Here is a 113307-nt window from a genome sequence, read left to right as displayed (position 1 = left end):
CTTCGCGGTCATGTAGTCGGAGGAGCCAAAATAGGCCGAGGTGCCGGGCTCGAACCAGATCGAGCGGACGGCGAAGGCGCGCTTGTTGGCGTCGTCGACATAGATCACCGGACCATGCCGGGTGAATTTCAGCTCGATATCGCGATCGGCTTCGCCTTTCACCTGCTCCTTCTCGTGCACGATGCGCATGTCCTCCCAGCCGCTACCATAGCGGTACTGGTTGGGATTCTGCGGATTGAGTTCGTAGACGTAGAGGTCTTCCTGGTCGACGTTGAAGATGGTGAGACCGAAGGCGATGGTGCCATTGTGGCCGATCGAGATGCCGGGCAGCGCCGGCTCGCCCGCGCCGATCACGGAGAGGCCGGGCGCGTTGAGGCCGACGATGTAGCGCAGCGACGGCACGCTGTGCTCGCGATGCGGATCGTTGGCGAGGATCGGCCGTCCCGTCGCGGTCCGCGACGCCGCGATCACCCAATTGTTGGAGCCGATGGTGTCGCGTTGCTGGTCGGCCTCGGTGAGGTACTTGTCCGGATCGTGCGCGAGCGCGGCCTGGCGATCTTTCGGCGCGGCAAAGGCGACCGGGCGCGTCGCCAGGTCGTAAGGCGCCAGCACGGCCTTCGGCACGCTGCAGGGATCGAGACCATCCGGCACTTTCGTCGTCCACGCCGGCTCGAGCTTGACGCGAAACCGATCGGCATCGAGGCCGGCCGCGCAGGCGACCAACGAGCGCTTGACCTCGGAGGCGACATTGCGCGTCAAGCCGTGGCTGCGGATGCGGACGATGTCGTCCGCCGTCCACGGATCCGGCCTGGTGCCGGCGATCCTGAATTCGATCGGCAGCGGGCGCTTGCCCGCGCGCACATCGGTGACATAGGCGTTGACCCCGGCGACGAATGCCTCCGCATAGGTCTTACCCTTGGGGCCGTAGGCCGCCCATTCCGCATTCATATCGCCGCGATAGAGAAAGAGCCGCAGCGCCTTGTCCTGTTCGGCATAGGCCGGGCCGAAATCCTTGGCCAGCAGACCAAGCCCGCGCTTGCGCCAGAGATCGATCTGCCATAGCCGGTCGCGCGCGGCGTTGAAGCCTTGCAGGAAAAACAGGTCGTGCTCATTACCCGCATAGATGTGGGGGATGCCCCAGACATCGACCAGAATCTGCGCGGGAGCGTTGAGACCGGCGACGTCGGTCTTGACCAGCCGCGCGCTGCCGAGCGGGTCCGGCTTCTCACGCGCGATGGCGGTCGAGGTGAGCAGCGCGACGCAGATCGCTGCGCCAAAAAGCCTCTGCATGACCCGGTTGAAATCCGTGTTCATTGTTGGTGCTCCCCTTTGTTGCTGTTTCTTGTAGCCCGGATGGAGCGCAGCGCAATCCGGGAATCGTGCCCGTGGAGAGAACCCCGGATTTCACTGCGTTCCATCCGGGCTACGAGATCGGCCTACCCCTCGCCCTCATCGCTCGCGAGCACGCCCTTCACCGCTCTCGCCCATCCCGCGAGCTTCCGCTCGCGCGTCGCCTGGCTCATGTTGGGCTTGAAGCGGTGCTCGAGGCGCCAGTTGTCGGCGAACTTCGTCGGCTCGGGATAGACGCCGGCCTCAAGGCCCGCGAGATAGGCGGCGCCCAGCGCCGTGGTCTCCTGGATCACGGGGCGATCGACCGGCGCGTCGAGCAGGTCGGCGAGGCGCTGCATGGTCCAGTCGGACGCGGTCATGCCGCCGTCGACGCGGAGCACGACGCTCGCGGTTTCCGAGCTCGGCCAGTCGGCCCGCATCGCGGCCCAAAGGTCGAAAGTCTGGTAGCAGACACTTTCGAGCGCGGCGTGGGCGAGCTCGGCCGGGCCGGTGTTGCGGGTGAGGCCGAACAGCGCGCCGCGGACGCGCGGATTCCAGTAAGGCGCGCCCATGCCAACGAAGGCTGGCACCAGATAGACGCTCTGCATGGAGTCCGACTGATCGGCGAGAGGTCCGGTTTCGGCGGCGTGCTTGATGATGCCGAGACCGTCGCGCAGCCATTGCACCGCCGAGCCCGCGACGAAGATCGAGCCTTCGAGCGCGTAGGTGCGTTTGCCACCGAGCTGGTAGGCGATGGTGGTGAGCAGCTTGTTCTTCGAGGCCACGGGCGTGGTGCCGGTGTTGAGCAGGGCGAAGCAGCCGGTGCCGTAGGTCGACTTCATCATGCCCGGACGGAAGCAGGCCTGGCCGATGGTCGCGGCCTGCTGGTCGCCGGCGATGCCGGAGATCGCAATCGCGCCGCCGAACAGGTCCGGCGTGCTCTCGCCGAAACGGGCGGAGGAATCCTTCACCTCGGGCAGCATCGAGCGCGGCACGCCGATGATCTCCAAGAGCTCGTCGTCCCACTCGCCGGTGTGGATATTGAACAGCAGCGTGCGCGAGGCGTTGGTGGCGTCGGTGGCGTGCACCTTGCCGCCGGTGAGGCGCCACAGCAGATAGCAATCGACGGTGCCGAACATCAATTCGCCGCGCGCGGCGCGCGCCCGTGCGCCGGGGACGTGGTCGAGAATCCAGGCGACCTTGGTGCCGGAGAAATAGGGATCGATAATCAGGCCGGTCTTCTGCGAGATCACGGGCTCGCGGCCGTCGGCTTTCAGCTTGGCGCAGATGTCGGCGGTGCGGCGGTCCTGCCAGACGATGGCGCGGTGCACGGCCTGCCCCGTGGCGCGGTCCCACACCACGGTGGTCTCGCGCTGGTTGGTGATCCCGATCGCGGCGATGTCCTTTGCGCTGATGCCGGCCTGCGCGATCGCGTCGCGGCAGACCGTCACGGTCGAGGTCCAGATGTCCTCGGGCTCGTGCTCGACCCAGCCCGAGGCGGGGAAATGCTGCGGAAACTCGGCTTGCGCCTTCGCCGCAATGGAAATGTCGCCGCGAAACACGATCGCGCGCGATGAGGTGGTGCCCTGGTCGATGGCGAGGACGAAAGACATGGCGGCTACCTTGGCGTTACCCTGGGAAGGGTCATTGTGTCGCGCCAAAGGGAGCGGATTAGGGCGGGAAGGTCAAGACGGGCTCAGCTGTCGTCCCGGCGAAGGCCGGGACCCATACCGCGTGATCCATCGATTGCGCACGATGCCGATCCAGCATGACCAGTCTTCGCCAAACCACTCCCTGCGGTTATGGGTCCCGGCCCCGTGCGCAATTGCGCACTAGGCCGGGACGACGAGCTGAGAGACCTACGCCGCCGCCGTGGTCACGCCGCCATCGACGACGATGGTCTGTCCGGTCATGAAGCTCGACGCGTCGGAGGCGAGGTAGGCGACTGCGCCTGCGATTTCGTCGGGTTCGCCGATGCGGCGGAGCGGCGTGGTGGCGGTGCGGCGTTTTAGATTTGCTTCGTCTTCCCACAGCGCGCGGGCGAAGTCGGTCTTGATCAGGCCGGGCGCGATGCAGTTGACGCGAACGCCTTTCGGGCCCCATTCGCCGGCGAGCGAACGACACAGCGCGAAGTCGGCGGCCTTGGAGATGCCGTAGGCGCCGATCACGGTCGAGCCGCGCAAGCCCCCGATCGAGGAGATGATGACGACGGAGCCGTTGCCGCGCTCCGCCATCTGCGGGATCGCCAGCGCGGAGAGCCAGATGTTGCTCTTGACGTTGCTGCCCATGATCTTGTCGAAGGCCTCGTCGGTGATGTCGAGCAGCGGGCCGTAATACGGGTTGACCGCGGCATTGCAGACGAGGATGTCGATCTTGCCGTAATGCTTGGTCGCACCCGCGATCAGCGCCTCGACCTCTTGCTTGCGCGCGATGTTGCAGGGGATGACGGTGGCGTCGCCGCCAGCCGTCTTGATGCCGTCGGCGACTGCCTTGCAGGCATCGGCCTTGCGCGAGGAAACAACCACTTTGGCGCCGAGCTTTGCGAGCAGCTCGGCGGAAGAGCGGCCGATGCCGCGGCTGGAGCCGGTGACCACGGCGACCTTGCCGGTGAGATCGAACGGGGTGTTTTTCATTGTTGTTGCTCCGTTGATTCCGTTGACTGCGTCATTGCGAGCGAAGCGAAGCAATCCAGGATCTTTCGGCGGAGAAAATCTGGATTGCTTCGTCGCTGCGCTCCTCGCAATGACGGTGGCGGCGCTTAGATCAACCCGCCACCATCCGCCACGCGGCGCTGGTGGTAGTCGGTGTCACCAAAGCTGTTCTCGATCATGGTCAGGCGCTTGAAGTAGTGGCCGATCTTCGCCTCCATGGTCATGCCGATGCCGCCGTGGAGCTGGATCGCCTGCTGTCCGACGAACTTCAGCGACTTGCCGATCTGCACCTTGGCCGCGGCAACGGCGTTGCTGCGCTCCTTGGCGTCCTCGAAATCAGCAGCCATGGTCGCGAACATCGACATCGATCGCGCCTGCTCGGTGGCGACGAACATGTCGGAGGCGCGGTGCTGGAGGCTCTGGAACGAGCCGATCGCGACACCGAACTGCTTGCGCGTCTTGATGTACTCGACGGTGGTCTTCAGAGACTCGTCCATCAGGCCGACCGCTTCGGCGCAGAGCGCGATGCGGGCTTCGTCGACCACACGCTCGATCAGCGCGAGCGAATCGTCGGGATTGCCGAGCACCGCATCGGCGCCGATTTCGACGCCGGTGAAGGTGATGTCGGCGGCGTGCAGGCCGTCCTGGGTCGGGTACGACTTCTTGGCGACGCCCTTGGCGTTGGCCGGCACCAGGAATACGCCGATGCCGCTCTTGTCGCGGCGCTCGCCCCTGGTGCGCGCGGTCACGATCAGGGTATCGGCGTTCTCGCCGTTGAGCACGACGAACTTCTCGCCGTCGATGACCCAACCCTCGCCCTTCTTCTTCGCCGTCGTGGTGACGTCGAAGAGATCGTAGCGCGAATTCTTCTCGAGCTGGGCAAAGGCGAGCGTCTTGCTGCCGTCAACGATGCCGGGCACATGCGCGGCCTTCTGCGCATCGCTGCCCGCATGACGCAGGAAGCCGCCGCCGATCACGACAGTCGCGAGATAAGGCTCGAGCACTAGCGCCTTGCCGAGCGCTTCCATCACGATCATGGTCTCGACGCCGCCGCCGCCGAAGCCGCCATCGGCCTCCGCGAACGGCAGACCGAGCAGGCCCTGCTCGGCGAGCTTGCCCCAGACGGTCCGGCTCCAGCCGCCCTTCTCCTTCATGTACTTCTTGCGGCTCTCGAAATCGTAAGAATCGGTCAAGAGGCCGTCGATGCTTTCCTTGAGAAGCCGTTGCTCCTCGTTCAGATCAAAATCCATTTCTGTTTCCTCAAGTCACTGGTGTCAGCATTGCGTGGGGCTCTTCTTCACCTCGCCCCGCTTGCGGGGAGAGGTCGACACGCGAAGCGTGTCGGGTGAGGGGGTACCGCTCTCTCGACAGTCCCTGCTCGGAGAGAGGCCCCTCACCCCTCCCTCTCCCCGTAAGAACGGGGAGAGGGGGAAAGAAGAGAGCATCACAGCCCCAGCACCGCCTTGGCGATGATGTTGCGCTGGATCTCGTTGGAGCCGCCGTAGATCGAGACCTTGCGGTTGTTGAAATAGCTCGGCGCGATCTGGGCGGTCCAGTCCATGGCTTCGTTCGAGCCGTCGTCGCCGTGCACGTCGTAGGGCGCGGCGAACGGGCCGATCACTTCCATCAACAGTTCGGTGGTGGTCTGCTGGATCTCGGAGCCCTTGATCTTCAGCACTGACGACGCCGGATTGGGCTTGCCCTTGCCATGCTTGCCTTCGTCGGCGACGACGCGGAGCTGCGTCAGCTCGAGCGCCTTGAGCTCGATCTCGCAGGCGGCGAGCTTGTCGCGGAAGGCGGCGTCCTGAATGATCGGCTTGCCGCCGGATTCGACCTTACCGGCGAGATCGCGGATGCGGCGCAGCCGCTCCTTGGAGACGCCGACGCGCGCGATGCCGGTGCGCTCATTGCCGAGCAGGAATTTCGCGTAATCCCAGCCCTTATTCTCCTCGCCGATCAGGTTCTCGATGGGCACTTCGACGTCGTCGAAGAAGACCTCGTTGACCTCGACGCCGCCGTCGATGGTCTGGATCGGGCGCACCGTGACGCCCTTCGACTTCATCGAGAACACGATGAAGGAGATGCCCATCTGCTTCTTGGCGGTCGCATCGGTGCGGCAGAGGCAGAAGATCATGTCGGCGTGCTGGGCGAGCGTCGTCCAGGTCTTCTGGCCGTTGATGATCCACTTGTCACCCTTGCGCTCGGCCTTCGTCTTCAGCGAAGCGAGATCGGAGCCGGAGCCGGGCTCGGAGAAACCCTGGCACCACCAATCGTCGACATTGGCGATGCGGGGCAGATACTGCTTCTTCTGCTCCTCATTGCCGAAAGTGTAGATCACAGGACCGACCATGCTGACGCCGAAGGCGAGCGGCTGCGGCGCCGGATAGGACTGCAGCTCCTCGTTGAAGATGTAATGCTGCACGGAGGTCCAGCCGGTGCCGCCATATTGCTTCGGCCAGTGACTGACGCCCCAGCCCTTCTTGTTGAGGATGCGCCACCACGTCACCATCTCGTCCTTGGAGAGGTGGCGGCCCTCGACCAGCTTGCGCCGCGTATCCGGCGGCACGTTGTCGCGGAAGAATGACCGCACTTCCTCGCGAAACGCCTGCTCTTCTTTCGTGAATGCGAGATCCATCAGATCCTCCTACCCTTGTCGTCCCGGCGAAGGCCGGGACCCATAACCACAACTCTTTGTTGTCTTGCACAGGCCATTATTGTCTGTGCGCCAAACTCCTGCTGCGGAGTATGGGTCCCGGCTTTCGCCGGGACGACGGCTACTGCAACACCTCAAAAAGCCCCGCCGCGCCCATGCCGCCGCCGACGCACATGGTGACGACCGCATACTTCGCCTTGCGGCGGCGGCCTTCGATCAGAGCGTGGCCGGTGAGACGCGCGCCCGACATGCCGTAGGGATGGCCCACCGCAATCGCGCCGCCGTCGACGTTGATCTTGTCGGGGTCGATGCCGAGCTTGTCGCGGCAATACAGCACCTGCACCGCGAAGGCTTCGTTCAGCTCCCAGAGGCCGATGTCGTCGACGGTGAGGCCATGACGCTTGAGCAGGCGCGGCACCGCGAACACCGGGCCGATGCCCATCTCGTCCGGCTCGCAGCCGGCGGAGACGAAGCCGCGGAAGATGCCGAGCGGGTTCAGCCCGCGCTTCGCCGCTTCCTTGTCGCTCATGATCACGCTCGCGCTGGCGCCGTCAGAGAGCTGGCTGGCATTGCCGGCGGTGACCGAAAAGCCTTCACCGCGGACGGCCTTGAGGCCGGCGAGGCCTTCTGCGGTGGTCTCGGGGCGCGGGCCCTCGTCCTGCGAGAGCGTGACGTCCTTGAACGAGACTGCACCGGTCGCCTTGTCGGTCACCGCCATTTTGGTGGTGATCGGCGCGAGCTCGTCCTTGAATTTGCCGCCCTGCTGGGCCGCGGCGGTGCGGCGCTGGCTCTCCAGCGAATATTCGTCCTGCTTCTCGCGCGAGATGCCGTAGCGCTTGGCCACGATTTCGGCGGTGTCGATCATGGGCATGTAGACCTCGCCCTTGATCTCGAGCAGCGCCGGGTCCTGCGCATGGAAGCCGTTCATCTTGTCGTTCTGCACCAGCGAGATGGACTCGCCGCCGCCGCCGACCGCGATCTCCACACCGTCAAAAATCACCGAACGTGCGGCGAGCGCGATCGCCTGCAGTCCCGAGGCGCATTGCCGGTCGATGGTGGTGCCGGCGACCGTGACGGGGAGACCGGCACGGAGCAGCGCCTTGCGCGCGATGTTGCCGCCGGTCGCGCCCTGCTGGAGCGCCGCCCCCATCACGACGTCCTCGACCTCCTTGGGGTCGATCTTGGCGCGCGCGACGGCCGCGCCGATGGCGTGGCCGAGCAGGGTTGCGCCCTCGGTGGCGTTGAGCGCGCCGCGATAGGCCTTGCCGATCGGGGTGCGGGCGGTGGAAACGATGACGGCGTCGGTCAAGAGCGATCTCCTGATGCAAGTCGGGTGGCAAGTTGGGCGGATTGTGATGGTTTCTGCTGCTGGCGCAACTCATGGCGCGACAGCTTTCCGACCGGCGTGCGCGGCAGATCGTCGACGAATTCGACCTCCGCCGGCATTTCGTGCTTGCCGAGCTTGCCGGCGAGCTGCGCGCGCAGCTCGTCGAGCGAGAACGGCTTTGCGCCGGGCCTGAGCTTGATGAAGGCTTTTGCGGCCTCGCCGCGATACGAGTCGGGGATGCCGAGCACGATCACCTCGTGCACGCCTGGTAGGGTGTAGATCGCCTGCTCGATCATTTGCGGATAAACGTTGAAGCCGCCGGAGATGATCATGTCCTTCTTGCGGTCGACCAGGAAGAAATAACCGTCGCTATCGACATAGCCGATGTCGCCGGTGACGAAGCGGCCGTCGACGAAGGCCTCCGCGGATCCTTCGGGCTTGTTCCAATAGCCCCTGATGACGTTCGGGCCCTTGATGCGGATCTCGCCGACTTCGCCCGGCGGCAATACGCGCGTCGGATCGTCCAGCGCGACGACGTCGAGCTCGATGCCGGGCAGCATCAGGCCGATCGAGGCCGGCTTGTCGGGACCGGTGGGCGGATGGCCGGTGCCGGGCGAGCAGGTCTCGGTCATGCCCCAGCCGCTCCGGAGCTTCTTGCCGACCTTGCGCTCGAAGAAATTTGCGACCTCCACCGGCAGCGGCGCACCGCCGGAGCCGATGGTGGCGAGCGAGGAGAAGTCGCGCTTGTCGAGATCGGGAAGGGCGGCGATCGCGATCCACATCGTCGGCACGCCCGGGAAATAGGTCGCGCGCTTGATTTCGATGTCGCGCATCACCGCTTCGACGTCAAAACGCTGATGCAGCGAGATCAGATAACCGCGACTGAGCGAGGACAGCAGCACGACAGTGAGCGCATAAATGTGGAACAGTGGCAGCACGCAGATCACGCGCTCGACGACGTCGCCGCGCGTCGCGCGCGACGGCTTGCCCCAGACGTCGTAGATCGATACGGCCGAGGTGAGATTGCCGTGGGTCAGCATCGCGCCCTTGGGCAAGCCCGTGGTGCCACCGGTATATTGCAGCAGCGCGACATCGTCGGCGCTCACTTGGGGCCACTCTGCCGGCGCAGTGGCGCCGTCGACAAAGGCCCTGAAAGTGACGATGCGGGGATCATCCGGGATCGGTGCCTGCGGCGTGCCGACCTTGCCCCAATTGTCGTCCTCGCAGACGACCAGGCGATCGATCAGGCCCTTTTCCAGGAATTTCAGCGCGGTCGGCAGCAGCGCCGCGAGGTTGGTGGTCACGAGCAGGCGCGAACCGGAATCGGAGACCTTGTGGGTCAGCGCGATCTCGCCGTCGAGCGGTGAGAGATGCGCGACGCGGGCGCCGGCCTTCAGCGCGCCGAAGAAATTGACGGGGTGGTCCGGCGTATTGCCGAGGAACAGCGCGATGGATGTGTTCTTGCCGCAGCCGGCGCGCAGGAACGCGGCAGCCGCACGCTCCGCCATCGCGGCGAGTTCGGTGTAGGTGATCGGACGATCCCGGAATTCCAGCGCGGTGCGCGGGCCGTACTCCGCGGCGGCTTTTGCCAGCAGGTCGGGCAGCGTGCCCTGGACGATGGTGTCGTCCCAGCGCACGCCCTCGGGATAAAACTGTTCGCCGGGATGGGTCATTGAAGGCCGTTACTTTGCAAACGAGAGGCGGGCACGGACAGACGGGCTCCCTTCCCCCTTGTGGGGAAGGGTTGGGGAAGGGGGTGCCACGAACTCGGACCCCGCCCGGGGCTACCCCCCTCCCTGACCCTCCCCCACAAGGGGGGAGGGAACGGAGAGAGCCTTGCCCTGGCAAAGGTGTTCGCAGTCACCGAGCCCAATCCAATCACGCCGCTTTCGAGCCCGCCGCGAGCGACGCGAAGGTCTTGCCCTCCGACGCGAGCTTCTTCAGCAGCGGCGCGGGCTCGAGGCTGGGGTCGTTGGTCTCCTTGGCGTAGAAAGAGAGACGATCGGCAATGTGCTTGAGGCCGACGGTGTCGGCCCAGAACATCGGGCCGCCGCGGTAGATCGGCCAGCCATAGCCATAGAGCCAGACCACGTCGATATCGGACGGGCGCGCGGCGATGCCTTCTTCCAGGATCTTCGCGCCCTCGTTGATCATCGGATACATCATGCGCTCGAGGATCTCGTCGTCGCTGACGACGCGCTTCTTGCGGCCCAAACGAAGCAGCGTCTCGTCGATCAGCTTCTCGACTTCCGGATCGGGTAGCGCCGAACGGGAGCCGGCTTCGTACTTATAATAGCCCTTGCCGGTCTTCTGGCCGAAGCGCCCGGCTTCGCAGAGCGCGTCCGCGATCTCCGACTTGATGCCGCGGTCCTTGCGCGAGCGCCAGCCGATGTCGAGGCCGGCGAGGTCACCCATCGCGAACGGCCCCATCGGCATGCCGAACTTCGTCACGACGGCATCGACCTGCTGCGGAAGCGCGCCTTCGAACAGCAGTTTCTCCGACTGCTTGCCGCGCTGGGCCAGCATGCGGTTACCGACAAAGCCGTCGCAGACGCCGACCACGGCCGGCACCTTTGCGATTTTGCGCGCGATCGAGACCGCGGTCACCAGGGCATCCGGCGCGGTCTTGTCGGCACGCACGATCTCGCACAATTTCATGACGTTGGCGGGCGAGAAGAAGTGCATGCCGAGCACGTCCTGCGGACGCTTGGTCGACTTCGCGATCTCGTCGATGTTCAGGTACGAGGTATTGGAGGCGAGCACGGCGCCCGGCTTGACGTACTGGTCGAGCTTGCCGAACACTTCCTTCTTCACCGCCATGGTCTCGAACACGGCTTCGATGACGAGGTCGGCGTCGCCGACGTTCTCGATGCCGACGACGCCGTTGATCAGCGCCATGCGCTTGGCGGGCGCGTCCGCCGGGATGCCGCCGCGCGCGGCGGTCGCTTCCCAGTTCTTCTGCATGATGCCCATGCCGCGCTTGAGCTGCTCCTCGCCGGTCTCGATCAGGGTGACTGGAACGCCGGCATTGGCAAAGGACATCGCGATGCCGCCGCCCATCGTGCCGGCGCCGAGGATGGCGACGCGGTTCACGGGCCGCGGCTTGGTCCCCTCGGGAACGCCGGCGATCTTGCTGGCCTCGCGCTCGGCGAAGAAGGCATAACGCTGCGCCTTGGACTGATCGCTGGCGACGAGCTTCAGGAAGCCCTCGCGCTCCTTCTTGAGACCCTCATCGAACGGCAGGTCGATGGCGTAGCCGACGGCGTCAGCCGCCGCGAACGGCGCTTCCAGGCCGCGCGCCTTCTTGGTCATGGCGGCGACCGCGTTGGTGAAGATCGAGCGATCGGCCTTGGCCGCCGCGATCTTGGAGTTGTCGTCACGCAGGCGGCGCAGCGGACGCTTTTCAGCCAGCAACTTTCGTACGAAGGCTTCGCCTCCGGCGGCCGGGCCCTCGACGATCTCCTCGATCAGGCCGTTCTTCAGCGCTTCCGCCGCACCGATCGGATCACCGCCGACGATCATCTTGACCGCGAGCTCCGGTCCGACCGCGCGCGGCAGGCGCTGGGTGCCGCCGGCGCCCGGCAGCAGGCCGAGCTTCACCTCGGGCAGGCCGAGCTTGGCTTCCTTCACCGCGACGCGGAAATGACAGGCGAGCGCGACCTCGAGGCCGCCGCCGAGCGCGGTGCCGTGGATCGCGGCCACGACCGGCTTTGGTGAATTCTCGATCTCGGAAAGCACGTCGTTGAGGGCGGGCGCCTTCGGCGGCTTGCCGAATTCGGTAATGTCGGCGCCTGCGATGAAGGTGCGGCCGGCACAGGTCAGCACGATGCCCTTGATGGTGGGATCGGCGATTGCGGCCTTGATGCATTCCAGAATTCCGCCGCGAACCGCGGCGCTCAGCGCGTTGACCGGAGGGCTGTCGACCGTGACGATCCCGACTTCGTCATGACGCTCAAGCTTGACCACTTCGCTCACGGTGTCCCTCCTTGGTGGGGTAACTTTTGTTGAATTTCGCACTGCGGAATTTAATTCCGCATCTTGACGGCAGGGTTATTTTGAAGCACGTGGCTTGTCAACGACTCCGCGCAAGAAGCAGATCTGGGATGAAGCGTACAGGAAAGAAGACCGCGACCGATCGGAATTTCGTCGTCGCGCTTTCCCGCGGACTAGACGTATTGCGCGCATTCCAGCCCAGCGACGGACTTCTTGGCAATCAGGAAATCGCGGCCCGTACCAATCTGCCCAAGCCGACGGTTTCGCGGCTGACCTATACCTTGACCAAGCTCGGCTATCTGACGCCGGTTCCCCGCTTCGAGAAATATCAGCTTGCGCCGGCCGCGATGGCGCTCGGCTACGCCGCATTATCCAATCTCGGCGTTCGGCATTTGTCCGAACCGTTCCGCGAGGAAATGATGCGCGCGACCGGCGGAGCCGTTGCCGTCGGCGGCCGCGACCGTCACAGCATGATCTATTTCGGGCAAAGCCGCGGCAGCGAGACGGTCGGCGTTCAACTTGACGTCGGCTCCCGCGTGCCGATTGCAACCAGCGCGATGGGCCGCGCCTATTTCTGGGCGCTCGAGGAAAACGATCGGGCGGAACTGTCTCGTGTCTTGCGCGAACATTACGGCAGCCGCTGGCCCAAGATGCGCGACGGGCTGGAACGCTCCGGCGAGACGGTCGCGAAATACGGATTTGCGATTTCGGTCGGCGATTGGCACGACGACATCGGCGCCGCCGGCGTCGCGCTCAGGCTCAACGACGGAACCGGTCCCTACGCATTCAATTGCGGCGCGCCGGCATTCCGCTTCACGGAAGAGCGTTTGATCAACGACATTGGACCGCGTCTGCTTGCGATGGTAAGGAACATCGAAGCGGCACTTGGGGGTCTGATGCCGCATTCCAAAAAAGACGTCAGCAAAAAGCTGAAATCAGGAGGGAAAGTTGCGCGTGTGGCCGAGGGGATCAGATAGCCTTTGTCGTCATCGGGAGCGGTTCACATCGCCCCTTCGCTCACTGAACACAGTGGGCGAGACGAGATGACGCAGGCACAGCTCGCGCAGGGGACATCGCCCCTGCTCGCGGTTCGCGACGTCAGCGTCGTGTTCGGCGGCATCGTCGCGCTCAACGGCGTGTCCTTTGACATGCACAAGGGCCAGATCCTCGGCTTGATCGGCCCTAACGGCGCCGGCAAGACCACGCTCTTCAACTGCCTCTCGCGGCTGTACCAGCCGTCGTCCGGCGACATCCTGATGGAGGGCGCGAGCATCCTGACGCGCCCGCCGCACCGGATCGCGGAGATCGGCATCGGCCGCACCTTCCAGAACGTGGCGCTGTTTCCGAATTTGTCGGTGATGGACAATGTCCGCGTCGGCACCCATGCCCGCACCTCCAGCGACATCATCAGCGACTCGCTGCGGCTGGCCTGGGTTCGCCGCAGCGAGAGCGACGTCAACAAGAAGGTGCATGAGATCCTCGCCTATCTCGACCTCGAGGAGGTCGCCCACACCGTCGTGTCGGGCCTGCCGTTCGGCACGCAGAAGCGCGTCGAGCTGGCGCGCGCGCTCGCTGCCGATCCGAAGATCCTGCTGCTCGACGAGCCCGCCGGCGGCCTCAACCACGAGGAAGTCTACGTGCTCGGCGACCTCATCCGCCGCATCCGCGACGAACGCCACATGACCGTGCTGCTGGTCGAGCATCACATGGGCCTCGTGATGTCGATCGCCGACCACGTCGTCGCGCTGAATTTCGGCAAGAAGCTTGCGGAAGGCACGCCGGCCCAGGTGCAGGCGGATCCCGACGTCATCAAGGCCTATCTCGGGAGCAAGGACCAATGACGACGCTGCTCAACGTCAAGGACCTGCGCGCCTATTACGGCCAGGTCCAGGCGCTTCACGGCCTGTCCTTCTCGCTCAGCGAGGGATCGCTGACCACGCTGCTCGGGGCCAACGGCGCCGGCAAGACCACCACGCTGCGCGCGATCTGCAACATGGTGCGCTCGACCGGCGGCATCGAGTTCGACGGCAAGCCGCTGAACAACCGCTCCACCGAAAGCATCGTGCGGTTCGGCATCGCCCATGTGCCGCAGGGCCGCGGCACCTTCACCACCATGACGGTGGAGGAAAACCTCCAGCTCGGCGCAATCACCCGCAAGGACAGCGCCGGCATCGTCTCCGACATCGAGCGCATGTATGCGCATTTCCCGGTGCTCAAGCAGCGCCATACCCAGCAGGCCGGCACGCTCTCGGGCGGCGAGCAGCAGATGCTCGCGGTCGCCCGCGCCCTGATGCTGCGGCCGCGGCTGATGCTGTTGGACGAACCTTCGTTCGGCCTGGCACCGCTCGTGGTGCGCGACCTGTTCGGCATCCTCGGCAAGATCAATCGCGAGGACAAGGTGTCGATCCTGGTGGTCGAGCAGAACGCCCAGCTCGCGCTCGAGCTCGCCGACCAGGCCTATGTGATCGAGACCGGGCGCATCGTGATGTCGGGCAACGCCAAGGACATCGCGAACAACGAAGAAATCCGCAAATCCTATCTGGGTTACTGAGGAGCCGGCACGATGGAGCTGTTCACCAACCAAGTGCTGGCCGGCATCGCCACGGGCGCGATCTACGCCTGCATGGCGCTCGCCGTGGTCATGATCTACCAGGCGATCGACCATCTCAACTTCGCGCAGGGCGAGATGGCGATGTTCTCGACCTTCATCTCCTGGCAGCTGATGCAATGGGGCATCCCCTATTGGGCCGCCTTCGTGATCACGCTGGCGTTGTCCTTCGTCGGCGGCATCGCGATCGAGCGCATCCTGTTCAAGCCGCTCGCCAAGGCGCCGGTGCTGACCAACGTCGCCGGCTTCATCGCGCTGTTCGCGATCATCAACTCCTCCGCCGGCCTGATCTGGGACTTCACCATCAAGCAGTATCCGACCCCCTTCGGCTCCTCGCCGTTCCTCGGCAGCCAGCTGATTTCGACCCACCAGGCCGGCATGATCGGCGTGACGGTGCTGCTGCTGCTCGGCCTCTACTTCTTCTTCCAGTACACCAAGATCGGCCTCGCCATGCGCGCGGCCGCCTCGGTGCCTGAATCGGCCCGGCTGGTCGGCATCAACACGAGCTGGATGATTGCGCTCGGCTGGGGCATGGCGTCCGCGATCGGTGCGATCGCCGGCATGCTGATCGCACCGGTCGTGTTCCTCGAGCCCAACATGATGGGCGGCGTGCTGATCTACGGCTTCGCCGCGGCGGTGCTCGGCGGACTGACCAGCCCGTTCGGCGCCGTGGTCGGCGGCTTCCTGGTCGGTGTCTTCGAAAACCTCGCCGGCACCTACATTCCCGGCGTCGGCAACGAGTTGAAGCTTCCGATCGCGCTCGCGCTGATCATTTCCGTCCTGGTCGTCAAACCCGCTGGCCTGTTCGGCCGGCAAATCGTCAAGCGAGTTTGATCATGAGCGCTGCAGAAGACGTCGTCACGGAAGCCCCGGCCGTCGAGGCAGTTCCGAAGCGGGCGATGACGCTGGGCACGGGCACCTCCCTGTTGGTGCTGGCGGTGCTGTTGGTCGTGCCGGTGTTCGTCAAGAACTTCATCATCTTCCAGATGACGATGCTCCTGATCTACGGGCTCGCGGTGCTGGCCTTGAACATCCTGACGGGCGGCTCCGGCCAGTTTTCGCTCGGCCAGAGCGCCTTCTACGCCGTGGGCGCTTATACGTCGGCGGTGCTGATGGAGTACTTCAACGTCAACTATGCGCTGACCATTCCGATTTCCGCCACGGTCTGCTTCGGATTCGGCTACCTGTTCGGCAAGCCGGCGCTGCGGCTGTCGGGCGTCTATCTCGCGCTCGCGACCTTTGCGCTTGCCACCGCGATGCCGCAGCTCTTGAAACTGAACTTCCTCGAGCACTGGACCGGCGGCGTGCAGGGCCTCGTCGTCACCAAGCCCGACGCGCCGTTCGGGCTGCCGATGTCGCAGGACACCTGGCTCTACTACTTCTCGCTCGCCGTCGTGCTCGCGATCTACATCTTCTCGGTCAACCTGCTGCGCTCCCGCTCGGGCCGCGCCTTCATGGCGATCCGCGACAACGAGATCGCGGCCTCCTCGATGGGCGTCAACGTCGCACTGTACAAGACGCTGGCCTTCGGCGTGTCCGCCGGCATCACCGGCGTTGCCGGCTCGCTTGGCGCCATCGCCGTGCAGTTCGTCGCGCCCGACAGCTACACGATCACGCTGGCGATCTCGCTGTTCCTCGGCATGGTCGTCGGTGGCGTCGGCTGGCTGCCCGGCTCGTTCGTCGGCGCAGCCTTCATCATCTTCGTGCCGAACATGGCGGAGGGCATCTCCAAGGGCCTCTCCGGCGCCGTATTCGGCGTACTCCTGTTCGCCGTCATCTACCTCGTGCCGCACGGCGCGAGGCAGATCGCGATCATGGGCCAGCAACTCGTCGGCCGGCTCAGAAAGAACTGACAATCCGTTGATTAAGCCAAGGAGACCCGAATTGTTTTTTGAAAGAACACTGCGAACCGCTGCGCTGGTGACGGCAACGGCGGTCATCACTCTCACTTCCGGCGCCGCATTCGCCCAGAAAAAATACGACACCGGTGCGTCCGATACCGAGATCAAGATCGGCAACATCATGCCGTATAGCGGTCCGGCCTCGGCCTATGGCATCATCGGCAAGACCGAAGAAGCCTATTTCAAGATGATCAACGAGAAGGGCGGCATCAACGGCCGCAAGATCAACTTCGTCACCTACGACGACGGCTATTCGCCGCCGAAGGCCGTCGAGCAGGTCCGCAAGCTGGTCGAGAGCGACGAAGTGATCGTCGTGTTCAACCCGCTCGGCACGCCCTCGAACAGCGCGATCCAGAAATATTTGAACGCCAAGAAGATCCCGCAGCTGTTCGTCGCCACCGGCGCCACCAAGTGGAACGACCCGAAGAACTTCCCCTGGACCATGGGCTGGCAGCCCTCGTACCAGAGCGAAGCGCAGATCTACGCGAAATGGCTGTTGAAGGAGAAGCCGGACGCCAAGATCGCGATCCTCTATCAGAACGACGATTTCGGCAAAGACTACCTCAAGGGCACCAAGGACGGCCTGGGCGCCAAGGGCGCGTCCATGATCGTCATGGAAGAGAGCTACGAGGTGTCGGAGCCCTCGATCGACGGTCACATCGTCAAGATCAAGGCGGCCAATCCCGACGTCCTGCTGATCTACGCGACGCCGAAGTTCGCGGCCCAGACCATCAAGAAGACCGCCGAGCTGAGCTGGAAGCCGCTGCAGATCCTCACCAACGTATCGATCTCGGTCGGTAGCGTGATGAAGCCGGCCGGCTTCGAGGCTGCGCAGGGCGTGCTGTCGGCGGCCTATGCCAAGGACTCCACGGACCCGCAGTGGGCCAACGACCCCGGCATGAAGAAGTGGAACGAGTTCGTCGACAAGTACATGCCGGGTGCCGACAAGTCCGACACCAGCATGGTCTATGGCTACGGCGCGGCGTCGACGCTGGCCAAGGTCCTGGAGATGTGCGGCGACGATCTGACCCGGGCCAACATCATGAAGCAGGCGGCCTCGTTGAAGGATTTTGCACCCGACACCTTGCTGCCCGGCGTCAAGATCAACACCGGCGCCACCGACTTCGCTCCGATCGCCCAGCTCCAGATGCAGCGCTTCAAGGGCGAGAAGTGGGAACTCTTCGGCGAGATCATCAGCGGCGACATCGCCACCGAGTGACACCCTGACGCAATAGTCCGACACTTCGAGAAGCCCCCGCGAGCGATCGCGGGGGCTTTTTGTTGACGTCCGGCATCAATCTTGTTCAATGCGGCGGCGATCCGTTCCGGGTGGAGAAAGATGACTGCCGTTCGATTTCAGGTTGCGGGCGTTCTGGCCGCATTCGCGTTGTGCACTGCGATGAGCGGCCCGGCCCTGGCCCAGAAGAAATACGACAGCGGCGCTTCCGATACCGAGATCAAGATCGGCAACATCATGCCCTATAGCGGCCCGGCCTCCGCCTATGCGGCGATCGGCAAGGCCGAGGAAGCCTATTTCAACAAGATCAATGCCGAGGGCGGCATCGGCGGCCGCAAGATCAAGTTCATCTCCTACGACGACGGCTATTCGCCGCCGAAGACAGTGGAGCAGGCCCGCAAGCTGGTCGAGAGCGATGGGGTGCTGCTGATCTTCGGTTCGCTCGGCACCTCCACCAACGGCGCCATCCGCAAATACATGAACGAGAAGAAGGTGCCGCAATTGTTCGTGGCGAGCGGCGCTTCAAAGTGGAACGATCCGAAGCAATATCCCTGGACCATGGGCTGGCAGCCGAGCTACGCGAGCGAGGCGCGCATCTACGCCAAGTACATCATGAAGGAGAAGCCGGACGGCAAGATCGGCGTGCTCTATCAGAACGACGATTTCGGCAAGGACTATCTGAAAGGGCTGAAGGAAGGCCTCGGCCCCAAGGCCTCGATGATCGTGCTGGAAGACGGTTACGACACGTCGGAGCCGGCGATCGACGAGCACGTCGTGAAATTGAAGGCCTCCGGTGCCGACATCTTCGTCAGCATCACCACGCCGAAATTTGCAGCGCAAGCGATCAAGAAGGCGGCCGAGATCGGCTGGCATCCGGTCCACATCATCTCCAACGTCTCGGCCTCGGTCGGCGGCGTGCTCGAGCCGGCGGGGCTCGAGATCTCGCAAGGGATCCTGTCGGCGAGCTACACCAAGGACGGCTCCGACCCGCAATGGAATGCCGATGACGGCATGAAGAAATTCTACAACTTCCTCGCCAAATACGATCCCAAGGCCAACAAGCTCGATGCCGGCGTAGTGTTCGGCTACGCCGCAGCCCAAACCATGGTGAAGGTGCTGCAAATGTGCGGCGACGATCTCACCCGCGACAACGTCATGAAGCAGGCGGCAAGCCTGAAGGATTTCGAGCCCGACACCCTGTTGCCCGGCATCAAGATCAACACCGCAGCCGATAATTTCGCCCCGATCGAGCAGCTCCAGATGATGCGGTTCAAGGGCCGGAAATGGGAGCTGTTCGGGGACGTCATCTCGAGCGAGCTCGGCCACTGAAGCCGCGCAACTCAAACTCGCTCCCGACCGGTTCGTCAACTCAGACGGATGCACCTTCTCGCAGTCGCACACGCGCGCGCGCCCGTCCCTGACTACTAAAGAAGCACCCCCTGCGACCCCGCCGCGGGGGCTTTCTGTTGAAGGCATCAAGTAAATCGTATTGAATTGCGGCTGCGTCACCAAAAACAGGCAACACAAGAAAAGGGACGCGCACACACCAAGAAAATAGGGAGATAGGAATGCCTGCTGTCACCGGCAAACTTGCGGCCGCGTCACTCGCGCTCGCGCTCATTGCGGCCTCGGCCTCCACTGCATCGGCTCAGAAGAAATACGATACCGGCGCGACCGATACCGAGATCAAGATCGGCAACATCATGCCCTACAGCGGACCGGCCTCCGCCTACGGCATCATCGGACGGACGGAAGCGGCCTATTTCAAGAAGATCAACGACGAAGGCGGCATCAACGGCCGCAAGATCAACTTCATCTCGTACGATGACGCCTACTCGCCGCCGAAGACGGTGGAGCAGGCGCGCAAGCTGGTCGAGAGCGACGAAGTCCTCCTGATCTTCAACTCACTCGGCACACCGCCGAACTCGGCGATCCACAAATACATGAACTCGAAGAAGGTGCCGCAGCTCCTGGTCGCGACCGGCGCCACCAAGTGGAACGATCCGCAGAACTTCCCCTGGACCATGGGCTGGCAGCCCAACTACCAGAGCGAAACGCAGATCTACGCGAAATGGCTGCTCAAGAACAAGCCGGATGCCAAGATCGCCGTGCTGTTCCAGAACGACGATTACGGCAAGGATTATCTCAAGGGCCTGAAGGACGGCCTCGGCGCCAAGGCCGCGTCGATGATCGTCATGGAGGAGAGCTACGAGACATCCGAGCCGACCATCGACAACCACATCGTCAAGCTGAAGTCGACCGGCGCCGACGTCTTCATGAACATCACGACGCCGAAATTCGCGGCGCAGGCGATCAAGAAGGTGGCCGAGATCGGCTGGAAGCCGCTGCACTTCCTCAACAACGTCTCGGCGTCCGTCGGCAGCGTGCTCAAGCCCGCCGGGTTCGAGAACTCGCAGGACATCATCTCCGCCGACTACCTGAAGGACATCTCGGACTCGCAGTGGAACAGCGATCCCGGCATGAAGGACTTCGTCGCGTTCATGAACAAGTACTTTCCGGACGGCGACAAGCTCGACCACGGCACCATCGTCGGCTACGGCGTGGCGCAGACCCTGGTCCAGGTCCTCAAGCAGTGCGGCGACGATCTCACGCGCGCGAACGTCATGAAGCAGGCCGCCAGCCTGAAGAACTTCCGCACGGAAGTGCTGCTGCCGGGCGTGCAGATCAACACGTCCCCGACCGACTTCGCGCCGATCAGCCAACTCCAGCTCGAGAAGTTCAAGGGCGACAAGTGGGAGCTGTTCGGTGACGTGATCAGCGCCGACGTCGGCGGCTAACCGCCTGATACCAACGACGATGAAAACCCCCTGCGGACCATCGCAGGGGGTTTTTGCTTGCGCGTCGATTATCATCACGCGATTGCACAATCGAATGGTGGCAAAGCCGGCTTACGCTTTGGCGCATGATGCGGTAGGCAGGTGAGCGGCGCGTTTGCCGCCAGTCTTTCCTGTCCGCTCAAGGCCCTTCGTCATGACCGACCGACGCCCCCTGCTCCGCGCGCTCTACGACGCCGCCGTTGCCGCCGCTCATCCGAGCACGATACTGGCGCCGCACCTGCGGCCCGCGCCAAGGGGACGCGTGATCTGTCTCGCCGCCGGCAAGGGCGCGGCCGCCATGACCGCCGCCGCCGAGCGGCATTATCTCGACACGGTCGGGCTCGCACCGGAACGCCTGGTCGGCATCGCCACCACGCGTCACGGCTACGGCGTGCCGACGCGCCGCATCCGCGTGGTCGAGGCCGGTCATCCCGTGCCTGACGAAGCCGGCCTGAAGGGCGCGGCCGATACGCTCGCGCTCGCAGCCGAGGCCGGGCCGGACGATCTGCTTCTGGTGCTGCTCACCGGCGGCGGCTCGGCGAACTGGATCGCGCCCGTCAACGGCATCAGCTTCGCGCAGAAGCAGGCGGTCAACAAGGCGCTGCTCCGCTCCGGCGCGCCGATCGGCGAGATGAATGTCGTGCGCAAGCATCTGTCGCGGATCAAGGGCGGCCGGCTGGCGCGCGCGGGCAAAAATGCCGCCGAGATCGTGACGCTTGCGATCTCCGACGTGCCGCATGACGATCCCTCCGCGATCGCCTCCGGTCCGACCGTGCCCGATCCGACCACGCTCAATGATGCGCGCGCCATCGTCGCCAGGTACAAGCTCGACATCGACGATGCCGTCCGCCGTGCGCTGGACGACCCCGCCAACGAGAGCTGCAAGCCCGGTGACGCCGCATTCGCGCGCGCGCATTTCGAATTGATCGCGCGTCCGAAGCAATCGCTCGACGCTGCGGTGAAACTCGCGCAGGAGGCCGGTTACGAGACGATCGATCTCGGCGCCGATCTCGAAGGCGAGGCCCGCGACGTTGCCGCCGATCACGCCAGGCTGGCACTTCAGGCCCGCGCGCAGGGCAAGCGCGTCGCGATCCTCTCCGGCGGCGAGCTCACGGTCACCGTGCGCGGCAATGGCCGCGGCGGCCCGAACCAGGAATACGCGCTGGCGCTCGCCGGCCTCTTGAAGGACACGCCTGACATCTCCGCGCTCGCCGGCGACACCGACGGCGCCGATGGCGGTGCCGGCCACCCCACCGACCCCGCCGGCGCGCTGATCGACGCGGCGACGTTCGCGAAGATGGCGGCGCAGGGGCTGCAGCCGCAGGCCTATCTCGACAACAACGACGCGACGACGTTCTTCGAGGCGACGGGCGACCTGTTGCTGCCGGGTCCCACGCTGACCAATGTGAACGACATCAGGGTGATCCTGGTTGACTGACATGGCGGCATCGCTATCCCGCCGGCTCCGCGCGTTCGGCGCGACGGTATGGTTAACGATCTCTTAATTCTCGTCGGCGTCCTCTTTTCCAGGGCCGGGCATCGCCGCCCTTAACCTCGCATTCGCCGCAGTTTCAGGAACATGTCCCGAAATTGGGCGAATTGTTGGGCTCATTCACCACCGCCTGCTCTAATCGCGTCGTCCCGGGGGAAGGCGCATGACGCAGAGTGATGAGGAGGTCGCAAGCATTGATCCGCTCGTGCTCGGCGAGCTGCTCAAGTGCGCCGCCAATAATCTGTGGCTCGGGATCATCCTCTTTGGCAGCGACCGCAGGGTCATTTTCTGCAATCCGCGCTACCGCGAGATGTACGCGCTCTCGCCCGACCAGGTGCATCCGGGCACGCCGATCAAGGACCTGATCCAGCATCGGCTCGAACTGGGCCTGAACATCCGCGGAGAAGCCGGTGCCTATGTCCGCGCCCGGACGGAGGGCTCGGTCGTCAGCGAGCAGACGGTCCAGCAGTTCGCCGACGGACGAATCATCGCCTACACCATCCATCCCCTGCCCGACGGCGGCGGCATGGCGACGCACGAGGACATTACAGAGCGCGAAGAGCTCAGTGCGCGGCTACAGGAACGCAATTTTCAGTTCGACATCGCGATCAACAACATGTCGCAGGGACTTTGCTTCTTCAGCGCCGACCATCGGCTGCTGGTCTGCAACACGCACTATATCGAAATGTACGGCCTGCCGCCCGACCGCGTTCGTCCGGGCACGCCGCTCCAGGAGATCCTCGACCTGCGCTTCGAAGCCGGCAGCGTGCCGGCGATGACGCGGGAGGAATACGCCACATGGCGGACCGATGTCGCCGCGTCGGCCGAGGCCATGGACAGCATCGTCGAGATGCGGAACGGGCGAACCTTCAAGATCAGGCACCGACCGATGCCCGATCTCGGATGGGTCGCGACCCACGAAGACATCACCGAGCAGCGCAAGGCGGAATTGCAGATCGCGCATATGGCGCACCACGACGCGCTGACGGACCTCGCCAATCGCGCCGTGCTCGGTCAGCGCCTCAAGCAGGCGCTCGAACAGGGCGGGATGTTCGCGATCCACCACATCGATCTCGACAAGTTCAAGGCTGTCAACGACACCCTGGGCCACCAGGCCGGCGACATCCTGCTGCAGGATGTCAGCCGCCGCCTCAAGCAGCTCGCGCGCGACAGCGATACCGTCGCGCGCATGGGTGGCGATGAATTCGTCATCCTCCAGACGCCGATTTCCAATTCGAGCGAAGCGGACACGCTGGCGCGTGACGCTGTCAGCACGCTGAGTGCCCCGTTCGGGCTCGATGGACACCAGGCTATTGTGGGCGCGAGCATCGGGATCGCTATTGCGCCCGGCGACGGCTCAACGCCCGAGCAACTCCTGCACAATGCCGATCTGGCCCTGTATCGCGCGAAAAGCGACGGCCGCGGCATGCACTGCTTCTTCGAACCGGCCATGGGCGAAGAGGCGCAAAGCCGTCGCGCGCTGGAGCAGGACCTGCGCAACGGACTTGCCGCCGGCGAGTTCGAACTGCACTACCAGCCGATCGTGAAGACCGACGGCGGCGAGATCAGCGGCTTCGAAGCCTTGATCCGTTGGCGACATCCAGGGCGCGGACTGGTCGCGCCGAACAGCTTTATCCCGCTTGCGGAAGAGATCGGCCTGATCGTGCCGATCGGCGAATGGGTGATCCGGCAGGCCTGTGCCACTGCAAGCCGGTGGCCGGACCATCTGCACGTCGCCGTCAATATCTCGGCGGTGCAATTCCGCCAGCCGGGCCTGACGGAGGTGATCGTCGGCGCGCTGGCGGCCTCCGGCCTCGATCCGCGGCGGCTGGAAATCGAAATCACGGAAAGCGTTCTGCTGCAGGACAGGAACGGGACGCTGGCGACGCTGCACCAGCTCCGGGCGCTGGGCATCAAGGTCGCCATGGACGATTTCGGCACCGGCTATTCGTCACTGACCTATCTGCAATGCTTCCCCTTCGACAAGATCAAAATCGACCGGTCCTTCGTCAGCGGCGTGGAAAACAATGCGGCCTCCCTCAGCATCGTGCGGGCGGTGGCGGCACTGGCGCGCGGGATGGGCATGACGACGACGGCGGAGGGCGTGGAGACCGAGGAGCAACGGGACCGGATCGCAGCGGAGGGCTGCACGGAAATGCAGGGCTATCTGTTCAGCCCGCCGTTGCCCGCCGCTGAAATCGAGCGGCGTTTCCTGTCCGCGGAAGCACCTGCCATGCCCGACCGGTTCGCTGCGGCATAACCGCCAGCCCGCCCAGGATTCCGGGTTCGATGCTCCGTCTTCGGAGCAATGGACCCGTCAAAACTCGTTGGCGATCTTCGACAGCATCCCGAGCAGGGCTTCGCGGTTGGACGGCCCGAGCACCTCGTTCAGCCGCGCCTCGTGCTTGGTGGCGACGAGCTTCTTGGCGCGGGCCAGCACGGCCTTGCCCTTGTCGGTCAGCACCAGGATGTGCGAGCGGCGGTCGTTGGTGGAGCGGATCCGCGCGCAAAGGTCGCGGCTCTCGAGATTGTCGAGCATCGCCACGAAGTTCGGGCGCAGGATGCCGAGGGTGGAGGCGATCTCGGTCTGGTTACGGCCGGGGTTTTTCTCGACCAGCAGCAGCACGGAGAACTGCGCCGGCGTGAGCTGGAGCGAGGCCACGCAGCGCAGGAAGTTCTCGAACACCTTGAGCTGTGCCCGCTTCAGGACATAGCCGAGCTGCTCCGAGAGCTCGCCGAGCTGGAGGGCTTCGCCGGGCCCTTCGGCCGCGTCCTTGCGGCCCTTGGCTGTGTCGGCGGGTTTTTCAGAGGACTTTTCAGCGCTTTTGGAAACGGTCATCGCCTCATGCTCGCAATCCCGTTAAGTTCGGGAGGATCGTTCGCCACCCTTGATGTTATATTTGATAATTGTTATGGACCATATCAAATATCGTCAGCGCTGTTCAATGGCTGTGAGCGGACCGTCCACCACAATCAGGGGACCGGTCCTGAATCTTTGAGGGGGAGCGTCCGGTCTTGAATACCACCATCATGCTGTTCCTGCTGCAGGACGGCATCACCAATGGCGCGATTTATGCGCTGCTCGGCCTGGCGCTGGTGCTGGTGTTCGCCGTCACCCGCGTCATCCTCATTCCCCAAGGCGAATTCGTCACCTATGGCGCGCTGACCTACGCCTCGCTGGCCGCGGGCCAGATGCCGGGCACGGCGAAACTCGCGCTCGCCCTCGGCATTGGCGCCTTCGCGTTCGACCTGTTCGCCGCGCGCAAGGCGTTGCACGGGCGCCTGGTGCTGCGCAGCGCCCTCACCAACATCGTGCTGCCGGCCATCGTACTGGCGCTGACTGTCTACTACGCCGCCCAGAAACCGCCGGTTGCGGTGTGCATCGCGCTGTCGCTGGTGATCGTCGCGATGATCGGCCTGTTTCTCTACCGCATCGCATTCCAGCCGCTGGCGCACACCTCGGTGCTGGTGCTGCTGATCGCCTCGGTGGGCGTCCACCTCGCGCTTCAGGGCTTGGGCCTTTTGTTCTTCGGCGCCGAGGGCCAGCGCGGACCTGCCGTGCTGTCGGGATCTTTCACCGCCGGCGCGCTGCGCTTCACCGGCCAGAGCATCACGGTCTACGGCATTACCATCGCCTTCATCGTCGGGCTGTGGCTGTTCTTCGGGCTGACACTTTACGGCAAGGCGCTGCGCGCGACCGCCGTGAACCGGCTCGGTGCCCGGCTCGTCGGCATCCGCACCACGCTATCCGGGCAGATCGCCTTCCTGCTGGCGTCCGTCATCGGTGCACTGTCGGGCATCATGATCGTGCCGATCACGACGCTCTATTACGACTCGGGCTTCCTGATCGGCCTGAAGGGCTTTGTCGCCGCGATCATCGGCGGGCTTGTCAGCTATCCCCTCACCGCGGTCGCGGCGCTGGTCGTCGGCATCGTCGAGGCGTTCTCGTCCTTCTATGCCTCCAACTACAAGGAGGTGATCGTTTTCATGCTCTTGATTCCCGTGCTGCTGCTGCGCTCGCTCGCGGCGCCTGCGGTCGAGGAAGAGAAGGACTGACGCCAAGATGCAGAGCCGGCTCCCCATCCTCATCTTCGCAGCTGTCATGGCGGCGATCCCGTTTGTTCCGGGCATGCCCCCGTTCTGGATCGTGCTGCTCGATAATGTCGGCCTCACCGCCCTGGTCGCGATGGGCCTCGTGCTGCTCACCGGCGTCGGCGGCTTGACCTCGTTTGGACAAGCGGCCTTCGTCGGCTTCGGCGCCTACACCACCGCGGTGCTGTCGACGACCTACGGCATGTCGCCCTGGCTGACGCTGCCGCTGTCGCTGCTGGTCAGCGGATTGCTGGCGGTGCTGCTCGGCCTCGTCACGGTCCGTCTCTCCGGCCACTATCTGCCGCTCGGCACGCTCGCCTGGGGACTCGGCTTGTTCTATCTCTTCAGCAAGCTGGAGTTTTTGGGACGGAACGACGGCATTTCGGCGATCCCGCCGCTGTCGATCGGCTCGTTCAAAATGCTCTCGCCCGGCTCGATCTACTACGCGATCTGGGTTGCCGTTATCCTCTCGGCGCTGCTCACGATGAACCTCCTGGACTCCCGCACCGGCCGCGCCATCCGCGCGCTCCGGCGTGGCCATGTCGCGGCCGAGGCGTTCGGCGTGCACACGCCGCGGGCCAAGATGCTGGTGTTCATCCATGCCGCCGTGCTCGCCGGTCTCTCCGGCTGGCTCTACGCCCATCTTCAGCGCGCGGTAAACCCGACGCCGTTCGGCGCGCAGGCGGGCATCGAGTATCTCTTCATCGCCGTGGTCGGCGGCGCCGGCTATGTGTGGGGCGGCGTCCTCGGTGCGGCGCTCGTCGTGGTCCTGAAGGAAGTGCTGCAGAGTTACCTGCCGCTGATCCTGCCCGGCTCCGGCCAGGTCGAGACCATCGTGTTCGGCATCATGCTGGTGGCGCTGCTCCAGCTCGCACCCGGCGGCGTCTGGCCCTGGCTGATGTCGTTCCTGCCCCAGCGCACCGGTGGCAAGAAGCCGGACACTTCGCTCAAACTGGAGCAGCGCACCCGCTCCCCCGGCCAATCCAGCGTCCTGCTCCAGGTCGAGAAGGCGCGGAAGCAATTCGGCGGCGTGGTCGCGGTGAACAACGTCTCCTTCGACGTTCAGGCCCGCGAGATCGTCGCGCTGATCGGCCCCAACGGCGCCGGCAAGAGCACCACCTTCAACCTGATCACCGGCGTGCTGTCGGCCAGCTCGGGCTCGATCTCCGTGCTCGGCAACAAGGTGGACAGGGCACCGCCGCAGGAGATCGTCAAGCTCGGCATCTCCCGCACCTTCCAGCACGTCAAGCTGGTGCCTGATATGACCGTGCTGGAGAATGTCGCGATCGGCGCCCATCTGCGCGGCCATTCGGGACCGATCTCCTCGATGCTGCGGCTCGACCGCGCTGATGAGGCAAAGCTGCTCGCCGAAGCCGCCCGCCAGATCGAGCGCGTCGGACTTGGCGAGCAGATGCATCAGCTCGCAGGCTCGCTCTCGCTGGGACAGCAACGGATCGTCGAGATCGCTCGTGCGTTGTGCGTCGATCCGATGCTGCTGCTGCTCGACGAGCCGGCGGCCGGCCTGCGCCACATGGAGAAGCAGCAGCTCGCGAGCCTGCTGCGGGAGCTGCGCGACGGCGGCATGAGCGTCTTGCTCGTCGAGCACGACATGGGCTTCGTCATGAACCTCGCCGACCGCATCGTGGTGCTCGATTTCGGCACCAAGATCGCGGAAGGAACGCCGGCCACGATCAAGACCAATCCCGAAGTGATCAAGGCCTATCTCGGAGTGGCGGCATGACCGCGCTGTTGTCCGTCGCCGACGCCCATGTCGCCTATGGCAAGGTCGAGGCCGTGCGTTCGGTTTCGCTCGAAGTCGGCCAGAACCAGATCGTCACCATCGTCGGCGCCAACGGCGCCGGCAAGACCACGCTGCTCTCCGCCATCATGGGGATCTTGCCGCTGAAGGGGCGCGTTTCATTCGCAGGTCAGGATCTGTCGCGGCTCGACATCGAGGACCGCGTCGCCATGGGACTTGGCCTCGTTCCCGAGCACCGCGAATTGTTCGTGACCATGAATGTCGAGGACAATCTCGAGTTAGGGGCCTTCCGCATCGAGAGAAGCAAGGCGAAAGCCTCGATGGAGCGGGTCTACACGCTGTTTCCGCGGCTCAAGGAACGGCGCAAGCAGCTCGCCGGCACGCTCTCCGGCGGCGAGCAGCAGATGCTCGCAATGGGCCGCGCGCTGATGGGCGAGCCCAAGCTCCTGATGCTGGACGAGCCGAGCCTCGGCCTCGCCCCGATCATCGTCGCCGACATTTTCCGCATCGTCACCGAACTGCGTGCCGCCGGCGTCTCCGTGCTGCTGGTTGAGCAGAACGCGCAGGCCGCGCTCAAGATCGCGGATCAGGCCTATGTCATGGAACTCGGCGAGTTCGTGCTCAGCGGCAAGGCCAGCGACATCGCGGCAAATGAGCGCGTCGCCGCCAGCTATCTCGGCTTCCAGCACGAAGGCGCGAGCGGGTTGTAAGTGCGCCGTGAACTTCTCTTCCCTTCTCCCCTTGCGGGAGAACGTGGCGCGAAGCGCCGGATGAGGGGTATCCATCCAAACGGAAAGCGCTTCATTCGCGGAGAGAACCCCTCACCCGTCTCGTCGCTCCGCGACGAGCCACCCTCTCCCGCAAGGGGAGAGGGTACACCGCACAAGCCGCTCTAGCTTTCGTTGGCAGGTAAGCTCAACTCGCCCCCTTCTCCCCCTTCAGCGCCGCGACCTCCGCTTCCAGCTCCGCGATTTTCGCATCCCTTGCCGCCAGCGCCGCTGCCACATCCGTCGCGTCGAACTTCTGCGGGATATGCTGCGGGCAGTTCGTGTCCCACGCTTCGATCTTGAACAGGATCACCTGCTCCGGCCGGGCGCGATAGCCTTTCGGCATCAGCGATGTCTTCAGCGCCTCGTCGTCCTCGACCACCCGCGCCTCGCCCCAGATCTTCACCCGGCGGCGATGGGCGTAGTCCATCACAAAGATGTAGGCCTTGGGATTTTCGGACAGATTTCCCTGCGTGATGTATTGACGATTGCCGGCATAGTCAGTGAAAGCCAGCGTCTGCTTGTCCAGTACCTTCAAGAAGCCCTTCGGGCCGCCGCGATGCTGGATGTAGGGCTGACCGTCGGCCGAGGCGGTCGCGAGATAAAAGCTGTTGGCGTCGGCCAGAAACGCCGCGAGGTTCTCATCGACCTCGGTGCGCCAGCCGCGCTGCTCGGCATGCGCATAGCCTTCGCGTGATCCCTTTCGGGTCTGGATCGACTTCACCGCCGGCGTGAATGCCACGTCGCTGGCGTAGGTGTGAGTTGCCGTCATCGGACCATCTCCTGAAATCCCGGCGCATCCCTGCGTCTTCTCCGTCTAAAGTGGACTTTTCGCCGGCTAAAACAATCGGCCCGCTTGACACTTCATCATTGCGGTATATGCAATAATGCCGTGGACCGCTTTGAAGCCATGCATGTTTTCGTCACCGTCGCCGATTTGCGCGGCTTCGCGCCGGCGGCGCGCAAGCTGCGGCTGTCGCCCTCCGCGGTGACGCGGCTGATCGCGGCGCTGGAGGAGCATCTCGGCGCGCGGCTGTTGCAGCGGACCACCCGTCAAGTGACCCTGACCGACGTCGGCACGCGCTATCTGGAGCGTGCGCGTCGCATCCTCGCCGATGTCGAGGAGGCCGACGGCTCGGCACGGGAGGAGCGCAACCGGCCGAGCGGGCGGCTGGTGGTGTCGGCGCCGGTCGGCTTCGGCCGGCTCCATGTCGGGCCTGTCATGACCGCCTACCTCAAGCGCTATCCCGAGGTCGCCTGCGAATTGCGTCTGTCGGACAATCTCGTCAATCTCGTGGAAGACGCCGTCGACGTCGCGGTGCGGATCGGCCATCTCGCCGACTCCTCCCTCGTCGCGCGCCAGGTCGGCGAGATGCGACGGATCGTGGTGGCGACACCGGGCTATCTCAAGCGCCATGGCGAGCCGAAGACGCCGGAGGCACTGCTTACGCATGAGACCATCGCCTTCGGTCCATCCGCGAACTGGCGCTTCGTTCAGGACGGCCGCGACATCGAGGTGGCGCCGAATCCCCGCTTCGCCAGCAACAGCGCCGACGCCGCCCTGCAATATGCCGAGGCCGGCGGCGGCGTGACCCGGGTGCTGGCCTATCAGGCCGCCGAAGGCTTGCGGCGCGGGCGGCTCAGAATCGTGTTGGCGAACTACGAGCAGCCGGGGCTGCCGATCCACATCGTCTACCCGACCTCGCGCCTGCTCTCCGCCAAGGTGCGCGCCTTCGTCGATCTCGTGGTGGAGACCGCGGAGTGGAAATTCGGGTAACGCCCTCACCCCTTCTTCGGCACGACGCGAAAGGTGCCGCTGGCGCGCGCGATCACGGCGCCGTCGGCCTTGGCGAGGCACTGCGCGAAACAGATCGTGCTGCCGGTCTTGATCGCCTCGCCCTCGACCGCGAGCCATTGGCCGATCTCGCCGGCGCCGACATAGTCGACCGACAGCGAGATCGTCACCAACGAGGTGGTCCAGCCCGTCACCTGCGCGCAGCTGTAGCCCATGGCGGCATCGGCCAGCGCCGCGATCAGGCCGCCATGGATCAGCCCGCGTGCATTGGTGTGCGGTGTTGCCAGCCGCAATCCCACGGTGACGCCGTTGTCGGTCTTCCTGGAGTAAAGCGGCTCCCACGGATCGGTGAGGGGCGCTTTTCGAAAATGCGGCTCGAAGCCGGCCGGAATGTCGGTGCTGGTCATGTCCGTCTCGCGCTGGTGGCTGCCGCCATTAGAAGCGGCGGACGTGACGGATGCACCACCTACAAAGTTTTAAACGACATTTGCGCGGGTGTTTGAAAGGAGTGGCGCCGACGCGAGCACTCGTAGGGTGGGCAGAGGTGCGCAGCGCCGTGCCCACCATCTCGCGCGAAGACAACGCTGGTGGGCACGCTTCGCCGCGCGCCGGCGCCGATCTGGTCGAGCGGCGCGACGGTCCCCTCCTCCAGCAGCCCGGCACGGATGCGGCCGAGCACATAATCCGGGCTCTGCCGCTCCAGAATGACATTGTCGATGCCGTATCCGTGCAGCAGTTGCCCAAGCAACAATCCCGCCGGCCCTGCCCCGATGATTGCGACTTTTGTCCGCAATACTTGCTCCTCCCGATCCTGTAGGCTTTCGGTTGGGCAAAAAGGGAGTGCGCGGCGGCACGCCGCGCCAGTTCCGGCTTGAACGCGCCGGCCAATTAGATAACATGTTAATTAACGAGACCGGGCCATCGAAGCCCGCCGTCAAAAGAGGGAGAGACGCGTGATGAGGAAAGCCTGTCTGGCGTTGCTGCTGGCAGCAAGCGTGAGCCCTGCGCTCGCGCAGGACAAGACCTTCGATTTGAAGATCTCGCACTGGGTGCCGGCCTCGCATCCGCTGCAGAAATCGCTGGAGGACTGGGCTGCCGCGGTCGAGAAGGATTCCGGCGGCACCATCAAGGGCAAGGTGTTTCCGGCCCAGCAGATGGGCAAGGCCTTCGACCATTACGACATGGCGCGCGACGGCATCGCCGACGTCACCTATGTCAATCCCGGCTACCAGCCCGGGCGCTTCCCGATCATCGGCGCCGGCGAATTGCCGTTCCTGATCTCGGATGCCAAGGGCGGCTCGATGGGGCTGGATGCCTGGTACCGCAAATACGCCGAGAAGGAGATGAAGGACGTCAAATACTGCCTCGCCTTCGTCCACTCGCCCTCCTCCTTCCACTCCAAGACCAAGAAGATCGTGATGCCGGAGGACGTGAAGGGCCTGAAGATTCGCCCCGCCCACGCCACCATGGCGAACTTCGTCACCTCGCTCGGCGGCACCAACGTGCAGTCCTCCGCGCCCGAAGTGCGCGACATCATCGAGCGCGGCGTCGCCGACGGCGTCACCTTCCCCTGGGGCTCCCTCGTGCTGTTCGGCATCGACAAGGTGACAAAGTACGACATGGAGGCGCCGCTCTACACCACGACCTTCGTGTTCGTGATGAACAAGGACAAGTACAATGCGATGTCCGACAAGCAGAAGGCCGCAATCGACAAGAATTGCACGGTCGAGATGGCAGGCGTCGTCGGCGAGCACTGGGGCAAGTTCGAGGATGCCGGCATCGACAAGGTCAAGGCGGAGACCAGTCACGAGGTCTACAAGCTGACGCCCGAGCAGACCGCCGCCTGGAAGAAAGCCGCCGAACCGCTGGTGAAGACCTGGTCCGACGGCGCGAAGAAGACCGGCGCCGATCCGGACGCGGCGCTTAGCGAGCTGAAAGCCTCGCTGAAGAAGTACAACGCGCTGGCGGAGTAGCGCGATGGCGGGCTCTTCTTCCCCCTCTCCCCGTTCTTACGGGGAGAGGGTTGGGGTGAGGGGCCGGTTCCGCAAAAATAGTGACAAACGGACTCGCGGAGAGCCCCCCTCACCCGCCTCGCATCTTGCGATGCGACGCGGCCTCTCCCCGCGCGCGGGGAGAGGCGAAGGACCACCGCCGGAGTCGACAACGAGAATGACAATGCGCAGGACACTCCCATGAAGCGCAGCTGGATGGATCGCGTTATCGATTCGATTGAATGGATCGCCGCGGCCTTCGTCGGCATCGTCGCGCTCGACATCTTCCTGTCGGTGCTGCTGCGCAACACGCTGAACTATGCGATCCCCGATAGTTTCGACATCGGCCGCATGCTGCTCGGCATCCTGATCTTCTGGGGTATCGCCGCAACCTCCTATCGCGGCACCCACATCACGGTCGATTTGGTCTGGGGCAATGTCGGGCCGCGCTACCAGCGCTGGATCGACGTGTTCGCGACGCTGGTGCTGCTGTTCGTCGTGACGGTCCAGACCTGGACGCTGTTCGACAAGGTCCGCGGCACCTACAACGACAACGTCCAGACCTTCGACATGCATATGCCGACCTGGCCGTTCTTCGCGATCGCATGGATCGGCGACGTCTCGGCCGTGCTGCTGATCGCGATCCGCACCTACCGGTTGATCTTCCATCCCGAAGACATGCACGACCCCAAGCTGAAGGCGACGGAGTAATCATGAGCACCGATGCCGTCGCCGTAATCGGCTTTGTTTCCCTGTTCGCCCTGATGCTGCTGCGCGTGCCGGTCGGCATGGCCATGGGCCTTGTCGGCGTCTCCGGCTTCTCCTATCTCGTCGGCGCCACGCCGGCGCTGAAGCTGGTCGGCCAGACCTCGATGCGCACGGTGACCGACTACACGTTCGGCGTCATTCCGATGTTTCTGCTGATGGGCTCCTTCGTCAGCAATTCCGGTATGAGCCGCGAGCTGTTCCGCGCCGCCAACGGCTTTGTCGGCCATTTGCGCGGCGGACTCGGCATCGCCACCGTCGGCGCCTGCGGCGGCTTTGCCGCGATCTGCGGCTCCTCGGTCGCGACCGCAGCGACCTTCTCCGCAGTCGCGTACCCCGAGATGCGCCGCTTCGGCTATCCGCAATCGTTTGCCACCGGCGTGATCGCAGCCGGCGGCACGCTGGGCGCGATGCTGCCGCCCTCCACCGTGCTCGCCGTCTACGGCATCATCACCGAGCAGGACATCGGCAAGCTGTTCATCGCCGGCATCATCCCGGGTATCCTGGCGATGACCATGTACATGATCACGATCTTCCTGATCGGCTATTTCCGGACGGACTTTCTGCCCAAGGGCAAGGTGCTGCCGTGGCGCGAGCGCTTCGCCGGCCTGAAGGACATCTGGGCGCCGGTGCTGCTGTTCGTGTTCGTGATCGGCGGCCTCTACGGCCTGCCCTATTTGCCGCGCTTCACGCCGACGGAAGCCGGCGGCGTCGGCGCGGCCGGCGCCTTCATCATCGGCGTGGCGACCGGCCGGCTCGACCGCGAGAAGATTCTGGCCTCGCTGCTCCAGGCGACGCGCACGGCGGCCGCCGTGTTCACCGTGCTGATCGGCGCGCTGATCTTCGGCTATTTCCTCACGGTGACGCAGACCCCGCAGAAGGTGACGGAATTCCTCACCGGCCTTGGGCTGGGCCCCTACGGCGTGTTGGCGCTGATCATGGTGATGTATCTCGTGCTCGGCTGCCTGATGGACGCCATGGCGATGATCATCCTCACCGTGCCGATCATCTTCCCCGTGATCATGCATCTCGGTTTCGACCCGATCTGGTTCGGCGTCATCATCGTCATGACGGTCGAGCTCGGACTGATCCATCCGCCGGTGGGCATGAACGTCTTTGTCATCAAAAGCGTGGTGAAGGACGTCTCCTTCTCCACGATCTTCAGGGGCGTGATCCCGTTCGTGGCGACAGACCTCGTGCGCCTGGTGATCCTGATCGCCTTCCCGTTGCTGGCGACGTGGCTGCCGACGCGGATGATGGCGCATTGAGAGGGGTGAAGCGATGACCATGCCGGCGCTGGAAACCAGATACGTCTTTACCGTCACCGCACGCATCGGCGACGTCGTCACCGCCGGCGAGACCGGCATCGGCATTCGCCGCATCATCCCGATCATCGGCGGCGAGGTGACGGGCGCGATCACCGGCAAGGTGCTGCCGTTCGGCGCCGACTTCCAGACCATCCGCCCGAATGAGCTGATTGATCTCGAAGCGAAATACGCGTTCGAGACCGACGACGGCGCCATTGTCTATGTCGAGAACAAGGGCATGCGCTTCGGTCCGGTCGAGCTGTTGCAAAAGCTCAAGCGCGGCGAGCCGGTCGACCCGAAGCAGATCTATTTCCGCACCGTGCCGAAGTTCGAGACCGGGGATGAGAAATACCGCTGGCTGATGCAACACATCTTCGTCGGCTCGGCAGCGCGGCATGCCGACCGCGTCGTGATCGACGTGCATCAGGTGATGTGAACGCGTCGCGCCACACCAAGCCGGCTAGTCCATTGACATCACGGGGCCTGTAGCGTATACGCTACAGATGCTGACGATCAAGAGAACCGACGAATTCTCTGACTGGCTTAGAAACCTGCGAGACCGGAGAGCGAAGGCAAAAATCCTCGCCCGGATCGATCGGCTGGCGCTCGGCAATCCCGGAGACGTTGCTCCGGTCGGAGGCGGCATCAGCGAAATGAGAGTTCACGAGGGCGCCGGATACCGGATCTACTACGTTGCCCGAGGCGAGGAAATCATCGTTCTTCTTTGCGGTGGCGATAAAGGCTCTCAGCCAGGGGACATAGCGTTGGCAAAGAAGATCGCGAGCGAATTGGAGGTCTGAGCAATGGCAAAAGTGAAATCATTTGATGCTGCGGAGTACCTCGACAGCCCCGAGATGGTTGCGGCCTATCTCACCGAAGCCTTTGAATCCGACGATCCGTCCGCAATAACGATGGCAATCGGCGCCGTCGCCCGCTCTCAGGGCATGGGCGCCATTGCCGAAAAGGCCGGTCTATCCCGTGAGAACTTGTATCGCTCGCTTGGCGGCGAGGCCAAACCCGAATTCGGCACTGTGATAAAAGTTCTCCACGCCATGGGTATCAATCTTGTGGCGCAACCCCAAAGCGGAACCAAGGCGTAGCGGCCGGATAGCATCGGCGTCCGCGACATTTATCCCAAGCCTGTGTGTCGGGCATTCGGGCAGGGTCTCTGCACCCGCGTTTCGTCCTTTTCCGGACTACTGCATCGGCCTCCCCGCTGTCAGCCGTATTGACTCCCCCTGAATTCGTTATACAACATAACTATTCTGACAAGGACGCAAATGACACAGGGAAACGCCGAGACCGCTGACGCGGACGCCTCCGGGCTTTTGAGGATCGAGCGGGCGGACCGGGTTTTGACCGTCGGCCTGAACCGGCCGGCCAAGCGCAATGCGCTCAACGACGGCATCATCCTGGAAATCGGCGAGTGTTTTGCGTCCCTGCCCGAGGATATCGGCGCGGTCGTCATCCACGGCATCGGCGACCATTTTTCCAGCGGTCTCGATCTCTCCGAACTGACCGACCATGATGCCACCGGCGGCCTTCTCCATTCCCAGATGTGGCACCGGGTGTTCGACCGCATCCAGTACAGCCGCGTGCCCGTGATCGCCGCGCTGAGGGGCGCCGTGATCGGCGGCGGGCTGGAGCTCGCCTGTGCGGCTCATATCCGTGTCGCCGAACCCTCGACCTATTTCGCGCTGCCGGAAGGGCAGCGCGGCATCTTCGTCGGGGGCGGCGGTTCGGTGCGCCTGCCGCGGCTGATTGGCGTCGCCAGGATGATGGACATGATGCTGACCGGCCGCGTCTATTCCGCGACCGAAGGCACCTCCTACGGCTTTGCGCAATATGTCACGGAAGCCGGCAACGGGCTCGGCAAGGCGATGGAGCTTGCGACCAAGGTCGCCTCCAACGCGCCGCTGACCAATTTCGCCGTGCTCCAGGCACTCCCGATGATCGCGGAGGCCAATCCGCAGGCCGGCCTGTTGATGGAATCGCTGATGGCGACGGTGGCGCAGAGCGACAAGGAAGCCAAGCGCAGGATCCGCGAGTTCCTCGAACACAAGACCGCAAAGGTGAAGCCGAAATCATGAGCGCGCAGCCGTCGTCCTCTTCCAGCATGGAGCGCGGCGCGAGCACTTCCCCGCTGCGGCCCATTTCATTCGGCGATCCCGTCGTGAATATCGAGCGGCGCGACGACGGCACGATTTACCTGCGGCCCAAACAGCCGCTCGGCGATTATCCGGCCCGCATCACCGACCGCCTGCATCACTGGGCGAGCGCGACGCCCGATCGCGTGTTCATGGCCGAGCGCGAAGGTGGCCGCTCCTGGCGCAAGATCAGCTATGCCGAGCTGCTCGCCGCGAGCCGGCACATTGCCTCAGGACTCATTGCGCGCGGGTTGTCGGCCGAGCGCCCGGTCGTCATCCTCTCCGGCAATTCGATCGACCATGCATTGCTGGCGTTCGGCGCGTTTTATGCCGGCATTCCGTTCTGCCCGGTGTCGCCGGCCTATTCGCTGGTGTCGAAGGATTACGGCAAGCTCTCCTATTTGATGAAGCTGCTGACGCCCGGCCTCGTCTTCGCTGAGGACGCCGACAAGTTCGCCGACGCGCTCGCGGCCAACGTCTCGCTCGGCACCGAGATCGCCGCGTCCTACGGCCGCGTGCCGGGCCGCGACGTCACCTTGCTCGCCGACCTCATGGCAACCCCGATCCGCGCCGATCTGGACGAGGTCCACGGCAAGATCGGCCCCGACACCATCGCGAAATTCCTGCTGACCTCGGGCTCGACCGGCAACCCCAAGGCGGTCATCAACACCCAGCGCATGATCTGCGCCAACCAGGTGATGCTGCGCGAGACGCTCGCCTTCCTCAAGGACGAGCCGCCCGTCATCATCGACTGGCTGCCCTGGAATCACACTTTTGGCGGCAACCACAACATCGGGCTGACGCTCTACAATGGCGGCTCGATGTATCTCGATGCCGGCAAGCCGGTGCCTGGAGGCATCGAGGAAACCGTGCGCAATCTCCAGGAGATATCGCCGACCGTCTATTTCAACGTCCCCAAGGGCTACGAGTCGCTGCTGCCCTATCTGCGCGACGACCAGGGCCTGCGCGCGAAATTCTTCGACCGGCTGCACGCGATGTTCTTCTCGGGCGCGGCCCTGTCGCCGTTCGTCTGGAACAGCCTCGACGAGCTCGCGGTGAAGGAAAAAGGCTACCGCGTGCCGATGCTGACCGGGCTTGGTGCAACCGAGACCGCGCCGTTCTTCATGTCGGTCAACCCGCGCACCAGCCGCTCCGGCCATGTCGGGCTTCCCGTATCCGGCAACGACGCCAAGCTGGTGCCGAACAACGGCAAGATGGAAGTTCGTTGCAAGGGGCCGAACGTGATGCCCGGCTACTGGCGCCAGCCCGACATCACCGCAAATTCGTTCGACGAAGAAGGCTTCTACAAGCTGGGCGACGCCCTCAAGCCCGTGGATTCCGACGATCTCAATGCCGGCTTCGATTTCGACGGCCGCATCGGCGAGGATTTCAAGCTTGGCAGCGGCACCTGGGTCAGCGTCGGCCCGTTGCGCGCGCGCTTCGTTGCGGCCTGCGCACCACTGGTGCGCGACGTCGTCATCGCCGGCATCAACCGTGACGAGGTTTCCGCGCTCGTCGTACTCGATCTCGACGGCTGCCGGCTGATCAACCCGACGCTGCCGACCGACGATCTCGTCGTCGCGACCCGCGACCGGCTGGTGCGCGAGGCATTTCGCGAACGCCTGACCCGCTTTCTCGGCGCGGCCACGGGATCCTCGACGCGGATCACGCGCGCGATCCTCATGGACACGCCACTCTCGATCGACAAGGGCGAGGTCACCGACAAGGGCTCGATCAACCAGCGCGCGGTGCTCGAGCATCGCAGCCTGCTGATCGAGGAGCTCTACGCTGCCAATCCATCGGACCGTGTGATATCGGTCGGCTAAGAAAACGTCGCACCAGGGAGAACGCCATGTTGTTGAAGGATCAGGCTGTCATCGTCACCGGCGGCGCGTCGGGACTGGGCGCGGCGACCGCGCGTAAGCTGGCGGCGCAGGGCGCCCGGGTCGCGGTGTGCGATCTCAATGCCAAGCTCGCCGAAACTGTTGCCGCCGAGATCAAGGGCGTCGCGGTGACCTGCGACGTTTCCGATGCGGCTTCCGCTGAAGCTGCGATCGCGCAGGCGACCAAGGTCCATGGACCCGCGCGCGTGTTGGTCAATTGCGCCGGCATCGGCGTGGCCAAGCGCGTCGTCGGCCGCGACGGCCCGATGGCGCTCGCCGATTTCGACAAGGTGATCAAGGTCAATTTGATCGGCACCTTCAACATGCTCCGCCTTGCCGCGAACGAGATGTCCAAGCTCGAGCCGCAGGCGACCGGCGAGCGCGGAGTCATCATCAACACGGCGTCCGTTGCCGCTTATGACGGCCAGATCGGGCAATCGGCCTATTCGGCCTCCAAGGGCGGCATCGTCGGCATGACGCTGCCGATCGCGCGCGAGTTGGCGCAGTTCGGCGTCCGCGTGCTGACGATCGCGCCCGGCCTGTTCCTCACGCCGCTGCTCGCCAACCTGCCGCAGGAAGCCCAGGACTCGCTCGCCGCCGCAATCCCGTTCCCGCGCCGGCTCGGCCACGCCGACGAGTTCGCGGCGCTCGCCCTGCACATGGTCGAGAATTCCTACCTCAACGGCGAAGTGGTGCGCCTCGACGGCTCGCTGCGCATGGCGCCGAAATAGGGCGCGGCATATGTTCGTGAACCGGCGCGACGTCCAGATCCAGTGGGGTGACTGCGACCCCGCCAACATCGTCTATTACCCGCGCTATTTCGCGATGTTCGACGATTCGACGTCGACCCTGTTCGAAGTCGCCGGCTTCTCCAAGCAGGACCTGGTCAAGAAATACGGCTTGGTGGGCATTCCCATGGTCGACACGCGCGCCAAGTTCTACATCCCCTCGACTTATGGCGACTGGATCACCATCGAAACCAAGATCGAGAGCATCAAGCGCTCGAGCTTCGAGGTGAAGCACAGCGTCTTCAAGGGCGAGGCGCTGGCGATCGAGGGTTTCGAGACCCGTGTCCTGGTCGGGCGCGACCCCGTTAACCCCGACAAACTGAAATCGGCACCGTTTCCTGCGGAAATGGTAGCCAAATTCACGGGGAGCGAGGCCCGGAGCTAAATCGCCACATCACCAAAAGAGGGGGCTGAATTACCCCCCGATTTCTGCTTTCAAAGAAACACATAAAGGGAGGAATAGATGAAACGCTTTTACCTGACCGCCGCCGTCACCGCGGCCGCGCTTGCGCTGCCCGCCGTGCCCGCTTTGGCTCAGACCGCCGAGGTCACCATCGGCATCACCACCACCACGACCGGCCCGGGCGCAGCGCTGGGCATTCCCGAGCGCAATGCGCTTGAGTTCGTGCCGAAGGAGATCGGCGGCGTGCCGCTGAAGGTGATCGTGCTCGACGACGGTGGCGATCCCACCACCGCAACCACCAACGCCCGCCGCTTCGTGACCGAATCCAAGGCCGACATCATCATGGGCTCGGCGCTGACGCCGCCGACCATCGCAGTGTCGAACGTCGCCAACGAAGCCGGCATTCCGCATTTCGGCCTGGCGCCGTTCCCGATCACGCCGGAGCGCATGAAGTGGTCGGTGGCGATGCCGCAGCCGATCCCGATTGTGGGCAAGGTGCTGTACGACCACATGAAGGCCAAGGGCGTGAAGACCGTCGGCTATATCGGCTATTCCGACTCCTATGGCGACCTCTGGTTCAACGATTTGAAGGCGCAGGCCGTGCCGATGGGCATAACCATCGCCGACGAAGAGCGCTTCGCTCGCCCCGACACGTCGGTGACCGGACAGGTGCTGAAGCTCGTGGCGGCGAATCCCGACGCCATTCTGGTCGGCGCTTCCGGCACCGCAGCCGCGCTGCCGCAGACAGAGCTGCGCGAGCGTGGCTATCAGGGCCTGATCTACCAGACCCACGGCGCCGCCAGCATGGACTTCATTCGCATCGCCGGCAAAGCGGCGGAAGGCGTGCTGATGGCCTCTGGTCCCGTCATGGATCCCGAGGACCAGCCGGACGAAGCCGCCACCAAGAAGCCGGGCCTCGCGCTCAACTCGGCCTATGAAGCCAAGTACGGCCCGAACAGCCGCAGCCAGTTCGCCGGTCACTCTTACGATGCGTTCGAGATTCTCAAGCGCATCATCCCGGCTGCATTGAAGACGGCCAAGCCCGGCACGCCGGAATTCCGCGAAGCGATCCGCCAGGCGCTGCTGTCGGAGAAGGAGCTTGCGGCGAGCCAGGGTGTCTACAATTTCACCGAGAAGGACCGCTACGGCCTCGACGAGCGCTCGCGCATCCTGCTCACGGTGAAGAACGGCAAGTACATGCTTGTGAAATAGACGCGCGGCGGGATTGAGACGACGAAAGCCGGCCCGATGGGCCGGCTTTTTTGTTTTGGTTCCTAGAATGGCATTGCCATATGGATCGTCATGCCCGGGCTTGTCCCGGCCATCCACGCCTTGCCATACGGCGCGAAGAACGTGGATGCCCGGGACAAGCCCGGGCATGACGAAGAGAATATTCCGCTTTCCTACGCCGCCTGCCGCAGCGGGGTCCAGGCGAACTCCGGATAGTAATTATCCATCATCCGGTCGACATAAGCGGTGAGGTTCGGAAATCCTTCGGCGCGACGGCGCAGGGCGGATTCGAAGAACGGCGTCAGGATCCCTGCGAGTGCACCGAAGGCGGTGGCATCGACGCCGCAGGGCTTGTTGCCCATCAGATAGGACTTGTCGCCGAGCTGCACCGAGAGCGCAAACAGCGAGCGCACGGCGAGATCGACGTCGTCATCGGGCGCGTGACGGCCTAATCCGGAGAGCAAATAGTTCTCGGCGACACGGAATTGCGCGTCCTCGCGCAACTTCTCGCGATTGTGCTCCGGCGCGCCGTCGAAGAAATGCGCAGGCCCCTTGGCGAAGTTGACGGGGTCGACCCAGCGCGCCCCGACCAGCGCAAAATAAACGTGATGCTCGATCATGCGCTCGAACGCCCAAGCCTGCGCGCGCTCGACGAGCGACAGACCGGCGTCGAAATCGAAGCCGTAGCGGCGCTCGATATGGGCGCGGATGAAGGTGGAATCGGCCACCGCCTCGCCGCCATCGTCGATGAAAGGCAGCTGCCCCTTGGGAGAGGCGGGCGGCATCGCCCGCTCCTTCCGATAGGGCAATCCCGCCATCTTGAGCTGCACCTCCGTCTTGGTGACGAAGGGGCTGATTTCCGGCAGGCCGAAGCCGGTGCCAAAGCCGTAAAGCGTGATCATGAAGGCTCTCCTGAAACCACCGAAAGAGTTGAGGGAACTTAACCGCGGGCTGCTGCCACCATGGTGGCAGCAGCCGTGATATCTTCTGCGAAACGGGCCCCCCGCCAGGCGCGGGCCATGACATGACGGACCAGCGCGTCCGCGGCCTGGACCAGGAAGCGAGCTACCATTGTCGCGAGCGCAAGGCGGAGGTCGAGAACCATGAGATCAAGGGATACGAGGCGGCCGAACGCCCATGCGCACCAAGCTCGGACTTGCAAACGCAGGACTTGCAAAGGCGGGACCCGTAAAGGCTGGATCCGCCACAGCGCAGCGGCCGGGCCGAAATGAGTTGGAATGATCATGGACAAATCCTCTTCAGTCGACGTGTTGACCCGGTATAGAACTCCCCTGCTGCCAACATCCTGTCAGCAGCCGCGCGCCACCTTCTGAAAAACCACCGACAAGAGACCCGTCATGAGACGCGCCGACCGGCTGTTTCAAATCATCCAGGTGCTGAGGCGCACGCGTAAGCCGTTGACGGCGGACGCCATCGCGGCCGAGCTCGAGACCTCGAAGCGCACGATCTATCGCGACATCGCCACGCTGATCGGCCAGCGCGTGCCGATCCGCGGTGAAGCCGGCATGGGTTACATCCTGGAAAAGGGTTTTGACCTGCCGCCTTTGATGCTGACACCCGACGAGATCGAGGCGGCGGTGCTGGGCGCGCAATGGGTCGCCGGCCATGCCGATCCCGCGCTGGCGCGTGCGGCTGAAGATCTGATGGCCAAGATCGCCGACACTGTCCCTGAGCGCCTGCGTCCCTTCGTGCTGGAGCCGGCAAGCCGGGCCCGGCCGAGCTGGAACAGGGAGCCGGACCGCCTGGACATGGCGCGCACACGCACCCAGATCCACGAAGGCAAGAAGATCATGCTGCGCTATCGCGACGAGCAGGGCCGCGCCAGCGAGCGCATGATCTGGCCGATTTCGATCGGCTATCTCGAAGCCGTGCGCCTGCTCGCGGCCTGGTGCGAGCTGCGCGGCGACTTCCGCAGCTTCCGCACCGACCGCGTCGTGGGTGCGAGCTATCCCGACGAGAGATATCCGGAAAGGCGCGACGTGCTGCGCGCGAAATGGCGGCAGAGCCTGGTCTGGGGCCCGCCCAAGGATACGTGAAGGATACGTGACGATGGACGAGAACACCCCCATCGACCTGTCGAGCTGCTGCCAGAGTTGCGGCGCCTGCTGCGGCTATTCGGCGAACTGGCCGCGCTTCTCGATCGAGAGCGACGAGGAGCTCGCCGCGATTCCCGAAGCGCTCGTCAACGACCGTCAATCCGGCATGCGCTGCGAAGGCGATCGCTGTTCGGCGTTGCAGGGAGAGATCGGACAAGCGACCGCGTGCGGCATCTACGCAGTGCGGCCGGAGGTGTGCCGCACGTGCATGCCGGGCGACGCCGAATGCGCGATGGCGCGACGGAAATTCGGGCTGCCAATGATCGCGAGCGTTTAGGCCGGGACGGCTTCGCTGATCTCGTCGTCGATCTCGTCGTCCAGCGGCGCGAGCACCGAGAGCGGCTTGGTCGACAGCGTGATCGGTTTGCGCCCACCGGACAGCGACGGCGAGGATTTCGCCGCGCCTTCGCGCGCGAGCGCGTAGAGCGTTGAACCGACACGGCCGCCATTCTCGATCAGGTCGCGCTCGTTGCAGCTGCCTGCGATCGCGACCGCCAGCGAATGCAGATGGCTGCGGCGATAGCAGAACAGCGCCAGCCTGGCGCGCGCGTCAGGGGAAACACTTTCAACCAGCCTCGGCAGGCCACTCTCGCTGGCGCGGTACATCTCGCCAAGGAGTTCGTCGCGGACCGGGCACGAATCGCCTTCAAAGGTATCGCGGCTTGAAAACATTGCAGTTCTCCCTCGTCTCGGAAGATGCAGTGCAATTCTCTAATGAAAGGTTAACCACGCTGCCCGGTAGTCACCCGGGGTCCTTGCACCCTCGCCGCGAATCAATGGGCTGGAAAGGGTTTTCTCTGCGGCAATCCTTCGAGACGCCCGCCTTCGGCGGGCCCTCAGGATGAGGTCTGCTTCTGCTGAAAGATTCTCAGCTCGTGGTGAGGAGGCGCGAAGCGCCGTCTCGAACCATGCAGTCCGACAGCCACTCCAGACGGCCGCCAGCGCTCAGTTCGCCGCCATGAAGATGGAGAGGCCGAAGCCGGTCAGATGGTGCAGGGCCTGGTCGATGCCGATCAGGGTCCAGAACCAGGGATGCGCAAGATCGACACCGAAATTGGCCGAGACGAGGCCCTTGGCGCGGTCGATCGTGATGTGGATCACGAAGTCGATCAGCGCCACAAACCAGAATCTCGGCGCCACGATCAGGATCAGCGGCAGCGCAACCGCAAGGTGAACCAGGCAGTGCACCAGGAGCGGCAGGGCCCAGCCGTGCTTCTGGTCCTTGCCATGCGCCATCCAGGCGGTCTGGAGGACGAAATCGGCGATGACGTGCTTGAACGTCAGCAGCAACATCCAACCAATGAGGGCTTCGACCGGGACCGCCGATGACAGGGGTGGAAACGACAAGGCGCCCTCGTTGACGTGACAAGAAGAATTGGAGCTTTCAGCGCAATCTCTTCCTGGACCGGTCAAATCGCCGGGACTTGCGATTTATGACACCTCCCGCGGCGGAATGCAGCCGGGGGGAACCGGAAAATCGCCAACTGTGGCTAACTGGTGATAGGATGACCAATCGCCGCGGCCGGGTTGAGTAAGGTTACCTTCGGCTCGGAATTTGCATTCCGCAGCCTGCGCGCTATCATTGCCGGCAGAGAATATCGTTCTTTTTTCAGACGTTTACGAATTACAGGGCGACCGCAGCGATCGCATCCGCGAGCCGCCCGCCACCGGAAGCATAAGGCCAGAGTGCTGCCATGAGTACTGAGGGCCCGACCTCATCGCCGATCGAGCCACCGCCCCGGCGACCCAAGGTGATCAAGACCAATCAGCAGCAGGTCTTCCTCTACGTCGTGCTGACCCTGCTGTTGTCGCTTGCCACCGTCTGGGGCGGCCGCATGCTGGTGCACAATTCGGAGACGCTGACCTTTGCGGTCGGCGCCGCCAACAGCGACGAGGCGCAGTTCGCAGCCAAGCTCGCTAGCGTCCTGAAGAACAACGCCTCGCGCTTCCGGATCAAGATCGTCAACAACGCCGACAACGCCAAGGCGATCGCACAGTTCGACCGCAAGCAGGCCGACCTCGCGGTGCTGCGCACCGACGCCAAGGTGCCGCTGCGGGCGCGCACGCTCGCAATCCTCGAGCACGATCTCGTGCTGCTGCTCGGGCCCGGAAACAAGAAGATCAGGTCGCTCGCCGAGCTGAAGAAGAAGAAGGTCGCCGTCCTCGCCGACAACGAATCATCGCTCGCCTTCGTCCGCGGCATCCTCGACATTCCCGACGGCGCGGACGCGGCGAAGATCCAGATGGCGCCGCCGGGCGCAACGCTCGACAAGCTGTTCGCGCCGGCAAGCGGCTTTGGCGCGGTCGTCGCCATCGTCCACGCCTCGAAGGCGGTGCGGGACAAGGCGTATGAGCAGGTCGCCAGGCGCGGCGGCTTCACGCTGAACGCGATTGACGAGGCGAAAGCGCTGGCGCGCAAGATCCCCGGCATTTCCAGCGAGACGCTGACGGCGGGCACGCTGTCTGCATCGCCGGAAATTCCCGACGACGATCTCGACACGATCGGGCTCGAATGGTTGCTGGTCGCCCAATCCAGGATGTCGCCGACGGCGGCCGGGGAGCTCGCGCGCACCGTCTACGAGAACAAGTCCGCGCTCGGGCTCGACAGCGGCTTTGCCAGCAGAATCGAACCCGCCTCCGTCGAGAAGGACGCCTTCGTGATGGCGCATCAAGGGGCGGCCGACTACATCAACGACGACACCAAGTCGTTCATGGATAAGTACAGCGACCTGATGTATCTGGGCGCTGCCGCGCTCAGCGTCATCGGCTCGATCTTCGCCGCGATCTACGCCAAGATCACCCGGATCGCGCCGGAGAAGGCCAGCGAGCTTTCCACCGCCATCCTCGACATCGGCGAGCGAATCGAACACGCGCATTCGCTCGACCAGCTCGAATGTCTCCAGGACGAGCTGGAAGGCATCTTGCGCGGCGCGGTCATCGGCTTGCGAGACGGCACGATCAGTACCGACGGGCTCGACACCTTCAAGCTCGGCTACGAATTCGTCCGCGACGAGATCGGCATGCGCCGCGACTACCTCAAGCGCCATGCGGGCGAGGGCGAGAAGGCCGCTCAGGATGCGGCCCCTCCCCACCACGACGAGAGCAACGTCGTGGTGGTGAAGACAGCTCAGAGTGCCTGACCTATCGATTTGAGGATCTGCGGCGACGCCTTGCCGGCACGTCCGCGAACGACCGGGGACCCTAGTGCGGGAACCGTCCCCGTCCACAACCGTTTGTTCTCCGATCAACCGGAGACCGCGCCATGCGTGCACTCCTCATCATCTTCCTGCTGGGAATGTTGGCCGCGGTTGGCTATTTCGCTTACTCCGCGATGGCGGTCGAGGGCGAGCCGATCCCGACGGAGGGCTATGTGGCGCTGGCGCTGGGGGCCGGGTTTTCCGTTCTCGTCGGCATCGGCTTGATGGTGCTGCTGTTCTTCAGCAGCCGTCGCGGCTACGACGAACCGCCGCATTTCAAGTAACGGCACGTGGCCAGCGGCCGCGCCCGTCGTTGACGGCCTCGACCGGGGCAGGCACTTTGGCACCGAGGTTCCAGCCGGGGACCGCAAAGACAAAACCGAGCCGCCTTCCCGCATGTCAAAGCCGCTGATCTCCGCTCTGGCCCAGTTCGCGGCCGCCACAGCCGGCCGCAACATGACCAGGGCGGCCTATGTGGCCGTCGCCGTCGGCGTGCTCGCCATGGTGCTGCTGACGGTCAACCCGGCCTATGAGACGGCGCATCGCTGGGTCGATGCCCTGCTTTGGGCCTGCCTCGTCTACTTCGTGTTCGAATGGGTGGTCCGGCTGCGCCATATGGCGCGACAGGGGCGCCTTGCACTCTACATGTCCTCCTCCGCCGGGCTGGTCGACGCGGTCGGTGCGTTGGCCGTGCCGGCCGCGCTGATTCTCGGGATCGAGCCCAGGACGGCGTGGCTGCTCAGCGTGCTTTGGGTGCTGAAGGTGGTGCCGGGCATTCCCGGCCTGCGGCAGCTCCGCCGCGTGCTGGTGCTCGAATCGGGGCCGCTGCTCAGCGTGCTCGTGATCTTCCTGATGGTGGTCTTCCTGGCCTCGGTCGCCGAATATTTCCTGGAGCGCGACGTGCAGCCACAGACGTTCGGCAGCGTGCCGGCCGCGCTGTGGTGGGCCGTCGCAACCCTGACGACGACGGGTTATGGCGACGTCGTGCCGGTGACGCCGCTCGGCCGCATGGTGGCCGCGCTGGTGATGATCTCCGGCCTCGGTGTGTTCGGCCTCTGGACCGGTATTTTGGCAACCGGCTTTGCCGCGGAGACCCGGCGCGACAATTTCCTCAAGACCTGGGAATCCGTCAGCAAGGTGCCGTTCTTTGCAGCACTTGGACCGGCCGCCATCGCCGACGTCACCCACATGCTGCGCACCATGGAGCTGCCGGCGCGCACCATGATCATCCGCAAGGGTACGCAGGGCGACTGCATGTATTTCATCGCCGCCGGCGAGGTCGAGGTCGACCTGCCCGGCAAGAAGGTGCAGCTCGGCGATGGCGCCTTCTTCGGCGAGATGGCCTTGCTCGGCAACAATTTGCGCGGCGCCAATGTCTCGACCACCAAGGTGTCGCGGCTTCTTGTGCTCGACCTCGTCGACTTCCGCGTGCTGATGGCGCGGCATCCCGATCTCGCCGAGACCATCGATGCCGAGGCGAAGCGGCGCACGCTCGAAAACAGATAAATGACGACAAGCCAATAATGGAGACAAGAATGTCGGACACAGCCGACGCAGCCACTGGCCCGGTGCTCGAACTCATTGGCGCGCGCGCCACCATCCGCCTCAACCGGCCCAAACATCTCAACCGGCTGCAGGCCGAGGATCTCGGCGAGCTGGTCAAATTGTTCGACCGGGTCGAGGCCGATCCTGCTATCCGCGTGCTGGTGCTGACCGGCACGGGGCGCGCCTTCTCCGCGGGCTATGATCTCAATTCCGTTGCCGAGCGCGCGGTCAGTGCGAGCGAGCAGCAGAGCGCGGGCTCGGCGTTCGAGGTGGTCGTCAACCGGCTGGAAGATCTCGGCGTCCCCACGATCTGCCGGCTCAACGGCGGCGTCTATGGCGGCGCGACCGACCTCGCGCTCGCCTGCGATTTCCGCATCGGCGTCGACACCGCCGAGATGTTCATGCCCGCGGCGCGGCTGGGGCTGCACTATTACAGCAGCGGCATCAAACGCTACGTGACGCGGCTCGGCGTCGACAATGCAAAAAGGTTGTTCCTGACCGCGCAGAAGATCAGCGCGCCGGAGATGCTGCGGATCGGCTATCTCACCGATATGGTGCCGGAGGACACGCTCGACGAGGAGGTCGACAGGCTCGCCAACATACTCGCGGGCAACGCGCCGCAGGCGATGCGCGGCATGAAGCGCGCCATCAACGAATTCGCCCGCGGCGAACTCGACCAGCAAGCCGCCGACCAGCGTCACCGCGACAGCATGCGCGGCGACGAGATCAAGGAAGGCATCAAGGCGTTCGCGGAGAAGCGGCCGCCAAAATTCTGATCACGCCCGCTTCGACCGCATCGCCCTCACCTGCGTAAGCTCGGGATCGCGGGCAAGCGCCTGGTAGCGTTTGCTCTCGATGGGATAGATCGCGATCCGGCCCTTGCTATCGGCATGAACGCCCCAGCCGAAGCGCTTGCCCAGGCTTGACGCCCTCATGCACGCCTGCCCTCGGGAGAAGAACGCTTCACGGGCCGCCTGCTTCTCCGTTTCAGTCGCCTTTACGGCGAGTTCGCGTCCTGGCGCAGACGTCGCGAAGATCACGTCGTCGGACGTGTATTTGTAAGGCGCCTTGGCAATCATCCCATATTGCAGGCACGCTACCGTCGATTTTCCCGCGCGCAGCGGTGGCTCTTCGCCAGTGCGCGCAGGACAATCTTCAGCAACCCGGATGAAGGTGTTGAAGCAGTTGGTCGTGTGCATCGGCTTCGTCATCTTCAACCTTGGATCACTCAGCCCTGAAGCGCCGCAGCATGCTGCGCGGCCATCTCGGCATCGGCCGCAGTGATGCGCTGGAACGCCGGCCGCGCCGTCATCCGTTCGGCATAGCGGACGAACACATCCTTCTTCGGCACGATACCGAACATCATGGTCCAGCTGAACGCGACGCCCCACAGCACATCCGCGGCCGTCATGCGCTCGCCGAGCAGATACGGTCCCTTCGACAGCTGCGCCTCGAGCGCGCCGAGCATGGTGTCATAGTCCGCATAGGGCGATTGCGTGATCGGTGCCGGCTCGCGCTGCATGAACTTGTCGATCAGGGCCGGCTCGAACGAGACGCCGTAATAGGCGATCCAGCGCAGATACGGGCCGCGCAGCGGATCGTTCAGCGCGGGCGTGAGCCCGGCCTGCGGAAACAAATCGGCGAGGTAGATGGTGATCGCGACCTGCTCGGTCACAAGCTGCCCGCGATGGTGGATCGCCGGCACCTTGCCGAGCGGATTGGTGGCGAGGTAGGCCGGCTGGCGCTGCTCGCCGGCCTTCATGTTGAGGACATGAAGATCGTAGGGCGCGCCCAGTTCCTCCAGCAGCACCCGCGTGCCGGTGGCGCGGCTTTGCGGCGAATAATACAGCGTGATGCGGTTCGGATCGGTCATGGCGGGTCTCCATCTGGCCGGCTGGCGATGGCGTTGTAGCGGATCAAACCTGACATCCTGTGTCAGGTATGATTTAAAGGATCATGCGCGCGAGCCGGATGCTGTCGATCCTCACCACCCTCCAGGCCAGGGGGCAGGTCACCGCGCCTGAGCTCGCCGAGGCCTGCGAAGTCTCGGTGCGCACGATCTACCGCGACATCGATGCGCTCGCGGCGTCCGGCGTCCCCGTCTATGCCGACCGCGGCGCCGAGGGCGGCTATCGCCTGCTCGATGGCTATCGCGTGCGGCTGAACGGTCTGTCGCAAAGCGAGGCTGAAGCGCTGTTTCTTGGGGGATTGCCGGGCCCGGCGGCGGCGTTCGGGCTGGATGCGGCGATGATCGCCGCACAGAACAAGCTGATGGCCGCGCTGCCCGCAAATTTGCGCGAAGACGCCGGACGGATGCAGGAGCGCTTTCACCTCGACGCGCCGGGCTGGTTCGGCGAGGCCGAAGAACCCAAGCATCTGCGCACCATCGCCGCCGCGACTCTGCGCGGGACACTGATCAAGATCCGCTACCAGAGCTGGCGCGCCGAGAAGCAGCGCCGCGTCGCGCCGCTCGGTCTCGTGCTGAAAGGTGGCAGCTGGTATCTCGCAGGTCTGGTCGACGGCAGCGTGCGGACCTATCGCGTCGCGCGCGTGCTCGACTGCACGGCGCTCGACGATCGCTGTGAGCGGCCCGCCGGCTTCGATCTCGCCGCCTATTGGCGGGACGCAACGCTGCGTCTCGAGGCCGAGATGCATCCCAATGTCGCGATCGTTCGGCTGTCGCCCTTCGGCGTGAAACTGCTCGACGCGCTGAGCCAGCCTTACGTCAGGGCGCGTACGCAGCTCGAAGAGACCGCGGATGCAGACGGCTGGCGCATTGCCAGAGTGCCGACCGGCAAGACGTCATGGCATGCCTCCGCCGAATTGTTGCGGCTCGGGCCCGAGGCCGAAGTACTGGAGCCGGCCGATCTGCGCGAGAAGATGGCCGAGCTGACAGAGGCGATGGCCGTGCGCTATCGCGCGGCGCGGGAAACAGGACGGCGGCGCGACGCGCCGCGACCGACGAAACACTCCTGAAACACGATTCTCCCCTGCCTGCATGAACGCATCCGCGTTTCGGCTCGACCGAGATGCAGGGACACAACAACGGCCCTTTGCGCCACACTGGAGAATGAAGATGTTTCGTAAGCTTGCACTTGGTCTGATCGCCGCCGGCTCGCTCGGCGTTGCCGCTCTCGCCCCCACCGCCGCGTCGGCCCACGGCTTCCACCATCACTGGGGTCCCAGCTGGGGCTTTGGCGGCGTCTACGTCAACAGCGGCGTCAACAATTGCTATCAGGAGCGCGTCGTCCAGACCCGCCACGGCCTGCGCGTCCGCGTCGTGAACGTCTGCGCGTACGGGATCTACTGATATCTCGCATTCACGGCAAAGCCCCGATCGCACCGCGATCGGGGCCTTTGCACGTCAAAATTTTCTCACTAGCCGCCCTGACGCTGCCGCCGAAACCAGGCCCAGGTCTCCCGCGTCGTCCTGATGTAGCCGCGGCCACGATGGACGATCTCGCCGTCCACGATTCCGTTCAGCTTTGGCAGGGCGTGGAACGGGATCGAGGGATAGGCGTGATGCTCGACATGGTAGGGCATGTTCCACGCGATCCATTTGACGATCGCGCCGGTGTAGGTGGTGCGGGTGTTCTGGAATGCGCTGCGGGTACGCTCGCAGCCGGTGTGCTCGGCGTAGAGATAGGGCCGCAGGAAGAACTGCCCAATGATCAGCGGCACGATCCAGACCCAGAGCAGCAGCGCCGACGAGAACCACAGCGAAAGCCCAAATAGCGCGACATAGAATCCGGCATAGACGCGCGCCTCGGTCACGATGACCGCACGCTTGTTTTCCGGGATCCAGGGCACGATGACCTTGCCGGTGACGGCATGGCCGAGCATCAGCCGCAGGCGTCCGGCGACCTGAAGCACGCCGCTATAGGCGAGCGCGAGCTGCGTGTCGGATTTCGGTTTGACGCCGACGACCAGCTCGGGGTCCTTGTCCGGATCCTGGGTGTAGCGGTGATGGTCCCAGTGGAACAGGCAGTAATATTCGTAAGGCAATCCGATGATGAAGCCTGAGAGATAGCCGACCACGAGGTTGAGGCCGCGGCTTTTGAACGCAGTCTTGTGCGCGGTCTCGTGCACGGCCATGAACAGGAAGGCGACGAGATAGCCCTGCACCGCCACCAGCGGGAACGTCCAAAGGACACCCCAGGTGGAAGAGACCCTCCAGATCAGCGCGCCGACCAGTACGACCAGGCCGTAATGGCTGAGGCTTTGCGCGGCACCTCTGAGGTTCGACCGCACCGACAATTCGCGCAGCATCGCCGGTGCCAGCGGCTTCAGCCGATGGCCGGAGTCTGAAACGGTTGTGTCAGTCATGATCGGATGCCTGTCCTACTTGCCGAGAAGCTGCGCGATCTCGGCCTTGATGAAGGCCTGATCGCGCGGATTGTTGACGGGGTTGCCGGCACGATGGCCGTGCAGCGACGGGATCGGATGCAGCACCGCAGAGCGCGCATTGACCAGCCGGCCGAGTTCGTCCTCGTTGTCGCGGACGTCGAAATAGCGGTCGGTCGCACCGGGCATCAGCAGCATGTGGGCGTTGATCGCGGCGAGCGCGCGATCGAAATGGCTATCGAAGGTCGTGCAGCGACTGATATCGCCGTTCTGCCAGATCCCGATCTGCGCCAGCAGATCGTTGGCATCGCGCCGGGCAAACGCCGCGTCCCAGGTGCGAACGAGATAGTCGTCCAGCGAGGTGAAGCCTGCTTCGCGCCAGATCTCGTCGCGATAGAAACCGTGCGACATCGCCCAACCCGCGTAGACGCGCCCCATGGCGCGATAGCCTGCGACGGGCTTCTCGACGAAGTGGCCGTCGCGGAAGGCGGGATCTGCGGTCAGCGCGGCCTTCACGCTTTCCAGGAAGACATAATTATAGGGCGCGCAGCGGGCACTGCCGCAGACGACGGCCGCCCGCTCGACTATATCGGGATGCAGCGCCGCCCAGTGATAGGCCTGCATGCCGCCCATCGACCAGCCATAGACCAGGGCAAGCTTCGAGATGCCAAACCGCTCGGTGAGCAACCGATGCTGGACCGCGATGGCATCGTGATAGGTCAGGATCGGGAACGGCGCGGCGGTATTCGAGGGCGAGGACGACAGCCCGTTACCGAACAGATTCGGGATCACGATGAAGTAGCGTGTCGGGTCGAGCACGCCGTCGGGGCCGATCAGCCACTCGGTGTCGGTGTGCTGCGCGCTGAACGAGGTCGGATAGAGAATGACATTGTCCTTGTCCGGACTGAGCGTGCCGTAGGTCTTGTAGGCGAGCTTGAGCGAAGCGACGACGGCCCCGGACCGGAGCGTGACGCCGCCGGCCTCGAAGATCTCGTAGTCGCGCTCCGCCGTCATGGACCGAACTCCCGCTCACGCGGCAAGCGCGCCGCGGAAACAGCGATGCATCGATCATGCCGGTCCCGCAGACGCATCGTCGCGCCACGCTTAATAACTGTACTTATAGTCCATTTATTATGGATCAGCAAGATAAATCCGGTCGCGAGCCGGCTCAGGCGATGGCGGCCAGATAGCGCGCGACAGAGGCCGCGAATGCGGCCTTGGCGCCTGCGGCGATGTTGCGGCCCCACCAGGCGCCGTAGATGCGATCGAACGCCAGCGGCTCAACGGCCGCCGCAATCCGTCGCACCGCGGCGGCATTGAGCGGCATGTAGTTCGGATAGGAGTACATGAAGCTGACGAAGCGGCGATCCATCGTGACCTGCGCGATATCGCCGGTGAGCAGCGCACCCCTGCCGTCCGCACCACTCGCATGGTGCAGCATGGTGGCGCCGGCGAAATGACCGCCGGTGCGCAGCAGCAGCAAATCGTCGGAGATGCGATGGCTGTCGCCGGTCCAGTGCTCGATCGACGCATGCGGACGCGTCACCCATTGGCGATCATCGGCGTGCAAATAGACCGGCACCCCGCCAAACGCCTCGCTCCAATCGGCGAGCGCGCCATAGTAATGCGGATGCGAGATCGCGATCGCCTTCAGCCCGCCGAGTGATCGCACATGCGCGATCGCCTCGGGTGTCGCCAGCGGGACGCAGTCCCACATCAGCCAGCCGTCCGCGAGCGGCACCAGCAGCGCGCGCTGGCCGATGGCAAAGCTTGGCTCGAGCGCGAGGCCGGTCAGGCCGAGATCGTCGTGCCAGACCATGCGGTGACGCTCCGAGAGCGCCTCGCGCGTGAGGAAAGTCTGCCCCTTCCAGCCGACGTATTGCCGCTCGTCCTCGCAAATTTGACAGGCCGCGGGCGGATTTTCGCCATCCGGAAATTGCGCGCCGCAGGTTTCGCAGGTCCAGAGAGGCATGCCGTACTCCCGACAGAGACGATCCAACGTCAATAAGGAATTGCTGGCCGTGATCGCAAGGCCCGCCGCCCGGGCGAAGCCTGGAACCAACCCGATCAGCGCCCGTTAAACTCTCGTCCGCGCCAGAACGATTGGCTGAAAGGATCATGTCCCACCCGCAGTATCCCGGCTAAGACCAATTTTTGGTATCGATGACATCGCGGTCCCCCTCCTCGTCTCGTATCTGGCCCCTGTTCGCTCTCAACTTTTTCATGGCCGACATGCAGTCGGGCATCGGCCCTTTCGTCGGCGTCTTCCTCCAGGAGCGCGGCTGGGCCAGCGGATTGATCGGCACCGCGATGACGATCGGCAATGTCGCGGGCATGCTGATCACGACGCCGATCGGCGGCTTCATCGACGCGAGCCGCAACAAGCGCATGTGGGTCGTCATTCCCGGTATTTGCGTGGTGCTCGCGTCCGCGATCATCCTGATCTCACAGAATTTCTGGGCGGTGACGTTCTCGCAAGTCGCACAATCGCTGGCGAGCGCCGCGATCGTTCCGGCGGTCACCGGCATCACGCTCGGCATCGCCAAGCAGAAGGGCTTCAACGCGCTCAACGGCCGCAACCAGGCGTTCAACCATGCCGGCAACATGGTCGGCGCCGCGCTGTCGGGCTATCTCGGTTACAAGTTCGGCTATGTCTCGGTCTTCGTGCTGGCGGCTGTGTTCGGCGCCATCGCGATCGCCTGCGTGATGATGATCCCGGCCAAGGCGATCGACGATCGCGCCGCGCGCGGCAGCAAGGAGGACGATCCGGACAGCGCGCCGGACGCGTTCACGATGCTGCTCAAGCACCGCGCGCTGCTGGTGCTGGCAACGGCGCTCGCGCTATTCCATCTCGGCAATGCCGCCATCGTACCGCTCTACGGCCTGGCGGCGGTCGCCGAAGGCCAGGCCAACGGCCCGAGCTTCGTCGCGACCACCGTGGTGATCGCGCAAGGCGTCATGATCATCACATCGCTGATCGCAATGAAGGCGGCCAGCAAGCGCAACTACTGGCCCATCATCCTCGTCTCTTTCATGTTCCTGCCCATCCGCGGCGTGCTCGCCTTCTTCGTCACGGGATGGTGGGGCGTCGTGCCGATGCAGGTGCTCGATGGCATCGGCACCGGGCTCCAGACGGTTGCTGTTCCCGGCATGGTCGCACGCTCGCTCAATGGCACCGGCCGCATCAATCTCGGTCAGGGTGCCGTGATCACCGTGCAGGGCATCGGCGCGAGCCTCAGTCCCGCGCTGGGCGGCTGGATCGCGCAATGGATCGGCTACGGCCCGACGTTCCTGCTGCTCGGCGGTTTTGGCCTCGCGTCCATGGCGCTGTGGTTCGCGTTCGGCGCTCACGTGAAGAAGTATTGAGGCGCGAGCTTCAGGTCCCAAAATTCTTCTGGATCGCCTTGTCGAGGGTTTCGCCGCCGACGAAGCGCTGGCGCAGCTCGCGCTTGAGCAGCTTGCCGCTCGGATTCTTGGGCAGGGCATCGACGAAGATGACACGCTTGGGCACTTTGAAATGCGCCATCTGGCCGGCGCAATGCTTGATGACGGCCTCCTCGTCGAGCTTCTCGCCGCTCTTGACCACGACGATCGCAGTCACCGCCTCGATCCAGCGCGGATCGGGCAGGCCTACCACCGCAACCTCCGAGACGGCGGGGATGCGGTAGACCATCTCCTCGACCTCGCGGCTCGCGACGTTTTCGCCGCCCGTCTTGATCATGTCCTTGACGCGATCGACCACGGTGATGTGGCCCTCGTCATCGACGGTGGCGAGATCGCCGGAGTGAAACCAGCCGCCGGAGAACGCCGCCGCCGTCTTGACCGGATCGTTGTAATAGCCCGAGAGCAGATGCGGCGAGCGGTGCACGATCTCGCCGACTTCGCCGACCTTCACATCCTCCATCGAGCTGTTGACCACGCGGGTCTCGACATTGAGCACGGGCTTGCCCGCCGAGCCGGCCTTGCGCAACTGGTCCGCAGGACCCAGCACGGTCGCGAGCGGCGCGATCTCGGTCTGGCCGTAGAAATTCCAGAACTTCACGCTGGGCAGGCGGCGCTGGAGCTCGAGCAGCACCTCCACCGGCATGATCGAGGCGCCGTAATAACCCTTCTGCAAGGTCGACAAATCCGTCTTGTCGAAATTGGGCGAGCGCAGCATCGCGATCCAGATTGTCGGCGGCGCAAAGAACGACGTGATCCTGTGCGTCTGGATCAATGACAGAATGTTGTCGGCCGCAGGCTTGCCCGTGATCACACCGGAGGCGCCGAGATAGATTTGCGGCCCCAGGAACACGTCGAGCTGCGCGCAATGATAGAGCGGAAGCGCGTGCAGGAATTTGTCGTCCACGCTCATGCCGCCGTCGATGATGCAGCTGACATACTGCCACATCACCGCTTCGTGGGTCAGCATCGCGCCCTTGGGCAGCGACTCCGTGCCGCTGGTGTAGACGATCTGCGCGAGATCGCGACTGTCGACCGACGCCTCGAGGTACAAGCCATCGGGGCTGAGGAGATCGTCGAAGGTGGTGAGGCCCGCGGGCGCGGTGGCGGGATCCTCGCCCGGCAGCCAGATCATCTTCTCGACCGCACAATCCCTGGCGCTGGCCGCGCGCGCGGGCTCGACGAAATCGGGGCCGGCCGCGAGCAGCTTTGCGCCAGAGCTCTTCAGGATGAAATTGATCTCGTCCGGATTGAGCATGAAGTTGATCGGCACCAGTACCGCGCCGATCCGGGCCAACGCGAACCGGAGCGCCGCAAAGGCGTGCGAATTGCGCGAGAGCACGGCTACGCGGTCACCCTTTTTCACGCCGAGGCCGAGCAGGCCGCGGCCGAGCCGATTGCAGATCGCGTCCATCTCGGCAAAGGTCCAGCTCACATCGCCGCAGCTCACCGCGAGCTTGCCCGGATCGCGGCCCGCCGCGCGGCGTAGGAGGTCGCCGATGGAATGCTCGCGGGCCTTCGTGATCGTCGCTGCGATGTCGCCGGTCATTTCCGTTCCCCTGAATTTTTTCATTGCGTGAGGGCCGCTCTGAGCACAGGTCAGGCCATTGCATTCACGCGCTTCTTGTTCTTCAAAAGCGTAGTCGGGGCAATCGGCCGCGTCAAATCAGCCAGCGAGCGCGGCGCCGTTACGCAAGAATTGAGCTCAGAGCTTGTGCCCCTTCTGGCGCAGCGCTTCGATCAGGCGCTGCTTCAACTCGTCGGCCGTCTTCTGGCCGACGTCCTGGCCGATCTGCGCGCTTGCCTGGGCCAGCGCGTCCGACTTCTCCAGGAACTTCTTCCCGGCCGGCTGGCCATAGAAGGCCTCGATCTGGCGCAACTCGTCGATGCTGAAGCTCTGGGCATAGAGGGCGGCGACCTGGTCGACCATCGAGGTGAGGGCCGGGGTGTAGATCTCGGAGCCGGGTGCCGTCACCGCGTCATAGTCGCGCTCGATCTCCGGCCTGTCCTGCGCGACCACGGGCCTCAACTTGAGCAGGAGCTGCGGCAACAGCGCGCGATACTGATCCGCGATCTTCAAGGTGACCACCAGCTTGCGCGCCGCGCTCATCGCCTCCGGCGAGGGTGCTTGCGCCGATGCACCCGAGATCAGGAGCAGGAGGGTGCCGGCGATCGTCAACACAAGTCTGGACATAAACTTCTCCGTTGGATCTCTCCACGAAAATGCAGGCCGGCGAACCTCAATGACCCGCGGGCGCCACGGCAGACCTGTCCGCAGGCGCGCGTTCCAGGACGGTGTCGGCCTCCTCGATCTCCGTCACCTTCACGAACAGGTTCGGCACCCGCTCGGTCCGGTCGAGCAGCCAGGCGGCTGCGATCATGATAGCGATGCCTACGACGGAGACCGCGAGCTGCTCCCAGACGCCCTTGGTGTATTGCGTCAGGATCCAGTGCGCCGAGAACGACAGGAAGACGCCGAGGCAGAAGATCGGCAGCGAATGCTGGCCGCAGAGGATCACGGGACGCAGCCAGGCCCCGTGCAGGGTCCGCCATTTGCGCGAGATGAGGTGAGTGACCCAGATCGCCAGCGCCAGGAAATGCGTGAAGCGCAGCATGTCGAGGTCGGTCTTGTCGATCGGGTAGATCGCCTTGATCATCCATTTCGGGATCATGGCTTCGAGCACGGGGACGTGCCAGGTCATCACGATCAGCAGCGCGAAGGCGAGCCAGGCCGCGGCCAGCGCCATCGCCGCCTTGGACCACACCCAGCTTGCGATCTTGTCGATCTGGCCGATGCCGCACCAGGCCGCGAACACGAACATCAGCTGCCAGCAGAACGGGTTGAAGTACCAGTGCGTGCCGGGCGGATAGGAGGCGACGTTCCAGTCGAACCAGCGCGCCAGCACGTAGAGCACCACGGAGCCGGCGAGCGTCAGGTTCGGCCGGCGCACCAGACACCACACGATGAAAGGCGAGGCGAACACCAGCGTGATGTAAAGCGGCAGCACGTCGAGATTGACCGGCTTGTAGCGCAGTGAGAGCGCCTGCCCGATCAGAACGTCCGGATGCTCGAGGAAATTGTGAACGTTGAACTCGTGCTCGTACATGGGATTGTCGAAGCGGCGTGCGGTGCGGGCGATCTGCGCCGTGAACAGCAGGAACAGCATGATGTGGGCGACATACATCTCGACCGCGCGCCGCCACAGCCGCTTCAGTGCGGCGACAAACCAGCCGCCCGCGACGATCGGCCCGTAGATCCAGCCGACCAGATAACCGGAGATGAAGACGAAGAATTCGGCGGCGTCGCTGAAGCCGTAATTGCGCAAGGTCAGCCAGGCCACGACGTCGTGCGGGATGTGGTCGAGGAAGATCATCCACAGACCGATGCCGCGGAAGAGATCGAGCCGCAGGTCGCGCTCGACCGGCGCGAGCAGCGCTGACTGGTCCCGTGTGATCATGGCCCCGCCTCGTTCGGTGGGCGTCGCGCCCTCGCGGCGCCGAAAAATCGGATGCTAAAAAATTGAAATCAAAAGTCGCCTGACCGTGTGGCCAGGGCCGACGGTAGCCGACCTTGCTGCGCGTGCAAGGGCCTAGTCATCGGAGCGGACCGCACCAGCGGGCCCTCCTCCGCGCTGCACCATGGTGGCCCTTCAAAATAAAAGGGCGAAACAACCCCATGCACAGTAGCTAACCCGTTGCGGCGCCTGCTGAATTTATTTGACACGTCGGGCAGATTTCGGCCGTGACGGCGGCCCGGCTGCCGCTGCCGTCAGCTGAGCTCGTCACCCGCCGCCTGCATCTCGTTGAGCATCGCCTCGGCCTTGTGCCGCAGCGGCAGCGCACCGCTCTCGGCGGCGATCGCGATGGTCGCGCGCAGGGCGCCAAGGATGGCCGCCTTGGCCTCCGCATCCGACGGCGGCGTCACCACGGCCTCGCCGAACAGGGCCTCCGCCTCCAGCCCGGAGAACCCCTGTTGCCGCGCGGTGTTGCGCGCCTCGCGCAGCATGTTCTGCGCGGCCTGGACGTCGCCGAGACGGTGGGTGGCGAGCGCCAGATAGATCGAGCTGCGCAGCACCGCCGAGGTATAGCCGACCGCCTTGGCCTCCTCACGCGCTTCCGTCAGCATGCTGCGCGCCCGGTCGAACAGCCCCTGCTCCAGATAAGCCATGCCGAGATGGCAGGCGAGCACCGGCACGAACAGCCGGATGCCGTGCTTCTGCGCCAGGACAAAACCGTCCTCGAGAATGGCCGCAGCCGCCGCCGGCTCGCCGCGGCCGAGCATCAGCCAGCCGCCGCTATAGGCAGCCGCGACGCGGTCGTAGGGGCGACCCGTTTCCTCCGCGATTGCGGCGGCCTGCTGCTGGAGCTGTTCGGCGGCGTCGAACTCACCCATCACGGTGTGTGTGATGCTGTTCATCATGCAGCAGAGTAACAGGGCAGGCTTCGGTGTCGTGCCGAAAGGAGCACTCGGCTCCGGCCCCGCCAGTTGGGCACAGGCTCGCGCGAACAATCCGTCAGCTTCACGATAGCGTGCGGCAAGGAAGTACACTTGGCCCAGACCGTATTGCGCCGCATTGAGCCAACCCGGATTGCCCGCCCCCTCCGCGAGGCGCACGACTTCCTCACCAATCGTAACTGCTTCGAGCGGGGTGCCGTAGAAGTTCTGTGCGGCAGCCATTACGGTCATGGCTGCTACCTTCCGTCCAAGGTCGTTGATCGCGTCGGCGCGGCGCTCAGCCTCCTTGCCAAGATTCAACCAGTCGGCGATCTGACCGGAGGCGATAAACGCCGCACGCGCCTCGATGCGAACATCCACGGCGTTCGCTTCTCTCGAAGGAGAGATCGGGGTCTGATCCAGCGATTTCATCGCGATCTCGAAATAGTCAGCCGCATCGACAAACGCCGACCGCGCAAGACATTTTCGCGCCGAGGCTCTGCCGTAGCTGAACGACTTGGTCCAATCCTTCGCTCGCGTGGCATGATAGCAGAGCTTGTCGGGATCGTCGGCTCCAATCTCGCCGTCTTCCAAGGCCGAAAGAATGCGCGCATGAATGTCTTCGCGCGCCCTTTCGACCATGGAGTCGTAGGTCACCTGCCGGACCATTTCATGCCGGAATTCCAGCGCATCTTCCAATTCGCTGTCGATCCTGACCAGTAGCTCGGCGCGATCGAGTGCGACGAGGCATCCCTGCAAAACATCCTCGGGCAGGGCCGCGATCTTCCGCAGCATGACTTCGCTCGATCTCGGCCCCAGACTGGCGGCGATCTGCAAAACGGACCGTTCCTGCTTCGACACCCGATCGAGGCGTGCTGCAATCACGCCTTGGATACTTGTGGGAATGCCGAGTTCGTCGATCGGACGCACGAGTGCGAGGTCGCCCCATTGGCCACGTAGCGTGCCGCTGTCCTTCAATCCGCGGCAGACCTCCTCAATGAACAGAGGAACGTTGGCGGTATGAGAAATGATCCGGCTCTTCAAATCCGCGTTGGTTTCGGAGGAGCCGAGCATGTCTGCCAGCATGGCGAGCCCCGAATCGTCGTCGAGGGGCCGCATTGCGACGATCTCGGCCTGACAGCGCGCAATCCAGACCGGCATGCCATTTGGCCGGGAGGTGAAAAGCACGAGAAGGCCGGCCGCCTGCAACGACGCGATGGCAGCCACGACGCCGTCGCTCGCCCGGTCGATCCAGTGCAGATCCTCCAGCAGGAGCACCGTTCGCCCGCGATTTGCCAGGCTTCCGGCGATGGCACAGCTTGCATCGGAGATGGCTCGTCCCCGTGCATGAGGCTCCAGTTCATCCCAATGCGAATTCGATATAGGGAGATCGAGCACTGCATCGAGCGCACTTTGCTGAATCGATGGCAGCCCCTGTCGAATATCTCCCGGGCTGTCCGGCTCCCTTGCCGCGTCCATGGCCGACAGCAAAATCCGCTTGAGGGTGCTGAAGGGGGCACCCTGGAGATTCGGGCTGCACTCAGCATCGATCAACCGCCAGCCATCGGCCTTGAGCTGCTGGGCAAACTCGTGCGCCAGCCGCGACTTGCCGATACCAGCATCACCCAGCAGCAGCACTGTCTGCCGGCTTGTCGCGGCGCTTCCCGCGCTGCGCTCCAGCAGCGCGCGCTCGGTCGTGCGATCGACGAAACGGGAGACGCTGCGAGCCCTTCGCACCCGCCAGCTTGACAGGTCGCTCGCGCCCACGATCCGATAGACCGGCACGGGTTGGCTGAAGCCGCGCAGTGATTTTCCTCCCAGGGATTCAAAGCGGACATGCCCGTCGGCGAGCTTCTGGCAAGCCTCGGAGACGCAGATCTGGTTCGCCTCAGCCGTCGCCTCCAGCCGAGCGGCCAAATGCTGGGCCGCGCCGCCGATCTCGTAGACCTTGGAGAACTCGCTGGCGACCATGTAGGCAACGACATGGCCGGAGTGGAGACCAACCCGGACCTGAAGCCCGGGATCACCAAGGCTCGCGACGCGCCGAACCAATTCTATCGCAGCGTGGCAGGCCAAGGGCGCATGATTGTCGTCCGCAATGGGGGCACCGAACACGGCGGCAAGGCCGTCGCCCAATTCCTTGCTGACGATACCGCCGAACTGCCGAACCGCCCCCCTCATAGCGGCCAAAGCTGGCTCCAGGCGCGAGACCGCCTCCTCCGGATCGAGCTCTGCAACAAGCCCGGTGGAATCGACGACATCGGCCCGGAGAATTGTGACAAACCGTCGTTCACTGTCGGGATCGGAGCGGCGCACGCCTGCACCGCAATTGGGGCAGCGGCTGTCGCTTGCTTCGATCGTCGACTGACATGCCGTGCAAAGCATTCCGTGCTCTCAAGACCTTGCAGCGGGACGGTCGGTAGGCCACTGCGAACGATGGCGACAGGATCGCCTATGAAAACCCGCTTAGCAACGGGGCATGCGATGCATCCCAGACAAAGCGCCCCCAGAAACGGTTGCTGATCTGGACGATTCACAGTCCTGGGTGGTAGCTTGCCAAAAGCCGCGCGAAGAAGATGCTACGAGTAACGGGCACAGGCTCGTGTTCTAACCGTCAAGCTTCGCAGAGCTGCATATTTCCCAGGGAAGCCAAGCATTGATTGAGGGACAAAATACATGGGCATGAGAGTTTACACGGGTAAGCCATTTAAGGACTTGATGAATGGTAATTACTATCCATTGGAGAACATGAAGAAGAGCGTAAAGAAGCTCAAAGCCTCGGAAAATATCCATCTCCCGACATTGGAATACGGCCAGTATCACCTGATTTTGACGCCGAAGAGCAAGTGGCCGCAGGGCAGCGCGAAGCACTGGCACAAGGAGAAGGGCCGTGCGCGCGTCGACCTCACCTTCCAACCGAATACCACGCCGCTGTCGAAGGACGAGCCGGACGTGATTCCGCTGACGCGATGTGCCTTGCTCGATGCCTGTGTCCGGAAGTGCTTCAACTCGGAGCCTCCGATTCCGATGAAGACCAACATCATCACGCATGCGTCGACGGATCGTAACGCCGATCGGCACGAGATCCGGCTGGAGTGGGAGTACGAGGCCGACAGCAAGACGCCCAAACTGCTCAATTTGACGATGGTCTGTCCGCACAAGCCACCCAAGTCCTGACCTCTGGTCGGACCCGACAGTTCGACAACAAGGAAGGTCCGTTGTCGCCGCCCCCTCGCCCAGTCGCGAATACGCTGCTCGACGGACCGATCCTGCGGACGCTGCTCTCGCTCGCCTGGCCGAACGCGCTCGCGTTTTCGGCCGGCACCTTGGTTGCGATCGCGGAAACCTCCTATATTGGGAAACTCGGGATCGAAGCGCTGGCAGCAATGGCGCTGGTGTTTCCCTGCGTGATGCTGACCATGAGCATGTCGGGCGCGGCGATGGGCGGCGGTGTGGCGTCGGCCATTTCCCGCGCGCTCGGCGCGGGTGACCGCGACCGGGCGGAGAGCCTGGCCACGCACGCACTGCTGATCGCCGTCTTCTTCGGCCTGGTTTTCACGCTTGGCATGCTCATCGGTGGCCGGCAACTGCTGGAGTTGCTCGGCGGCAAGGGGGATGTGCTGGCGCTGGCAGTCGCCTACAGCCAAGTGTACTTCGGCGGAGCCGTGCTCACCTGGCTGGTCAATATTCTAGCCGGCGTCCTGCGCGGCACCGGCAACATGAAATTGCCGTCGCTGATGATCGTCAACTCTGCGATCTTGCAGATCATCCTTGGCGGAACGCTAGGTCTTGGTCTCGGACCCGTACCCCAATTCGGGATGCCGGGGGTCGCGACAGGGTCGTTGATCGCGTATTCGATCAATATTGCGATTATGAGCTGGTACCTGTTCTCCGGCCGGGGTCGCATCATTCCCCGGCTGAATGGGTTTCGTATGCGGTGGCCGTTGTTTGCCGACATCCTCAAGGTCGGCGTGGTCGGCTGCTTCTCCCCACTGCAAAATACGCTGACGAACCTCGTCTTGACTCACATGCTTGCCGTGTTCGGCACCGCGGTCCTCGCGGCTTATGGCATCGGCGCGCGCCTGGAATACGTGCTGGCGACCATCGCCTTCTCTGTTGGCATCGGCTCGGTGCCGATGATTGGCGTTGCAATCGGCGCGGGACGCATCGCGCGTGCCCGCCGGATCGCCTGGACGACCGGCCTCGTGGCACTGGTTGTTATCGGGACGCTAGCGTGCGCGGTTGCTCTCTTCCCCGGACCGTGGGTTAGTCTCTTCACGGACGACGCCGAGGCGGGCACCGCCAGCCGGCAATTTCTCCGCACCGTCGCTCCGTTCTATGCCTTCATCGGGCTTGCCTCGGCGATGTATTTCTCGTCGCAGGGTGCCGGGAATGTGCTCGGTCCAGTGCTCGCGCAGACCGCACGGCTGCTCTTCATCGTGCTTGGCGGCTGGTATCTGGTCTCGCAGACGGCAACGACCGAGAGCTTTTTCTCGCTCACGGCTGCTTCAATGATGTTGCTGGGCCTCCTTTCCTCCGCCGCAGTTGCGTTTACACGCTGGGGGCCTCGCAATGCCGATGCGAAAGGCCCGCTGACCTTGGCCGGTGCGGCCGACAAATAAGAGCGCAAGACATGCACAGTGAGACGCTCTCAGATTGCTTTCGTTGACGCCACATCTTCGCGAATGATAGCGTTCGCAGGTAAGCTTGGGGGCACAAGCGTGGCTCGTCGTTGAGCTCGCTGCCGTGGAATACTTGCCAGTATCTGTGCCAGTACGCGGCGAAAAATCGAGAGCGATCAATGGGCGCAATCTACGACGATCAAAAGTACAAAGACCTGATGAACGGCAACTACTATCCGCTCGAGAACATGAAGCGGAGCGTTGCCAGGCTTAAGGCCTCCAAGCAGATCGACATCGAGACGATGGAATACGGCCAGTATCAGCCGATCCTGTCGCCGCTGGAGACATGGCCGAACGGCAGCGGCAAGGTGTGGTTCAAGGCACTCGGCCATGCCCGCCTTCAGCTCACCGCCCAGCCCAACACAACGCCGCTGTCAAACGACGAGCGCGTCGTGGTCCCGCCGACGAAATGCGCATTGCTGGATGCGTCCATCCGCAAGTGCTTCAACTCGGAGCCGCCGATCCCGATGAAGGCCGACATCCGGCAACACCAGAAGGACGACGCCAATTCCGACCAACACGAGATTCGTCTGATCTGGGAGTACGGCAATGGCGAGGACCACGCGCCGACGTTGCTCAATCTGACCATGGTCTGCCCCCATGCAGCCAAGCCGCGACAGGCGGATGCCTCAGCCGAGGCCCGGCAGGAGCTCTCCGAAAAGTAAGACGCACTCTGGCGGCAACGCCATCCGATCTGGCGCGGGCTGGCACTTTGCGGCCCGTGCTTTTTTTGTGCGTGCTTTCGAAGGACGCTGAATCACGAGACCACGCCTCCCCACCAGCAAATGCTCGGCGCGACGTCGAGCAAGGCGCGGCATGATTTCCTCGGCAGTGCCGGCGAAACGACGCTCGCCTGCCGGCGACTACGGGGACAGTGCACTCAATAGCGGTTGTCGAAATCGCAATGGCTGCCACGTCCGAGTTCGGCGCTGTCGGCGCAACGCTCAACCACCTGAGGCAGCCGCAAGGGATTCGCCGGAGCCCGTGACACTCACGCACGGCTCCCCCAAAACAAAAATGGCCCGCTTCAAGCGGGCCATTTTCGGATCGGGACCGGTAAGGTCCGAACTTGGTTGCGGGGATAGGATTTGAACCTATGACCTTCAGGTTATGAGCCTGACGAGCTACCGGGCTGCTCCACCCCGCGTTAACCGTTGCTTTGCCTTCGTGAAAGTGCCGGGGACGATGAATGAAGGGCCGGCGCTGTTCGCGTGGCTTGCTTCGTCCGTCCCGAAGGCTTCCTTGGAAGGCAACCCCGGGCAAAGCCCGTTGGGTGCGGGCGGTATGTACCAACCCGGGGTGGCTTTGGAAAGGGCTGCGGGGACGTTTTTTTCGACTTTATGACAGCGCGGTGGACGAATTTGCGGCCTGTTTGGCCCGCCCTTGCCAGAAGTTCCACAAGGGGCCAGCTTGCGGCCACAAAACCAGGCGGAAACGCCACTTCGAAGGGGAGAACGCCATGGACCACGCCTTGGACGGCCCCTCCGATCGCCCCCCGACGAGCGCCCCGCTTCGGGCTCTCGAAGACGCCTGCCATGCCATGGTCGCGCGGTCGCGGGCCGAGCCGGCGCCTGGCCTTGCCGAGCGGCTCGACCGGCTGGCGCGGCTGCGCACTGTCGTCGCCGACAACGAGGAGCGCTTCCGGCAGGCGATCTCGGCGGATTTCGGCCACCGCTGCGCGGTCGAGACCAATATCGCCGAGACCATGATGGTGTTCTCCGAGATCCGTCATGCGACCAAGCACCTCAAGAGCTGGATGGCGCCGCAGCGCGTTTCGACGGCGCTGCAATTTTTGCCCGCGCGCAATCGGCTGATGTCGCAGCCGCTCGGCGTCGTCGGCATCATCGCGCCCTGGAATTATCCGCTGCAGCTGACGCTCGCGCCCGCGATCGGCGCGCTCGCCGCCGGCAACCGTGTCATCATCAAGCCGAGCGAACACGTCGCCCATTTCTCAGCGCTGCTGAAGGAGGCGGTCGCCGCGCGGTTCGATGCTGCGGAGTTGCTCGTCACCGGGGTCGAGGACGAGGTCGCGAAGGCCTTCGCACACCTGCCGTTCGATCATCTGGTGTTCACCGGCTCGACCCGGGTCGGGCGGCTGGTGGCGGAGGCCGCGGGGCGCAATCTGACGCCGGTCACGCTCGAGCTCGGCGGCAAGTCGCCTGTTATCATCGACGCCTCGGCCGACCTCGAAGAGGCCGCCGAACGCATCGCCTACGGCAAGCTGCTCAATGCCGGGCAGACCTGCATCGCGCCGGACTATGTGCTGGTGCCCGAGCGCGCGTTGCAGGCCTTCGCCGAAAAAGTGCGCGCGCAGATGCGGCGCATGTTCGGCACCGATCCCGCCAACGAGGACTACACCTCCGTGATCTCCGACCGGCATTATGCCCGGCTGGAAAATCTCGTCGCGGATGCGGCACGTCGCGGCGCCAAGATCCTGCAGCCGGCGAAGCCGGACGATCCGAACTGGAAGGCGCACCGCAAATTCCCGCCGACGCTGATCGTGGGCGCGACCGCAGACATGGCGGTCATGCAGGAGGAGATTTTTGGCCCCGTGCTCCCCGTGCTCGGCTATCGCGAAGCGGCCGACGCCATCGCCTTCGTCAACGCCCGCGATCGGCCGCTGGCGCTGTACTGGTTCGGCAAGGACCGCGTTGCGCGCGACGAGGTGCTGGCGCGCACCATCTCCGGCGGCGTCACCGTCAACGACTGCCTGTTCCACTTCGCGCAAATCAACCAGCCGATGGGCGGCGTCGGCGCATCCGGCACCGGCGCCTATCACGGCGAATGGGGCTTTCGCACCTTCAGCAAGCTGAAGCCGGTGTTCTATCGCTCGAAGTTCAACCGCCTCGCCGACCTGTATCCGCCCTACGGCGGCAAGATCGCGCGGCTGGAGAAGATGATGCGGTTCATGTCGTAGGTTTCAACACCCGTCATTGCGAGCGCAGCGAAGCAATCCAGAATCCCTCCGCGGCAAAAGTCTGGATTGCTTCGCTGCGCTCGCAATGACGAGAAGAAGAATGCAAGGGGGGAAACATCAGTGACGGACACATTCGATTTCGTCGTCGTGGGCGCGGGCTCCGGCGGCTGCGCGGTGGCGGGGCGGCTGTCGGAGGATGCGGGGACATCCGTGGCGCTGCTCGATGCCGGCGGACGGAACGACAATTGGCGGATCACCACGCCGTTCGGACTGGCTTTGCCCTACAAGGCGGCGAATTGGGGCTTCGATACCGTGCCGCAGAAGGGATTGAACGGCCGTATCGGCTATCAACCGCGCGGCAAGGGGCTCGGCGGATCCTCGGCGATCAATGCCATGGTCTACATCCGCGGCAACAAATGGGACTACGACCACTGGGCCTCGCTCGGCAATGCCGGCTGGTCGTATGCGGACGTGCTGCCCTATTTCAAGCGCTCGGAGAACAACGCCGATTTCGACGGCGCGTATCATGGCAAGGGCGGCCCGCTGCATGTCAACAGACTGCGCGCGGACAATCCGATCCACGACATCTTCCATCAGGCCGCCCGCGAGGCGCAGTTCCGCATCCGCGAGGACTTCAATGGAGACGACCACGAAGGGCTCGGCAGCTACCAGGTGACGCAGCACAATGGCGAGCGCTGGAGCGCGGCGCGCGCCTATCTGCATCCCCACATGGATAAGCGCGCCAATCTGCGTGTCGAGACGGGAGCGCATGCCACGCGCATCCTGTTCGAAGATGGGCGCGCGGTCGGCATCGAATATGTCCAGGGCAAGCAGACAAAGCAGCTGCGCGCCCGCCGCGAGGTGATCCTCGCCTCCGGCGCGTTCCAGTCACCGCAATTGCTGATGCTGTCGGGCATCGGCGACGGCGAGGCGCTTGCCGCGCACGGGATCGGCGTCGTGCATCACCTGCCGGGCGTGGGACGCAATCTGCAGGATCATCCGGATTTCGTGTTCGTCTACGCCTCCGACTACCCGCACTTCGTCCACTCGTCGCTCGGTCGGCTGCCATCCCTGCTCCGCGCCATCCAGCGATACCGCCGGGACCGGCGCGGACTGATGACCACCAATTTCGCCGAGTGTGGCGGCTTCCTGAAGACCCGAGCCGACCTCGACGTGCCCGACATCCAGCTGCACTTCATCATCGCGATGCTCGACGATCACGGCCGCAAGAAGCACAAGGAGGCGGGCTTCTCATGCCATGTCTGCCTGTTGAGGCCGAAGAGCCGTGGCAGCGTCTGGCTGAAAAGCGCCGATCCGCTGGCGGCGCCGATGATCGATCCGAATTTTCTGGGCGAAGCGGAGGATCTCGAGACGATGGTCGCGGGCTTCAAGACCACGCGACGGCTGATGGAGACGCCCGCGATGCGCGCGTTGCAGAAGAAGGACATGTTCACGTCCGATGTGAGAACGGACGACGACATCCGCGCCATCCTGCGCGCGCGTGTCGACACCGTCTATCACCCCGTCGGCACCTGCAAGATGGGCACCGACGCGATGGCCGTGGTCGATCCGGCGCTGAAGGTGCACGGCGTCGAGGGCCTGCGCGTCGTCGACGCCTCGATCATGCCGACACTGATTGGCGGCAATACCAATGCGCCGACCATCATGATCGGGGAGAAGGCGGCGGATATGATCAGGGCGGAGATGCGGTAGCTCTTCTCCCTCTCCCCGCTTGCGGGGAGAGGGTTGGGGTGAGGGGGAGCCTCCGCGAGGACGGAAGCAGTCGAATATGCAGAGACTCCCCCTCACCCGCATCGCATCTTCGATGCGATGCGACCTCTCCCCGCAAGCGGGGCGAGGTGAAGAAAGAGCTCAATTCAGCAAGAACCCGCCGTCCACCGTCACCACGCTCCCGGTCATGTACCGCGAGGCCTTCGAGGCCAGCAGCAAAATCGCGCCGTCGAGATCGGACTCGGCGCCGATGCGGCGCTGGGGAATGCGCTTGGTCAGGCGCTCGCCCGGCGGCGTCGACCAGAACGCGTGGTTCATTTCGGTGTCGATATAGCCGGGTGCCAGCGCGTTGACGCGGATGTTCTGCCCCGCAAGCTCCAGCGCCATCGCCTTGGTTGCCTGGATGATGCCGGCCTTGGAGATCGCGTAGGGCGACAACGCCTTCAGCACGCCGGTGCCGAGCACGGACGCGATGTTGACGATGTTGCCTGCCTGCTTGCGCGCGATCATGCGGCGCGCGATCTCGGTCGCGAGGAAATAGGCGCCCTTGAGATTGGCGCCGATCACCGCGTCCCAATCGGCCTCGGTCTGCTCGGTCGCGAGCTTTTCGATGGCGATGCCGGCATTGTTGATCAGCACCGTGACGGGGCCGAGCGCGGCTTCCGCTTCATCGACGGCCCGGGCGATCGATGCCGTGTCGGTGACGTCGAGTGCGACGGCGGCGGCACGGCCGCCTTTGCCGCGGATCTCGTCTTCCAGGCTCTTCAGCTTGTCGGTCTGCCGCGCCGCGAGCGCGACGGCCGCACCATGTGCCGCCAACACCCGGGCAAATTGCCGCCCCAGCCCCTGGCTCGCACCTGTGACGAGGATGGTTTCCTGACTGACGTCGAATAGGTCTGACATGACGCTTTCCTTGACGCTTTATTGGGCTTTGCAGCCATCAATACAGACGATTTTAACGATCTGAAACCGGAATGATCGGTTCTGCGTTCACTCGTTCCATGGCAGGCTCCCGCGCATGAACAGTTTCGATCTCGCCGTCTATGCGGCGTTCGCCATCGCGATCGGCTTCGGTTTCAGGACCGGCCTGCTCGGCAGCGCCATGACGATCCTCGCCTATCTCCTTGCCGCTCCCATCGCCGTCGCGCTGATGCCGCTGATCGTCCCGCAAATCGCGGGCAATCCGAACGCGCCGCTGCTGCAGAACTGGATCTGGTTCTTCGGCATCTTCGTGGTGGTCGGCATGCTGTTTGGATATCTCGGCCGGCTGGCGCTGAGCGACACGATACGGCAGGCCGGCATTGGCGACCGGCTCGGAGGCGCCGCGCTCGGCGCCATCAGGGTCGGCCTCGTCGCCACCACCTTGGTGCTAGTGTTCGACCAGATCGTGCCAGCCAACCGCCAGCCGCCGTTTCTCGCCGGCTCGCACCTGCGGCCGCTGTTCTCGATGGTGGGCCAGATGGGCTTCAAGTCGCTGCCGCCGGAGGCGGCCTCCGCGATCGACCGCCTCAAGCAGGAGCGGCGCATCTGATCCGGCGCATTTGCATCGCCGCGCAAGCGTGCATGCATTTTGATGCGAGCCAATCCCTTATCAGCGGCGCCAAGGTTGGCTAGAATAGCGGCTGTAAAAACCTGCATGACATTACGGGAGTGAAACAGTGGATCTTGGGATCAAAGGTCGCCGCGCCATCGTCTGCGCATCCAGCAAAGGCCTCGGACGCGCCTGCGCCATCTCGCTGGCCGAGGCCGGCGTTCACGTCACGCTGACCGCGCGCGGCGCCGAGGCCCTGAAGAAGACGGCCGACGACATTCGCAAGGCCTATCCTGATGTGACCGTCACCGAGATCGTCGGCGACATCACGACGCCGGCGGGCCGCGAGGCCGTGCTGAAGGCCTGCCCCGAGCCGGATATCCTGATCAACAATGCCGGCGGACCTCCGCCCGGCGATTTCCGCAACTGGACCCGCGACGACTGGATCAAGGCGATCGACGCCAACATGCTGACCCCGATCGAGCTGATCAAGTCGACCGTGGACGGCATGATGGCGCGCAAATTCGGCCGCATCGTCAACATCACCTCGGCCGCGGTGAAGGCGCCGATCGACATTCTCGGTCTCTCCAACGGCGCGCGCGCCGGCCTCACTGGCTTCATCGCCGGCCTGTCGCGCAAGACCGTGATCAACAACGTCACCATCAACGGCCTGCTGCCGGGCCCGTTCGAGACCGACCGCCTCCGCAGCACCGCGAAGGGGGAATCCGAGAAGCGCGGCATCACGCCGGACCAGGTTCTAGCCGAGCGCGCCAAGCTCAATCCCGCGGGCCGCTTCGGCGATCCCGACGAGTTCGGCTACGCCTGCGCCTTCCTGTGCGGCGCCAAGGCCGGCTTCATCACCGGGCAGAACCTTCTGCTCGATGGCGGAGCCTTCCCGGGAACCCTGTGAGGGCGGTCTGGTACGAGGAGACAGGACCGGCGACGGACGTCCTCACCTATGGTGAGATGGCGACGCCGGTCGCAGGTCCAGGCGAAGTTCGCATTCGCCTGGAAGCCTCCGGCGTCAATCCGGCCGATGTCGGCCGGCGCGGGGGCAGCTATCGCGCCAAGGAATTTTCGCGCGTCATTCCGAACAGCGATGGCGCGGGCTTTATCGACCAGACCGGCGATGGCGCGACACGGTTCAAGATCGGCGACAGGGTCTGGCTGTTCAACGGCCAGCGTAACGGCCGCGCCTTTGGCACCGCGGCCGAACATATCGCGCTTGCCGAGCATCTGGTGACGCCGCTGCCGGACAACCTCTCTTTTGCGGAAGGCGCGACGCTGGGCATTCCCGCCATGACCGCGTGGTGCTCGCTATTTGCGGACGGACCGATCGTTGGCAAGACCGTGCTGGTCACCGGCGGCGCGGGTGCAGTCGGGCATTACGCCGTGCAACTCGCAAAATGGGGCGGCGCGCAGGTGATCGCGACCGTCAGCTCGGCGATGAAAGGCGAGCAGGCGCGACAGGCTGGTGCCGATCTCGTGGTCAATTACAGGGACGAAGATGTCGTTGCCAAGGCGATGGCCTTCACCGACGGACGCGGGGTCGACCAATTGGTCGATGTCGATTTCGGCGGCAACATCGCGACGACCCTGAAATTGATGGCAATGAATTCGACAATCGCGGTCTACGCCACCAACGGCAACCGAACGCCGACCGTGCCGATGCGCGAGTTGATGGAGAAGTGCATCACGCTCCGCTCGCTCGTCCTGTTCGCGCTACCGCCAGCGCTGCTTGCGGCGGCGCAGGCCGACATCTCGAAATGGCTGGCAGCGGGGCCACGAATCCACAATGTCGCGACGCAGTTTGCGCTGTCGGAGACGGCGCAAGCCCATGTCGCCGTCGAGAAAGGCGACAAGCTCGGCACCGTGGTCGTTGACTGCGCGCGCTGATATCGGCCGGGATCACCGCTGTTGCTTGGTGGGCTCGTCTTCGTCCCGCTGGCTCGGACTGGATGAATCGGCGACTGGGTTTCCGTCGGTCCAGTCGACGCCGAATTCTTCGAGCCCGTCGGCGAGCAGATCGCCCAGCATCGGCTCACCCAGCAGATAATGCGCCGTTTCGCGCCGGGGACTGCGATACTCCGCACGCGCCTCCACCGCGCGTGCACGCAGATCGTCCCAATCGTCGAGCGTGCCGTCGCCGCGGCCGAGCCAGGTCAGCGCGACGAGATCGATCTGCTCGTCCTCATTCATGGCCACAATGAAGCTTCCGAGTTCGTTGACCACCGGATCGGAGCCGTCATCCTCGAGGACGTCGACCGCATCGTCATCCGTCGCATTCGAGCCGGAATCCGGATCGGAATCCGCCTGCTTGACGTCGAATTCACGCGCCTTTTCGATGATGAAGGCGACCTTCTCCGCGGAGATTGCGAGCTCTGGCATGGCTGGGCCTTTTGCTTTCCCTTGGGTTCCCGCGATAACGCCGCACCGCGTCAGATGATCCATTGCGCCTGACGGCGAAACTGCGCATGTTCCCCGCCAAAGCAAGAACATGAGGATGCGCCGGATGCAGTGGAAGGTCGGCAGGGTCAAAATCACTGAGGTCGTGGAATTGGAGACGGTCGGCTCGACCCGCTTCATTCTGCCCTTGGCGAGCAATGCAGAAATCCAGAAGCTGCCTTGGCTGATCCCCCATTTCGCCACGGAAGAGGGCCGGCTGAAAATGTCGATCCATTCGCTGGTGGTGGAGACGCCGACGCGCCGCATCGTGGTCGACACCGGCCTTGGCAACGACAAGCAGGGCCGCAACGTCCCGACCTGGAACAATCGCGCCACGCCGTTCCTGGAGACGATGATTGCGGCGGGCTTTCCGCCCGACAGCATCGATACCGTGCTGTGCACGCATCTTCATGTCGATCATGTCGGCTGGAACACGAAATGGGTCGACGGCAAATGGGTGCCGACCTTCCCCAACGCGCGCTATGTCTTCGGCAAGACCGAGTATGAGCATTGGCGCGACCATTCCACCGAGACGGACAAGTGGGCCGTGTTTGCCGATTCCGTGAAGCCGATCGTCGATGCCGAACGGGCCGAGTTGATCCAGAGCGACCACCGGCTCAGCGACGAGATCAGCATGATCCCGACCCCCGGCCACAGCCCCGGGCATATGAGCATTCTGATCCAGTCGGACGGCGAGCAGGGACTGCTGACGGGCGATGTCGCCCATCATCCCTGCCAGATGGCGCATCTCGGCTGGTCGTCAACTGCGGATTCCGACCAAAGCCAATCTGCCGCGACGCGGCGCGAATTGTTCGGCCGGTTTGCCGATACCCCGACGCTGGTGATCGGCGGGCATTTTTCGGCCGGGCACATCAAGCGGGACGGGGACGCGTTCAGGTTCGAGGCGCTGGCCTAGGCCTTGTGCCCCGGACGAACCTCCCGAATTGAGGAGGCTGCAATGCGCCCCTCTCTGAGCGGTTGAATTTCCCGCCGCCCTGTTCCATGAAGCTGTTCAACCGATCGGTCCAGTCCAGGGAGAAACGAGAATGAAGCTTGTTCGTTATGGCGAGAAGGGTGCGGAAAAGCCCGGCCTGATCGACAAATCCGGCCAGTTGCGGGACCTGTCAGCGCATCTGAAGGACCTGACCGGCGAGGCTTATTCGCCCGAGAGCCTGAAGAAGCTGGCGGCGCTCGATCCGGCCTCGCTGCCCGCCGTCTCCGGCAAGCCGCGGTTCGGCGCCCCCGTCACCGGCATGTCGAAATTCGTGGCGATCGGCCTCAACTACAGCGACCACGCCAAGGAGACCGGCGCGGAGATCCCGAGCGAGCCGATCATTTTCATGAAGGCCAACACCTCGCTGTCCGGCCCGAACGACGCCGTCGAGAAGCCGCGCGGCTCGACCAAGCTCGACTGGGAAGTCGAGATCGCCGCGATCATCGGCACGCGCGCAAAATACGTCTCGGAAGCCGACGCCCTCAACCACGTCGCCGGCTACTGCGTCTGCAACGACGTCTCCGAGCGCGCCTTCCAGATCGAGCGCCTGGGTCAATGGACCAAGGGCAAGTCGCACGACACGTTCGGCCCGCTCGGTCCCTGGCTCGCCACCAAGGACGAGATCAAGGACGTGCAGAACCTGCCGATGTGGCTCGACGTCAACGGCCAGCGCCGCCAGACCGGCTCGACCAAGACCATGATCTTCTCGATGGCCAAGTGCATCTCCTATGTCTCGCAGTTCATGACGCTGCTGCCGGGCGACATCATCACGACGGGCACCCCGCCCGGCGTCGGCCTCGGCATGAAGCCGCCGACCTTCCTCAATGTCGGCGACGTCATCACGCTCGGCATCGAGGGCCTCGGCGAGCAGCGCCAGGAGATCGTCGCGGCGTAAGCCGCCGCCCTCACTACTGCCACATCGTCATTGCGAGCGAAGCGAAGCAATCCAGAGATCGTCCGGCGGAGACAGCCTGGATTGCTTCGTCGCTTCGCTCCTCGCAATGACGAAGCAAAACTTTCATTTTTTGGATACTCGCCATGAAGCTCACCTTCTCCCCCGCCTCGCCCTTCGCCCGCAAGGTGCGCATCGCCGCGATCGAGCTCGGGCTGATCGACAAGATCGAGTTCACGCCGGCAGCCGTCGCGCCGGGCACGGCCAACGAGGACTATTCGAAGATCACGCCGCTGAAAAAGCTGCCGGTGCTGATCACCAATGATGGCGATGTTATTTTGGACTCCTACGTCATCGTCGAATATCTCAACGAGATGGCCGGCGGCAGCCTGATCCCGGACTACGGTCCGCGGCGCTGGAAGGCCAAGACCAATCATGCCCTGATCAACGGCATGCTCGATTCCATGCTGCTGTGCCGCTACGAGAAGATGGTGCGGCCGCAGGGCCTGCAATGGCAGGCGTGGTCGGACGACCATTGGAATCGGGCCTGGACCGGCATGGCGCGCTTCGAGAATATGCCCGAAGTGCTGAACGGCCCGTTCGACATCTCGCAGATCGGCCTCGTCTGCGTGCTCGGCTATGCCGACTTCCGCTTCGCCGATTGCGGCTGGCGCAAAGCCTATCCGAAGCTCGACGCCTTCCACCAGAGGATGCTGGAACGGCCCTCGGTGAAAATCTCGGTGCCGCCAGCGGCGTAGTATCGCGACGGCGGGGAGAAGGATGATGCGCGATCGCTTCCCCCGCCTCTGCATTCTCGGCGCGAGCCTCATGCTCGCGTTGACCGTCTCAACCACTTCCGTGCAAGCCGACGGCATGGTGCCTGGACAGCGAACCCTCGCCTGCGAACCGCCATCGTCAGCCGACGACGGCTGGACGACTGCGTCGCCCGACAGCGTCGGCATGGACGGCGCGCAACTCTGCGGCATCGCTGCACGACTCGGGCAACGCGCGACTTCGGTCCATTCGGTTGTCGTCGCGCGCCACGGCAAGCTCGTCTTCGAGCAATACTTCGCCGGCTACGACCAACCCTGGGGACAACCGGAAGGCCAGCGCGAATTCACCGCGACGACGAGGCACGACATGCGCTCGGCATCGAAGAGCGTCGTTTCGCTGCTCGTCGGCATCGCGATCGATCGCCAGCTGATCGAAGGCGTCGACGAGCCTGTGCTGAAATTCTTTCCCGACCATCGGGCGGTGAAGCAGACGGGCTGGGAGGTCATCACGCTGCGCCATCTGCTGACGATGTCCTCGGGAATGAAATGGGACGAGGCGCGGGGCTGGACCGATCCGAACAACGACGAGCCGCATCTCGGCTTTGAGGTCGATCCGATCGGCTATGTGCTCGCAAGGCCGGTCGCAGCGCCGCCGGATGTGCTCTGGACCTATAATGGCGGCGGGACTGAACTGCTCGGCAACATCCTCGAACGCGTCTCGGGCAAGCCGCTGGAGGCGTTTGCGCGCGAGGTGCTGTTCCAGCCGATCGGAATCACCGATTTCGAGTGGAAGGCCTACCCGAAGAACGGCAAGATCGCGGCGGCCGCCGGCCTGCGCTTGCGTCCGCGAGATGCCGCCAAGCTCGGCCAGCTCGTGCTCGATCGCGGCCGGTGGAACGGCCAGCAAATCGTCTCCGCCGATTGGATTGCACAATCGATCGCACCGCGCTTCCAGGCGATCGGCTTTTTCGGCGGCACGCTGTTCTATGGCTATCAATGGTGGATGGGCCGCTCGCTGGCCAGCGGGAGGGAAATCAAATGGATTGGCGCCTTTGGCTGGGGCGGCCAGCGCCTATTCATCGTGCCCGAGCTTGATCTTGTCATGATGACCACCGCTGCCCAATACGGCCAGCCGAAGGAAGGGCTGGCCGCGATCGACGTCCTCTCCAACATCGTCATTCCGTCCGTGCGTGACGCACGCTGAGTGCAAGGAAGCGAGCATGAGCCTGAAATACGCGGTCGGCGATCTCACCATCCATCGCATCGTCGAGCAGGAAACCTCGTTCGTGCCGGCGCTGGAGATGCTGCCGGGACTGACGCCGGAGCTGCTGGCCGAGAACCGGGCGTGGATGAGGGAGGCGAAAGCCCTGGATGACAGCGACACGTTGATGCTGTGCTTCCAGTCCTATGTGATCAAGACACCGCACCACACTATTCTGGTCGACAGCTGCATCGGCAACGACAAGCCGCGGCCGCAGCGGCCGAAATGGAACATGAAGACCGACGACACCTATCTGCGCGGGCTCGCGACCGCAGGCTTCTCGGTCGGCGACATCGACTTCGTGATGTGCACGCATCTGCACGTCGATCACGTCGGCTGGAACACGCGGCTGGAGAACGGCCGCTGGGTGCCGACCTTCCCGAAAGCGCGCTACGTCTTCGCCAAGCAGGAGTTCGATCACTGGAGCGAGCAGAACGCGAAGGCGGAGGTGCCGCCCTTCGCCGACAGCGTGCTGCCGGTGGTCGAGGCCAAACGCCACGAGCTCGTCGGCAACGATCACCAGATCGGCGACCACGTTCGTATTCTGCCGACGCCGGGCCACACGCCGGGCCATATCGCCATCACGATGGGCCACGGCAAGGACGACGCCGTGTTCTCCGGCGACCTCATGCACTCGCCGTTGCAGACGCTCTATCCGGAGCTGTCGGTCAAGTTCGACCTCGATCAAGCCAGGGCGGCAACGACGCGCCGCAGCTTCCTGGAACGCTATTGCGACACCGACACGCTGTGCTGCACCGCGCATTTCCCCTCGCCGTCGGTGGGAAAGATCCGGCGCAAGGGCAGCGGCTTCGTCTGTGCGGCGGTGTGATCTAGCCGAGATACCGTAGGGTGGGCAAAGCGAAGCGTGCCCACCATGCCAAACGCGTGATAGAATGATGGTGGGCACGGCGCGCGAAGCGCGCCTTTGCCCACCCTACGATTCCACCCGTGTGGAGAAAGCAATGACCGACCTCCCCGACATCCCGCTGCCCGCCGGCATCCGCTCACGCTATGTCGACGATATCAACGGCCTGCGCATGCACGTGCTGGAGGCCGGCTTCGAGACCAAGGGGCGACCCTGCATCCTGCTGCTGCACGGCTTTCCCGAGCTCGCCTTCTCCTGGCGCAAGGTGATGCCGGCGCTGAGCGCGGCCGGCTATCACGTGATCGCGCCGGACCAGCGCGGCTATGGCCGGACGACGGGATGGAGCGCGGAGTACGACGGCGACCTCGCGCCGTTTTCGCTCTTCAACCTGGTGCGGGATGCGCTCGGGCTGGTGTCGGCGTTCGGCTACAGGCAGGTCGATGTGGTCGGACATGATTTCGGCAGCCCTGTCGCGGCCTGGTGCGCGCTGATGCGACCCGACGTGTTTCGTTCGGTGGCGATGATGAGCGCGCCGTTCGGCGGGGCGCCGCCGCTGCCGTTCAACACGGTCGACGCGCCGGCAAAGCCACCGGCCGAAGACCCCGTGCATCGCGAGCTCGCCGCCTTGCCGCGTCCGCGCAAGCATTATCAATGGTACTATGCGACACGCCCGGCCAACGCCGACATCCACCGTGCGCCGCGGGGCGTGCATGATTTCCTGCGCGCCTACTATCATCACAAGAGCGCGGACTGGACCGACAACAAGCCGTATCCGCTGAAGTCCTGGTCGGCGAACGAGCTTGCGAAGCTGCCGACCTATTATGTGATGGACCTGAACGAGACCATGGCCGAGACGGTCGCAAAGGAGATGCCCTCGCCGGCCGCGATCGCCGCCAATCAATGGCTGCCCGACCGCGAGCTCGCCTACTACAGCGCCGAATATGGCCGAACCGGATTCCAGGGTGGCCTGCAATGGTATCGCTGCGGCACATCGGGTGCCTTCAACAGCCAGCTCCAATTGCTGGCCGGCCGCACCATCGACGTGCCCTCCTGCTTCATCTCAGGCAAGCAGGATTGGGGCACCTACCAGCGTCCCGGCGTGCTCGAGGCCATGCAGGCGCGGACCTGCACGCAGCTGCTCGGCTGCCACCTCGTCGATGGCGCCGGTCACTGGGTACAGCAGGAGCAGCCGGCCGAGGTGAGCCGTCTGCTGCTCGATTTCCTGGCGAAGAGCCGCGGCGTGGTTTGACCCGGGAACCCAAGCGCCCTATATAGTTTAGAATTGTTCTAAACTAACGAAACAGGGCCGCCGTGAAGAATTTTGCCGATCTCACCGAACGCGAGGTGCTTGCAGTCGCAATCTCCTCCGAGGAGGAGGACAGCCGCATCTACATGAGCTTCGCCGAAGACTTGAAGGAGCGCTATCCGGACTCCGCCAAGATCTTCGAGCAGATGGCCGAGGAAGAGCGCGGCCATCGTCACATGCTGCTGGAAATGTACGAGCAGCGTTTCGGTCCGCATTTGCCCCCGATCCGCCGCGAGGACGTCAAGGGTTTCCTGCGCCGCCGTCCAGTCTGGCTCACCAAAAACCTGCCGCTCGACACCGTCCGCAGGGAAGTCGAGACAATGGAATTGCAGGCCGAGCGCTTTTACGTGAAGGCCGCCGAACAGGCGCAGGATGTCGGCGTGCGCCGCCTGCTCGGCGATCTCGCCGAAGCCGAGAAAGGCCACGAAGAGGTGGCGGCCAAGCTGACGGACCAGATCCTGAGTTCAGACGTGCGCGCCGAGGAAGACCGCACCAACCGGCGCATGTTCGTGCTGCAATATGTGCAGCCAGGTCTCGCCGGCCTGATGGACGGCTCGGTTTCGACGCTGGCGCCGCTGTTTGCGGCTGCGTTCGCCACGCATCAGAACTGGCAAACCTTTCTGGTCGGCCTCGCCGCCTCGATCGGTGCCGGCATCAGCATGGGTTTTGCGGAAGCGCTGTCCGACGATGGTTCGCTGACCGGGCGCGGTTCGCCCTGGCTGCGCGGTCTCACCTGCGGCTTGATGACGACGCTTGGCGGGCTTGGACACACCCTGCCCTATCTCGTGCCCGACAGCTGGTCCAACGCATTCTGGATCGCGACCGGAATCGCCGGAATTGTCGTGTTCTTCGAATTGTGGGCGATCGCTTTCATCCGCGCGCGCTACATGGACACGCCGTTCCTGCAGGCCGTGTTCCAGATCGTGCTCGGCGGCGCCATCGTGCTGGCGGTGGGGATCTTGATCGGCGCGGCGTAGGACGTTGTCATGCCCCGGCTTGACCGGGGCATCCACTACGCCGCGACCTCTCGGTGTCCGATCGGCGCCGGTGGAATAGTGGATCGCCCGGTCAAGCCGGGCGATGACTGCGAGTGGTTGCTTGGCTCATCGCGTTCCGTCTTGCTCAGATGTCAATCGCGATCAAACGGCGGTTGCGGTGCTGGGCCAAACTGCGCATCATCGTTCGACAATAAGAACAGGAGATGCGCCATGGCCAAATCCGAATGGAGCTTCAAGAGCGCGGTCGCGCTGTCGGCCGCACTGACTTCGAAGAAGGTCTCGTCGGTCGAGCTCACGCAGGATGCGATCGACCGCATCGAACGGCACGACGGCAAGGTCAACGCGATCTGCGTGCGGGATTTCGACCGTGCGCTGGACGCCGCGCGCGAGGCGGACGCCGCATTGGCCCGCGGCGAGCGCAAGCCGCTGCTCGGCCTGCCGATGACGATCAAGGAATCCTTCAACATCGCCGGCCTGCCGACGACCTGGGGCTGGACGCCGCAGAAAGATTTCAAGCCGGCGGAGGACGCGCTGTCGATCGCCCGGGTGAAGGAGGCCGGCGGCGTCATCCTCGGCAAGACCAACGTGCCCGTGGGGTTGGCGGATTGGCAGAGCTACAACGAGATCTACGGCACGACCAACAATCCATTCGATCTCGGCCGCACGCCGGGTGGCTCGTCGGGCGGCTCGTCTGCGGCGCTCGCGACGGGCTATGGACCACTCTCGCTCGGGTCCGACATCGGCGGCTCGCTGCGCGTGCCCGCCTTCCATTGCGGGGTCTATGCGCACAAGCCGACCTACAATCTCTGTCCAACGCGCGGCCACACGCCGCCGCCATTTCCAGCCATCCCGATGGAGCGCGATATGGCGGTGATCGGTCCGATGGCACGGAGCGCAGTCGACCTGCCCCTGCTCCTGGATGTGATGGCAGGCCCCGATCCGCTGGACCTGGGCGTCGGATACAAACTCGCGCTGCCGGAGGCGCGACGCCGCACGCTGAAGGATTTTCGCGTGCTGGTGATCGACAGCCATCCGCTGCTGCCTGCGAACGCCGACATCCGCGGTGCGATCGAAAAACTGGCGGGGCAATTGACGGGCGCGGGCGCGCGCGTCGCGCGCGAAAGCCCGCTGTTTCCGGACTTCACGGACGCTTCTCGCCTCTATATGCGTATGCTGATGAGCTTCCTCGGCGCCTTCCTTCCGCCGGATATTCTCGCCGGCGCGCGTGCCGGTGCAGCGCAGCTCTCACCCGACGACAAGAGCCTTGCTGCCGAACGGCTGCGCGGCATGACCAGCACGCATCAGGCCTGGGTGTTCGACGAAGGCGCTCGCGCCGGCCTACGCGCGCAATGGCGGCAATTGTTCAGGACATTCGATGCGGTGATCTGCCCGATCATGCCGACCCCGGCCTATCCGCATGATCATTCGCCGGAGCAGGAAAAGCGCCGGATCAATATCGATGGCAAGGACCACGCCTATCCGGACCAGCTTGCCTGGCCCGGCATCGCCACTCTGACGGGCCTGCCGGCAACGGCTGTTCCGCTCGGTCTGTCGAAGGACGGCCTGCCGGTCGGCGTGCAAATCATCGGGCCCTCCCTCGAGGACCGCACGCCGCTGAAGCTCGCCGAGCTGATCGAACGCGAGTTCGGTGGGTTCGTGCCGCCGACGATGTTCGACGATTGATTGGTTGGCAATGACGGCGCCGCGAGGTCAGCGCTCCAAATTCTTCAACAGCAATTTCAGCGCTGTCGCCGCGAAGATCTGCATATTGGCGAAGCGGTCGTTGCTGCCCGTCTCCAGCGTCATCACCTCGACTGCGGGCCCGGCGACCGCCATGCAGCTGTGGCCCGCCGCATCGCCGTAGCGATTGCCGGTGGGACCGGCCGCGCCGGTCTCGGACAGGCCCCAATCGCAATTGAAGCGGCTGCGCATCTGCTCGGCCAGCAGTTGCGCGTAGGGCTCCGACGAGGAACGAAAGCCCTTCATTCCTTCGTCCGAAATATCCATCAGCACGCGCCTGGCATCGCGGGTGTAGACCACGGCCCCGCCGAGGAAATAGGCGGATGCGCCTGATACCGCGAGCAGGCTGGCCGAGATCAGGCCGCCGGTCGAGGATTCCGCCACGGCAATGGTCTGTTTGCGCGCGATCAGTTTCGCTGCGACCTGTTCCGCAATGCCGACGAGCTCTTTCATGTCCTGTACCTCTGATCCTCGCAACCGAGCTGTGCCTTCCTAGCATATGGCAGCGCCGTTGGCCGAGTTGCGGACGACGGGCAGGCCTGCTTGAATGGCAGTCAAGAGGCGGAGCGGCCAAGCGCCGCCCGCGAGAAGACGCGACGAGGAAACGTGAAGGACACGTCATGGCGTCCCTGATCGCCGGCGGAGTGGATTGCGATGTGCATCCGGCCGTGCCGCATCTGACCAGCCTGCTGCCGTACCTGAACGACTATTGGCGCGATCAGGTGAAGACGCGCGGCATGGTCGATCTCATCTCGCAATCCTACCCGCAAAACTCGCCGATCACGGCGCGGCCCGACTGGCGCCCCGAAAGCGGCAAGCCGGGCGAAAGCCTGGCGGACATGCAGCGCCATGTGCTCGATCCCTTTCAGCTCTCGCATGCCATCTGCAATCCGCTCTACGGCGTGCAGATGGTGTTTTCCGAGGATCTGCAGGCCGCCTTCTGCCGCGCACTGAACGAGTGGCTCGCGAAGGAATGGCTCGATCGCGACCCGCGTCTGCGCGGCTCGATCGTGATCCCCACCCAAAGCGTCGAGAAGGCCGTCGCGGAGATCGAGCGCTGTGCGACGGATCGCCGCTTCGTGCAGGTGCTGATGCTGGTGATGGGCGACACGCCGCTCGGCAAGCGCGCGCTATGGCCGATCTACGAGGCGGCGGAACGGCTGGACCTGCCGATCGGCATTCATGCCGGTTCCGCCTATCACAATCCGCCGACCGCCGTGGGCTGGGGTTCCTACCACATCGAGGACTATGCCGGTCAGGCTCAGGCGTTCCAGACCCAGCTCACCAGCCTGATCGTCGAGGGCGTGTTCGCCAAATATCCCCGACTGAAGATGGTGATGCTGGAATCCGGGGTGTCCTGGATCTCCCCCTTTCTGTGGCGCCTGCACAAGTTCTGGCGTGGGGTGCGGATGGAGACGCCGTGGGTCGATCGCGCGCCGCTGGAGATTGTGCGCAGCAACATCCGCTTCTCGTTACAGCCATTCGATGCGCCGCCGGATGAGGCGACATTAATTCGCCTGTTTGATCATATGCAGTCGGACGAATTGGTCGTATTCTCCACCGACTATCCGCACTGGCAGTTCGACGGCCAGGAGGCGCTGCCCGCAGGTCTCACCCCCGATCTCGTGCGCAAGATCATGATCGATAATCCGCATGCGACCTATCCCCGCCTGACTTAGCCGCTGCCAAAGGAGGCAAGGCGATGAATATTCAGTTCCGCGAAAGCTCCGAAGCCGCTTCCCCTCTGGCCGTCAAACCCGCGATCGCGGACTGCGACATCCATCCGGCACGCGCGAGCCGCGCCGAGCTCTATCCCTATCTGGCCAAGCGCTGGCAGCATCATCTCGAAGTCTACGGCGTCCATGCCTATCAGGGCATGATGGAAGGTCCGCCCTATCCGAAGGCCCAGCCCAACGCCTCGCGCCGCGACGCCTATCCGCCGGAAGGCGGGCCGCAGGGCTCCTCGCTGTCCTTCATGCAGAAGCAGCTGCTCGACCCCAACAACGTGCAGCTCGGCGTGCTCAATCCGCTCAACACTGGCCAGGGCATCCGCAATCACGAGCTCTCGGCCGCTTTGTGCTCGGCGATCAACGACTGGCAGATCGACAAATGGACCAGCAAGGACAAGCGGCTGAAGGCCTCCATCGTCGTCGGCAATGAGGACGGGCTGTCGGCCGCAGCCGAAATCCGCGAGCGCGCCGGCGACAAGAATTTCGTGCAGGTGCTGCTGCTCAGCCGCAACGTCGAGCCGCTCGGCCAGCGCCGCTACTGGCCGATCTACCAGGCCGCCGAAGAGGCCGGCCTTCCCGTCGGCGTCCACGCGTTCGGCTTCGGCGGCAACCCGATCACGCCGTCGGGCTGGCCTTCCTATTACATCGAGGAAATGGTCGGCCACTCGCAGTGCCAGCAATCGGCGCTCGCAAGCCTCGTGCTGGAGGGCGTGTTCGAGCGCTTCCCGAAATTGAAGATGGTGATGATCGAGGCCGGCTTCGGCTGGGCGCCGTCGCTGGCGTGGCGGCTCGATAAGGTCTGGCAACGGCTGCGCAGCGAGGTGCCGCATGTCAAACGGCCGCCGTCGGAATATATCCGCGAGCAGGTGTGGTGGACGACGCAGCCGATGGAAGATCCGGAGCGGCGCGAGGACCTGTTCGACGTCATCAAGTGGATCGGCTGGGACCGGCTGCTGTTCGCCACCGACTATCCGCACTGGGATTACGACGAGCCGTCGCGCGTGCTGCCCGCGGGCGTCAGCGACGACAACCGCGAGGCCTTCTATCTCGGCAATGCGAAGAAGCTGTATGGGATCGGTTGATGGCGCGGCATGTGATTGCCGCGGTCGATGAGCTTCCGCCCGGCACGCGAAAATTTCTGGAGATCGACGGACGGCCGATCGCGGTCTTCAACATCAAGGGTGAGTATTTCGGCCTGATGAACCGCTGCCCGCATCAGGGCGCGGCGCTGTGCGAGGGACCGCTGATCGGGCTCGCGCAATCGACGGATCCGGGCGAGATTGAATACACCAAGCTCGGCGAGATCATTCGCTGCCCCTGGCATGGCTGGGAGTTCGACATCCGCACCGGCCAGTCCTACTGCGACCCCCGCCGCTTCCGCGTGAAGGCCTACCCGGCTCATGTCGAGCCGGGTGCGAGCGTGGTGAAGGGGCCGTACGTCGCTGAGACGATACCGGTGAAAGTCGAGAGCGATTACGTCGTGGTGGACCTGTAGCGAAGCAGATGGCGCGGACGATCTCAAGCTTTATTCTGCGTTGCAGCGATCATCCAGTCGCGGAATGCGGCGAGCTTGGGCGCCTCGCGGCGGCCCTCCGGCGCGACCAGGTAGAAGCCGGCATCGGCCGGCAGCGCGATCTTGAAGGGGACCACTAGTCGCCCCTTGGCGATGTCGTCCTGGACGTAGGAGGTCCGCCCCATCGCGACGCCGATGCCGTCGATCGCGGCCTGGATGGTCATGAAGATCATGTCGAAGGTGATGCCGGGCTGCCTGGCGATGTCGGCCGGCTGACCCGCCGCCGTCAACCACAGCCGCCAGTCGTCGCTGTTGGCATTGGAGGTGTGCAGCAGCATGTGGCTCTTGAGGTCCTCGGGACAGCGCAACGGCTTGTCACCGCGCAAGAGAGACGGGCTGCACACCGGAAACAGCTCGTCCGCCATCAGCCAGTCGGCGCGCAAGCCCGCCCACTGGCCGCGCCCGTAACGGATCGCGGCATCGACATTGTCGCGCTGGAAGTCGACGAGGCTGGTCGATGTGGTGATGCGAACGTCGATGCCGGGATGGTGCTCCTGGAAATCGGTCAGCCGCGGCAGCAGCCATTTTGCAGCGAGCGAGGCCAGCGTCGAGACCGTCAGCACCTTGTCGTCGTCCTTGCGCAGCAGCCGATCGGTGGCCAACCGAAGGTCATTGAAGGCGGCGCGGACGCCCGGCAGATAGTCGCGCGCCTCCGGCGTCAGCGTCAGCGCGCGGTTCTGCCGGACGAACAGGCGGATGCCGAGCTCCTCCTCGAGCCTGCGGATCTGATGGCTGATCGCGGTCTGGGTCACGTTCAGCTCGGACGCCGCCAGCGTGAAGCTGAGATGGCGCGCGGCAGCCTCAAAGGCCCGCAATCCGTTCAGGGAGGGCAATCTGGCAGTCATTTGGCAGCAGGATACATGACGTTATTTCATGCGAAAGAGTACAAATTGTCGTTTGTCGCAGTGCACCCGCAAGCAGATATTAGCGGTCAACTTAGCTCCAGGAGCTGACAATGTCTACTTTGACCCAGAATTCGATGACAAATCATCATGCGCCGGGCCTGATCCATCAGATCGGCGAGACCCTCCATGTCTGGCACGAGCGCTACCGGACCCGGCGGGAGCTCACCAACTGGTCGGCGCGTGACCTCCAGGACGTCGGGCTGTCCTGGAGCGATGTGGCCTATGAGGCCGACAAACCCTTCTGGCGGGCCTGATTGGCCGCCAGGCCGGCGCCGCCTGACTGTGGGGGCGCCGGCGGTCCTTTTTCCCTTTGGTCCCCTTGGGGGCGCGTGTCATGAGCATCCTTCGCCCGGAAGATCTGAAGCAATATTCGGACACGCTGCGCACGCGACACGGCGAGGCGCTGCGCGTTCGCTTCGTCGAGCCGCGCGACACCGAGGAGCTCCAGCACTATTTTCGCTCGCTCTCGACGCGGTCCCGCTACAACCGCTTCTTCGGCGCGATCAGCGAACTGCCGCAGGGCCTGCTGCACGAATTCCTTCAAATCGGCGAGCGCGAACGTTTCACCGTGGCCGCGACCATGATGGTCGACGGCTTCGAGACCATCGTCGCCGAAGCCCGCTACGCGCTGCATGCCGAAACCGCGACGCTTGAATTCGGCCTGTCGGTCGCCGACCGCTGGCAGGGCCACGGCATCGCCACCGTGCTGATGAAGAATCTTGAATGCCGCGCGGCGGCGCTCGGCGCCGACCACATCTTCGGCGACACGCTGCGCTCCAACGCGGCCATGATCTCGCTCGCACGTAAATCGGACTTCGCCTTCGTCAAACATCCTGACGACTGGAAGCTGGTGCGCTTCGACAAGGAGCTCTCCGTCGCACCGAAAGACATTCCCTGTGCGAGCTGGCGTCTCGTCGCTCTTTCCCGTCAGGCCGATAGCCCCTCAGCCTCGGCCTGACACCACTCGTGCCCGGCCTGGCGACAACCAGAGCCGGGCATTTTTTTCGCCCCTACTTCCCTGCGAACACCGCCTTGCGCTTCTCGATGAAGGCCTGCACCGCCTCCTTGTGGTCAGCGGTCGTGGTCAGGCGGACCAGACGCTCGGCTTCATGGTCGCGCGCGGTCTCGAAGTCGAACAGTAGGGCCTCGTCGAGATTGTCCTTCATGTAGCGCAGCGCGAGGCGCGGACCTCCAGCGAGGGATTTTGCCAATGCAAAGGCCTCCGCCTGCAATTTGTCGTCGGGCACCACGCGGTTGACGAGGCCGATGGCCTCGCACCTGGCGGCATCGACCCGATCGCCGGTGAACAGCAGCTCGCGCGCCCGCGCAGTGCCGACGAGGCGCGTCAACAGCCACGCGATGCCATAATCGCCGCTGAGCGCAATGCGCGCATAGCCGGTGGCCACGAAGGCCGATTGCGCGGCAATGCGGATGTCGCAGGCCATAGCGATGGCGAGCCCCGCGCCGACCGCCGGCCCCGGCAGCGCCGCGATGGTCGGCTTGCGCACCGACACCAGCGCGCCGGTGAGCAGTCGCTGGCGCTCCTGGAGATCGGCGACCTTGTCGTCAAAGGACATTTCCAGCTTCTTCGGGTCGCGATGCGCGCCCATGCCCTTGACGTTGCCGCCGGCGCAGAACGCTTCGCCCGCGCCGGTGATCAGCAGCGCGCCGACATCGGGGTTCTCGCCGCAGGAGCGGATCATCGTGCGCAGCGCCGGGGTCAGCGCGTCCGACAGCGAGTTGCGCGCCTCCGGCCGGTTCAGCGTGATGACGGCGACGCGATCGCGGATCACACAGAGGAGTTCATTGGTGCCGGTATCGATGGTGGTTTCCGTGGTCATGCCGCTCCCTCTCTTTCGTCATTGCGAGGAGCGAAGCGACGAAGCAATCCAGCCTTTTTTCAGTGGAGGCATTTCTGGATTGCTTCGCTTCGCTCGCAATGACGGTCGCTGTGAATTTATCGCCTTCAAAACTTCTCCACCCAGGGCCGCAGCTCCAGCTCCCAGCTCCAGGCGCTACGCGGCTGCTGCAACAAATTCCAGTAGCTCTCCGCGATGGCATCGGGATCGAGCATCGAATCCGGCTTCTCCGGCGCTTCGGTGCGCGCTGCGCTCCTGATGCCGCCATCGATCACGAAATGCGCGACATGGATGCCTTGCGGCGACAATTCGCGCGCCATGCTCTGCGCGAGCCCGCGCAGTGCGAACTTGCCCATCGCGAACGGTGCGGACTGCGCATAGCCCTTGACGCTGGCCGAGGCGCCGGTGAACAGGATCGCACCGTGCTGGTTCGGCAGCATGCGCCTGGCCGCCTGCTGCGCCACCAGGAAGCCGCCATAGGCACTGACCGCAATGGCGTTCGCCACGTCGGCCGGAACGAGATCGACGAACGGCCCGCGCGCCCGGCCGCTGGCGTTGTAGACGACCAAATCGGGCGTGCCGATCTCGCGTTCGACGAGGCCGAACAGGCGTTCGACCTCATCAGGCTCGGTGGCGTTGCAGGCATAGGCCTTGGCGCCGGTTGCGCTGCAGAGCGCGCCGAGCTTCTCAATTTTTCGCGCGGCCAGTGCGACGCGGATGCCCTGGGCGGACAACAGCCGCGCCAGCGAGGCGCTCAGGCCTTCGCCGGCACCGACGATGAGCGCGATCTTGTATTTCGGGTGTTCCATGACGTGATCTCTCGAAGACGGGAAGCCGCTGATCTATGCACGGTCCGCGCGGACAACCAGCCAGAGCTTTGGGCAAGCCGATCACAATTCCGCAGGGCGAATTGCTCCCACACGGCGATCATGCCTCCCTGACAATTTGCGGCTTTATCCGCTTTCGCGACTGGAGCATGATCGACATCATCCCAAGCGGCAAGCGCCAAATCAGCGCAAAATGGCCGCAAGGCGGAAACGAAGAGGACGATCATGCACAAGCCGGCCCCCGCGCAGGCAAAACAGGTCGCGGCCGCACCATCCGGGCTGCTGGCTCCCGACACCACCGGCATGAATTTCTACCGCGCCGATCAGGCCCTCACCGATCTCCTGCGCATTCATCTGCCGGACACGCTATTCCGCCACATCGAGCCGCATCTCGATCGGCTGGGTGAACTCGCCGGCGGACATCTCGACGATTGCGCGCGGCTCGCCGACCGGCACGCGCCGGTGCTGCACCAGCGCGACAAGTTCGGTCGCGACGTGCAGTGGATCGAATACCACCCGGCCTATCGCGAGCTGGAGAAGGCAGCCTTCGGCGAGTTCGGCATCCATGCGCTTTCGATCCGCAAGGGCATCATGGGTTGGCCGGACAAATATCCCGTCGTCGCCAAGCACGCCTTCACCTTCCTGTTCAACCAGACCGAATTCGGCATGGGCTGCCCGATCAACGTCACCGATGGCTGCGCCAAGCTGCTCGCGAATTTCGGCAGCGAGGCGCTGAAGGCGAAATATCTCGACGGCCTGACCCAGACCGACATGAGCACGCTGACCCAGGGCGGCCAGTTCATGACCGAGAAGGAAGGCGGCTCCGACGTCGGGACGCTGACCACGACGGCGGTGCAGGAAGGCGACCATTGGCGCCTCACCGGCGAAAAATGGTTCTGCTCGAACGCCGACGCGAAGATCGTGATGCTGCTGGCGCGCCCCGAAGGCGCCGGCCCCGGCACGCGCGGCGTCGGCCTGTTCCTGATGCCGCGCTTCCTCGACGATGGCTCGCAGAACCACTACCGCATCGTGCGTCTGAAGGACAAGCTCGGCACGCGCTCGATGGCCTCGGGTGAGATCAAGCTCGAAGGCGCGATCGCCTACGCGGTCGGCAAGCTCGACCGCGGCTTCGTGCAGATGGCCGAGATGGTGAACTCGTCGCGGCTTTCAAATGGCGTCAAATCCACCGCGCTGATGCGGCGGGCCTACCATGACGCGATGACGGTGGCGAAAAACCGCGTGGTGTTCGGCAACCGCATCATCGACCTGCCGCTGGGCCGGCGCCAGATGCTGAAGATCATGCTGCCGGTCGAGCAGGCGTTGTCGATGAGCTTTCTCACTGCGGACGCGCTCGACCGTGCCGAGGCCGGCAGCCAGGATGCAGCCGCACTGCTGCGCATCCTGACGCCGACCTTGAAATTCCGCGCGACGCGCGATGCGCGAAAGGTCTGTGGCGACGCGCTCGAGATGCGCGGCGGCATCGGCTATATCGAGGAATTCGCGACCGCCCGCCTGCTGCGCGACGCGCATCTCGGTTCGGTCTGGGAAGGCACCGGCAACATCGTCGCGATCGATGCGCTCCGGCGCGCGGTCGGCCGCCACGGTGCCGAATCCGCGCTCGCCGCCGATCTGCACGCCCGCCTCGATGACAGCCGCTCGGTGCCGCAGGCCTGGTGCGACCGGCTCCGCACCCTCACCGATCGCGCGGTCGGTTTTGCGCGCGAGGTCGCGGCCAAATCCGAAAACGAAGCCGATGCGCGCCGCGCCACCAGCCTGCTCTATCATGTCGCCAGTGCCGTGGCGCTCGCCTGGGAGGCCCATCGCATTCACGACATGCGCGGCGATGCGCGAAGGCTGTTGTTGTCGCGGCTGGTGATCGATCACCGGGTGTTGCCGAGCGATCCGTTCCGGCTGACGGAAAATGCCGTGCAGCAGAAGATCGCCACGCTGCTGCTCGGCGAGCGCGCAGCTGATATGAGCGAGGTTGGCGAACTGGTCCTGGCGGCGTAGGCTGCACCCACGTCCAAAGCAAAAAAAACGATAGGGAGTGCTCGATGAAGGCCGCCGTCCTCCATGAAGTCAACAAGCCTCTGGTCATCGAGGATGTCAGCCTGCCGAAGCCCGGCCCGCGCGAGGTCCTGATCCGGACCTCGGTCGCAGGTCTCTGCCACTCCGATCTGCACTTCATGGAAGGCCTTTATCCGCATCCGCTGCCCGCGGTACTCGGGCACGAGTCCGCCGGTATCGTCGAACAGGTCGGCTCCGACGTCACCTATGTGAAACCGGGCGACCATGTCGTCACTTGCCTGTCCGTGTTCTGCGGCACTTGCGACAATTGCACCACAGGCCGCACGGTGCTCTGCACCGACACCACCGTAAAACTGCTGCCGGGCGCCTCTAATCGGATGCAATGGGCCCGCTCGGAGAAGCTGCATCAGTTTCTCAATCTCTCTTCTTTCGCCGAGCAGATGCTGGTGCACGAGAACGCGATCGTCAAAATCCGCAAGGAAATGCCGCTCGATCTTGCGGCACTGATCGGCTGCGGCGTCATTACCGGCTACGGCGCGGTCGTGAACACGGCGAAGGTGACGGCCGGCGAGACCGTGGCCGTGATCGGCTGCGGCGGTGTCGGCATGGCTGCGATCAACGGCGCGCAGATCGCGGGCGCCGGCCGCATCATCGCCATCGACACCAATCCGGCCAAGCTTCAGCTCGCGACCAAGCTGGGCGCCACCGACATCATCAACCCGGCAGACGGCGACGTCGTGAAGCAGGTGCGAGATCTCACCAATGGCGGCGTGCATCATTCCTTCGAGGTGCTCGGCCGCAAGGAGACCGCCGAGCAGGCCTTCGGCATGCTCGCCTCGGGCGGCACGGCCACCATCGTCGGCATGATTCCGTTCGGCCAGAAGATCGAGCTGCATGGCTTCGACTTTCTGCGCGAGCGCAGGATCCAGGGCTCATCGATGGGTTCGAACCATTTTCGCGTCGACATGCCGCGGCTGGTGGATTTCTACCTGCGCGGCCGACTGCACCTGGAAGACTGGATCTCGGCCAAGCTGAAGCTCTCCGAGATCAACGAGGGTTTTGCCAACATGAAAGCCGGCAAGACGCTGCGCAGCGTGATCATGTTTGACAGCTGATGGCCGGATGAGGCGGAACGCTCAGGATTGAGGCAACTGGTCCGGACCCGGCCAAGTCGCAACGCGACTGCTTCAGGAGCAGCCGCGCCGCAGCTGTGACGAGGCCCGTGGCGAACAGGTAGCCGGGTCCGCGCCAAAGATTGAGCACGAGGTCTGCCATTAAGCCGATGCTGCCGATAAGTCGCGCGGCGTGCCACGGGTGAATGACCGTCGTGTCCTCAATGGCATCTTCTGGGTCTTGCGATCCGGAGCTTCTCTTTCCGGCTTAACCGGCCGCCCGTCGGTTCCATATTTGGAAGGCCGCCGTCAACATTAGGAACAAATTCTTCACCAACACACAAACGATAGTACTCATTGTAAACACAACCGGACGACGCGCGTGCTAGAACCCCAAGAAGCAGCGCGAAGTTGCACGTCTGCCGTCGCAATTGGGAATCTGGAATGTTTAGCGGGTTGACTTACTCCGCATGGGGGTGCGCCCCCGCATTGGGACGTCGAAAGGCGTGCGGATCGCGGGTTCAAGTGCGCTGGGAGCACGCCACGCGTCGGCGGATCGAGACGTGCTGCTGGTTGATCGCCGCTTCGGCGTGCGGTTTTGTGGCGTTCCGCTAAGAGCACAAGCATGTTCAGTCTGGCTGATCAGCTGGCTCTTTCGCGCAATCGGCCTGCAGGTTTCGATTACATGCGAATTGCGCTGGCGGCCGCGATCATCTGCCTGCACAGCGCGAACGTCACACTTGGGCTTGATCGGGCAATGGAGGTAGCAGGCCATTTTCGCATGGTGAACGCAACGGTTCTTGCGCTGTTCTTCGCCTTGAGCGGCTTCTTGGTGACGGGCAGCTTGTTGAGGTGCAAGAGCCTGATTTCGTTTGTCGGCCTGCGCGTGCTTCGCATCGCGCCCGCCCTCGTGGTTGAGACGACGCTTTCAGCCATCATCATCGGCCCGATCTTCACCGCGATGCCTTTGACCGAGTACTTCGCGGACCCGAGATTCCATGTCTACTTTCTCAACATGCTCGGCGACGTCCACTTCGAACTCCCGGGTGTATTTCTTTACAATCCGGTGCCTGATCTGGTGAATGCTCAGCTCTGGACGGTGCCGTATGAGCTGTGGTGTTACGCTATCCTGGCGCTTCTTGCCGCGACCACGATTTGCTTCAACAGGGCACTATACCTTGGGTTCCTGGTGTTCGCCCAGATCGGCCTCGTCTGGTACGATATCTACCATTCGGACGAACTTTTCATTCACCTTCGCCCGCACATTCTGGTGTTCTGCTTCCTCTTAGGCGTTGGCTTCTACCTCTGGCGCGACAAGGTACCGTTCAACCGGGCGACGGGCCTGTTCGCGCTTGTACTTTGCATGATCGGCATGGCCGGCGGACGCAGCGATGCGATTTTTGCCGTGCCTGCCGCCTATATCGCGTGTTATCTGGGCCTCACGAACCCGCGGCGAATCTGGATCGTGTCGTCCGGCGACTATTCCTACGGGATGTACCTCTATGGATTCGTCATCCAGCAGTGCGTTGCAGCGCTGGGCCCGTCGCTTCAGTACTGGTATCTGAACGTCCTGATCAGCCTGCCGATTGCCTTTGGCGTCGCTGTCGCCTCCTGGCACCTCCTCGAGAAACACGCTCTTCGGCTGAAAGGCCAGCTCGAACGCTTTGAGATGGCAGCTCTTTCGGCGTTTCGATCGTGGATTGCCCATAGGAGGAGGCGCCGCGTGCAATCGCATAGCCGACCGATTGCTGAAAACTGAACAACTCCTCTCCGTGAGCAACCGAGTTTTAACCAGTCGTTGCTTTGCTCATTCTATCTCTATCAAAGGCGCGATCTGGCCCTCGCACGGTCTAAGTCTTTCGAGACTTGAGGGATACAATTGAAGTCATCAGCCGGTTTGCACTTCATCGGGCTTGACCACGTTCGGGCAGTCGCGGTGCTCATGGTTTTCGCTTGGCACTTCACGCATGCCGTTGGTGCTTATCCCGAGACCTTCGAGGGCGCCCCGGCTGTGTTTCCGCTGGCCCTGTTTGACGAAGGTCACACCGGCGTGGCGCTTTTCATGGTGCTCAGCGGATATCTGTTCGCGAAGTTGCTTGATGGCAAAACGATAAACTACCTTGCATTTTTCTGGAATCGTTTGATCCGGCTCGCCCCGCTCCTGGTCCTCGTCCTCATCCTGGTCGGGATCATCAGGCATGCGGAGGGCGAGGGGCTCGGTGGATACGTCGCAAATCTAGCGCAGGGATTCGTGGTCCCAGCTTGGCCGAATGGCGCGTGGTCCATCACCATCGAAATGCATTTCTATATCGCGCTGCCCTTTCTGATCTACGCGAGCCGGCGCCATAAGTGGACACCCCTCATCTTCGTGGGAGCAGCAATTGCCCTACGCTCCATCATCTTCGCAATGGTCGGCGAAGTAGAATATTACGCGTACTACACGATCATTGGCCGCATAGATCAGTTCGCTTTGGGCATCATCGCGTTCAGCTATCGACACATTTTCACCGGAAGACACCTTTCGGCAATCGGAATACTCACAGCGTTCACTGTGGGGTTCTGGATGTTCGACATTGCCGGCGGCTACTACGGAACAGAGCGCAATCCGCTATGGATAATCCTCCCGACCGCGGAAGCCGTCGCTTACTCGTCGCTTGTCGCCTACTATGACACCAGTTTCAGGCTGAGAAACGCGGGCATTTCATGGGCGTTCTCGAAGATTGGCGAGTATAGCTATTCAATTTACCTGCTGCATACGTTCTTCGTTGTCGAACTAGCGGAGTTCGTTCAACGCCACGTCATGGACATTTCGAACTTCTACGTCGCATTGGCGTGGTCATTCGCCTGCTTCACCCTGATGATTCCGATCGGGATCATCAGTTTCGTTTACGTGGAAGCGCCTTTTCTCCGGCTTCGTCGCGTCTATACAAAGCCAATTGCACGAGTCTCCCAGTACGGCAGCAGCGTCGCCGCACAGGGATTAGGCCCCGTTTGATTCGCCCGGCTATGACTTTGGCGTCGATCGCTCAAAGCAAGTGTCGCGTAAAGATCCGCACCACGTGTCCCCTGACCCGCGGCGCCTCGTCGTAGAGGTCTGAGGCCAGCCGCTCGATGGTCTCGCGCAGCGACAGGAACTGGGCCTGCCGCGCGCTGCTTTCGGTGCCCTGCATGCCCGCAAGCTCGTCCATCGCGGCGTCGCTGATCTGGCACTGCACGACCTCGCCGTCGTTCAGCATGGTGAAGCGAAAGGCGAGGCGTTCGAGATCATGGCCAATGATCCTGTCGCGCATGAGTGGCATCAATTCGTCCCGGTCGACCCCCGCGCCGAAAATGCCGAAAATCCCGCTGCTTGTCAGCAGCAAAGGCAATCCATCGCCTACTGGAACGCGACTTCGGCGAAACTGCGGAGCTTTCGCGAATGCAGCCGCTCGGATTCCTGCTGCTTGAGCCGTTCCAGCGCCTTCAAGCCGATCTCGAGATGCTGGCCGACGCGGCGGCGGTAGAATTCGCTGGCCATGCCTGCGAGCTTGATCTCGCCGTGAAGAGGCTTGTCGGAGACGCACAGCAGCGTGCCGTAGGGGACGCGAAAGCGGTAGCCGTTGGCGGCAATCGCGGCCGATTCCATGTCGAGCGCAACCGCGCGCGATTGCGACAAGCGGCGAATGACATCGGGCCCGCTGATCTCCCAATTGCGGTTGTCGACGCTCGCGACGGTGCCGGTCCGCATCAGGCGCTTGAGTTCGAAACCTTCGAGCCCGGTGACGTCCTCGACCGCCTCCTCGAGCGCCACCTGCATCTCCGCCAGCGCCGGGATCGGCACCCACAGCGGTAATTCACGATCGAGCACATGGTCCTCGCGCACATAGCCATGGGCGAGCACGTAGTCGCCGAGCCGCTGCGTGTTGCGCAGGCCCGCACAATGGCCGAGCATTAGCCAGGCATGGGGCCGCAGCACGGCAACATGGTCGGTGACGTTGCGCGCGTTCGACGGACCCGTGCCGATATTGATCAGGGTGATGCCGCGATAGCCGGGCGCGACCAGATGGAAGGCCGGCATCTGCGGCGCGCGCGCGGGCGCAACGCCCGTCGACGCGCCGCCGCTGCGCGTGATCACATTGCCTGGAGCGACGAAGGCATCGAGGCCGGCCTCGCCAGCCTGAAGCCGCTGCTGGCAGAGCTGCGCGAAGGCGTCGACATAGAACTGGTAGTTGGTGAAGATCACGAAGTTCTGGAAATGCTCTGGATCCGTGCCCGTGTAGTGGTAGAGCCGGCGCAGCGAGTAGTCGACACGAGCCGCCCGAAACAGGGATAGCGGCTCGGGCGCGCCGGGCTGGAGCTCGAAAGTGCCGTCGGCGATGGCATCGTCCATGGTGGCCAGATCAGGCACGTCGAACGCGTCGCGCAGCGACCGCGTCACCGGCGAATTTTCGCTGGTGGTGATGGCGGCTTCGATGTTGATGTCGCGGCGGTAGGCGAAGTGAACGGGGATCGGTTCGCCGGACTCGCCGATTTCGACCGGGACGCCGTGGTTCTGGATCAACAGTCCGATCTGCTCTGTGAGATAGGTCCGGAACAGATCCGGCCGCGTGACGCTGGTCTCGTGCACACCGGGCCGGGCGACGAAGCCGTAGGCAAGACGCGAATCCAGCCGCGCATGCGTTGCGGTGGTGACACGGACGAAGGGATAGAAGGCCCGCACCCGCGTCGTGATTGCCTCGCCGTTGACGTAAGCTTCGAACCGGTCGCGCAGGAACTTCGTGTTGCGCTCGTAGATCTCTTCGAGGCGGGCGACGGCGAGGCCAGCATCGGAGAAGGATTCGGTGGCGACGGAGGGTGGAGATTGGATGGATTGCATTGTTCGACGCCGGGTTGCTGGGGCTGAATCGAACTATAGCAAGAAAACTAAAGCAAGAAAGAAGCCGCCCGTCATTGCGAGCGTCGCGAAGCAATCCAGAAATCTCGCCGCGGAGGCAACCTGGATTGCTTCGCTACGCCGCTACGCTCGCAATGACGAAAAGAGGCGATGACGCGCTTCCGCGCGTCACTTCTCCCGGAACGCGCGCATGAACTGGTCGTGCAGCGGCTTCATCAGATAGGACAGCATGGTGCGGTCGCCGGTCTGGACGAAGGCTTCCGCCGGCATGCCGGGGATCAGCCTGGAATCACCGAGCTTGGCGACCTCTTCCGCGGACAGCGAAACGCGGATGGTGTAGTAGCTTTGGCCGGTGCGCTGATCGGTGGTGACGTCGGGCGAGACGCGGCTGACGACGCCGTTGAGCTCCGGCGTGGTGCGCTGGTTGAAGGCGGACAGGCGCAGCAGCGTCTTCTGGCCGATCTGGAGCTTGTCGATATCGACCGGATTGACCTTGGCCTCGACCTGGAGATCGTCGGCCTGCGGCACGATCAGCATGAGGGCGTCGCCGGCGGTGATGACGCCACCAACCGTATGCACGGTCGATTGCAGCACCATGCCGTCCTGCGGCGCGCGGATGTCGACGCGGCGAAGCTGGTCCTCGGCGGCGACCTTGCGCTCGATCATTTCGCCGATCTTGTCGTTGGTCTCGCGCAGATCCTTGGAGACCTCGCTGACCATGTCCTTGTCGACCTGGATGATCTGGAGCTCGGTCTCGGTGATCTTGCCCTTGGCCTGCGCGCGCGAGGCGATGTATTGCGCGCGCTCGCCGTTGAGGCGGGCGCTGTCGCGTTCGAGCGTGGTCAGGCGCGAGATCTGCACCAGATGCTTGTCATAGAGATCGCGGACACCGACGAGCTCCTGCTGCACCAGCGAGATTTCCTTGTCCTTGGCCCGCTCCTGCGCGGAGAGGCCCTCGATCTCCTCGTTGAGCTGCTGGATGCGCTCGCGCAGCTGCGCCTTCTGGCCGGCGCGTCCGTTGACACGCACGTCGAACAGCTTGGTTTCCGCGGAGAGCAGCGCCTTGACATCGGGATCGTTGCCGCGATCGAGCAGCGCTTGCGGGTAGTCGATTCTGTCGATCCCGCGCTGCTCGGCCTGGAGCCGCGCCGCACGCGCCTGCGCCGCGTCGAGATTCTTGGTGACGATGGCGAGGTTGGCCTTGGTGACGGTGTCGTCGAGCCGCACCACGATGTCGCCAGCCTTGACCACGTCGCCATCGCGGGCGCGCAGCTCGCCGACGACGCCGCCGGTCGGATGCTGTACCTTCTTGACGTTGGATTCGACCACGATCTGCCCCGGCGCGATCAGCGCGCCTGAGATCTGCACGGTCGATCCCCAGCCGCCGAGCCCAACCAGGAGGACCAGCACGATCCCAAGCCCGAGCATCAGGTGAAACCGGATCGACTGCCGTACGGTCCGCTTCGCGGCGGGCTTCGCGCCGCCGAGCGCCATCGTGCTCATGCCTTGGCTCCGCCTTCGCTGACGATCTTGATCGGCGCCGGCGGCGTCACACGCGGCTGGAGCACCTGGGCGAGCACCTGCTCCTTCGGCCCGAAGGCCTGCATGCGGCCGTCGCGCAGCACCAGGATCTGGTCGACCGCTTCCACGCCGATCGGACGGTGCGCCACCACGATGACGATGGCGCCGCGCTCGCGCGCCGCGCGGATGGCGCGGGTCAGCGCTTCGTCGCCTTCGGTATCGAGATTGGAATTGGGTTCGTCGAGCACGATCAGGAACGGATTGCCATAGAGGGCGCGCGCCAGCGCCACCCGCTGCGCCTGGCCCGCGGAGAGCGCCGTGCCCTGCTCGCCGACCTGGGTATTGTAGCCCTCGCGCATCTTGATGATCATCTCGTGCACGCCGGCTTCCTTGGCGGCGGCGATGATGCCGTCAGACGTGGCCTCGGGATCGAAGCGGCTGATGTTCTGCGCGATGGTGCCGCCGAACAATTCGACGTCCTGCGGCAGATAGCCGATATGGCGGCCAAGCATGTCCGACGACCATTGGTCGAGCGCCGCGCCGTCGAGCCGCACCTTGCCGCGGACCGGTTGCCAGACGCCGACCAGCGCGCGGATCAGCGACGACTTGCCGGAGCCGCTCGGTCCGATCACGCCGAGGCCATTGCCGGCTTCGAGCGCGAAGGTGACGTCCTGCACGATGAGGCGCTGGTCGCCCGGCGGCACCATGGCGATGCCTTCGACCGAGAGGCGGCTGGTCGGCGCCTGCAGCTGAGTCGGCATCGTCTGCGCAGGCATCTGCTCCAGAAGTCGGGTCAGGCGGTGCCAGCTCTGACGTGCCGCGACAAAGGATTTCCAGTGCGCGATCGCGAGGTCGACCGGCGCGAGCGCTCGTGCCGAGAGGATCGAACCGGCGATGATGATGCCGGCGGTCGCCTCCTGATGGATGACGAGATAGGCGCCGACCGCGAGCACGGCCGATTGCAGCATCATGCGCAGCACTTTTGCGACCGCGCCGAGACCGCCGGCGACGTCGCTCGCACGCTGGTTGCCGTCGAGATATTTTTCGTTGGCCTCGCTCCAGCGCGCGTTCATCCGGCCGGCCATGCCCATCGACACCATGACTTCGGCGTTGCGGCGGCTGGCCTGGGCGAGATCGTTGCGCTGGGCGGCAAGGCCCATCGCCTCCTTCGCCGGCTGGCGGGACATGAACTCGGTGACCAGCGTCAACCCGACCAGGATGACGGCACCGACCAGCGCGGTGACGCCGATCATGACGTGGAAGGCGAAGCAGATGGCGAGATAGAGCGGCAGCCAGGGCAGGTCGAAGAACGCGCTCGGTCCCATGCCGCCGAGGAAGGAGCGGACATTGTCGAGATCGCGCAGCGGCTGAAGCCCCTCGTTGCGGCTACCGACCAGCAACGGCAGGCGCACGATGGTGTCGAACACCCGCTTGTTCAGGGCTTCGTCCAGCGCGGTGCCGACCCGGCCCAGGATCCGGTTACGGATCATGTCCAGCACGCCCTGCGCCATGTAGAGGAAACTGGCGAGGACGATCAGGCCGACCAGGGTCGGAATGCTGCGGCTCGGCAGCACCCGGTCGTAGACCTCCAGCATGAAGATCGACCCGGTCAGATAGAGCAGGTTGATCATGCAGCTCATCAAGCCGACGCCGACAAACGCCGTGCGACAGGCGCGCAGCGCATCACCGAGCTCTGAGCGGCGGACGCCGGGAACGGCTGCCATCAGTCTGATCTCTTTCGGGTAGGGGCCAAAGTCCCTGATTTCAAAGGCAAATTCAGGAGTAATTGACCCGGATTAACATCGCGTTTGCGCTCATCGCCCAACGCAGTCGAACACCCGGGACCCCTATGGCCCACATCACCTCCGACCGACCTTGCACGCAAGTCCGGAATCTCACGATCTTGCGGCTTTTTCTTGCAGACATGTCACCTCTCCCCGGGCGGGGAGAGGTCAAAAGTTCGATCAATTGAACTCGGGCGCCGTTAGAACCGGCCGCCGCCGCGGACCAGCCGCACCACCAGCAGCAGGATGACCGCGCCGATCGCGGAATAGATGATCTCCGATATCAGTCCGGTGCCGATGTGGATGCCGAGCTTCGGAAACAGGAAGCTTGCCACCAGCGCGCCGGCGATGCCGACCACGATATCGCCGATGATGCCGAATCCGGTTCCGCGCACCACCTTGCCGGCCAACCAGCCAGCCACCAGGCCGACGAACAGGATGACAAGCAGGCCTTCATTGGAAATGTACATAAGTGAGGTCCCTCTCCGTGAACGGTTCCATGGAAGCGGAACCGGGATGAACGAGGTCTGAATGCTGTTCCCCGCTCCGTCTTGGGGCCGAAAATATCAAGACAACGCGGTGACCGGCTCCGCCAGCACGCACCGTGCCGCCCGGCCCGGGCCGACCTCCACATTCCCTGGCAGTTGTTCCAGGCAGCGCGGCTGGGCTACGGCGCAGCGGGGCGCAAAGGAGCAGTTGTGCGGCCTCTCGCCGAGCGACGGCGGGGTGCCGGGGATGGTCTCGAGCCGCTGTCCCCGCTTGGCCCCGTGGACGGTCGAGGCGAGCAGGCCCTTGGCGTAGGGATGCACCGGCGAGCGGACGATGTCGCGAAGCGTGCCCTGCTCCACGATCTGGCCGGCATACATCACCGCGACCCGGTCGCAGATCTCGATGGCGACCCCGATGTCGTGGGTGACGAAGATGACGGACATGCCGAACTCGCGCTGCAGCTCGCGCAACAGCAGCAGGATCTGGATCTGCACGGTGGCATCGAGCGCGGTGGTCGGCTCATCCGCGAGCAATATCTTGGGACGACACGCGAGCGCCAGCGCGATCATCGCGCGCTGACGCATGCCGCCGGACATCTCGTGCGGATAGGCATCGAGCCGCCGCTTGGCCGAGGGAATGCGCACGACCTCGAGCATTTCGAGCGCCCTCGCCCTGCCTTCCGCATAAGACTTGCCTTCGTGACGCACCACGCTTTCGGCGATCTGCGCGCCGATGGTGTAGACCGGGTCGAGCGCAAGCGCCGGCTCCTGAAAGATCATCGACACGGTCTGGCCGCGGAACGACGACAGCTGCTCGTCGTTCATGGCGAGCACGTCGCGGCCCATCACGTTGACCTTGCCCGTGATCTGCGTGCGCTTCTTCGGCAACAGCCGCATCAGTGCACGCAAGGTCACGCTCTTGCCCGAGCCGGACTCGCCGAGCAGGCCCAGCACCTCGCCGTCGCCGAGCGAGAGGCTGAGATCGTTCACGGCATAGACCGTACGCTCGCCGGTGAAGCGGATGTTGAGGCCTGAGATCTCGACGAGCTTTGTCATGACGGAAGTTTCGGCAACCTGTCGTGGTAGTCGGTGGCGCGCTGGAATGCGGCGCCGATGGTGAGCAAGGTCGCCTCATCGAACGAGCGGCCGATCAGCTGCATGCCGATCGGAAGACCGCTTTTGGTGAAGCCCGAGGGCACCGTGAGCGACGGCAGGCCCAGATAATTCACCGGACGGGTGAACAGCGTTAGCCGCTGCAACAGCGCCGGCGCGTTCGGCCCGCCGCCGACGTCGCTCTCCTCGATCGTCGGCGCCGGCACCGGAGACGCCGGCGCGATGATCGCATCGACACCCGATGTCGCAGCGTTGTGCGCGGCGAGCGCCGGCCCCCGCCAGCGCATCGCCTCGAGATAGGTGATGGCGGGGACCGCGAGCCCGTTCTGAAGCCGCATCAACACCTGCGGACCATAATCCTGCGGCCGCTCGATCATCCAGCGCTTGTGGAAGGCGGCGGCTTCGGCTGCAAGCACGAGCTGGCTTGCCGAGGACAATTGCCGCTGATCGGGCAACTCGACCGTGACGATGTCGACGCCCTCGCGCTTGAGGACCGCGATGGTCTCGTCCAGCACGCGCGCGACCTCGCCGTCGAGATCGTCGACATAGAAGGACGAGGGGACGCCGACCTTGAGGCCTTTTAGCGAGCCCTTGGTCGCGCCGACATAGTCAGACAGCGGCTCATGACTGCAGGTCGAATCGTCAGGATCAGGGCCGGCCATCAGCGCCAGCAGCAGCGCGCAATCCTCGGCCGTGCGGGCGAGCGGGCCGACCGTGTCGAGCGACTGCGACAGCGGCATCGCGCCGGCGCGGCTGACCCGGCCGACCGTGGTCTTCAATCCCGTGACGCCGCAGAAATGCGCGGGCATGCGGATCGAGCCGCCGGTGTCGGAGCCGAGCGCGGCATAGGTCAATCGAGCCGCCACCGCCGAGCCCGAGCCCGACGACGAGCCGCCGGTGATGTGCGCGACGTTCCAGGGATTGCGAACCGGACCATAATGGGCGTTATGACCGGTCGGGCCATAGGCGAATTCGGCGAGATGCAACGTGCCGAGCCTAACCTGGCCGGCGTCCTTCAGCCGCTGCAAGGCGGTGGAGGTCACGGTCGGAACGAAATCGCGGCGGATCAGCGAGCCGCAGGTCGCGACGTGGCCTGCGTCGTAGTACATGTCCTTGTGCGCGAGCGGCACGCCATGCAACGGCCCGCGGACTTCGCCCTTGGCGAATTCGGCGTCGGCGGCATCGGCAGCCTTCAGAGCCTTCTCCGACTCGATCGACATGAAGGCGTTGAGATGCGGCTGCCACTGCGCGATGCGATGCAGCAGCGCCCGCGTCACCTCATGCGAGGACACCTGCTTCATCGCAATCGCGCGCGCGACCTCGGTAAGCGTCATCAATGCGGGTTCGGTGCTCATTTCGAGACCTTCGCAGTCTGCGCGATCGGATACAGCGCGGGCTCGAGATCGAACGGCAGCGTGCCGGCAATGGCCGCAAAGCCCTCGAAGGCCGGTCCGATGGAATTGGAGATGCGCGTCGCGATCTCGTCGTCAACGGGAACGCCGGCGATCTGTGCCGTCGCCTTGATCTCTTTGGTCGTCGGTCTCGTCATACGGTTTCCTCCTTGGGCGCGCGGCTATGGCCTGAACCCGGGATCGCCATGTAGCACGCGGCCTCGTGGCCCATTCTATCGAGCGCGGTGAGTTTTGGTGTCGCATTTGCGCAGAGCGGCTCCGCAAACGGGCAACGCGTGTGGAAGCGGCAGCCCGAAGGCGGATCTATCGGATTGGGCGGATCGCCCGTGATCGGCGGCGTCTCGGTGCGGCGGTCCGGATCCGAGGACGGCATCGCGGCAAGAAGTGCGCGCGTATAGGGATGCGCCGGCTGGTCCCAGACCTGATCGACCGGGCCGAGCTCGACGACCTCGCCGAGATACATCACCAGCACGCGATCGCTGATGTAGCGCACGACGTTGAGATCGTGGCTAATGAAGAGATAGGTCAGGCCGAACTCGCGCTTGAGGTCGGCAAGCAAATTGAGCACCTGCGCCTCGACCGATTTGTCGAGCGCGGAGACCGCTTCGTCCAGAATCACTAGCCGCGGCGACAGCGCCAGTGCACGTGCGATGTTGACGCGCTGGCGCTGGCCACCGGAGATCTCGTGGGGGTAGCGGTTGGCGAAATTCGCAGGAACCAGGCCCACCTTGCCGAGCAGCTCGCGCGCCAGCGCGCGCGCAGCGCCGTCCGCCATGCCGTGCACCTTCGGGCCGAAGGCGATCGATTCCTCGATGGTCAGGCGCGGATTGAGCGAGGCGTAGGAATCCTGGAACACCATCTGCATGCCGCGACGCAGCTCGCGCAGGGAGAGCGACTGGCCGACGCTCATGCCGTCATAAATGATATCGCCGGTGTCGCGCGGCATCAGATGCATCAGCAGCCGCGCGGTGGTCGACTTGCCGCAACCGGACTCGCCGACGATGCCGACGGTCTCGCCCTTGGCGACGGTGAACGAGACATTATCAACCGCACGCACGGTGCGCTTTGCGGCGAACAGGCCGCCACGAACCGGGAAATGCTTGGTCAGGCCGTTGACCTGAAGCAGCGGTTGGGCGACGCCGCCGAGGTCTTCGATCGGCTCCAGCATCGTGACGGAGGCGTTGGTTTCGCTCATGGCTAGTTCCTGATGTCCATGGCGCTGCGCAGGCCGTCCGAGAGCAGGTTGAAGCAGATCGAGACCGCGAAGATCATTGCACCGGGGAGCGCGGCGACCCAGGGATTGACATAGATCGCGGTGCGCAAGGTATTCAACATCAGGCCCCATTCCGGCTCCGGCGGTTTGGTGCCGAGACCGAGGAAGGACAGGCCTGCCGCGAGGATCATCGAGACCGAGATCAGGCTGGTCGCGTAGACGAAGATCGATCCGAGCACATTGCCGAGGATATGAACGCGCATGATGGTGAACGGTCCCGCGCCCGAGGCGCGCGCGGCATCGACGAAGTCCATGTTGCGCACGCCCGTCGTCACGCTTTCGGCGACGCGGGTGATCTGCGGCACGAACACGACGGTCAACGACACGATGGAATTGAGGATGCCCGCGCCCAGCGCGCCCGAGATCGCGATCGCCAGCAACACGGACGGAAAGGCATAGAACACGTCGATCGTGCGCATGATCGCGGTGTTGAGCTTGCCGCCGACATAGCCGGCAACGAGGCCGAGCGACGTGCCGATGCAGAAGGCAAGGATCACTGGCAAAATGCCGATGAGGAGCGACAGCCGGCCGCCATAGATCAGTCGCGCCAGCATGTCGCGACCGAGTTCGTCGGTGCCGAGCGGGTAGCCTGATGTGCCGATGTGCCGAAGGCGCCGGATCATCGAGCCCTTGTAGGGATCTTCCAGACCGAGCCACGGCGCAACGATCGCGGACAGGAAGATCAGCAGCAGCACCAGCGCGCAGACCATGCTGACCTTGTCGCGCCGGATACGACGGCCCACGGTCGCCCAATAGCCGCGCGCCTTGGTCGCGGGCGCGGACTGAAGCGCGGCATCGGCGGTGGCGGATAGCGGAAGCTCGCTCATCGGCTAGCCCCGCTTGATGCGCGGGTCGATCGCGGCTTGCGCGATGTCGACCAGCAGATTGAGGAAGACGAAGAACAGCGCCAGGATCAGGATCGTGCCCTGGAGCAGCGGCAGGTCGCGCTGGAAGATCGCCGAGTTGAGCAGGAAGCCCGAGCCCGGCCAGGAGAACACGGTCTCGATCAGGATCGAGCCGCCGAGCATGTAACCGAGCTGAAGTCCCATCACCGCGAGCGCGGTGGGCGCGGCGTTCTTGATGACGTGGCGGAACACGCCGCGTTCATGCAGGCCTTTTGCACGCAGCGCCTCGACGAAGTCCTGGCTGAGAATGTCGCCGGTCAGCGCGCGCACCGTGCGGGTGACGATGCCCATCGGGATCACCGACGTCGTGATCGCCGGCAGCACGAGATATTGCAAATGCGCCCAGTCCCAGGCCCAGGCGGCCGAGCCTCCGGGTCCGGCGCCGACGGCGGGCAGCCAGTTCAGCTGGACCGAGAAGATGATGACGAGCACCATGCCGAGCCAGTAATGCGGCACCGAAACGCCGGCGATGGCAAACGACGTCGCCAGCTTGTCGATCCAGGTTTCGCGGAAATAGCCGGCGATCAAGCCGAGCATGACGCCCATGGTGAAGCCGATGATGGCCGCCGCAATCGCCAGCGTGACGGTGTTGCTGACCGCGCGCATGACCTCAGCCAACACTGGGCGGCCCGTGGCGATGGAATTGCCGAGATCGCCATGAAGGGCGCGGAGCAGCCACAGCCCGAACTGCACCGGCAGCGGGCGGTCGAAACCATAGGCGGTCCGGAGCTGCGCGGCGAGCTCCTGCGAGGCGTCGGCCGGGAGCACCGCGACGAGCGGATCGCCCGGCGTGATGTGCACGAGCAGAAAACACACCAGCGCGACGCTGATGACGATCGGGACGACGTAGACGATGCGTCTGGCGATATAGGCGAGCACTGCAGTTCTTTCTTCCTTCTCCCCTTGCGGGAGAAGGTGGCGCGAAGCGCCGGATGAGGGGTTATATCCGCGGATGATACTGCGTCGATTGAGAGGTCCGCATTCGCGGAGAGAGACCCCTCACCCGGCTTCGCTAACCGCGAAGCCACCCTCTCCCGCAAGGGGAGAGGGTGCACTGAGCCAAGCCGAGCGAACTACTGCATCGACACCAGCGAGAAGTCGATGAACCAGCTCTTTGGCTGCACGACGCCTGTCACCTTCGGGCTGATGGCGCGGGGGCCAACGTCGTGGGCGACGTAGAGGAAGGCTGCGTCGTCGACCGAGGCCGCGTGCAGTTCGGCGAGCGCGGCGTCACGCGCGGCGGGATCGAAGGTCTGCCGCGCCTTCTTCACCAGCTCGTCGAACTTGGGGTTGTTGATGAAACCCCAATTGTTCGAGACCGGCGGCGCCATGCCTGATTGCAGGAAGCGCACCAGCGCGAAGAACGGATCCATTGCCGCGTAGGTGACGTTGGTCGCGTTCGAGCCGTTGGCGCTGGGGTCCTTGGCGCCGCGGCGCCAATTGGTGAACAGCGTATTCCACTCGATGACATCGAGCTGCACGTCGAAATAGCATTCGGCCAGCGCCTGCTGGAGATATTCGTTCATCGGCAGCGGCTGCATCTGGCCCGAGCCGGAGGCCGAGGTCTGGGTCTTCACCGTCAACTTCTTGTTCGGTCCGAAGCCGGCCTCCTGCATCAGCTTCTGCGCAGCCGCCTTGTCGTACTTGATCTCGAAGGTCGGCTTTCCGCGCCACGGATGGCCAGGCTCGAAGGTGCCGGTCGCGGGCACCATCAACCCGGCGAGCAGGCCGTCCTTGAGGCCTTCGCGATCGACGCAGAGGTTCGCGGCCTTGCGGACGCGGATGTCGTTCCAGGGCGAGCCCTCGACGCGCGAGAACTGCCACGGCCAGACATGCGGCTGCTCGTTGGCGTAGAGCTTGAAGCCGCGCTGCTTCAATTCGGGCAACGCATCCGGCGCCGGCGCCTCGACCCAATCGACCTGCCCGGAAAGTAGCGCCGCAGTGCGCGCATTCGCTTCCGGCATCGGCAAGAGCACCATCTTGTCGACTTTTGGCACGCGGTCTTTGTTCCAGTAGCCCGCATTCTTGACCAGCTCGAGCCGCTCGCGCGGGGTGAAGCCCGCCATCTTCCACGGGCCGGTGCCCGCGGCGTCCTTGGCGAACGCGGTCCATGCGGCCTGCGACTTGGCCTTGGCGTCAGCGCCTTCCGCCTTTTCGTAGAAATGCTGCCACTTCGCCGGGCTCGCCATGAAGAGATTGGTGAGGTTGATCGGCAAAAAGCTGTCGGGCGCCTTGGTGGTGAGCTCGACCGTCATGTCGTCGATCTTCTTCGCCGACGCCAGCGTCGGCATGCGCGAGGCCGTGACGCCGACCTGGCTGGCGTCGAATTGCGGCGCATCCTGCTTCAGCACCTTCTCGACGTTCCACACCACGGCGTCCGCGTTGAACGGCGAGCCGTCATGGAAGGTGACGCCGGGGCGTAGCTTGAAAGTCCATTTGGTCTTGTCGGCATCGTCGACCTTCCACTCGCTGGCAAGGCCGGGGATCACCACGCTCGCCTTGTCGGCCGAGGACAGATCCCAGCCGGTGAGCGCGTCATACATGGTGAGGCCGGTGAAGCGGTTGCCTTCAAAACCCTGATCGGGCTGGCCCAACGTGCGCGGAATATCGGCAGCGGTCATGGCGATGCGCAGCACGGTTTCGGCACCGGCCGCGCGCGGCCACGCAGCCGCGCTACTGAGCGCCAGCAACGCGATCAGCGCCGCGCGGGTCTTGTTCTTATTGATCAGCATTGACTCAATCCCTTTCCGGCTTCGATGACTAATTTTGATGCAATCGTATGCAATGCCTATGCCAATGGGGAAACTTATTCTGCAAATTGCCCCTGCGACGACAAGTCCTTGTGATGACGCCTCGGTGAAAGCACCTCGCTGCCTATTCTGGCATCAAGATTGCAGGTTTGGCTCCGATTGTCCTTGAAGCCTTCCCTGGAGCTTTGGCCCATGCGTATCCGACTATCGACCTGTTTCGCCGTACTTGCACTGGCGTTGTCCGCGATTCCCGCGGGCGCCGAGACTGTGCTGCGCTACGGCATCTCGATGGCGGACATCCCGCTGACGACCGGCCAGCCCGATCGCGGCGCCGGCGCCTATCAGTTCACGGCCTACACCATCTACGATCCGCTCGTGGCGTGGGAGATGGACGTCGCCGACCGCCCGGGAAAGCTGGTGCCGGGACTGGCCACCGAGTGGAAAGTCGATGACGAGAACAAGACCAAATGGCGCTTCACCTTGCGTAAGGGCGTGAAGTTTCACGACGGCAGCGAGTTCAACGCCGATGCCGTGATCTGGAATCTGGACAAGGTGCTCAACGACAAGGCGCCGCAATTCGACAAGCGCCAGAGCGCCCAGGTCAAGACCCGCCTGCCTTCGGTCGCGAGCTACGCCAAGATCGACGACTCCACGGTGGAGATCACCACCAAGACGGTCGACTCGTTCTTCCCCTATCAGATGCTGTGGTTCCTGGTGTCGAGCCCAACGCAATACGAAAAGCTCGGCAAGGATTGGGATAAGTTCGCGAGCCAGCCTTCGGGGACCGGCCCGTTCAAATTGACCAAACTGGTGCCGCGCGAACTCGCCGAGCTGACCAAGAATCCGGATTATTGGAACAAGAAGCGTATTCCCAAGGTCGAAAAGCTCGTGCTGGTGCCGATGCCGGAAGCGCTGACGCGCACCAATGCGCTGCTCGCCGGGCAAGTCGATCTGATCGAGACGCCGGCGCCGGATGCTGTGCCGCAGCTCAAGGCCGCCGGCATGAAGCTCGTCGACAACGTCACGCCGCATGTCTGGAATTATCATCTGAGCGTGCTGCCGGGTTCGCCCTGGACCGACATCCGCCTGCGCAAGGCGCTCAACCTCGCGATCGATCGTGAAGCCGTGGTGGGCCTGATGAATGGCCTTGCGAAACCCGCCAAGGGACAGGTCGATCCGTCGAGCCCGTGGTTCGGCAAGCCGAGCTTCGAGCTGAAATACGATGTCGCCGCGGCGAAGAAGCTGGTCGAGGAAGCCGGCTACTCCAAGGCGAAGCCGCTGAAGGCCACCTTCATCATCGCACAGGGCGGCACCGGCCAGATGCTGTCGCTGCCAATGAACGAATTCTTGCAGCAGAGCTTCAAGGAGATCGGCATCGACATCGATTTCAAGGTCGTCGAGCTCGAGACGTTATACACGCACTGGCGCAAGGGCGCGGCCGACGAGATGAACGCCGGCATCACCGCCAACAACATCGCCTACGTCACCTCGGACCCGCTCTACGCCATCGTCCGCTTCTTCCATTCGAGCCAGATCGCGCCGGTCGGCGTCAACTGGGGCGGCTACAAGAATCCGAAGGTCGACGCGCTGATCGACGAGGCCAAGCAGACCTTCGACAGCGGCAAGCAGGACGAGCTGCTGGCGCAGGCGCATGCGCTGATCGTCGACGACGCCACGCTGGTGTGGGTGGTGCACGACACCAACCCGCATGCGCTGTCGCCCAAGGTCAAGCAGTTCGTGCAGGCGCAGCACTGGTTCCAGGACCTCACGACGATCGGGGCGGAGTGAGGGTTATTGTCGTCCCGGCCTAGTGCGCAATTGCGCACGGGGGGCCGGGACCCATAACCACCGAGTTGGGTTTGGCGACGGCAGCCACTCCAATCTGGCGTAACAACTTCTGCTGCGGAGTATGGGTCCCGGCCTACGCCGGGACGACACTGAGGGCTTGGCTGCCAGCAAACGCCCCCTACTTCGTCAGCAGCGCATACGCCCCGGTCCAGCCCTCGGCCGGCGGATCGACCTGGAATTCCTTGATGCGCACTTCGTAGAGCTTGAACAGCTTCTCCAGCGTGTCGGCATCCTCGCTCCTGCGGCCGCGTTCGATCGCGTCCAGCGCGCCCTGCCAGTCGCGGCTGCGATAGCAGGCGAGCATTTCGATGGTGACGTTGCGCAGGCGCTGGAACGCGCCCGAATGCATCACGTCCGCGCGGCCGGCGATCGCGTAGATCACTTCCGGCTCGGTCTTGCCCTTGACCATGATGAAGTCGAGTTCGAGGATCGCGAACTGGTCCTTGGCGGCGAGCGCGGTCCTCGAGCCGACGATGATCGGAAAGCCATATTCCTTCGATTGGCCCTCTAGGCGCGAGGCCAGGTTGACGCTGTCGCCGAGCACCGAATAGTTCTTCTTCAGGTCGGAGCCCATGTTGCCGACGACGCCGATGCCGGTGTTGAGACCGATACCGACATTGAGCGGGATGTAGACGTGGCCGCCATCAATGGCCTCCTGCTCGCGGTCCTTGTTCACCGCGTCGATCTTCTCCAGCATCTGGATCGCGGCCTCACAGGCGTTGACCTCGTGCTCGGCATCGTCGAGCGGCGCATTCCAGAACGCCATGATGGCGTCGCCCATATATTTGTCGATATAGCCCTTCTGATCGATGATCACGTCGGTGAGCGGTGTCAGGAACCGGTTCATCAGGGCGATGAGCCCTTGCGGATCGTGCTTGTAGGTTTCCGATATGGTGGTGAAGCCGCGCACGTCGGAGAACATGATCGTCATCTCGCGCTCCTCGCCGCCCAGGACGAGCTTTTCCGGCGACTGCGCCAGCTGCTCGACCAGCACCGGCGACATGTATTGCGCGAACATGCCGCGGATCTGCACGCGCTGCCGCTGCTCGCGCACGAAGCTCGCAAAGATCAGCGTCAGATAGATCGCGGTGGTCGAGAGCAGCGGATAAGTGAAGTCGATGAGATAGCGGTGTTGCGCATAGAAGAACCAGGACACTCCGATCAGGATCGCGGCGAAGGTCGCGCCGGCAAGCACGAGGCGCACCGGTCCGAGGTTCGGCGTGAAGATGATGACGAGCAAGCCGATGATGAGCGCGGCGAGCAGCTCGACGCCGAGCGCATAGTTCGGCTGGGAGATCACTGCGCCGCTCAGCACGCTCTCCAGCACCTGGGCGTGGATCTCGACGCCGGGCATGGCCTTCGAGACAGGCGTGGTCTTGATGTCGTTCAGCCCGCCTGCCGAGGTGCCGATCAGCACCAGCTTGCCGGCGATCCTGCTCGGCGACACGCTGTTGTCCAGTACGTCGGCCGCGGAAACGTAGATCGAGGGATCTCCACGCGCGTAATGCACCCAGAGCTGACCGTTCTTGTCGGTCGGGATTTCCACACCTTTGAGCCGGATCGCACGTATGCCGGTCTTGTCCGTCCTGATCAGAAGTGTCGGCGTCCCGGTGGCGACACGAAGGAGTTCCAGGCTCAACGACGGCATGATGTTGCCCTGGGCGAGCATGACCATCGGCACGCGGCGGATCAGACCGTCGCGCTCGGGCCTGATCGAGAACAGGCCGCGACCGGCCGCAACCTTCTCGATCACAGGCACGTTGCGCAGCAAGCCAGGGAAGTCAAACAGGAAGCGCTCGGACCCGTCCTCACCGAGCGTCGCCACGCCCGTGAACGGAAGAGACTTGTCGAGCTCGGAGAGGACCTCCGGAAGCCCGGTCTCGCCCAGCACCACGCGCGAGCGCTTGATCGCTTCGGAGAGGATCTGGTCGTTGCTCGGCAGCTCGCGCAGCTTGGCGCGGGTGGCGTCGTCCAGATAGCGCATCTGGCTCGCGACCAGATCCGGATTGAGCCGATCGGCCTCCGAGAACACCACGTCGAAGCCGATCGCGACCGCGCCGTGACTGGTGAGGTTCTGGATCAGGTCGGCGATCCGCGTCCGCGGCCACGGCCATTGGCCGAGCTTGGCGAGGCTCTTGTCGTCGATGTCGACGATCGTAACCGGCCGCGCCGCCTTGTGGCGCGGATCGATCAACTGAAACATGTCGAAGGTGCGCAGCCGCAGTTCCTGGATCGGCGGCGGATCCCAGAGGCGAGCGCCGGCAAACACGACCAGCAGCGCAAGGCACATCAGCCGCGCAAACCCCAACTTCCGCGCAAACCACCGCCGCAGGATCTTGAGACGTTTCATGGTGGTGGGATATCACGCCGTCCGAGCAAATGGCAGTGGCATCGGATGTCCCGACGGCCGCCTTCCTTAGCGCTACCCTCAGGCATGGAAGATGAAGTCGCTGGCCTGGACCTGCGCGATGTTCTTCAAAAGGATGCTGTCATGCGCATTGATCGTGATGAGTGTATCGTTCCCCGAAAGGGTGGCGTTCTGCTCGATCCAGGCTTGGCCGTCCGTTGTCGTGACGACGGCCGACAGGTCGACATGGTCCTCGCCGGACGTGAAGTTCATGATCACGTCATGGTTCGAATTGGCAGCGAACACGAACTGATCCTGATAGCCGGTCCCGAACAGAACGTCCTTCTGGTCCGTGCTGGCGAGAGTCACCGGGCCTTGTTCGCTCAGGTTGAAGATCAGATTGACCGTATCGGTCGCGCCATGACCGTCGGTCACGGTGACCACGACCTTGTCTGTCGCCGACACGGCCTGGCTTGGCTCGGTATAGGCGAGATAGTGAAGCGCCGAATCGACATTATCCAGCGTATCGGACGTCGATGCGGGATCCACATAAGTGCCCGAACCCGCCGCCGCAGTGAGCGTGAAAGTTTCATTGGCGGCGGCATCGACGTCGTTGACCGAGAGGCCGTGCACGAAGACCTGGTCGCCTTCCTGCGAGACGCTGACCTGGTCGGTGTTGATGACAGGCGCGTCGTTCGCGCCGTCGACGTCCACCGTGAGCAGCGCCGAGGCGGTCGCACCGTGCGAGTCCGTGGTCTGGACCGTAAAGCTATCCTCATGAGATCCGCCC

104 protein-coding genes, 1 tRNA gene and 2 pseudogenes (2 of these 107 running past the window's edge) are annotated in these 113307 nt (G+C 64.1%); 61 read left to right on the top strand and 46 right to left on the bottom strand.

What is annotated here, in order from left to right:
- The 8 genes from AC0L20_RS18085 to AC0L20_RS18050 all read right to left on the bottom strand — a co-directional run.
- Positions 1-1314, bottom strand: partial view of a penicillin acylase family protein gene (locus tag AC0L20_RS18085; protein ID WP_473290325.1) — the 5' portion only. Its footprint begins 1134 nt before the window's first position; the window shows 1314 of its 2448 coding nt (coding positions 1-1314); it begins with the start codon at positions 1312-1314; its stop codon lies beyond the left edge, outside the window.
- 122 nt (positions 1315-1436) lie between these two features.
- The gene (gene glpK, locus AC0L20_RS18080) at positions 1437-2942 is read right to left on the bottom strand and encodes a glycerol kinase GlpK (RefSeq protein ID WP_473290322.1); all 1506 of its coding nucleotides are present in this window, start codon (positions 2940-2942) and stop codon (positions 1437-1439) included.
- A gap of 246 nt (positions 2943-3188) precedes the next feature.
- The gene (locus AC0L20_RS18075) at positions 3189-3962 is read right to left on the bottom strand and encodes an SDR family NAD(P)-dependent oxidoreductase (RefSeq protein ID WP_473290320.1); all 774 of its coding nucleotides are present in this window, start codon (positions 3960-3962) and stop codon (positions 3189-3191) included.
- A gap of 125 nt (positions 3963-4087) precedes the next feature.
- Positions 4088-5230, bottom strand: a complete 1143-nt coding sequence (gene pimD, locus AC0L20_RS18070) for a pimeloyl-CoA dehydrogenase small subunit (RefSeq protein WP_473290317.1) — start codon at positions 5228-5230, stop codon at positions 4088-4090.
- Between the two features lie 194 nt (positions 5231-5424).
- Positions 5425-6615, bottom strand: coding sequence for a pimeloyl-CoA dehydrogenase large subunit (gene pimC / locus AC0L20_RS18065; RefSeq protein ID WP_473290313.1), 1191 nt, complete (start codon positions 6613-6615; stop codon positions 5425-5427).
- A 139-nt stretch (positions 6616-6754) separates the two neighbouring features.
- Positions 6755-7942 (bottom strand): acetyl-CoA C-acyltransferase, encoded by a 1188-nt coding sequence (locus tag AC0L20_RS18060; protein WP_473290310.1) that lies wholly within the window; start codon positions 7940-7942, stop codon positions 6755-6757.
- Positions 7939-9633 (bottom strand): dicarboxylate--CoA ligase PimA, encoded by a 1695-nt coding sequence (gene pimA, locus AC0L20_RS18055; RefSeq protein WP_473290307.1) that lies wholly within the window; start codon positions 9631-9633, stop codon positions 7939-7941. The genes AC0L20_RS18060 and pimA overlap by 4 nt, the downstream gene beginning before the upstream one ends.
- Before the next feature lie 205 nt (positions 9634-9838).
- A complete protein-coding gene (locus AC0L20_RS18050; RefSeq protein WP_473290304.1) occupies positions 9839-11935 on the bottom strand; it encodes a 3-hydroxyacyl-CoA dehydrogenase NAD-binding domain-containing protein in 2097 nt (698 codons plus the stop codon).
- Between the two features lie 128 nt (positions 11936-12063).
- Here AC0L20_RS18050 and AC0L20_RS18045 point away from each other — a divergent pair, with 128 nt between their 5' ends.
- The 10 genes from AC0L20_RS18045 (at position 12064) to AC0L20_RS18000 (ending at position 24288) form a co-directional block, all read left to right on the top strand.
- A complete protein-coding gene (locus tag AC0L20_RS18045) occupies positions 12064-12930 on the top strand; it encodes an IclR family transcriptional regulator (RefSeq protein ID WP_007599713.1) in 867 nt (288 codons plus the stop codon).
- Between the two features lie 66 nt (positions 12931-12996).
- On the top strand, positions 12997-13794 hold the full coding sequence (locus tag AC0L20_RS18040; RefSeq protein ID WP_473290302.1) for an ABC transporter ATP-binding protein: 798 nt from the start codon (positions 12997-12999) through the stop codon (positions 13792-13794).
- The gene (locus AC0L20_RS18035; RefSeq protein WP_007599709.1) at positions 13791-14504 is read left to right on the top strand and encodes an ABC transporter ATP-binding protein; all 714 of its coding nucleotides are present in this window, start codon (positions 13791-13793) and stop codon (positions 14502-14504) included. Before AC0L20_RS18040 ends, AC0L20_RS18035 begins: the two co-directional genes overlap by 4 nt.
- 12 nt (positions 14505-14516) lie before the next feature.
- Complete coding sequence (locus AC0L20_RS18030; RefSeq protein ID WP_007599708.1) at positions 14517-15395, top strand: branched-chain amino acid ABC transporter permease; 879 nt, start codon at positions 14517-14519, stop codon at positions 15393-15395.
- Positions 15396-15397: 2 nt separating this feature from the next.
- A complete protein-coding gene (locus AC0L20_RS18025; RefSeq protein ID WP_456766354.1) occupies positions 15398-16414 on the top strand; it encodes a branched-chain amino acid ABC transporter permease in 1017 nt (338 codons plus the stop codon).
- Between the two features lie 31 nt (positions 16415-16445).
- A complete protein-coding gene (locus AC0L20_RS18020) occupies positions 16446-17681 on the top strand; it encodes an ABC transporter substrate-binding protein (protein ID WP_473290299.1) in 1236 nt (411 codons plus the stop codon).
- Positions 17682-17801: 120 nt separating this feature from the next.
- On the top strand, positions 17802-19028 hold the full coding sequence (locus AC0L20_RS18015) for an ABC transporter substrate-binding protein (RefSeq protein ID WP_473290295.1): 1227 nt from the start codon (positions 17802-17804) through the stop codon (positions 19026-19028).
- A gap of 239 nt (positions 19029-19267) precedes the next feature.
- A complete protein-coding gene (locus AC0L20_RS18010) occupies positions 19268-20497 on the top strand; it encodes an ABC transporter substrate-binding protein (RefSeq protein ID WP_473290293.1) in 1230 nt (409 codons plus the stop codon).
- 193 nt (positions 20498-20690) lie between these two features.
- Positions 20691-21974, top strand: coding sequence for a glycerate kinase type-2 family protein (locus AC0L20_RS18005; RefSeq protein ID WP_473290291.1), 1284 nt, complete (start codon positions 20691-20693; stop codon positions 21972-21974).
- A gap of 217 nt (positions 21975-22191) precedes the next feature.
- On the top strand, positions 22192-24288 hold the full coding sequence (locus AC0L20_RS18000) for a putative bifunctional diguanylate cyclase/phosphodiesterase (RefSeq protein ID WP_473290289.1): 2097 nt from the start codon (positions 22192-22194) through the stop codon (positions 24286-24288).
- 57 nt (positions 24289-24345) lie between these two features.
- Here AC0L20_RS18000 and AC0L20_RS17995 read toward each other — a convergent pair whose 3' ends face one another.
- Positions 24346-24867 carry a MarR family winged helix-turn-helix transcriptional regulator gene (locus AC0L20_RS17995; protein ID WP_473290287.1) on the bottom strand — a complete coding sequence of 174 codons (522 nt, stop codon included), beginning with the start codon at positions 24865-24867 and terminating at the stop codon, positions 24346-24348.
- 176 nt (positions 24868-25043) lie between these two features.
- Between AC0L20_RS17995 and AC0L20_RS17990 the strand changes: the two genes are divergently transcribed.
- The 3 genes from AC0L20_RS17990 to AC0L20_RS17980 are packed head-to-tail and all read left to right on the top strand — an operon-like array spanning position 25044 to position 28589.
- Positions 25044-26084, top strand: a complete 1041-nt coding sequence (locus AC0L20_RS17990) for a branched-chain amino acid ABC transporter permease (protein ID WP_473290285.1) — start codon at positions 25044-25046, stop codon at positions 26082-26084.
- A 7-nt stretch (positions 26085-26091) separates the two neighbouring features.
- Positions 26092-27861 carry a branched-chain amino acid ABC transporter ATP-binding protein/permease gene (locus AC0L20_RS17985; protein ID WP_473290282.1) on the top strand — a complete coding sequence of 590 codons (1770 nt, stop codon included), beginning with the start codon at positions 26092-26094 and terminating at the stop codon, positions 27859-27861.
- Entirely contained in the window at positions 27858-28589 is a 732-nt protein-coding gene (locus tag AC0L20_RS17980; RefSeq protein WP_473290280.1) for an ABC transporter ATP-binding protein, read from the top strand. The genes AC0L20_RS17985 and AC0L20_RS17980 overlap by 4 nt, the downstream gene beginning before the upstream one ends.
- A gap of 205 nt (positions 28590-28794) precedes the next feature.
- On the opposite strand, the gene AC0L20_RS17975 is transcribed toward AC0L20_RS17980, so the two are convergent.
- The gene (locus AC0L20_RS17975; protein WP_473290278.1) at positions 28795-29418 is read right to left on the bottom strand and encodes a pyridoxamine 5'-phosphate oxidase family protein; all 624 of its coding nucleotides are present in this window, start codon (positions 29416-29418) and stop codon (positions 28795-28797) included.
- 120 nt (positions 29419-29538) lie between these two features.
- Here AC0L20_RS17975 and AC0L20_RS17970 point away from each other — a divergent pair, with 120 nt between their 5' ends.
- A complete protein-coding gene (locus tag AC0L20_RS17970; protein WP_473290276.1) occupies positions 29539-30423 on the top strand; it encodes a LysR family transcriptional regulator in 885 nt (294 codons plus the stop codon).
- Positions 30424-30428: 5 nt separating this feature from the next.
- On the opposite strand, the gene AC0L20_RS17965 is transcribed toward AC0L20_RS17970, so the two are convergent.
- Positions 30429-30848: a PaaI family thioesterase gene (locus AC0L20_RS17965; protein WP_473290274.1), complete on the bottom strand. Its 420-nt coding sequence runs from the start codon at positions 30846-30848 to the stop codon at positions 30429-30431.
- Positions 30849-31042: 194 nt separating this feature from the next.
- Positions 31043-31234: pseudogene (locus tag AC0L20_RS17960) on the bottom strand (FAD-dependent monooxygenase); the annotation flags it as partial.
- A gap of 163 nt (positions 31235-31397) precedes the next feature.
- On the opposite strand from AC0L20_RS17960, the gene AC0L20_RS17955 reads away from it, so the two are divergent.
- The 11 genes from AC0L20_RS17955 to AC0L20_RS17905 all read left to right on the top strand — a co-directional run bounded on the left by AC0L20_RS17955 (position 31398) and on the right by AC0L20_RS17905 (position 40937).
- Positions 31398-32414: a TRAP transporter substrate-binding protein gene (locus tag AC0L20_RS17955; RefSeq protein WP_473290272.1), complete on the top strand. Its 1017-nt coding sequence runs from the start codon at positions 31398-31400 to the stop codon at positions 32412-32414.
- Between the two features lie 219 nt (positions 32415-32633).
- The gene (locus AC0L20_RS17950) at positions 32634-33143 is read left to right on the top strand and encodes a TRAP transporter small permease (protein WP_473290270.1); all 510 of its coding nucleotides are present in this window, start codon (positions 32634-32636) and stop codon (positions 33141-33143) included.
- 2 nt (positions 33144-33145) lie between these two features.
- Positions 33146-34465: a TRAP transporter large permease gene (locus AC0L20_RS17945; RefSeq protein WP_473290268.1), complete on the top strand. Its 1320-nt coding sequence runs from the start codon at positions 33146-33148 to the stop codon at positions 34463-34465.
- A gap of 13 nt (positions 34466-34478) precedes the next feature.
- Positions 34479-34940 (top strand): DUF3237 domain-containing protein, encoded by a 462-nt coding sequence (locus AC0L20_RS17940; RefSeq protein WP_473290266.1) that lies wholly within the window; start codon positions 34479-34481, stop codon positions 34938-34940.
- A gap of 67 nt (positions 34941-35007) precedes the next feature.
- Entirely contained in the window at positions 35008-35304 is a 297-nt protein-coding gene (locus AC0L20_RS17935) for a type II toxin-antitoxin system RelE/ParE family toxin (protein WP_473290264.1), read from the top strand.
- Between the two features lie 3 nt (positions 35305-35307).
- On the top strand, positions 35308-35604 hold the full coding sequence (locus AC0L20_RS17930) for an addiction module antidote protein (RefSeq protein WP_473290262.1): 297 nt from the start codon (positions 35308-35310) through the stop codon (positions 35602-35604).
- A gap of 180 nt (positions 35605-35784) precedes the next feature.
- Complete coding sequence (locus AC0L20_RS17925) at positions 35785-36594, top strand: crotonase/enoyl-CoA hydratase family protein (RefSeq protein ID WP_473290260.1); 810 nt, start codon at positions 35785-35787, stop codon at positions 36592-36594.
- Positions 36591-38477 carry a feruloyl-CoA synthase gene (locus AC0L20_RS17920; RefSeq protein ID WP_473290258.1) on the top strand — a complete coding sequence of 629 codons (1887 nt, stop codon included), beginning with the start codon at positions 36591-36593 and terminating at the stop codon, positions 38475-38477. The genes AC0L20_RS17925 and AC0L20_RS17920 overlap by 4 nt, the downstream gene beginning before the upstream one ends.
- A gap of 26 nt (positions 38478-38503) precedes the next feature.
- Positions 38504-39265, top strand: a complete 762-nt coding sequence (locus AC0L20_RS17915; RefSeq protein ID WP_473290256.1) for an SDR family NAD(P)-dependent oxidoreductase — start codon at positions 38504-38506, stop codon at positions 39263-39265.
- 10 nt (positions 39266-39275) lie between these two features.
- Positions 39276-39707, top strand: a complete 432-nt coding sequence (locus AC0L20_RS17910; protein ID WP_018458463.1) for an acyl-CoA thioesterase — start codon at positions 39276-39278, stop codon at positions 39705-39707.
- Between the two features lie 78 nt (positions 39708-39785).
- Positions 39786-40937: an ABC transporter substrate-binding protein gene (locus AC0L20_RS17905; protein WP_473290254.1), complete on the top strand. Its 1152-nt coding sequence runs from the start codon at positions 39786-39788 to the stop codon at positions 40935-40937.
- Between the two features lie 191 nt (positions 40938-41128).
- Here the strand turns inward: AC0L20_RS17905 and AC0L20_RS17900 are convergent, their stop codons facing one another.
- Together AC0L20_RS17900 and AC0L20_RS17895 are read right to left on the bottom strand one after the other, a co-directional pair.
- Positions 41129-41857, bottom strand: coding sequence for a glutathione S-transferase family protein (locus AC0L20_RS17900; RefSeq protein WP_473290252.1), 729 nt, complete (start codon positions 41855-41857; stop codon positions 41129-41131).
- Positions 41858-41895: 38 nt separating this feature from the next.
- Positions 41896-42201 (bottom strand): hypothetical protein, encoded by a 306-nt coding sequence (locus AC0L20_RS17895; protein ID WP_473290250.1) that lies wholly within the window; start codon positions 42199-42201, stop codon positions 41896-41898.
- 112 nt (positions 42202-42313) lie between these two features.
- Here AC0L20_RS17895 and AC0L20_RS17890 point away from each other — a divergent pair, with 112 nt between their 5' ends.
- Entirely contained in the window at positions 42314-43012 is a 699-nt protein-coding gene (locus AC0L20_RS17890; RefSeq protein WP_473290248.1) for a helix-turn-helix transcriptional regulator, read from the top strand.
- Between the two features lie 13 nt (positions 43013-43025).
- Positions 43026-43349: a YkgJ family cysteine cluster protein gene (locus AC0L20_RS17885; RefSeq protein ID WP_473290246.1), complete on the top strand. Its 324-nt coding sequence runs from the start codon at positions 43026-43028 to the stop codon at positions 43347-43349.
- Here the strand turns inward: AC0L20_RS17885 and AC0L20_RS17880 are convergent.
- Positions 43346-43744: a hypothetical protein gene (locus tag AC0L20_RS17880; RefSeq protein WP_007599645.1), complete on the bottom strand. Its 399-nt coding sequence runs from the start codon at positions 43742-43744 to the stop codon at positions 43346-43348. The two genes, AC0L20_RS17885 and AC0L20_RS17880, sit on opposite strands and share 4 nt — an antisense overlap.
- A gap of 273 nt (positions 43745-44017) precedes the next feature.
- A complete protein-coding gene (locus AC0L20_RS17875; protein ID WP_456769740.1) occupies positions 44018-44365 on the bottom strand; it encodes a DUF3307 domain-containing protein in 348 nt (115 codons plus the stop codon).
- Positions 44366-44766: 401 nt separating this feature from the next.
- Here AC0L20_RS17875 and AC0L20_RS17870 point away from each other — a divergent pair, with 401 nt between their 5' ends.
- The 4 genes from AC0L20_RS17870 to AC0L20_RS17855 all read left to right on the top strand — a co-directional run bounded on the left by AC0L20_RS17870 (position 44767) and on the right by AC0L20_RS17855 (position 48590).
- Positions 44767-46212 carry a TAXI family TRAP transporter solute-binding subunit gene (locus AC0L20_RS17870; protein WP_473290244.1) on the top strand — a complete coding sequence of 482 codons (1446 nt, stop codon included), beginning with the start codon at positions 44767-44769 and terminating at the stop codon, positions 46210-46212.
- Positions 46213-46334: 122 nt separating this feature from the next.
- Positions 46335-46553, top strand: a complete 219-nt coding sequence (locus tag AC0L20_RS17865) for a hypothetical protein (RefSeq protein WP_007605264.1) — start codon at positions 46335-46337, stop codon at positions 46551-46553.
- Positions 46554-46665: 112 nt separating this feature from the next.
- Positions 46666-47775, top strand: a complete 1110-nt coding sequence (locus tag AC0L20_RS17860) for a cyclic nucleotide-gated ion channel (RefSeq protein WP_473290242.1) — start codon at positions 46666-46668, stop codon at positions 47773-47775.
- A 29-nt stretch (positions 47776-47804) separates the two neighbouring features.
- Complete coding sequence (locus AC0L20_RS17855) at positions 47805-48590, top strand: enoyl-CoA hydratase/isomerase family protein (protein ID WP_473290240.1); 786 nt, start codon at positions 47805-47807, stop codon at positions 48588-48590.
- On the opposite strand, the gene AC0L20_RS17850 is transcribed toward AC0L20_RS17855, so the two are convergent.
- Positions 48591-49025 carry a DUF6157 family protein gene (locus AC0L20_RS17850; RefSeq protein ID WP_473290238.1) on the bottom strand — a complete coding sequence of 145 codons (435 nt, stop codon included), beginning with the start codon at positions 49023-49025 and terminating at the stop codon, positions 48591-48593.
- Positions 49026-49042: 17 nt separating this feature from the next.
- A complete protein-coding gene (locus AC0L20_RS17845) occupies positions 49043-49687 on the bottom strand; it encodes a glutathione S-transferase family protein (protein WP_473290236.1) in 645 nt (214 codons plus the stop codon).
- An 83-nt stretch (positions 49688-49770) separates the two neighbouring features.
- Here AC0L20_RS17845 and AC0L20_RS17840 point away from each other — a divergent pair, with 83 nt between their 5' ends.
- Together AC0L20_RS17840 and AC0L20_RS17835 are read left to right on the top strand one after the other, a co-directional pair.
- On the top strand, positions 49771-50790 hold the full coding sequence (locus AC0L20_RS17840) for a helix-turn-helix transcriptional regulator (protein ID WP_473290234.1): 1020 nt from the start codon (positions 49771-49773) through the stop codon (positions 50788-50790).
- A gap of 100 nt (positions 50791-50890) precedes the next feature.
- Positions 50891-51124: a hypothetical protein gene (locus AC0L20_RS17835; protein WP_007599629.1), complete on the top strand. Its 234-nt coding sequence runs from the start codon at positions 50891-50893 to the stop codon at positions 51122-51124.
- 68 nt (positions 51125-51192) lie between these two features.
- Here the strand turns inward: AC0L20_RS17835 and AC0L20_RS17830 are convergent, their stop codons facing one another.
- From AC0L20_RS17830 to AC0L20_RS17820, 3 genes are all read right to left on the bottom strand, one after another.
- On the bottom strand, positions 51193-52140 hold the full coding sequence (locus AC0L20_RS17830) for a fatty acid desaturase (RefSeq protein ID WP_473290232.1): 948 nt from the start codon (positions 52138-52140) through the stop codon (positions 51193-51195).
- A 15-nt stretch (positions 52141-52155) separates the two neighbouring features.
- Positions 52156-53172, bottom strand: coding sequence for an alpha/beta fold hydrolase (locus AC0L20_RS17825; protein ID WP_473290230.1), 1017 nt, complete (start codon positions 53170-53172; stop codon positions 52156-52158).
- Between the two features lie 154 nt (positions 53173-53326).
- Entirely contained in the window at positions 53327-54130 is an 804-nt protein-coding gene (locus AC0L20_RS17820) for an MBL fold metallo-hydrolase (RefSeq protein ID WP_473290228.1), read from the bottom strand.
- 191 nt (positions 54131-54321) lie between these two features.
- On the opposite strand from AC0L20_RS17820, the gene AC0L20_RS17815 reads away from it, so the two are divergent.
- A complete protein-coding gene (locus tag AC0L20_RS17815; protein ID WP_473290226.1) occupies positions 54322-55524 on the top strand; it encodes an MFS transporter in 1203 nt (400 codons plus the stop codon).
- Between the two features lie 10 nt (positions 55525-55534).
- Here the strand turns inward: AC0L20_RS17815 and AC0L20_RS17810 are convergent, their stop codons facing one another.
- The 4 genes from AC0L20_RS17810 to AC0L20_RS17795 form a co-directional block, all read right to left on the bottom strand.
- Positions 55535-57148: an acyl-CoA synthetase gene (locus AC0L20_RS17810; RefSeq protein WP_473290222.1), complete on the bottom strand. Its 1614-nt coding sequence runs from the start codon at positions 57146-57148 to the stop codon at positions 55535-55537.
- A gap of 156 nt (positions 57149-57304) precedes the next feature.
- Positions 57305-57793 (bottom strand): DUF2059 domain-containing protein, encoded by a 489-nt coding sequence (locus tag AC0L20_RS17805; RefSeq protein WP_473290220.1) that lies wholly within the window; start codon positions 57791-57793, stop codon positions 57305-57307.
- Positions 57794-57839: 46 nt separating this feature from the next.
- The gene (locus AC0L20_RS17800) at positions 57840-59057 is read right to left on the bottom strand and encodes an OpgC domain-containing protein (protein ID WP_473290217.1); all 1218 of its coding nucleotides are present in this window, start codon (positions 59055-59057) and stop codon (positions 57840-57842) included.
- A 311-nt stretch (positions 59058-59368) separates the two neighbouring features.
- A complete protein-coding gene (locus AC0L20_RS17795) occupies positions 59369-62419 on the bottom strand; it encodes an ATP-binding protein (RefSeq protein ID WP_473290214.1) in 3051 nt (1016 codons plus the stop codon).
- A gap of 291 nt (positions 62420-62710) precedes the next feature.
- Between AC0L20_RS17795 and AC0L20_RS17790 the strand changes: the two genes are divergently transcribed.
- The 3 genes from AC0L20_RS17790 (at position 62711) to AC0L20_RS17780 (ending at position 65381) form a co-directional block, all read left to right on the top strand.
- Positions 62711-63211, top strand: coding sequence for a hypothetical protein (locus AC0L20_RS17790; protein ID WP_456766390.1), 501 nt, complete (start codon positions 62711-62713; stop codon positions 63209-63211).
- Positions 63212-63252: 41 nt separating this feature from the next.
- The gene (locus AC0L20_RS17785) at positions 63253-64656 is read left to right on the top strand and encodes an MATE family efflux transporter (RefSeq protein WP_456766391.1); all 1404 of its coding nucleotides are present in this window, start codon (positions 63253-63255) and stop codon (positions 64654-64656) included.
- Between the two features lie 179 nt (positions 64657-64835).
- On the top strand, positions 64836-65381 hold the full coding sequence (locus AC0L20_RS17780; RefSeq protein WP_456766392.1) for a hypothetical protein: 546 nt from the start codon (positions 64836-64838) through the stop codon (positions 65379-65381).
- A 405-nt stretch (positions 65382-65786) separates the two neighbouring features.
- Here AC0L20_RS17780 and AC0L20_RS17775 read toward each other — a convergent pair.
- Positions 65787-65863: transfer RNA gene (locus AC0L20_RS17775), tRNA-Met, on the bottom strand.
- 312 nt (positions 65864-66175) lie between these two features.
- Here AC0L20_RS17775 and AC0L20_RS17770 point away from each other — a divergent pair.
- Both AC0L20_RS17770 and AC0L20_RS17765 read left to right on the top strand, forming a co-directional pair.
- Positions 66176-67633, top strand: a complete 1458-nt coding sequence (locus AC0L20_RS17770; protein WP_473290209.1) for a coniferyl aldehyde dehydrogenase — start codon at positions 66176-66178, stop codon at positions 67631-67633.
- A gap of 120 nt (positions 67634-67753) precedes the next feature.
- Positions 67754-69346 carry a GMC family oxidoreductase gene (locus AC0L20_RS17765; RefSeq protein WP_473290205.1) on the top strand — a complete coding sequence of 531 codons (1593 nt, stop codon included), beginning with the start codon at positions 67754-67756 and terminating at the stop codon, positions 69344-69346.
- A gap of 159 nt (positions 69347-69505) precedes the next feature.
- Here the strand turns inward: AC0L20_RS17765 and AC0L20_RS17760 are convergent, their stop codons facing one another.
- A complete protein-coding gene (locus AC0L20_RS17760) occupies positions 69506-70267 on the bottom strand; it encodes an SDR family NAD(P)-dependent oxidoreductase (RefSeq protein ID WP_473290203.1) in 762 nt (253 codons plus the stop codon).
- Between the two features lie 115 nt (positions 70268-70382).
- Between AC0L20_RS17760 and AC0L20_RS17755 the strand changes: the two genes are divergently transcribed.
- The 3 genes from AC0L20_RS17755 (at position 70383) to AC0L20_RS17745 (ending at position 72791) form a co-directional block, all read left to right on the top strand.
- Entirely contained in the window at positions 70383-70895 is a 513-nt protein-coding gene (locus AC0L20_RS17755; RefSeq protein WP_473290199.1) for a CvpA family protein, read from the top strand.
- Between the two features lie 127 nt (positions 70896-71022).
- Entirely contained in the window at positions 71023-71805 is a 783-nt protein-coding gene (locus AC0L20_RS17750) for an SDR family oxidoreductase (RefSeq protein WP_473260892.1), read from the top strand.
- Entirely contained in the window at positions 71802-72791 is a 990-nt protein-coding gene (locus AC0L20_RS17745; protein WP_473290195.1) for an NADPH:quinone reductase, read from the top strand. Before AC0L20_RS17750 ends, AC0L20_RS17745 begins: the two co-directional genes overlap by 4 nt.
- 12 nt (positions 72792-72803) lie before the next feature.
- Here the strand turns inward: AC0L20_RS17745 and AC0L20_RS17740 are convergent, their stop codons facing one another.
- Positions 72804-73283, bottom strand: a complete 480-nt coding sequence (locus AC0L20_RS17740) for a DUF3775 domain-containing protein (RefSeq protein WP_473290192.1) — start codon at positions 73281-73283, stop codon at positions 72804-72806.
- 124 nt (positions 73284-73407) lie between these two features.
- Here AC0L20_RS17740 and AC0L20_RS17735 point away from each other — a divergent pair, with 124 nt between their 5' ends.
- The 8 genes from AC0L20_RS17735 to AC0L20_RS17700 all read left to right on the top strand — a co-directional run bounded on the left by AC0L20_RS17735 (position 73408) and on the right by AC0L20_RS17700 (position 82112).
- Positions 73408-74256 carry an MBL fold metallo-hydrolase gene (locus tag AC0L20_RS17735; RefSeq protein ID WP_473290190.1) on the top strand — a complete coding sequence of 283 codons (849 nt, stop codon included), beginning with the start codon at positions 73408-73410 and terminating at the stop codon, positions 74254-74256.
- 130 nt (positions 74257-74386) lie between these two features.
- Positions 74387-75229, top strand: coding sequence for a fumarylacetoacetate hydrolase family protein (locus tag AC0L20_RS17730; RefSeq protein WP_473290188.1), 843 nt, complete (start codon positions 74387-74389; stop codon positions 75227-75229).
- 143 nt (positions 75230-75372) lie between these two features.
- The gene (locus AC0L20_RS17725; RefSeq protein WP_473290185.1) at positions 75373-75984 is read left to right on the top strand and encodes a glutathione S-transferase family protein; all 612 of its coding nucleotides are present in this window, start codon (positions 75373-75375) and stop codon (positions 75982-75984) included.
- Positions 75985-76009: 25 nt separating this feature from the next.
- Positions 76010-77203 (top strand): serine hydrolase domain-containing protein, encoded by a 1194-nt coding sequence (locus AC0L20_RS17720; RefSeq protein WP_473290183.1) that lies wholly within the window; start codon positions 76010-76012, stop codon positions 77201-77203.
- A 16-nt stretch (positions 77204-77219) separates the two neighbouring features.
- Complete coding sequence (locus AC0L20_RS17715; RefSeq protein ID WP_473290179.1) at positions 77220-78089, top strand: MBL fold metallo-hydrolase; 870 nt, start codon at positions 77220-77222, stop codon at positions 78087-78089.
- A gap of 133 nt (positions 78090-78222) precedes the next feature.
- The gene (locus tag AC0L20_RS17710; RefSeq protein ID WP_473290177.1) at positions 78223-79374 is read left to right on the top strand and encodes an alpha/beta hydrolase; all 1152 of its coding nucleotides are present in this window, start codon (positions 78223-78225) and stop codon (positions 79372-79374) included.
- 62 nt (positions 79375-79436) lie between these two features.
- Entirely contained in the window at positions 79437-80408 is a 972-nt protein-coding gene (gene mbfA / locus AC0L20_RS17705) for an iron exporter MbfA (RefSeq protein WP_473290175.1), read from the top strand.
- A 231-nt stretch (positions 80409-80639) separates the two neighbouring features.
- On the top strand, positions 80640-82112 hold the full coding sequence (locus AC0L20_RS17700; RefSeq protein WP_473290172.1) for an amidase: 1473 nt from the start codon (positions 80640-80642) through the stop codon (positions 82110-82112).
- 27 nt (positions 82113-82139) lie between these two features.
- On the opposite strand, the gene AC0L20_RS17695 is transcribed toward AC0L20_RS17700, so the two are convergent.
- Positions 82140-82622, bottom strand: a complete 483-nt coding sequence (locus tag AC0L20_RS17695; protein ID WP_473290170.1) for a CinA family protein — start codon at positions 82620-82622, stop codon at positions 82140-82142.
- 167 nt (positions 82623-82789) lie between these two features.
- On the opposite strand from AC0L20_RS17695, the gene AC0L20_RS17690 reads away from it, so the two are divergent.
- Genes AC0L20_RS17690 through AC0L20_RS17680 form a run of 3 tightly spaced genes read left to right on the top strand, consistent with a single transcriptional unit; the run spans position 82790 to position 85394 of the window.
- Positions 82790-83848, top strand: a complete 1059-nt coding sequence (locus tag AC0L20_RS17690; RefSeq protein WP_473290168.1) for an amidohydrolase family protein — start codon at positions 82790-82792, stop codon at positions 83846-83848.
- A gap of 23 nt (positions 83849-83871) precedes the next feature.
- Positions 83872-84981 carry an amidohydrolase family protein gene (locus AC0L20_RS17685; protein ID WP_473290164.1) on the top strand — a complete coding sequence of 370 codons (1110 nt, stop codon included), beginning with the start codon at positions 83872-83874 and terminating at the stop codon, positions 84979-84981.
- Positions 84981-85394: a Rieske (2Fe-2S) protein gene (locus tag AC0L20_RS17680; RefSeq protein ID WP_473290160.1), complete on the top strand. Its 414-nt coding sequence runs from the start codon at positions 84981-84983 to the stop codon at positions 85392-85394. Before AC0L20_RS17685 ends, AC0L20_RS17680 begins: the two co-directional genes overlap by 1 nt.
- A 23-nt stretch (positions 85395-85417) precedes the next feature.
- Here the strand turns inward: AC0L20_RS17680 and AC0L20_RS17675 are convergent, their stop codons facing one another.
- Positions 85418-86317: a transcriptional regulator GcvA gene (locus tag AC0L20_RS17675; protein WP_027515345.1), complete on the bottom strand. Its 900-nt coding sequence runs from the start codon at positions 86315-86317 to the stop codon at positions 85418-85420.
- A gap of 110 nt (positions 86318-86427) precedes the next feature.
- Between AC0L20_RS17675 and AC0L20_RS17670 the strand changes: the two genes are divergently transcribed.
- Together AC0L20_RS17670 and AC0L20_RS17665 are read left to right on the top strand one after the other, a co-directional pair.
- Positions 86428-86631, top strand: coding sequence for a DUF1127 domain-containing protein (locus tag AC0L20_RS17670; protein WP_007599575.1), 204 nt, complete (start codon positions 86428-86430; stop codon positions 86629-86631).
- Positions 86632-86711: 80 nt separating this feature from the next.
- Positions 86712-87335 carry a GNAT family N-acetyltransferase gene (locus AC0L20_RS17665; protein ID WP_473290157.1) on the top strand — a complete coding sequence of 208 codons (624 nt, stop codon included), beginning with the start codon at positions 86712-86714 and terminating at the stop codon, positions 87333-87335.
- Positions 87336-87387: 52 nt separating this feature from the next.
- Here AC0L20_RS17665 and AC0L20_RS17660 read toward each other — a convergent pair whose 3' ends face one another.
- Together AC0L20_RS17660 and AC0L20_RS17655 are read right to left on the bottom strand one after the other, a co-directional pair.
- Positions 87388-88218 (bottom strand): enoyl-CoA hydratase, encoded by an 831-nt coding sequence (locus AC0L20_RS17660; RefSeq protein ID WP_473290155.1) that lies wholly within the window; start codon positions 88216-88218, stop codon positions 87388-87390.
- Between the two features lie 125 nt (positions 88219-88343).
- Entirely contained in the window at positions 88344-89045 is a 702-nt protein-coding gene (locus AC0L20_RS17655) for an SDR family NAD(P)-dependent oxidoreductase (protein WP_473290153.1), read from the bottom strand.
- Positions 89046-89288: 243 nt separating this feature from the next.
- On the opposite strand from AC0L20_RS17655, the gene AC0L20_RS17650 reads away from it, so the two are divergent.
- From AC0L20_RS17650 to AC0L20_RS17630, 5 genes and pseudogenes are all read left to right on the top strand, one after another.
- Entirely contained in the window at positions 89289-91073 is a 1785-nt protein-coding gene (locus tag AC0L20_RS17650) for an acyl-CoA dehydrogenase family protein (protein ID WP_473290150.1), read from the top strand.
- A 44-nt stretch (positions 91074-91117) separates the two neighbouring features.
- The gene (locus tag AC0L20_RS17645) at positions 91118-92206 is read left to right on the top strand and encodes a Zn-dependent alcohol dehydrogenase (protein ID WP_219682968.1); all 1089 of its coding nucleotides are present in this window, start codon (positions 91118-91120) and stop codon (positions 92204-92206) included.
- Positions 92207-92373: 167 nt separating this feature from the next.
- A pseudogene (locus tag AC0L20_RS17640) lies at positions 92374-92459 on the top strand (IS5/IS1182 family transposase); the annotation flags it as partial.
- A 369-nt stretch (positions 92460-92828) separates the two neighbouring features.
- A complete protein-coding gene (locus AC0L20_RS17635) occupies positions 92829-93962 on the top strand; it encodes an acyltransferase family protein (protein WP_473290147.1) in 1134 nt (377 codons plus the stop codon).
- Positions 93963-94082: 120 nt separating this feature from the next.
- The gene (locus AC0L20_RS17630) at positions 94083-95198 is read left to right on the top strand and encodes an acyltransferase family protein (RefSeq protein ID WP_473290144.1); all 1116 of its coding nucleotides are present in this window, start codon (positions 94083-94085) and stop codon (positions 95196-95198) included.
- 31 nt (positions 95199-95229) lie between these two features.
- Here AC0L20_RS17630 and AC0L20_RS17625 read toward each other — a convergent pair whose 3' ends face one another.
- The 12 genes from AC0L20_RS17625 to AC0L20_RS17570 all read right to left on the bottom strand — a co-directional run bounded on the left by AC0L20_RS17625 (position 95230) and on the right by AC0L20_RS17570 (position 108304).
- Positions 95230-95502, bottom strand: coding sequence for a DUF1488 family protein (locus tag AC0L20_RS17625; RefSeq protein WP_456766416.1), 273 nt, complete (start codon positions 95500-95502; stop codon positions 95230-95232).
- A gap of 77 nt (positions 95503-95579) precedes the next feature.
- Positions 95580-97058 (bottom strand): AMP nucleosidase, encoded by a 1479-nt coding sequence (locus AC0L20_RS17620; protein WP_473290141.1) that lies wholly within the window; start codon positions 97056-97058, stop codon positions 95580-95582.
- 186 nt (positions 97059-97244) lie between these two features.
- A complete protein-coding gene (locus AC0L20_RS17615) occupies positions 97245-98579 on the bottom strand; it encodes an HlyD family type I secretion periplasmic adaptor subunit (protein WP_473290139.1) in 1335 nt (444 codons plus the stop codon).
- Complete coding sequence (locus tag AC0L20_RS17610; protein WP_473290136.1) at positions 98576-100321, bottom strand: type I secretion system permease/ATPase; 1746 nt, start codon at positions 100319-100321, stop codon at positions 98576-98578. Before AC0L20_RS17610 ends, AC0L20_RS17615 begins: the two co-directional genes overlap by 4 nt.
- A gap of 260 nt (positions 100322-100581) precedes the next feature.
- Positions 100582-100851, bottom strand: coding sequence for a GlsB/YeaQ/YmgE family stress response membrane protein (locus tag AC0L20_RS17605; protein WP_007605178.1), 270 nt, complete (start codon positions 100849-100851; stop codon positions 100582-100584).
- A 96-nt stretch (positions 100852-100947) separates the two neighbouring features.
- Positions 100948-101925 carry an ABC transporter ATP-binding protein gene (locus AC0L20_RS17600; protein ID WP_456766420.1) on the bottom strand — a complete coding sequence of 326 codons (978 nt, stop codon included), beginning with the start codon at positions 101923-101925 and terminating at the stop codon, positions 100948-100950.
- Positions 101922-103337 carry an amidase gene (locus AC0L20_RS17595; protein ID WP_473290133.1) on the bottom strand — a complete coding sequence of 472 codons (1416 nt, stop codon included), beginning with the start codon at positions 103335-103337 and terminating at the stop codon, positions 101922-101924. Before AC0L20_RS17595 ends, AC0L20_RS17600 begins: the two co-directional genes overlap by 4 nt.
- Positions 103334-103531 carry a hypothetical protein gene (locus AC0L20_RS17590; RefSeq protein WP_473290130.1) on the bottom strand — a complete coding sequence of 66 codons (198 nt, stop codon included), beginning with the start codon at positions 103529-103531 and terminating at the stop codon, positions 103334-103336. The genes AC0L20_RS17595 and AC0L20_RS17590 overlap by 4 nt, the downstream gene beginning before the upstream one ends.
- Positions 103528-104589 carry an ABC transporter ATP-binding protein gene (locus tag AC0L20_RS17585; RefSeq protein ID WP_473290127.1) on the bottom strand — a complete coding sequence of 354 codons (1062 nt, stop codon included), beginning with the start codon at positions 104587-104589 and terminating at the stop codon, positions 103528-103530. The genes AC0L20_RS17590 and AC0L20_RS17585 overlap by 4 nt, the downstream gene beginning before the upstream one ends.
- A gap of 2 nt (positions 104590-104591) precedes the next feature.
- The gene (locus tag AC0L20_RS17580; protein ID WP_473290125.1) at positions 104592-105494 is read right to left on the bottom strand and encodes an ABC transporter permease; all 903 of its coding nucleotides are present in this window, start codon (positions 105492-105494) and stop codon (positions 104592-104594) included.
- A gap of 3 nt (positions 105495-105497) precedes the next feature.
- Positions 105498-106451, bottom strand: a complete 954-nt coding sequence (locus AC0L20_RS17575) for an ABC transporter permease (protein WP_473290123.1) — start codon at positions 106449-106451, stop codon at positions 105498-105500.
- Between the two features lie 194 nt (positions 106452-106645).
- Entirely contained in the window at positions 106646-108304 is a 1659-nt protein-coding gene (locus tag AC0L20_RS17570; protein ID WP_473290120.1) for an ABC transporter substrate-binding protein, read from the bottom strand.
- Positions 108305-108514: 210 nt separating this feature from the next.
- On the opposite strand from AC0L20_RS17570, the gene AC0L20_RS17565 reads away from it, so the two are divergent.
- Entirely contained in the window at positions 108515-110110 is a 1596-nt protein-coding gene (locus AC0L20_RS17565; RefSeq protein ID WP_473290118.1) for an ABC transporter substrate-binding protein, read from the top strand.
- 178 nt (positions 110111-110288) lie between these two features.
- Here AC0L20_RS17565 and AC0L20_RS17560 read toward each other — a convergent pair whose 3' ends face one another.
- On the bottom strand, positions 110289-112520 hold the full coding sequence (locus AC0L20_RS17560; RefSeq protein WP_473290116.1) for a CHASE2 domain-containing protein: 2232 nt from the start codon (positions 112518-112520) through the stop codon (positions 110289-110291).
- A gap of 78 nt (positions 112521-112598) precedes the next feature.
- A protein-coding gene (locus AC0L20_RS17555; protein WP_473290114.1) for a beta strand repeat-containing protein crosses the window boundary here: on the bottom strand, positions 112599-113307 show its end. 7187 nt of this gene lie beyond the right edge of the window; 709 of the gene's 7896 nt are visible here — the last part of the coding sequence; its start codon lies beyond the right edge, outside the window; it ends in the stop codon at positions 112599-112601.

It is taken from the genome of Bradyrhizobium sp. Kon58, assembly GCF_055807455.1.
The sequence above is the reverse complement of the archived record's forward strand: the minus strand, read 5'-3'. Positions and strand labels throughout refer to the sequence as shown.

Excerpts from the sequence above, each read along its gene's own strand:
- glpK (WP_473290322.1), bottom strand. The coding sequence starts at position 2,942 with ATGTCTTTCGTCCTCGCCATCGACCAGGGCACCACCTCATCGCGCGCG.
- AC0L20_RS18075 (WP_473290320.1), bottom strand. The coding sequence starts at position 3,962 with ATGAAAAACACCCCGTTCGATCTCACCGGCAAGGTCGCCGTGGTCACC.
- pimD (WP_473290317.1), bottom strand. The coding sequence starts at position 5,230 with ATGGATTTTGATCTGAACGAGGAGCAACGGCTTCTCAAGGAAAGCATC.
- pimC (WP_473290313.1), bottom strand. The coding sequence starts at position 6,615 with ATGGATCTCGCATTCACGAAAGAAGAGCAGGCGTTTCGCGAGGAAGTG.
- pimA (WP_473290307.1), bottom strand. The coding sequence starts at position 9,633 with ATGACCCATCCCGGCGAACAGTTTTATCCCGAGGGCGTGCGCTGGGAC.
- AC0L20_RS18045 (WP_007599713.1), top strand. The coding sequence starts at position 12,064 with ATGAAGCGTACAGGAAAGAAGACCGCGACCGATCGGAATTTCGTCGTC.
- AC0L20_RS18040 (WP_473290302.1), top strand. The coding sequence starts at position 12,997 with ATGACGCAGGCACAGCTCGCGCAGGGGACATCGCCCCTGCTCGCGGTT.
- AC0L20_RS18035 (WP_007599709.1), top strand. The coding sequence starts at position 13,791 with ATGACGACGCTGCTCAACGTCAAGGACCTGCGCGCCTATTACGGCCAG.
- AC0L20_RS18030 (WP_007599708.1), top strand. The coding sequence starts at position 14,517 with ATGGAGCTGTTCACCAACCAAGTGCTGGCCGGCATCGCCACGGGCGCG.
- AC0L20_RS18025 (WP_456766354.1), top strand. The coding sequence starts at position 15,398 with ATGAGCGCTGCAGAAGACGTCGTCACGGAAGCCCCGGCCGTCGAGGCA.
- AC0L20_RS18015 (WP_473290295.1), top strand. The coding sequence starts at position 17,802 with ATGACTGCCGTTCGATTTCAGGTTGCGGGCGTTCTGGCCGCATTCGCG.
- AC0L20_RS18010 (WP_473290293.1), top strand. The coding sequence starts at position 19,268 with ATGCCTGCTGTCACCGGCAAACTTGCGGCCGCGTCACTCGCGCTCGCG.
- AC0L20_RS18005 (WP_473290291.1), top strand. The coding sequence starts at position 20,691 with ATGACCGACCGACGCCCCCTGCTCCGCGCGCTCTACGACGCCGCCGTT.
- AC0L20_RS18000 (WP_473290289.1), top strand. The coding sequence starts at position 22,192 with ATGACGCAGAGTGATGAGGAGGTCGCAAGCATTGATCCGCTCGTGCTC.
- AC0L20_RS17995 (WP_473290287.1), bottom strand. The coding sequence starts at position 24,867 with ATGACCGTTTCCAAAAGCGCTGAAAAGTCCTCTGAAAAACCCGCCGAC.
- AC0L20_RS17985 (WP_473290282.1), top strand. The coding sequence starts at position 26,092 with ATGCAGAGCCGGCTCCCCATCCTCATCTTCGCAGCTGTCATGGCGGCG.
- AC0L20_RS17980 (WP_473290280.1), top strand. The coding sequence starts at position 27,858 with ATGACCGCGCTGTTGTCCGTCGCCGACGCCCATGTCGCCTATGGCAAG.
- AC0L20_RS17975 (WP_473290278.1), bottom strand. The coding sequence starts at position 29,418 with ATGACGGCAACTCACACCTACGCCAGCGACGTGGCATTCACGCCGGCG.
- AC0L20_RS17965 (WP_473290274.1), bottom strand. The coding sequence starts at position 30,848 with ATGACCAGCACCGACATTCCGGCCGGCTTCGAGCCGCATTTTCGAAAA.
- AC0L20_RS17955 (WP_473290272.1), top strand. The coding sequence starts at position 31,398 with ATGAGGAAAGCCTGTCTGGCGTTGCTGCTGGCAGCAAGCGTGAGCCCT.
- AC0L20_RS17950 (WP_473290270.1), top strand. The coding sequence starts at position 32,634 with ATGAAGCGCAGCTGGATGGATCGCGTTATCGATTCGATTGAATGGATC.
- AC0L20_RS17945 (WP_473290268.1), top strand. The coding sequence starts at position 33,146 with ATGAGCACCGATGCCGTCGCCGTAATCGGCTTTGTTTCCCTGTTCGCC.
- AC0L20_RS17940 (WP_473290266.1), top strand. The coding sequence starts at position 34,479 with ATGACCATGCCGGCGCTGGAAACCAGATACGTCTTTACCGTCACCGCA.
- AC0L20_RS17935 (WP_473290264.1), top strand. The coding sequence starts at position 35,008 with ATGCTGACGATCAAGAGAACCGACGAATTCTCTGACTGGCTTAGAAAC.
- AC0L20_RS17930 (WP_473290262.1), top strand. The coding sequence starts at position 35,308 with ATGGCAAAAGTGAAATCATTTGATGCTGCGGAGTACCTCGACAGCCCC.
- AC0L20_RS17925 (WP_473290260.1), top strand. The coding sequence starts at position 35,785 with ATGACACAGGGAAACGCCGAGACCGCTGACGCGGACGCCTCCGGGCTT.
- AC0L20_RS17920 (WP_473290258.1), top strand. The coding sequence starts at position 36,591 with ATGAGCGCGCAGCCGTCGTCCTCTTCCAGCATGGAGCGCGGCGCGAGC.
- AC0L20_RS17915 (WP_473290256.1), top strand. The coding sequence starts at position 38,504 with ATGTTGTTGAAGGATCAGGCTGTCATCGTCACCGGCGGCGCGTCGGGA.
- AC0L20_RS17910 (WP_018458463.1), top strand. The coding sequence starts at position 39,276 with ATGTTCGTGAACCGGCGCGACGTCCAGATCCAGTGGGGTGACTGCGAC.
- AC0L20_RS17905 (WP_473290254.1), top strand. The coding sequence starts at position 39,786 with ATGAAACGCTTTTACCTGACCGCCGCCGTCACCGCGGCCGCGCTTGCG.
- AC0L20_RS17900 (WP_473290252.1), bottom strand. The coding sequence starts at position 41,857 with ATGATCACGCTTTACGGCTTTGGCACCGGCTTCGGCCTGCCGGAAATC.
- AC0L20_RS17895 (WP_473290250.1), bottom strand. The coding sequence starts at position 42,201 with ATGATCATTCCAACTCATTTCGGCCCGGCCGCTGCGCTGTGGCGGATC.
- AC0L20_RS17890 (WP_473290248.1), top strand. The coding sequence starts at position 42,314 with ATGAGACGCGCCGACCGGCTGTTTCAAATCATCCAGGTGCTGAGGCGC.
- AC0L20_RS17885 (WP_473290246.1), top strand. The coding sequence starts at position 43,026 with ATGGACGAGAACACCCCCATCGACCTGTCGAGCTGCTGCCAGAGTTGC.
- AC0L20_RS17880 (WP_007599645.1), bottom strand. The coding sequence starts at position 43,744 with ATGTTTTCAAGCCGCGATACCTTTGAAGGCGATTCGTGCCCGGTCCGC.
- AC0L20_RS17875 (WP_456769740.1), bottom strand. The coding sequence starts at position 44,365 with ATGTTGCTGCTGACGTTCAAGCACGTCATCGCCGATTTCGTCCTCCAG.
- AC0L20_RS17870 (WP_473290244.1), top strand. The coding sequence starts at position 44,767 with ATGAGTACTGAGGGCCCGACCTCATCGCCGATCGAGCCACCGCCCCGG.
- AC0L20_RS17865 (WP_007605264.1), top strand. The coding sequence starts at position 46,335 with ATGCGTGCACTCCTCATCATCTTCCTGCTGGGAATGTTGGCCGCGGTT.
- AC0L20_RS17860 (WP_473290242.1), top strand. The coding sequence starts at position 46,666 with ATGTCAAAGCCGCTGATCTCCGCTCTGGCCCAGTTCGCGGCCGCCACA.
- AC0L20_RS17855 (WP_473290240.1), top strand. The coding sequence starts at position 47,805 with ATGTCGGACACAGCCGACGCAGCCACTGGCCCGGTGCTCGAACTCATT.
- AC0L20_RS17850 (WP_473290238.1), bottom strand. The coding sequence starts at position 49,025 with ATGACGAAGCCGATGCACACGACCAACTGCTTCAACACCTTCATCCGG.
- AC0L20_RS17845 (WP_473290236.1), bottom strand. The coding sequence starts at position 49,687 with ATGACCGATCCGAACCGCATCACGCTGTATTATTCGCCGCAAAGCCGC.
- AC0L20_RS17840 (WP_473290234.1), top strand. The coding sequence starts at position 49,771 with ATGCGCGCGAGCCGGATGCTGTCGATCCTCACCACCCTCCAGGCCAGG.
- AC0L20_RS17835 (WP_007599629.1), top strand. The coding sequence starts at position 50,891 with ATGTTTCGTAAGCTTGCACTTGGTCTGATCGCCGCCGGCTCGCTCGGC.
- AC0L20_RS17830 (WP_473290232.1), bottom strand. The coding sequence starts at position 52,140 with ATGACTGACACAACCGTTTCAGACTCCGGCCATCGGCTGAAGCCGCTG.
- AC0L20_RS17825 (WP_473290230.1), bottom strand. The coding sequence starts at position 53,172 with ATGACGGCGGAGCGCGACTACGAGATCTTCGAGGCCGGCGGCGTCACG.
- AC0L20_RS17820 (WP_473290228.1), bottom strand. The coding sequence starts at position 54,130 with ATGCCTCTCTGGACCTGCGAAACCTGCGGCGCGCAATTTCCGGATGGC.
- AC0L20_RS17815 (WP_473290226.1), top strand. The coding sequence starts at position 54,322 with ATGACATCGCGGTCCCCCTCCTCGTCTCGTATCTGGCCCCTGTTCGCT.
- AC0L20_RS17810 (WP_473290222.1), bottom strand. The coding sequence starts at position 57,148 with ATGACCGGCGACATCGCAGCGACGATCACGAAGGCCCGCGAGCATTCC.
- AC0L20_RS17805 (WP_473290220.1), bottom strand. The coding sequence starts at position 57,793 with ATGTCCAGACTTGTGTTGACGATCGCCGGCACCCTCCTGCTCCTGATC.
- AC0L20_RS17800 (WP_473290217.1), bottom strand. The coding sequence starts at position 59,057 with ATGATCACACGGGACCAGTCAGCGCTGCTCGCGCCGGTCGAGCGCGAC.
- AC0L20_RS17795 (WP_473290214.1), bottom strand. The coding sequence starts at position 62,419 with ATGCTTTGCACGGCATGTCAGTCGACGATCGAAGCAAGCGACAGCCGC.
- AC0L20_RS17790 (WP_456766390.1), top strand. The coding sequence starts at position 62,711 with ATGGGCATGAGAGTTTACACGGGTAAGCCATTTAAGGACTTGATGAAT.
- AC0L20_RS17780 (WP_456766392.1), top strand. The coding sequence starts at position 64,836 with ATGGGCGCAATCTACGACGATCAAAAGTACAAAGACCTGATGAACGGC.
- AC0L20_RS17770 (WP_473290209.1), top strand. The coding sequence starts at position 66,176 with ATGGACCACGCCTTGGACGGCCCCTCCGATCGCCCCCCGACGAGCGCC.
- AC0L20_RS17760 (WP_473290203.1), bottom strand. The coding sequence starts at position 70,267 with ATGTCAGACCTATTCGACGTCAGTCAGGAAACCATCCTCGTCACAGGT.
- AC0L20_RS17755 (WP_473290199.1), top strand. The coding sequence starts at position 70,383 with ATGAACAGTTTCGATCTCGCCGTCTATGCGGCGTTCGCCATCGCGATC.
- AC0L20_RS17740 (WP_473290192.1), bottom strand. The coding sequence starts at position 73,283 with ATGCCAGAGCTCGCAATCTCCGCGGAGAAGGTCGCCTTCATCATCGAA.
- AC0L20_RS17735 (WP_473290190.1), top strand. The coding sequence starts at position 73,408 with ATGCAGTGGAAGGTCGGCAGGGTCAAAATCACTGAGGTCGTGGAATTG.
- AC0L20_RS17730 (WP_473290188.1), top strand. The coding sequence starts at position 74,387 with ATGAAGCTTGTTCGTTATGGCGAGAAGGGTGCGGAAAAGCCCGGCCTG.
- AC0L20_RS17725 (WP_473290185.1), top strand. The coding sequence starts at position 75,373 with ATGAAGCTCACCTTCTCCCCCGCCTCGCCCTTCGCCCGCAAGGTGCGC.
- AC0L20_RS17720 (WP_473290183.1), top strand. The coding sequence starts at position 76,010 with ATGCGCGATCGCTTCCCCCGCCTCTGCATTCTCGGCGCGAGCCTCATG.
- AC0L20_RS17715 (WP_473290179.1), top strand. The coding sequence starts at position 77,220 with ATGAGCCTGAAATACGCGGTCGGCGATCTCACCATCCATCGCATCGTC.
- AC0L20_RS17710 (WP_473290177.1), top strand. The coding sequence starts at position 78,223 with ATGACCGACCTCCCCGACATCCCGCTGCCCGCCGGCATCCGCTCACGC.
- AC0L20_RS17700 (WP_473290172.1), top strand. The coding sequence starts at position 80,640 with ATGGCCAAATCCGAATGGAGCTTCAAGAGCGCGGTCGCGCTGTCGGCC.
- AC0L20_RS17695 (WP_473290170.1), bottom strand. The coding sequence starts at position 82,622 with ATGAAAGAGCTCGTCGGCATTGCGGAACAGGTCGCAGCGAAACTGATC.
- AC0L20_RS17690 (WP_473290168.1), top strand. The coding sequence starts at position 82,790 with ATGGCGTCCCTGATCGCCGGCGGAGTGGATTGCGATGTGCATCCGGCC.
- AC0L20_RS17685 (WP_473290164.1), top strand. The coding sequence starts at position 83,872 with ATGAATATTCAGTTCCGCGAAAGCTCCGAAGCCGCTTCCCCTCTGGCC.
- AC0L20_RS17680 (WP_473290160.1), top strand. The coding sequence starts at position 84,981 with ATGGCGCGGCATGTGATTGCCGCGGTCGATGAGCTTCCGCCCGGCACG.
- AC0L20_RS17675 (WP_027515345.1), bottom strand. The coding sequence starts at position 86,317 with ATGACTGCCAGATTGCCCTCCCTGAACGGATTGCGGGCCTTTGAGGCT.
- AC0L20_RS17670 (WP_007599575.1), top strand. The coding sequence starts at position 86,428 with ATGTCTACTTTGACCCAGAATTCGATGACAAATCATCATGCGCCGGGC.
- AC0L20_RS17665 (WP_473290157.1), top strand. The coding sequence starts at position 86,712 with ATGAGCATCCTTCGCCCGGAAGATCTGAAGCAATATTCGGACACGCTG.
- AC0L20_RS17660 (WP_473290155.1), bottom strand. The coding sequence starts at position 88,218 with ATGACCACGGAAACCACCATCGATACCGGCACCAATGAACTCCTCTGT.
- AC0L20_RS17655 (WP_473290153.1), bottom strand. The coding sequence starts at position 89,045 with ATGGAACACCCGAAATACAAGATCGCGCTCATCGTCGGTGCCGGCGAA.
- AC0L20_RS17650 (WP_473290150.1), top strand. The coding sequence starts at position 89,289 with ATGCACAAGCCGGCCCCCGCGCAGGCAAAACAGGTCGCGGCCGCACCA.
- AC0L20_RS17645 (WP_219682968.1), top strand. The coding sequence starts at position 91,118 with ATGAAGGCCGCCGTCCTCCATGAAGTCAACAAGCCTCTGGTCATCGAG.
- AC0L20_RS17635 (WP_473290147.1), top strand. The coding sequence starts at position 92,829 with ATGTTCAGTCTGGCTGATCAGCTGGCTCTTTCGCGCAATCGGCCTGCA.
- AC0L20_RS17625 (WP_456766416.1), bottom strand. The coding sequence starts at position 95,502 with ATGCCACTCATGCGCGACAGGATCATTGGCCATGATCTCGAACGCCTC.
- AC0L20_RS17620 (WP_473290141.1), bottom strand. The coding sequence starts at position 97,058 with ATGCAATCCATCCAATCTCCACCCTCCGTCGCCACCGAATCCTTCTCC.
- AC0L20_RS17615 (WP_473290139.1), bottom strand. The coding sequence starts at position 98,579 with ATGAGCACGATGGCGCTCGGCGGCGCGAAGCCCGCCGCGAAGCGGACC.
- AC0L20_RS17610 (WP_473290136.1), bottom strand. The coding sequence starts at position 100,321 with ATGGCAGCCGTTCCCGGCGTCCGCCGCTCAGAGCTCGGTGATGCGCTG.
- AC0L20_RS17605 (WP_007605178.1), bottom strand. The coding sequence starts at position 100,851 with ATGTACATTTCCAATGAAGGCCTGCTTGTCATCCTGTTCGTCGGCCTG.
- AC0L20_RS17600 (WP_456766420.1), bottom strand. The coding sequence starts at position 101,925 with ATGACAAAGCTCGTCGAGATCTCAGGCCTCAACATCCGCTTCACCGGC.
- AC0L20_RS17595 (WP_473290133.1), bottom strand. The coding sequence starts at position 103,337 with ATGAGCACCGAACCCGCATTGATGACGCTTACCGAGGTCGCGCGCGCG.
- AC0L20_RS17590 (WP_473290130.1), bottom strand. The coding sequence starts at position 103,531 with ATGACGAGACCGACGACCAAAGAGATCAAGGCGACGGCACAGATCGCC.
- AC0L20_RS17585 (WP_473290127.1), bottom strand. The coding sequence starts at position 104,589 with ATGAGCGAAACCAACGCCTCCGTCACGATGCTGGAGCCGATCGAAGAC.
- AC0L20_RS17580 (WP_473290125.1), bottom strand. The coding sequence starts at position 105,494 with ATGAGCGAGCTTCCGCTATCCGCCACCGCCGATGCCGCGCTTCAGTCC.
- AC0L20_RS17570 (WP_473290120.1), bottom strand. The coding sequence starts at position 108,304 with ATGCTGATCAATAAGAACAAGACCCGCGCGGCGCTGATCGCGTTGCTG.
- AC0L20_RS17565 (WP_473290118.1), top strand. The coding sequence starts at position 108,515 with ATGCGTATCCGACTATCGACCTGTTTCGCCGTACTTGCACTGGCGTTG.
- AC0L20_RS17560 (WP_473290116.1), bottom strand. The coding sequence starts at position 112,520 with ATGAAACGTCTCAAGATCCTGCGGCGGTGGTTTGCGCGGAAGTTGGGG.